Annotated in this window: 79 protein-coding genes, 1 rRNA gene and 1 pseudogene (1 of these 81 cut by a window edge); 34 read left to right on the forward strand and 47 right to left on the reverse strand. The window is 70.7% G+C overall.

Going from position 1 to position 82,043, the window contains the following annotated elements:
• From ACFC79_RS12620 to ACFC79_RS12630, 3 genes are all read left to right on the forward strand, one after another.
• Positions 1-254, forward strand: the 3' portion of a protein-coding gene (locus ACFC79_RS12620) for an ATP-binding protein (protein ID WP_376238755.1). It extends 163 nt beyond the left edge of the window; 254 of the gene's 417 nt are visible here — the last part of the coding sequence; its start codon lies off the left edge, out of view; its stop codon occupies positions 252-254.
• A gap of 85 nt (positions 255-339) precedes the next feature.
• Positions 340-540, forward strand: a complete 201-nt coding sequence (locus ACFC79_RS12625) for a hypothetical protein (RefSeq protein WP_376238757.1) — start codon at positions 340-342, stop codon at positions 538-540.
• A gap of 254 nt (positions 541-794) precedes the next feature.
• Positions 795-917: a hypothetical protein gene (locus ACFC79_RS12630; protein WP_376238759.1), complete on the forward strand. Its 123-nt coding sequence runs from the start codon at positions 795-797 to the stop codon at positions 915-917.
• 113 nt (positions 918-1,030) lie between these two features.
• Here the strand turns inward: ACFC79_RS12630 and ACFC79_RS12635 are convergent, their stop codons facing one another.
• The 4 genes from ACFC79_RS12635 to ACFC79_RS12650 all read right to left on the reverse strand — a co-directional run bounded on the left by ACFC79_RS12635 (position 1,031) and on the right by ACFC79_RS12650 (position 5,074).
• Entirely contained in the window at positions 1,031-1,525 is a 495-nt protein-coding gene (locus ACFC79_RS12635) for a hypothetical protein (protein WP_376238762.1), read from the reverse strand.
• Between the two features lie 138 nt (positions 1,526-1,663).
• On the reverse strand, positions 1,664-2,527 hold the full coding sequence (locus ACFC79_RS12640) for an oxaloacetate decarboxylase (protein WP_376238765.1): 864 nt from the start codon (positions 2,525-2,527) through the stop codon (positions 1,664-1,666).
• Positions 2,528-3,151: 624 nt separating this feature from the next.
• The gene (locus ACFC79_RS12645; RefSeq protein ID WP_376238767.1) at positions 3,152-4,120 is read right to left on the reverse strand and encodes a phosphotransferase family protein; all 969 of its coding nucleotides are present in this window, start codon (positions 4,118-4,120) and stop codon (positions 3,152-3,154) included.
• 120 nt (positions 4,121-4,240) lie between these two features.
• A complete protein-coding gene (locus tag ACFC79_RS12650) occupies positions 4,241-5,074 on the reverse strand; it encodes a M23 family metallopeptidase (protein WP_376238769.1) in 834 nt (277 codons plus the stop codon).
• A 637-nt stretch (positions 5,075-5,711) separates the two neighbouring features.
• On the opposite strand from ACFC79_RS12650, the gene ACFC79_RS12655 reads away from it, so the two are divergent.
• Both ACFC79_RS12655 and ACFC79_RS12660 read left to right on the forward strand, forming a co-directional pair.
• Complete coding sequence (locus ACFC79_RS12655; RefSeq protein ID WP_376238772.1) at positions 5,712-7,031, forward strand: 3-oxoacyl-ACP reductase; 1,320 nt, start codon at positions 5,712-5,714, stop codon at positions 7,029-7,031.
• A gap of 53 nt (positions 7,032-7,084) precedes the next feature.
• Complete coding sequence (locus ACFC79_RS12660; protein ID WP_376238775.1) at positions 7,085-7,975, forward strand: MaoC family dehydratase; 891 nt, start codon at positions 7,085-7,087, stop codon at positions 7,973-7,975.
• Between the two features lie 24 nt (positions 7,976-7,999).
• On the opposite strand, the gene ACFC79_RS12665 is transcribed toward ACFC79_RS12660, so the two are convergent.
• Complete coding sequence (locus tag ACFC79_RS12665) at positions 8,000-8,638, reverse strand: TetR/AcrR family transcriptional regulator (RefSeq protein ID WP_376238947.1); 639 nt, start codon at positions 8,636-8,638, stop codon at positions 8,000-8,002.
• A 406-nt stretch (positions 8,639-9,044) separates the two neighbouring features.
• Between ACFC79_RS12665 and ACFC79_RS12670 the strand changes: the two genes are divergently transcribed.
• Positions 9,045-10,262, forward strand: coding sequence for an alpha/beta hydrolase family protein (locus ACFC79_RS12670; protein ID WP_376238777.1), 1,218 nt, complete (start codon positions 9,045-9,047; stop codon positions 10,260-10,262).
• 98 nt (positions 10,263-10,360) lie between these two features.
• On the opposite strand, the gene ACFC79_RS12675 is transcribed toward ACFC79_RS12670, so the two are convergent.
• The 6 genes from ACFC79_RS12675 to ACFC79_RS12700 form a co-directional block, all read right to left on the reverse strand.
• Positions 10,361-11,719 carry a dicarboxylate/amino acid:cation symporter gene (locus ACFC79_RS12675; RefSeq protein ID WP_376238780.1) on the reverse strand — a complete coding sequence of 453 codons (1,359 nt, stop codon included), beginning with the start codon at positions 11,717-11,719 and terminating at the stop codon, positions 10,361-10,363.
• 130 nt (positions 11,720-11,849) lie between these two features.
• The gene (locus ACFC79_RS12680) at positions 11,850-11,984 is read right to left on the reverse strand and encodes a hypothetical protein (RefSeq protein ID WP_376238782.1); all 135 of its coding nucleotides are present in this window, start codon (positions 11,982-11,984) and stop codon (positions 11,850-11,852) included.
• A gap of 371 nt (positions 11,985-12,355) precedes the next feature.
• The gene (locus tag ACFC79_RS12685) at positions 12,356-12,610 is read right to left on the reverse strand and encodes a DUF4229 domain-containing protein (protein WP_376238785.1); all 255 of its coding nucleotides are present in this window, start codon (positions 12,608-12,610) and stop codon (positions 12,356-12,358) included.
• A gap of 260 nt (positions 12,611-12,870) precedes the next feature.
• Positions 12,871-13,395, reverse strand: a complete 525-nt coding sequence (locus ACFC79_RS12690; protein WP_376238788.1) for a GNAT family N-acetyltransferase — start codon at positions 13,393-13,395, stop codon at positions 12,871-12,873.
• 138 nt (positions 13,396-13,533) lie between these two features.
• Entirely contained in the window at positions 13,534-14,697 is a 1,164-nt protein-coding gene (gene mqnE, locus ACFC79_RS12695) for an aminofutalosine synthase MqnE (protein ID WP_335937079.1), read from the reverse strand.
• A 92-nt stretch (positions 14,698-14,789) separates the two neighbouring features.
• Positions 14,790-15,245 (reverse strand): Lrp/AsnC family transcriptional regulator, encoded by a 456-nt coding sequence (locus ACFC79_RS12700; RefSeq protein WP_073787137.1) that lies wholly within the window; start codon positions 15,243-15,245, stop codon positions 14,790-14,792.
• Positions 15,246-15,377: 132 nt separating this feature from the next.
• On the opposite strand from ACFC79_RS12700, the gene ACFC79_RS12705 reads away from it, so the two are divergent.
• Entirely contained in the window at positions 15,378-15,512 is a 135-nt protein-coding gene (locus tag ACFC79_RS12705) for a hypothetical protein (protein WP_376238793.1), read from the forward strand.
• A gap of 8 nt (positions 15,513-15,520) precedes the next feature.
• Here the strand turns inward: ACFC79_RS12705 and ACFC79_RS12710 are convergent, their stop codons facing one another.
• Positions 15,521-16,195, reverse strand: coding sequence for a UbiX family flavin prenyltransferase (locus tag ACFC79_RS12710; RefSeq protein WP_376238796.1), 675 nt, complete (start codon positions 16,193-16,195; stop codon positions 15,521-15,523).
• A 187-nt stretch (positions 16,196-16,382) separates the two neighbouring features.
• Here ACFC79_RS12710 and ACFC79_RS12715 point away from each other — a divergent pair, with 187 nt between their 5' ends.
• Complete coding sequence (locus ACFC79_RS12715; RefSeq protein WP_376238950.1) at positions 16,383-17,015, forward strand: rhomboid family intramembrane serine protease; 633 nt, start codon at positions 16,383-16,385, stop codon at positions 17,013-17,015.
• 97 nt (positions 17,016-17,112) lie between these two features.
• Here the strand turns inward: ACFC79_RS12715 and mqnP are convergent, their stop codons facing one another.
• Together mqnP and ACFC79_RS12725 are read right to left on the reverse strand one after the other, a co-directional pair.
• Positions 17,113-18,030 carry a menaquinone biosynthesis prenyltransferase MqnP gene (gene mqnP / locus ACFC79_RS12720; protein WP_376238799.1) on the reverse strand — a complete coding sequence of 306 codons (918 nt, stop codon included), beginning with the start codon at positions 18,028-18,030 and terminating at the stop codon, positions 17,113-17,115.
• On the reverse strand, positions 18,027-19,484 hold the full coding sequence (locus tag ACFC79_RS12725) for a menaquinone biosynthesis decarboxylase (protein ID WP_376238801.1): 1,458 nt from the start codon (positions 19,482-19,484) through the stop codon (positions 18,027-18,029). The genes mqnP and ACFC79_RS12725 overlap by 4 nt, the downstream gene beginning before the upstream one ends.
• Positions 19,485-19,651: 167 nt before the next feature.
• Here ACFC79_RS12725 and ACFC79_RS12730 point away from each other — a divergent pair, with 167 nt between their 5' ends.
• Entirely contained in the window at positions 19,652-20,056 is a 405-nt protein-coding gene (locus tag ACFC79_RS12730) for a PLD nuclease N-terminal domain-containing protein (RefSeq protein WP_376238804.1), read from the forward strand.
• Between the two features lie 278 nt (positions 20,057-20,334).
• On the forward strand, positions 20,335-20,931 hold the full coding sequence (locus ACFC79_RS12735) for a hypothetical protein (RefSeq protein WP_376238807.1): 597 nt from the start codon (positions 20,335-20,337) through the stop codon (positions 20,929-20,931).
• Here ACFC79_RS12735 and ACFC79_RS12740 read toward each other — a convergent pair.
• The 8 genes from ACFC79_RS12740 to hemL all read right to left on the reverse strand — a co-directional run bounded on the left by ACFC79_RS12740 (position 20,850) and on the right by hemL (position 29,598).
• Entirely contained in the window at positions 20,850-21,383 is a 534-nt protein-coding gene (locus ACFC79_RS12740) for an SRPBCC domain-containing protein (RefSeq protein WP_376238810.1), read from the reverse strand. The genes ACFC79_RS12735 and ACFC79_RS12740 overlap by 82 nt on opposite strands.
• A 105-nt stretch (positions 21,384-21,488) precedes the next feature.
• Positions 21,489-22,571, reverse strand: coding sequence for a c-type cytochrome biogenesis protein CcsB (gene ccsB / locus ACFC79_RS12745; RefSeq protein WP_376238812.1), 1,083 nt, complete (start codon positions 22,569-22,571; stop codon positions 21,489-21,491).
• Positions 22,568-24,433 carry a cytochrome c biogenesis protein ResB gene (locus tag ACFC79_RS12750; protein WP_376238815.1) on the reverse strand — a complete coding sequence of 622 codons (1,866 nt, stop codon included), beginning with the start codon at positions 24,431-24,433 and terminating at the stop codon, positions 22,568-22,570. Before ACFC79_RS12750 ends, ccsB begins: the two co-directional genes overlap by 4 nt.
• Before the next feature lie 6 nt (positions 24,434-24,439).
• Positions 24,440-25,162: a cytochrome c biogenesis CcdA family protein gene (locus ACFC79_RS12755; RefSeq protein WP_376238952.1), complete on the reverse strand. Its 723-nt coding sequence runs from the start codon at positions 25,160-25,162 to the stop codon at positions 24,440-24,442.
• A gap of 46 nt (positions 25,163-25,208) precedes the next feature.
• Positions 25,209-25,820, reverse strand: a complete 612-nt coding sequence (locus tag ACFC79_RS12760; protein ID WP_376238817.1) for a TlpA family protein disulfide reductase — start codon at positions 25,818-25,820, stop codon at positions 25,209-25,211.
• A 67-nt stretch (positions 25,821-25,887) separates the two neighbouring features.
• Positions 25,888-27,132 (reverse strand): hypothetical protein, encoded by a 1,245-nt coding sequence (locus ACFC79_RS12765; protein WP_376238819.1) that lies wholly within the window; start codon positions 27,130-27,132, stop codon positions 25,888-25,890.
• A 421-nt stretch (positions 27,133-27,553) separates the two neighbouring features.
• The gene (locus ACFC79_RS12770) at positions 27,554-28,201 is read right to left on the reverse strand and encodes a histidine phosphatase family protein (RefSeq protein WP_376238955.1); all 648 of its coding nucleotides are present in this window, start codon (positions 28,199-28,201) and stop codon (positions 27,554-27,556) included.
• A gap of 89 nt (positions 28,202-28,290) precedes the next feature.
• Entirely contained in the window at positions 28,291-29,598 is a 1,308-nt protein-coding gene (gene hemL, locus ACFC79_RS12775) for a glutamate-1-semialdehyde 2,1-aminomutase (RefSeq protein WP_376238821.1), read from the reverse strand.
• A 281-nt stretch (positions 29,599-29,879) separates the two neighbouring features.
• Here hemL and ACFC79_RS12780 point away from each other — a divergent pair, with 281 nt between their 5' ends.
• Complete coding sequence (locus ACFC79_RS12780; RefSeq protein WP_376238824.1) at positions 29,880-30,473, forward strand: hypothetical protein; 594 nt, start codon at positions 29,880-29,882, stop codon at positions 30,471-30,473.
• A gap of 91 nt (positions 30,474-30,564) precedes the next feature.
• Here ACFC79_RS12780 and ACFC79_RS12785 read toward each other — a convergent pair.
• Both ACFC79_RS12785 and ACFC79_RS12790 read right to left on the reverse strand, forming a co-directional pair.
• Positions 30,565-33,282, reverse strand: a pseudogene (locus ACFC79_RS12785) (glycoside hydrolase family 65 protein); the annotation flags it as partial.
• Positions 33,282-34,058 carry an HAD family hydrolase gene (locus ACFC79_RS12790; RefSeq protein ID WP_376238826.1) on the reverse strand — a complete coding sequence of 259 codons (777 nt, stop codon included), beginning with the start codon at positions 34,056-34,058 and terminating at the stop codon, positions 33,282-33,284. The gene ACFC79_RS12790 and the pseudogene ACFC79_RS12785, both read right to left, overlap by 1 nt.
• 308 nt (positions 34,059-34,366) lie before the next feature.
• Here ACFC79_RS12790 and ACFC79_RS12795 point away from each other — a divergent pair, with 308 nt between their 5' ends.
• From ACFC79_RS12795 to ACFC79_RS12810, 4 genes are all read left to right on the forward strand, one after another.
• A complete protein-coding gene (locus ACFC79_RS12795; RefSeq protein WP_376238828.1) occupies positions 34,367-35,500 on the forward strand; it encodes a nitroreductase in 1,134 nt (377 codons plus the stop codon).
• A gap of 138 nt (positions 35,501-35,638) precedes the next feature.
• Positions 35,639-36,523: a universal stress protein gene (locus tag ACFC79_RS12800; protein WP_376238831.1), complete on the forward strand. Its 885-nt coding sequence runs from the start codon at positions 35,639-35,641 to the stop codon at positions 36,521-36,523.
• 134 nt (positions 36,524-36,657) lie between these two features.
• Entirely contained in the window at positions 36,658-37,767 is a 1,110-nt protein-coding gene (locus ACFC79_RS12805) for a hypothetical protein (protein WP_376238833.1), read from the forward strand.
• A 254-nt stretch (positions 37,768-38,021) separates the two neighbouring features.
• Positions 38,022-38,810 carry a DUF6597 domain-containing transcriptional factor gene (locus tag ACFC79_RS12810; RefSeq protein WP_376238958.1) on the forward strand — a complete coding sequence of 263 codons (789 nt, stop codon included), beginning with the start codon at positions 38,022-38,024 and terminating at the stop codon, positions 38,808-38,810.
• Between the two features lie 154 nt (positions 38,811-38,964).
• Here ACFC79_RS12810 and ACFC79_RS12815 read toward each other — a convergent pair whose 3' ends face one another.
• Positions 38,965-39,297, reverse strand: a complete 333-nt coding sequence (locus tag ACFC79_RS12815; RefSeq protein WP_376238960.1) for a hypothetical protein — start codon at positions 39,295-39,297, stop codon at positions 38,965-38,967.
• Positions 39,298-39,590: 293 nt separating this feature from the next.
• On the opposite strand from ACFC79_RS12815, the gene ACFC79_RS12820 reads away from it, so the two are divergent.
• A complete protein-coding gene (locus ACFC79_RS12820) occupies positions 39,591-40,397 on the forward strand; it encodes a Mut7-C RNAse domain-containing protein (protein WP_376238836.1) in 807 nt (268 codons plus the stop codon).
• 38 nt (positions 40,398-40,435) lie between these two features.
• On the opposite strand, the gene ACFC79_RS12825 is transcribed toward ACFC79_RS12820, so the two are convergent.
• On the reverse strand, positions 40,436-41,008 hold the full coding sequence (locus tag ACFC79_RS12825; RefSeq protein ID WP_376238839.1) for a TetR family transcriptional regulator: 573 nt from the start codon (positions 41,006-41,008) through the stop codon (positions 40,436-40,438).
• Positions 41,009-41,158: 150 nt separating this feature from the next.
• Here ACFC79_RS12825 and ACFC79_RS12830 point away from each other — a divergent pair, with 150 nt between their 5' ends.
• The gene (locus ACFC79_RS12830) at positions 41,159-42,643 is read left to right on the forward strand and encodes an FAD-dependent monooxygenase (protein ID WP_376238842.1); all 1,485 of its coding nucleotides are present in this window, start codon (positions 41,159-41,161) and stop codon (positions 42,641-42,643) included.
• Between the two features lie 154 nt (positions 42,644-42,797).
• On the opposite strand, the gene ACFC79_RS12835 is transcribed toward ACFC79_RS12830, so the two are convergent.
• Positions 42,798-43,382: a hypothetical protein gene (locus ACFC79_RS12835; protein ID WP_376238843.1), complete on the reverse strand. Its 585-nt coding sequence runs from the start codon at positions 43,380-43,382 to the stop codon at positions 42,798-42,800.
• Between the two features lie 203 nt (positions 43,383-43,585).
• Between ACFC79_RS12835 and ACFC79_RS12840 the strand changes: the two genes are divergently transcribed.
• Positions 43,586-43,921 carry a YnfA family protein gene (locus ACFC79_RS12840; RefSeq protein ID WP_376238845.1) on the forward strand — a complete coding sequence of 112 codons (336 nt, stop codon included), beginning with the start codon at positions 43,586-43,588 and terminating at the stop codon, positions 43,919-43,921.
• 55 nt (positions 43,922-43,976) lie between these two features.
• Positions 43,977-44,735: an SDR family NAD(P)-dependent oxidoreductase gene (locus tag ACFC79_RS12845; RefSeq protein WP_376238848.1), complete on the forward strand. Its 759-nt coding sequence runs from the start codon at positions 43,977-43,979 to the stop codon at positions 44,733-44,735.
• A gap of 203 nt (positions 44,736-44,938) precedes the next feature.
• Here the strand turns inward: ACFC79_RS12845 and ACFC79_RS12850 are convergent, their stop codons facing one another.
• Entirely contained in the window at positions 44,939-46,132 is a 1,194-nt protein-coding gene (locus ACFC79_RS12850; protein WP_376238851.1) for an RtcB family protein, read from the reverse strand.
• A 171-nt stretch (positions 46,133-46,303) separates the two neighbouring features.
• Between ACFC79_RS12850 and ACFC79_RS12855 the strand changes: the two genes are divergently transcribed.
• From ACFC79_RS12855 to ACFC79_RS12865, 3 genes are all read left to right on the forward strand, one after another.
• On the forward strand, positions 46,304-47,176 hold the full coding sequence (locus ACFC79_RS12855) for a DUF3558 domain-containing protein (RefSeq protein WP_376238854.1): 873 nt from the start codon (positions 46,304-46,306) through the stop codon (positions 47,174-47,176).
• 210 nt (positions 47,177-47,386) lie between these two features.
• The gene (locus tag ACFC79_RS12860) at positions 47,387-48,208 is read left to right on the forward strand and encodes a DUF3558 domain-containing protein (protein WP_376238856.1); all 822 of its coding nucleotides are present in this window, start codon (positions 47,387-47,389) and stop codon (positions 48,206-48,208) included.
• Between the two features lie 288 nt (positions 48,209-48,496).
• Positions 48,497-50,086, forward strand: a complete 1,590-nt coding sequence (locus tag ACFC79_RS12865) for a DUF2637 domain-containing protein (protein WP_376238858.1) — start codon at positions 48,497-48,499, stop codon at positions 50,084-50,086.
• Positions 50,087-50,297: 211 nt separating this feature from the next.
• On the opposite strand, the gene lysS is transcribed toward ACFC79_RS12865, so the two are convergent.
• Positions 50,298-52,076 (reverse strand): lysine--tRNA ligase, encoded by a 1,779-nt coding sequence (gene lysS, locus ACFC79_RS12870; RefSeq protein ID WP_376238861.1) that lies wholly within the window; start codon positions 52,074-52,076, stop codon positions 50,298-50,300.
• Positions 52,077-52,382: 306 nt separating this feature from the next.
• On the opposite strand from lysS, the gene argS reads away from it, so the two are divergent.
• Positions 52,383-54,149, forward strand: coding sequence for an arginine--tRNA ligase (gene argS / locus ACFC79_RS12875; RefSeq protein WP_376238963.1), 1,767 nt, complete (start codon positions 52,383-52,385; stop codon positions 54,147-54,149).
• Positions 54,150-54,263: 114 nt separating this feature from the next.
• Here argS and ACFC79_RS12880 read toward each other — a convergent pair whose 3' ends face one another.
• Positions 54,264-55,850 (reverse strand): helix-turn-helix domain-containing protein, encoded by a 1,587-nt coding sequence (locus ACFC79_RS12880; protein ID WP_376238864.1) that lies wholly within the window; start codon positions 55,848-55,850, stop codon positions 54,264-54,266.
• 376 nt (positions 55,851-56,226) lie between these two features.
• Here ACFC79_RS12880 and ACFC79_RS12885 point away from each other — a divergent pair, with 376 nt between their 5' ends.
• From ACFC79_RS12885 to ACFC79_RS12910, 6 genes are all read left to right on the forward strand, one after another.
• A complete protein-coding gene (locus tag ACFC79_RS12885) occupies positions 56,227-56,985 on the forward strand; it encodes a DUF4232 domain-containing protein (RefSeq protein ID WP_376238867.1) in 759 nt (252 codons plus the stop codon).
• Positions 56,986-57,190: 205 nt separating this feature from the next.
• Positions 57,191-57,913 carry a hypothetical protein gene (locus ACFC79_RS12890; RefSeq protein WP_376238870.1) on the forward strand — a complete coding sequence of 241 codons (723 nt, stop codon included), beginning with the start codon at positions 57,191-57,193 and terminating at the stop codon, positions 57,911-57,913.
• An 11-nt stretch (positions 57,914-57,924) separates the two neighbouring features.
• On the forward strand, positions 57,925-58,299 hold the full coding sequence (locus ACFC79_RS12895) for a hypothetical protein (RefSeq protein WP_376238872.1): 375 nt from the start codon (positions 57,925-57,927) through the stop codon (positions 58,297-58,299).
• 141 nt (positions 58,300-58,440) lie between these two features.
• Positions 58,441-59,226: a Scr1 family TA system antitoxin-like transcriptional regulator gene (locus tag ACFC79_RS12900; protein ID WP_376238965.1), complete on the forward strand. Its 786-nt coding sequence runs from the start codon at positions 58,441-58,443 to the stop codon at positions 59,224-59,226.
• Positions 59,223-59,462 carry a DUF397 domain-containing protein gene (locus tag ACFC79_RS12905; protein ID WP_376238875.1) on the forward strand — a complete coding sequence of 80 codons (240 nt, stop codon included), beginning with the start codon at positions 59,223-59,225 and terminating at the stop codon, positions 59,460-59,462. The genes ACFC79_RS12900 and ACFC79_RS12905 overlap by 4 nt, the downstream gene beginning before the upstream one ends.
• A gap of 106 nt (positions 59,463-59,568) precedes the next feature.
• The gene (locus ACFC79_RS12910) at positions 59,569-60,363 is read left to right on the forward strand and encodes a DUF4253 domain-containing protein (protein ID WP_376238877.1); all 795 of its coding nucleotides are present in this window, start codon (positions 59,569-59,571) and stop codon (positions 60,361-60,363) included.
• Positions 60,364-60,432: 69 nt separating this feature from the next.
• Here the strand turns inward: ACFC79_RS12910 and ACFC79_RS12915 are convergent, their stop codons facing one another.
• Together ACFC79_RS12915 and ACFC79_RS12920 are read right to left on the reverse strand one after the other, a co-directional pair.
• Entirely contained in the window at positions 60,433-60,885 is a 453-nt protein-coding gene (locus ACFC79_RS12915; RefSeq protein ID WP_376238878.1) for a hypothetical protein, read from the reverse strand.
• 14 nt (positions 60,886-60,899) lie between these two features.
• Positions 60,900-62,546: a restriction endonuclease fold toxin-2 domain-containing protein gene (locus ACFC79_RS12920; protein ID WP_376238880.1), complete on the reverse strand. Its 1,647-nt coding sequence runs from the start codon at positions 62,544-62,546 to the stop codon at positions 60,900-60,902.
• 169 nt (positions 62,547-62,715) lie between these two features.
• Between ACFC79_RS12920 and ACFC79_RS12925 the strand changes: the two genes are divergently transcribed.
• Both ACFC79_RS12925 and ACFC79_RS12930 read left to right on the forward strand, forming a co-directional pair.
• Positions 62,716-63,084, forward strand: coding sequence for a hypothetical protein (locus ACFC79_RS12925; RefSeq protein ID WP_376238883.1), 369 nt, complete (start codon positions 62,716-62,718; stop codon positions 63,082-63,084).
• Positions 63,085-63,120: 36 nt separating this feature from the next.
• Positions 63,121-63,705, forward strand: a complete 585-nt coding sequence (locus tag ACFC79_RS12930) for a hypothetical protein (RefSeq protein ID WP_376238885.1) — start codon at positions 63,121-63,123, stop codon at positions 63,703-63,705.
• An 87-nt stretch (positions 63,706-63,792) separates the two neighbouring features.
• Here the strand turns inward: ACFC79_RS12930 and ACFC79_RS12935 are convergent, their stop codons facing one another.
• The 7 genes from ACFC79_RS12935 to ACFC79_RS12965 all read right to left on the reverse strand — a co-directional run bounded on the left by ACFC79_RS12935 (position 63,793) and on the right by ACFC79_RS12965 (position 71,082).
• Positions 63,793-64,266 (reverse strand): hypothetical protein, encoded by a 474-nt coding sequence (locus tag ACFC79_RS12935; protein ID WP_376238887.1) that lies wholly within the window; start codon positions 64,264-64,266, stop codon positions 63,793-63,795.
• Positions 64,267-64,457: 191 nt separating this feature from the next.
• Positions 64,458-65,456 (reverse strand): porphobilinogen synthase, encoded by a 999-nt coding sequence (gene hemB / locus ACFC79_RS12940; RefSeq protein ID WP_376238889.1) that lies wholly within the window; start codon positions 65,454-65,456, stop codon positions 64,458-64,460.
• Positions 65,457-65,626: 170 nt separating this feature from the next.
• The gene (locus ACFC79_RS12945; RefSeq protein ID WP_376238891.1) at positions 65,627-67,297 is read right to left on the reverse strand and encodes a uroporphyrinogen-III synthase; all 1,671 of its coding nucleotides are present in this window, start codon (positions 67,295-67,297) and stop codon (positions 65,627-65,629) included.
• Positions 67,294-68,280: a hydroxymethylbilane synthase gene (gene hemC / locus ACFC79_RS12950; RefSeq protein ID WP_376238893.1), complete on the reverse strand. Its 987-nt coding sequence runs from the start codon at positions 68,278-68,280 to the stop codon at positions 67,294-67,296. The genes ACFC79_RS12945 and hemC overlap by 4 nt, the downstream gene beginning before the upstream one ends.
• Positions 68,277-69,770 (reverse strand): glutamyl-tRNA reductase, encoded by a 1,494-nt coding sequence (locus ACFC79_RS12955; RefSeq protein WP_376238896.1) that lies wholly within the window; start codon positions 69,768-69,770, stop codon positions 68,277-68,279. Before ACFC79_RS12955 ends, hemC begins: the two co-directional genes overlap by 4 nt.
• Positions 69,767-70,534, reverse strand: a complete 768-nt coding sequence (locus ACFC79_RS12960; protein ID WP_376238898.1) for a redox-sensing transcriptional repressor Rex — start codon at positions 70,532-70,534, stop codon at positions 69,767-69,769. Before ACFC79_RS12960 ends, ACFC79_RS12955 begins: the two co-directional genes overlap by 4 nt.
• A 272-nt stretch (positions 70,535-70,806) precedes the next feature.
• Positions 70,807-71,082 carry a glutaredoxin family protein gene (locus tag ACFC79_RS12965; protein ID WP_376238900.1) on the reverse strand — a complete coding sequence of 92 codons (276 nt, stop codon included), beginning with the start codon at positions 71,080-71,082 and terminating at the stop codon, positions 70,807-70,809.
• Between the two features lie 185 nt (positions 71,083-71,267).
• Here ACFC79_RS12965 and ACFC79_RS12970 point away from each other — a divergent pair, with 185 nt between their 5' ends.
• The 3 genes from ACFC79_RS12970 to ACFC79_RS12980 all read left to right on the forward strand — a co-directional run bounded on the left by ACFC79_RS12970 (position 71,268) and on the right by ACFC79_RS12980 (position 75,074).
• Positions 71,268-72,386 (forward strand): HAD family hydrolase, encoded by a 1,119-nt coding sequence (locus ACFC79_RS12970; RefSeq protein ID WP_376238903.1) that lies wholly within the window; start codon positions 71,268-71,270, stop codon positions 72,384-72,386.
• A gap of 376 nt (positions 72,387-72,762) precedes the next feature.
• On the forward strand, positions 72,763-73,539 hold the full coding sequence (locus tag ACFC79_RS12975; RefSeq protein ID WP_376238905.1) for an ECF subfamily RNA polymerase sigma factor, BldN family: 777 nt from the start codon (positions 72,763-72,765) through the stop codon (positions 73,537-73,539).
• Between the two features lie 347 nt (positions 73,540-73,886).
• On the forward strand, positions 73,887-75,074 hold the full coding sequence (locus tag ACFC79_RS12980) for a DUF5667 domain-containing protein (protein ID WP_376238907.1): 1,188 nt from the start codon (positions 73,887-73,889) through the stop codon (positions 75,072-75,074).
• A gap of 126 nt (positions 75,075-75,200) precedes the next feature.
• Here the strand turns inward: ACFC79_RS12980 and ACFC79_RS12985 are convergent, their stop codons facing one another.
• From ACFC79_RS12985 to rrf, 8 genes are all read right to left on the reverse strand, one after another.
• Positions 75,201-76,256, reverse strand: coding sequence for a lysophospholipid acyltransferase family protein (locus ACFC79_RS12985; protein ID WP_376238909.1), 1,056 nt, complete (start codon positions 76,254-76,256; stop codon positions 75,201-75,203).
• Between the two features lie 15 nt (positions 76,257-76,271).
• Entirely contained in the window at positions 76,272-77,369 is a 1,098-nt protein-coding gene (locus ACFC79_RS12990; RefSeq protein WP_376238912.1) for an NAD-dependent epimerase/dehydratase family protein, read from the reverse strand.
• Positions 77,370-77,554: 185 nt separating this feature from the next.
• Entirely contained in the window at positions 77,555-77,653 is a 99-nt protein-coding gene (locus ACFC79_RS12995; protein WP_003948845.1) for a 30S ribosomal protein bS22, read from the reverse strand.
• A gap of 109 nt (positions 77,654-77,762) precedes the next feature.
• A complete protein-coding gene (locus tag ACFC79_RS13000) occupies positions 77,763-77,975 on the reverse strand; it encodes a helix-turn-helix domain-containing protein (protein ID WP_376238913.1) in 213 nt (70 codons plus the stop codon).
• A 680-nt stretch (positions 77,976-78,655) separates the two neighbouring features.
• Positions 78,656-79,828 carry an acetoin utilization protein AcuC gene (locus ACFC79_RS13005; protein WP_376238915.1) on the reverse strand — a complete coding sequence of 391 codons (1,173 nt, stop codon included), beginning with the start codon at positions 79,826-79,828 and terminating at the stop codon, positions 78,656-78,658.
• Positions 79,797-81,005 carry an MFS transporter gene (locus ACFC79_RS13010; RefSeq protein WP_376238917.1) on the reverse strand — a complete coding sequence of 403 codons (1,209 nt, stop codon included), beginning with the start codon at positions 81,003-81,005 and terminating at the stop codon, positions 79,797-79,799. The genes ACFC79_RS13005 and ACFC79_RS13010 overlap by 32 nt, the downstream gene beginning before the upstream one ends.
• Positions 81,006-81,059: 54 nt before the next feature.
• Positions 81,060-81,704, reverse strand: a complete 645-nt coding sequence (locus tag ACFC79_RS13015; protein WP_376238920.1) for an HAD family hydrolase — start codon at positions 81,702-81,704, stop codon at positions 81,060-81,062.
• Between the two features lie 71 nt (positions 81,705-81,775).
• A 5S ribosomal RNA gene (gene rrf, locus ACFC79_RS13020) occupies positions 81,776-81,892 on the reverse strand.
• Between the last annotated feature and the right edge of the window lie 151 nt (positions 81,893-82,043).

Consider the following 82,043-nt stretch of genomic DNA (forward strand, 5'->3'; position numbering starts at 1 on the left):
CCAACGTCGGCCGTCACACGCCCTCACCGCGCTGCACCCTCACGCTCCGGCGCCGCACCGACGGCGTACGCATCACCGTCGGCGATTCCAGCCCGACACCGCCCACACCGCGCGTCCCGGACTGGTTGGCCGAGAGCGGGCGCGGGCTCGCGCTCGTCGGTGGGCTCGCCGCCGCGTGGGGGTCCGAGCCGACGCCGTACGGCAAGGACGTCTGGGCGGAGCTGCGCTGCACGCGACGGACGGCCGTCGCGTGAGTCGCCCACGGGTGGAACGCGCGCCCCGTCCCCGTACCGGCCCGACTTCGGACGCCCCTCGCGGCGTCGGCATCAGGAGCACAGGATGACCTCCACCTCCGCCTCCACCCATGCCCTCACCCACCGGCCGAGCCCGGACCCGCGTCACGCCGCGGCCGAACACGCCTCGGCCCTGCGGGAAGCGGGGCTCCAGGTCCCGGCCGCGGAGCAGACCACCGCCCGGCAGCCGGACCACGTCGAGCTGGGCCCCTCTCCCCCGCCGACGCGAGCCATCTGGCGCGGCTGATCCGTACCGGGGCGAAGCGCACCCTCAAGGCCGCACGGGCGTTACGCGACATCGTCGACGCCTACCGTCTCGACCTGCCGGGGATCCGGGTCAGGGGCGGCCTCATCGCGCTCGGCAGCGTCTCACCGGCCACCGCCGAACGTCTTGCGCGGCTTCTCGGCGCCACACCACCCGACCCCTGCGCGCCCCGCCCCACGCCCGTCGACGCGGCATCCCAGGTCAGTGAGCGGCTCCGGCTCGCCTTCGCGTCGGCCATGGGCGGGAGGCCGCTCGACGTACAGGTACGGCACGAGGGGCCCGACGCCGAACCGGTACTGGAGCTGGGCGCCATCGACGCGAGAACCGCGCGTCGGCTGGTGGCCGCCCTGCGATTTTGAACCTCGCGATTCTGAACCCTGCGATCTCGAACCCTGCGATCTCGAACTCTGCGATCTCGAACTCTGCGGTTCCGGGCCGTACGGCTCCGGACCGTACGGCCCGGGGTGTGCCGTCAGGGCTCGGACGGGGCGGAGGCGTCCGGTGACGGCGAACCACCCCTGGCGGACCGGGCTCCGCGTTCGGGGCCCACGTCGCGTTCCGTGTCCGCGTCGCCCTCGTCGTCGTCCCCTCCGGTCGCGGCGCTCTCGGGGGCCGCACCCGCTCCCTCGGCCTCCTCGCCGTCCTCGTCCTCGTTCTCGTCCGGGGCCGCCTGGACGCCCACGCCCTGCGAGGACGACACGTTCTGGTCGATCGCGCCCCCGCCGCCGTCGTGGTCGCTGCCTGCCGTCCCCTTGCTCAGGGGGGCCAACACGTTGGCCGTCCGGTCAACTTCGAGCCAGGAGTCGGCGTTGGAGTTGTCAATGGTGATCAGAGAAGGGCCGTGATGCGTCTCCATACCGCCGTCAGGGGCGTCGGCCCAGGCGGTCCCGGCCGCCAACTGGCCCTGGCAGAACGCTCCGAGAACGACCACCAGAGCCGCACTCGTTCTTTTCCGGGTGAATCCCATGGCACGTTTCCTCGTTCCTCTTCGGTCATGGTTCGGGTACGCCGGGGCACCGGCGGCACGGCATACCGCGGCACAGCACCGCTCGTCGGGCCGCGCGCCGCGCCCCGGCGCACCCGGTGGAGGGCGGAATCGGTGCTCTCAGACCGGCATGGGCTCGCGGACGCCGTGGTGCCTGCTGATGTTCCTCTCCAGCAGTTCCGTCGAACGCCGCACCCCGATCCCCTGGGTCGGGTGGAACTCCGGAAGCCGCCCGTCCGACTTCTTGAGCTCCGTCATCGCGGAGTCCACGGCGGCATGCGCGGCGAAGAGGCAGGGGGTGCTGTAGATGGCCACCTGGCATTCCAGCTCGGTGAGTTCGGTGAGCGACAACCGGGGCGACTTGCCGCCCGCGATCTGGTTGAACAGCAGCGGTTTGTCGCCGATCACCTTGCGGACGCGCTTGATCCATCCGGTGCTGCGCACCCCGTCGACCAGGACGACATCGGCGTCCGTCTCCGCCAGCGCCTCCGCCCGGCGCAGGATCTCGTCCTCCTCCGTGGCGTCCGTGCGGGCGACGACCACCAGGTCCCGCCGGCTCTCCAGGACCAGGTTGAGCTTCTCCAGGTACTCCTCCAGCGGCAGCACCTGCTTGCCGTCCGCGTGTCCGCATCTGCGGGGGCGCTTCTGGTCCTCCAGGATCACGCCGGAGGCACCGGATCGCTCCAGTCGCTGCACCACATGACAGGCCACCTCGGGGTCCACGTAGCCGTCGTCGATGTCGACCAGCAGGTGGTGGGAGGGGAAGGCCAGCCGCAGCCGCTCCACGAACGCCACCATGTCCGGCCAGGCGATGAAGCCGATGTCCGGCAACCCGTAGTGGGATGCCGCGAATCCGAATCCGGAGACGAAGAATCCGTTGTAGTGCGGGGCCACGACGGATGCCGAGTACATGTCGTAGATCCCGATGAGCGGGGTCGTCCCGGGGGCCCGGACTTCTTCCCTCAGCGCACTTCCGTAACGCACAACTGCTCCTCTTCCATGCTCTGTTGACGTGGTCGACGTCATTGACCTGATCGACGTGATCGACCTGGTTGACGTGATTGACGTGGTTGACGTGTTGACGTGGTTGACGCGTCGATCGGCGACCGGCGCAGGAACCCGGCCCGCCGGTCCGGCGCTCGTTGATTCCTTCGGGTGGGATGACACCGGTCGCCGGTCGCCGCCGGACCAGGACGGCAGGGCTTCGGTGGAACGACGTGATGGGCCGGGAGCCGTCGAATCGCACGGAGACGAATCGGGGCTCGCGCTTGTGAGCGGTTCTGCAATCGACCGGTGCGGAGAGTGCGACGGCACCGCGCGCTTCTCCGGCTCGCGGAGGCGGCGGGCGGCACTCGGACCGCACGGGACGCGTCTTCTGCCCCCTTACGAGGACGCGTATACCTATACAGACATGACTCTGTCTTTACCTAGGGACACGCCGCCCTTTGCCTGGTGTACGACACTCGCGGGTACGCACCGGCATCCGGTTGACGACGTCACGCAACCGGGGCCCTCCCCCTCGAACGATCCGAAGGAAAGGGCCCCGGGGCCGCCGACTCCCCCAGGAGTCAGTGGTGTTGGACGGTACGCCGACGGGTTGGCCGCCGGTCAGCCGAAGCGGTCGAGCAGACACCTCACGTATTCCTCCAATCGTGCGGCGAGCACGGTGGGAGTGAGGTCGGTCCGCCCCAGTTCCCGCCAGGGGACGGCGAGTTTCTCCGCGTCCGGCGCGTAGGCGAGCGCGTCCAGCAGCCGCCAGTGCAGATGCTCCGCGTCGCTGCCCGCCAGCCGTCCGCCCGCACGTGTGTACGCCTCGGCGAAGCTCATTCCGGCCGGGACGCCGTGCAGCAGCGCCAGCGCCGTCGAGCAGTGGGCGACATCCAGGTCGGCGGGTCCCCATGAGGTCTCGACCCAGTCGACGACGCCGCCGATCCGGAGATCGTCACGGTCGTCGTCGCCCGTGAACAGGACATTGCCCGGATGGAAGTCGCGGTGCAGGAAGCACGGTTCGTACGGAGGCGGCTCGTGGCGGATGACGTCGACCGCCCGCCGCCAGAGCCCCGCCCGCCGGGTCGAATCCGGTACCCGCACCCGGTCCGGCGCGGTCCACGCCTCGTACTCCCGCGGCCGGGTCGCGTCCGTCACCCGCACGGCGTGGATGTCGGCCAACTGCCGGGCCAGCAGCGCGATGCGTTCCGCCACGCCGGTCTCGTCCACCCTGACCCGTCCGGGCAACAGCGTCATCAGCAGCGAGGGGTGATCGCAGTGTTCGGCACGGGCGTCGACGGCCACGAACCGCGCGGCCGGCACACCCGTGCCGTCGGCCAGCAGACGCAGCACGTCCGCCTCCCGGGTGAGCAGACCCGGCGCATGTCGCACGAAGAAGGGTTTGACGAAGGATCTGAGCACGAGCTCCCGCGCACGCCCCGGCCCGGTGATATCCAACCGGCGCATCCGCGAACTCCATCCTCCGCGCAAACGCTCCATTCGCTCGATGCGCTCCCCGGGCGCGAGGTTCTTCTCCACCCAGGCGCGTGTCGCGTCCCCACCGGGGAAGTTGTCCACCGATTCACCCATGTGGGGAGCGTACGCCGTGCGTTGGCGATCGTCCCGGCGCCCATTTCGGCGACGTGTTGTCACCCGCCGGGACAACCCTCGGACGCACGACCGGTGTGCCGTACCGCGGCAGGCACCGGATCAGCAGTTCGGAATCACCGTGCCGTTGTTGTCGCGGGCCTCGTCGTTGCCCCAGCGGGACAGGTAGTACGCCGAGACGTACGCGCCGCGGCCGTTCTTGCCCGCGTACACCGTGTCCAGGTCCGTCTTCAGCCACCAGTGGTTGAAGCTGGAACCGGAACCGACCTGGGCGCCCCACACCTTGCAGTAGACGTAGTTGGTGCCCGCATTGAGGACGCCCTGCGCATCACCTGTGTTGGCGGTCGCGTAGCCCGTGGCGTTGGAGTAGGTGTCCACCCAGTACTTTCCACCGCCCCCGCCACCGCCGCCGCAGCCGTTGTCGCTGGTCAGGTACTTGCTGTAGTAGGAGCCGGGGTAGGGCGCGAGGGACTGGCCGTTGATCGCGATGGCCTGCCCGACCCCGTTGTACAGCTGCTCGTAGTGGATGTGGGCGCCGCTGCTGTTGCCGGTGGAGCCGGTGAGGCCGATCTGCTGCCCCTGGGAGACCGAGGCGCCGTCGGCGACGGAGTACGCGGAGAGGTGGAAGTAGTACGTCTGCCAGCCGCCCCCGTGGTCGATGGTGATGTAGTTCCCCGCCCCGCCGGGCTGGGAGTAGCGGTGGGCGGTCCCGCCCGACGAGGCGAGGACGGGGGACCCGGCGGTGGCGCCGCCGTCGGTGCGGACGAAGTCGAGGGCGGATCTGACCTCGGCGGAGTGGTGACCGTAGGTCCAGGTCTGGCCGCAGGGGAAGGGCGCCTTGAAGTTGGGGGCCGCGGCGGCCGGGGTCGCCGTGAGCAGGCCCGCGACCATGGCCACCAGGCCCAGCAGGGCGATACGGATCGAGCGCGTGCGCATGCGCGGTCATCCTCCGATACGGGAGTTCGGGATACGAGGGTTCGGGATACGCCGAGGTGGGGGGTGGCGCGGTGCGATGGAACGGTCGTAAGCGTGCCGGACGTGATGGTTCCGCAGTAGACCCACCGGGCCCAGGACTGGGCCCAGAACGGGCCCAGAACGGGCCCAGGAAGGGCCCGGGAAGGGTCCGGGAGGGGCCGGACGGGTCCAGGAGGGGCCGGACCGGGTCCAGGAGGGGCCGGACGGGTCCAGGAGGGGCCGGACGGGTCCAGGAGGGGCCGGACCGGGTCCGGGAGGGGCCGAAGTGGCCTCGGAACCGGGCCCGACGGGGCTGTGCGGACCTGTCGGCATCGTCCGTCCGGCGCGTCTGCGGCCGGCCGAGCGCGCCCGTGTCGAACTGCCGCAGGTGGACGAGGCCGCCGAGGTTCTTGCGTTCCCGGCCGACCGGCCGTCCCTGGTCCGCGCTCTCGACGACGCGGGCGGCAGCCGTCGGAGCGGGCGAACGGGATGCGGCTGCCGCCGATGACCGCGACCCTGCGGAGCTGCGGGAGTGCGAGGGGGATCATCTCGACCAGCTCCTGACTCTTGAGTAACCTTACTCTGGAGTAAATCTACGACCGAGCAGGGAGTCTGGACAATGGCCGATCGCTATCTGCACTTCTCCGGCACGGCCCCCGGCCGTTTCCTGACCCGGCGGCTCGGCCTGCCGCAACCGGCTCGGCTGCGCCGCCTCACGCCCCGGACCCCCTCGCTCGACGGCCCGTTGCTGCACCTCACCGCCGGGGATTCGGCCCTCGGGGACACTCTGGGTCCGGTCCTCGCGGCGACCGGCCAGGAAGTGACCGGCCGGGCCGACCGCCCGGCGGGGATCGTCGTGGACGCGACGGGCGTCGCCACGGCGGCCGGGCTCGCCGAGGTGCACGCCCGGCTGCACCCCGTCGTACGGTCGCTGGCGGTCTGCGGCCGGATCGTCGTCCTCGGTACGCCGCCCTCGGCCGACGACCACCACCGGGCCGCCGCCCAACAGGCGCTCGAAGGCTTCGTGCGCTCCCTCGGCAAGGAGATCGGCCGGGGCGCCACCGCGCAGTTGCTGCGGGTCGTCCCGGGGTCCGCCGCCCCGGCGGAGTCGACCCTGCGTTTCCTGCTGTCCCCCCGGTCCGCGTACGTCAGCGGCCAGGTCGTCGAACTCACCGACGCCACCCCCGACCCGGTCGCCGACTGGACGGCCCCGCTCGCCGCACGCACCGCCCTGGTCACCGGGGCGGCCCGCGGCATCGGCGCCTCGGTCGCCGCCGTCCTGGCGCGGGACGGCGCCCGGGTGATCTGCTTGGACGTCCCGCAGGCCGGGGAGGAGCTGAGCCGCATGGCGGACGAGCTGGGCGGCAGCGCCCTGCCGCTGGACATCACCGCACCCGACGCGGCACAGCAGATCGCGGACGCCGTCCCCGACGGCCTGGACATCCTCGTCCACAACGCGGGCATCACCCGCGACCGGCGGCTCGCCAACATGCCCGCCGAACGCTGGGCCCAGGTCATCGAGGTCAATCTCGGCAGCGTCCTGCGCACCACGGACGCCCTCCTGACGTCCGGCACCGTCAACCGCGGCGGCCGGATCGTCGCCACCGCGTCCATCGCGGGCATCGCGGGCAACAACGGCCAGACCAACTACGCGGCCTCCAAGGCGGGCATCATCGGCCTGGTCCGCTCGCTGGCCCCGCGCACCGCCGCCGACCACGGCGTCACGGTCAACGCGGTCGCCCCCGGCTTCATCGAGACGAAGATGACCGCCGCCGTCCCCTTCTTCATCCGGGAGGCGGGCCGCCGGATGAACTCCCTGTCCCAGGGCGGGCTCCCGATCGACGTCGCCGAGACCACCGCCTGGTTCGCCCAGCCCGCCTCGACCGCCGTCAACGGCCAAGTCGTACGGGTCTGCGGCCAGAGCCTGTTGGGGGCCTGAGTCATGACCGGCCCGAACGCCTTCCCGGCCACTCCCCTCCGGAGGGCCGGGCGATGACCGGCCTGAGCCTCTCCCTGCTGCGGGGCGCCGTCACCTCCCCGTTCAAACGGGCGGGACACCCCGGCGCCGTGCTGCCCGCCGACCGGTTGGTCCTCCCGCCCGCCCCGGCGGCACCACGACCGCTCGCCGCGTACCGCGAGCTCTGCGGCTTCACCGACCCGGCCGCCCTGCCGCTCACCTACCCGCACGTGCGGGGCTTCCCGTCGGCCATGCGGCTGATGACCGCCCGGCGCTTCCCGCTTCCGGTCCTGGGGCTGGTCCACACCTGGATCGAGATCACCTGCCACCGGACGGTCCGTCCCGGCGACGCGCTCCAACTCACCGTGTACGCGGCCGGCCTGACGGCGCACCGGCGCGGAACCGAGGTCACGATGGCGACCGAGGCACGGCTCGCGGGCGAGCTGATCTGGGAGTCGCGCAGCGGCTACCTCTCCCGCCACACGCCCCGGACACCGTCGGCCGGTCACACCGCGGCACCGCAGGACCCGACGGCACCGCAGGACCTCACGACACCGCGGATGTCGGCGCGGCCCCCCGAGGAGCTGCCCGTCGTCGCCGAGTGGCGGTTGCCCGCCGGTCTGGGACGCCGCTACGGTGCCGCGTCGGGTGACCGGAACCCCATCCACCTGTACCCGCTCACGGCCCGCCTGTTCGGCTTCCCCCGGCCCATCGCGCACGGCATGTGGAGCATCGCCCGGTGTCTTGCCGAGGTCCCGGAGCCGGACGCGGTCCGCCGGGTACGGGCCGACTTCAAGGCGCCCGTACCGCTGCCGTCCACCGTCACCTACGCGGCCGGCCCCACCGGCTTCCAACTGCGCGGCGCCACCGGTCGCGTCCACCTCACCGGCACGGTGGTCAACACCCCCGGGACGCCGGACGGCTGACCACCACCCGGACGACCACAGCCGTCAGCGCCCCCGGTCCGCCTCCGGGGTCGGGGGCTGCCAGCGGCGGCCCTCCATGAGGTTCTCCAGCCCCGCCCAGGAAAAGTTCATCAGTGTGGCCGCGGCCTCGTTCGCCGAGACCCCGGGCGTCTCGTTCGCCCACCCGGCGAGCGACTCCGCGGCCCCCACCAGCGCCTGCGCCAATCCCGTCACGTCCCGGTCGGGGAGCTCGGGATCACGGTGCGCCTCCCGGGCCGCGGCCCCGATCAGACCCGTCACGAACGCGGCGAGTTCGTCCCGCATCGCCGTGACCTCGGCGGCGAACGGCTCCCCGTGCGTCCGGGCCTGGCGGTGCAGCACGGCCCAGCCGTCCGGGTGCTCCGCCGTGTGCGCGAAGAACGCGTGCAGCCCGGCCCACAGCTGCCGGTCCGCCGGCAACCCCGGCTCCACCCCCGCCTGCACCGCCTCGACCAGGGCCTTCGCCTCGCGCTTGATGCACGCGGTGAACAGCTCCTCCTTGGAGTGCAGATACAGGTAGACCAGCGGCTTGGACACCCCGGCCAGCTCCGCGATCTCGTCCATCGAGGCGGCCCGGTAGCCGCGCTGCCCGAAGGTCCGCACCGCGGCGTCCATCATCTGCCGCTCCCGCACGGCGCGCGGCATGCGCCTGCCCTTCGCCGCACTCGCCGGGATGTCCTTGCTCGTACTCGCCGAGGCGCCCTTCGCCGCACTCTCCGGGATGCCCTTCGCCGCGCTCACTCGGACTTCCTCCCGCCGACGCCGCCGTACTCCGGCAAGAGTACGGCGCGAGGCACGTACGCCATGCCCCCCGGGGCATCCGCCCGAGCGCGCCCGCCCCGCCCGGCTCCGGCAAGGACCGCCGCCCCTTCGGGCCCCGACGGCCCGGAGGCCGCGGCAGACGCCCCGACGGCTTGCACCGGGTGATCGCCCGCAGGACTTCGTACAACCACCGTCCCATGCGGTGTCCCGGCCGTCGGCCCCGGGTCGCACACCGGATCCCCCCTGGGCACGACGTCCGGGACCGCCCCGCCACCTAGCGTCGGGTCCCATGACGATCGGATTCCGCGGCCGGACGGCCGCCGTCGCCCTCGCCGCCGCCCTCCTGGCCGCGCCCGCCACCGCCGCCCATGCCTTACCGGGCACCCCGCCCCCCGCGGCAGTCGCCACCGCGGCCACCACCACCCCGGCCGGTATCCCCGAACTGCCCCGCCCGACCGGCCCGTACGCCGTCGGAACAGAGATCCTGCACCTCACCGACCACGACCGCACCGACCCCTGGGCCCCCGACGGCGGCCCCCGGGAACTCATGGTGTCGGTCCACCACCCCGCCCGCCCCGGCGGCAACGGACCCGCGCCGTACATGACCACCGAAGAGGCCCGCCTGATGCTGGCCGGACGCGGGCTGGAGGACGTCGTCCCGGCGACCACCGTCAGCTCCACCCGCACCCACGCCCGCACCCACGCCCCCGCCGCGCGGGGCCGCTTTCCCCTGGTGCTGCTCTCCCCCGGCTTCGGCACCCCGCGGGCCACCCTGACCTCGCTCGCCGAGGACCTGGCGGGCCGCGGCTACGTCGTGGCGACCGTCGACCACGCCTACGAGACGAGCGGCACCTCCTTCCCCGGCGGACGCGTGCTCACCTGCGCGGCCTGCCGACTGCTTGAGGACGCACCGGACCAGGAGGCCCAGCGGAAGCTGCTCACCGCCGTCTCCACCGGGCGGGCCGCCGACCTCTCCTTCGTGCTCGACCGGCTGACCGGCCGCCACTCCGCCTGGCGCCACTCCCGGATGATCGACGCCTCGCGGGTCGCCGTCGCCGGCCACTCCATCGGCGGGAGCGCCGCCGCCTCCGCGCTCCTGGCCGACCGGCGCTTCGACGCCGGGATCAACATGGACGGCTCGTTCCAGGAGCGCATCCCCGCCGCAGGTCTCGGCGACCGCCCGTTCATGCTGCTCGGCACCGACTCGTTCCACCGCCCCGGCGGCCAGGACGTGTCCTGGAACGAGGACTGGCCGCGCCTGGGCGGCTGGAAGCGCTGGCTGACCGTCGAGGAATCCGGGCACTTCACCTTCACCGACGTCCCCTTGCTCGGCGAACAGCTGGGACTGCCGGTGGACCCCGAGGCCCCGCTCCCGGGCGAGCGATCGATCCGGATCACCCGTGACTACGTCGCCGCCTTCCTCGACCTGCATCTGAAGGGACGGCCTCAGCCGCTCCTGGACGGCCCCACCTCCGCCAACCCCGAAGTCGTCTTCCACCACCCCTGACCCACCCGCACACGCAACGTCGGCGGAGCGCCCCGGAACACGCAGCGGCGCCCCCGGACGGGGGTCCGGGGGCGCCGCGCTGTGCGGACCTGTCGCGGCTACGCCGTGACGGGCACGCCCTGCGGCTCGGACTCGCGGGCGTCGGCGTCGGCGTCGACCGGGGAGGCGGAGGCCGAGGCGTACGCCTCGTGGTCGAGGATGTTCTCGCGGGCCGCGACGATCACCGGGACGAGGGCCTGGCCCGCGACGTTCGTCGCCGTCCGCATCATGTCCAGGATCGGGTCGATGGCCATGAGCAGACCGACGCCCTCCAGCGGGAGGCCCAGCGTCGACAGCGTCAGGGTGAGCATCACGGTGGCGCCGGTGAGGCCGGCGGTGGCCGCCGAGCCGATGACCGAGACGAACGCGATCAGGACGTAGTCACCGACGTTCAGCTGGACGTCGAAGATCTGCGCGATGAAGATCGCCGCGAGCGCCGGGTAGATCGCGGCGCAGCCGTCCATCTTGGTGGTCGCACCGAACGGGACGGAGAAGGAGGCGTACTCCTTCGGGACGCCGAGGCGCTCGGTGACCTTCTGGGTGACCGGCATCGTGCCGACCGAGGAGCGGGAGACGAAGGCAAGCTGGATGGCCGGCCAGGCGCCCTTGAAGAACTGCACCGGGCTGAGCTTGGCGACGGTGGCGAGCAGCAGCGGGTACACACCGAACAGGACCAGGGCACAGCCGATGTAGACGTCGGCGGTGAACGTCGCGTACTTGCCGATCAGGTCCCAGCCGTAGTCGGCGATCGCGTAGCCGATGAGGCCGATGGTGCCGATCGGGGCGAGGCGGATGACCCACCACAGGGCCTTCTGGAGCAGCTCCAGGACCGACTCGCTGAGGGTGAGGATGGGCTGGGCCTTCTCGCCGAGCTTCAGGGCGGCGATGCCGGCGACGGCGGCCATGAAGACGATCTGGAGCACGTTCAGCTCGGTGAACGGGGTGATCACGTCGCTCGGGACGATGCCGGTGAGGAAGTCGAGCCAGGAGCCGGCGTGCTGCGGCAGCTTGCCGTCCTTCGGCGTGAGGCCGGTTCCGGAGCCCGGGTTGGTGACCAGGCCGATCACGAGGCCGATGGCGACCGCGATCAGTGAGGTGATCATGAACCAGAGCAGGGTGCGGGTGGCCAGCCGGGCGGCGTTGTTGACCTTGCGGAGGTTGGTGATCGACACCAGGATCGCGAAGAAGACGAGCGGTGCGACGGCCAGCTTCAGCAGCTGGATGAAGATGTGGCCGACCTTGTCGAGCGTGGTGTGCAGCCAGTTGATGTCGTAGCTGCGGGCGAGCCACCCGAGGACGACGCCGAGGACGAGACCGGCGACGATCTGGGCCCAGAACGGGACCTTGGGTATGCGGAAGCCGGAACCGGAGCCGGACGGGCTGTCGGTCGCGGCGGCGGACGCGGGGTTCGCGGACACGGACACACTCCAGATGTGACGCATCGGGGCGCACGGGGACACTGCGCGAGGGGACGTGGTACGGGGACGGGGTGGGTGCGGCGCCCGCGTCGGGGGCGGCGCCGCTGCATGGTGCCGGTGAGAACGTTGTTCAGACGTCGCGGCGACGGACCGCGGACATGGCGTCGCGGCGACAGACCGCGGACATACAGCGGCAGAGATCGACATGCAGGCGCTCCACGAGCGGGACGCTCGTGGCGTGGTGGGGGCGCACTGCTGACTTCATGGCGAACACGTTAACACTTGAACTTTGAGGTTCTCAAAGGACTTCTTTGGGCGGGTGGGTCTTCCGCGGCGCGTGCACGGAGGACCGGAGCCGCCCCACGCACCCCGGACACCGGGCGCGAGGGCGGGAACGGCGGAACCCCGGTGCCGGAGCGACTGCTCCGGCACCGGGGTTCCGCGGGAAGACGTGCCGAGGTACGAGGACGAGATGTGAGGAACCTTACGCCCGCCGCCGCGACCGGGAGGCCGTCGCACGGCCAGGTGGCCCACGGCGCCACGAGCCCGTCACGCGGGCGGGTGGCTCACGCGGCGACGAGGCCGTCGCGGGTCCGGTGGTTCACGGGGCCGTGAGACCTCCGCGTCCCCGGAGGTTCAGAGGGTGACGTGGTCCTCGCGGGTCCGGTGCTCCTCCAGGCGCTCCTTGGCGCGCTCGACCTTGATCACGATCTGCTCGGACATCTCGTCGCGCTGCTTGCGCAGCAGCACGTAGCTGAGCGGAGCGGAGAGGACCAGGGCGAAGAGGACCACCCACACGACGTTGGAACCGCGCGCCCCGGACGGAACCAGGCCGAAGTGAACGGCCACGGCTGCGACGACGAAGCAGCCGACGAAGATGCTGAGGCGCATCGCGGTGTACCGAATGGTCGCGCTCGGCCTGGCAGCGGACACAGTTGGCCCCTCTCTCGACGTATGACAGTCGTGCGATCCTGCCCGACCAGTGAAGCATGCCCCGGAATCGAGCACTTCGGAGGGCTGCGTCAAACGAGGGCGCGCGGCGCCGCGGGCCCGGACGCACGGCGCCCGTCGGCGCCGCCCGGCCGACAACGGCGCACCGCGGGCCGGCAACAGGGCACCACGGGCGGGCGACTGGGCGACGCGGCGCGCCGTCAGCCGAGCGGCAGCAGCATGATGACGTCGTCGCGGTCGTCCCCGTCGGCGACCCGGATCGCGTCGGGCACCCGGCCGACCTCCTTGTATCCGCACGCCGCGTAGAACCGGTCGGCGCCGGTGCCGCCGCGGCAGGTGAGCCGGATCGCCTCGATCCCCTCGATCCCGCGGGCGGCCTCCGCGGCGGCGGCCATCAGCTCGCGGCCGTACCCCCTGCCCTGGTGGCGCGGGTGGACCATGACGGTGTAGAGCCAGAGCCAGTGCGTCATCAACCGGTGCGTGTTGAGGGTGAGGAAGGCCGTGGCGGCCACTGCGCCGTCCTCGTCGCGGCCGACCAGCAGCCGGGTGCGCCCCTCGGCCATGGCGACGAGGTGCTTGACCAGTTCCGGCCGGACGTCGTCGACGGTGACCGGCGGGACGAAGCCGACCGCCCCGCCCGCGTTGGAGACATCGGTCCAGAGCTCGGCCAAGCCGTCGCGCAAGGTGCGGTCGAACGTGGGATCCAGCTCAAAGGTAAGCGCCATGAACGAAGATTAACCATTACAGATTCTTCGCCTCAAACGCGTTCCGGAATACGGAAGGGCCCCGGCCCCCTGGACGAATCCAGAGGCCGGGGCCCTTCCGGCGAGAGCTGGGCCGGGACCGCGCAGTCGCGACGGGCGTCAGACGCGCATCGGCTGCGGCGACTCGCGCCGCTCGGCGTCCGGGCCGGGGTACTCGCGGATGATCTCGTACCGGGTATTGCGCTCGACGGGCCGGAAGCCCGCGTCGCGGATCAGGTCGAGCAGGTCCTCACGGCCGAGCTTGTTCGGCGTGCCGTAGTTGTCCGCGTCGTGCGTGATCTTGTACTCGACGACCGAGCCGTCCATGTCGTCGGCGCCGTGCTGGAGCGCGAGCTGGGCGGTCTGCACACCGTGCATCACCCAGAAGACCTTGACGTGCGGGACGTTGTCGAACAGCAGCCGCGAGACCGCGAAGGTCTTCAGCGCCTCGGCCCCGGTCGCCATCGTGGTGCGCGCCTGGAGCTTGTTGCGGACCTTGCCGTCCTTCATGTCCACGAAGTCGTGCTGGTAGCGCAGCGGGATGAAGACCTGGAAGCCGCCGGTCTCGTCCTGGAGCTCGCGCAGCCGCAGCACGTGGTCGACGCGGTGCCGGGGCTCCTCGATGTGGCCGTAGAGCATCGTCGCCGGGGTCTTGAGCCCCTTCTCGTGCGCCAGGCGGTGGATGCGCGACCAGTCCTCCCAGTGGGTGTCGTGGTCGACGATGTGCTGCCGGACCTCCCAGTCGAAGATCTCGGCGCCGCCCCCGGTCAGCGACTCCAGCCCGGCCTCGATCAGCTCGTCGAGGATCTCGGAGGCGGAGAGGCCCGAGATGGTCTCGAAGTGGTGGATCTCGGTGGCGGTGAACGCCTTGAGGGAGACCTGCGGCAGGGCCTCCTTCAGCGCGCTGAGCGAGCGCGGGTAGTAGCGCCACGGCAGGGTGGGGTGGAGTCCGTTGACGATGTGCAGTTCGGTGAGGTTCTCGCCCTCCATCGCCTTCGCGAGGCGGACGGCCTCCTCGATGCGCATGGTGTACGCGTCCTTCTCGCCGGGCTTGCGCTGGAACGAGCAGTACGCGCACGAGGCGGTGCACACGTTGGTCATGTTGAGGTGCCGGTTGACGTTGAAGTGCACCACGTCACCGTTCTTGCGGGTGCGCACCTCGTGGGCGAGGCCGCCGAGCCAGGCAAGGTCGTCCGACTCGTAGAGGGCGATGCCGTCCTCGCGGGTCAGCCGCTCCCCCGCGCGGACCTTCTCCTCCAGTTCGCGCTTGAGCCCGACGTCCATGCGGCTGCCTCCCAGGTGTCGACGTTCCGTGCCTCGTCCCGGCGCCTACCGGGCGAAACCCCCGGCGGGCCGGGGGTTCCACCACGGTACGCCTACACCTCCTCGGGGAGTTCCCCGACCCGGTTCTCCCACTTGGTGGAGAGCACGATCGTGGTACGGGTGCGCGAGACGCCCTTCGTGCCGCTGAGCCGCCGGATGGTCCGCTCCAGCCCGTCCACGTCGCCGACCCGCACCTTGAGCATGTACGAGTCGTCGCCCGCGATGAACCAGGCGTCCTCGATCTCCGCGAGGTCCTTCAGCCGTCGCGCCACGTCCTCGTGGTCGGCGGCGTCGGAGAGCGAGATGCCGATCAGGGCCGTGACCCCGAGACCCAGGGCCGCGGCATCGACGGTGGCGCGGTACCCGGTGATGACACCGGCGGACTCCAGCCGGTTGATGCGGTCGGTGACGCTCGGTCCGGAGAGGCCCACCAGCCGCCCCAGCTCGGCGTACGAGGCCCTGCCGTTCTCCCTGAGGGCCTGGATGAGCTGCCTGTCCACCGCGTCCATATGACTGAAACCTTCCATTGTTCAGCAGTATCGCGAGTCTATGTGTAGAATCTAAGGCATGCAGGCTTCATCGCCTGCAAAACTTCTCGAACATCCAAAAAACGCTTTCGAATCTTCAGGAGTGAGGACACCGTGTACTCGATCGAGATGGCCTACGCCCGTATGCGCGAGCTGCAGGACCTGGCCAACCGCTCGCGTGCCCACCAGCCGGCCGCCGCTCGCCGGGTCGACCGGACCCGCACCGCGCGCGCCCCGAAGAAGCGCTGACCACGACGTCAGTCCGAGGAGCCCCGGGAGCCTCCACCGAGCTCTCCCTCCCACCTGCGGTACAGCTCGTGCGGCACCTGTGCGGCGTCGAGCACCCGCCCGGCGACGAAGTCCACCAGGTCCTGGATGTGCGTCGCCCCCGCGTAGAACCCCGGAGAGGCGGGCAGCACCACGGCGCCCGCCTCGTCCAGGCTCACCAGATGCTTCAGCGTCTGCCCGTTCAACGGTGTCTCCCGCACCGCGACGACAAGTTTCCGCCGCTCCTTGAGCGTCACGCTCGCGGTCCGCTGGAGCAGATCCTTCGAGAGTCCGAGCGCCACCCCGGCCACGCACGCCGTCGAGGCCGGCACGATCAGCATCCCCTTCGCCGGGTACGACCCCGAGGACGGCCCCGCGCCGAGATCACCGGCCGCCCAGTACCGCACCCCGGACACGTCCACGTCGAAGGTGCGCGGCTTCCCGTCCGCCCCGCGTGCCAGCCAGGCCCGCAGGTCCTCCTGCCAGTGGCCGTCCCGGAACGCGATCCCGGTCTCGTCCAGCAGCGTCAGCCGCGATGCCCGGCTCACCACCAGGTCCACGCTCTCCCCCGCGGCCAGCAGGCCGCGCAGCACCGCTGCGGCGAATGGGGTGCCCGAAGCGCCGGAAACCCCGACAATCCAAGGCTGTCGCTGCTGTTGACTCACTGAAGTCCCGGATTCCACGCCCCCGAGCCTATCCGTCCGCACGGCTCCGGAACCGAGTAAGGGGCGTCGGACGTTGTGACGGATGAAAGCCGACGTCCTCGCCGAAGACGGACGGGAACGCCACCGACACGGAACGCGGGGGGCCACCATGACCACATGGGCGAACGGCGGGATCACGCCGGGCCGCATGTCGGCCCCCGCCCGGGGCACGGCGGGCCGGGCCGGGGCCGCCGCCAAGCTGATGCTGGGCTGGGTGGCGCTGCTGTGGATCATCGAGGCCGTCGACACGGCGACGGGCCACGCGCTGGACGCCTACGGCATCGAGCCGCGCCGGGCCGGCGAACTGCTGGACATCGTGCCCGCGTCCTTCATCCACTTCGGCTTCGGCCACGTCGCGTCCAACAGCGTGCCCCTGCTGGTCTTCGGCTTCCTCGCCGCACTGCGCGGCATACGCCGCTTCCTCGCCGTCGCCGCGCTGATCGTCGTGGTGGACGGCCTCGGCGTCTGGCTGGTCTCGCCCGCCCACTCCAACACCGCCGGCGCCTCCGGGCTCGTCTTCGGCCTCTTCGGCTACCTGCTGGTCCGCGGGTTCGTCGACCGCAGACCGCTCGACATCGGCATCGGCCTGGTGATCGGCGCGATATGGGGCTCGTCGATCCTGTTCGGGATATCCCCCGCCAACACCTCGGTCAGCTGGCAGGGCCACCTGTTCGGTCTGCTCGCCGGAGTGGTCGCGGCCTTCGTCTTCCGCCGCCGCACCGACCGCGACGGCACCCGGGCGGGCGCCCCGTTCCCGCCGAAGTCCCCGTTCCTGCCGTGATCCGCGGCCCCGGCCGACCGGGGCCTCGCGCCCCGGCCCGCGCCGAGGCCGCACCGGCGCCCCGCCCGCGCCCCCGCCATGGGGAGCCGGAGCGCGCCTACACCGTCAGACCGCGCACCACCAGGTCCAGCAGCGCGCACACGAACAGTGCTATCCCGATGAAGCCGTTGACCGAGAAGAAGGCCCGGTTCAGCCGGGACAGATCGTGCGGGCGCACCACCCGGTGCTCGTAGACGAAGGCGACGGCGACGATCGCCATGCCGATCCAGTAGAGGACCCCCGCCTGCGTGGCCAGCCCGAACCAGACCAGCAGTCCGGTCGTCACCACATGGCAGACCCGCGCTCCCCACAGCGCGGCCGGGACGCCGAACCGGGCCGGAAACGACAGCACCCCGTGCGCGCGGTCCGCCTGCACGTCCTGGCAGGCGAAGATCAGGTCGAAGCCACCGATCCAGATGCCGACGGCGAGTCCGAGGATCACCGCCTCCCACGACCAGCTGCCGGTCACCGCCAGCCAGGCGCCGACCGGCCCCATGGCCTGGGCGATGCCGAGGATCGCGTGCGGGTAGTGGGTGAACCGCTTCCCGTACGGATAGACCACCATCGGCACGACGGCGATCGGCGCGAGCGCCAGGCAGAGCGGGTTCAGCAGCGCCGCCGCGCCGAGGAAGAGGACGACGGCGACGATCGCCCCGGTCCACGCCGACTTCACCGACACCGCGCCGGTGACCAGCTCCCGGCTCGCGGTGCGCGGGTTGCGGGCGTCGATCTCCCGGTCGATGATCCGGTTGCAGGCCATGGCGAACGTCCGCAGCCCGACCATCGCGACGGTGACGAGCAGCAGCGTGAGCCAGTGCACGGACGCGTCGTCCCGGAACATCGCGGTCAGCGCGGCGATGTAGGCGAAGGGCAGCGCGAAGACCGAGTGCTCGATCATCACGAGCCGCAGGAACGCCTTGACCTTGCCGTTCGGCCGTACCGGCCCCGAACCCAGTGCTGCTTCGGCGGCGCTCACAGTCCGTATTCCTTCCACCGGCGGTCGACCTTCGCCGCCGTCTCGGGGTCCGACTCGACCATCTCCGGCCAGCCCCCGTCCCGGGTGTAGCCCTCCTCGGGCCACTTCCTCGTCGCGTCGATGCCCGCCTTGCCACCCCAGAACTGCTGGTAGGAGGCGTGGTCGAGATGGTCGACCGGCCCCTCGGTGACCGTCAGGTCGCGCGCGTAGTCCGTGTTCCCGAGCGCCCGCCACGCCACCTCGTGCAGATCGTGGACGTCGCAGTCGGAGTCCACCACCACGATCAGCTTGGTCAGCGACATCATGTGCGCGCCCCAGATGGCACTCATCACCTTCTGGGCGTGCTTCGGGTACTTCTTGTCGATCGAGACGATCGCGCAGTTGTGGAAACCGCCCGCCTCCGGCAGGTGGTAGTCCACGATGTCGGGCACGATGATCTTGAGGAGCGGCAGGAAGAACCGCTCGGTGGCCCGCCCCAGCGGCCCGTCCTCGGTCGGCGGGCGGCCGACCACGATCGACTGGAGCAGCGGACGCTTCCGCATGGTCACGCAGTCGATGGTCAGTGCGGGGAACGGTTCCTGCGGGGTGTAGAAGCCGGTGTGGTCGCCGAACGGCCCCTCCGGGAGCATCTTCCCGGGCTCCAGCCACCCCTCGACGACGACCTCGGCCTGCGCCGGGACCTGCAACGGCACGGTCTTGCAGTCGACCATCTCGATCCGCTTGCCCTGGACGAAACCGGCGAACAGGTACTCGTCGATGTCCCCCGGCAGCGGCGCGGTGGAGGCGTACGTCACCGCGGGCGGCGCCCCGAACGCGATGGCGACCGGCAGTCGCTCGCCGCGCCGGGCGGCGACCTGGTAGTGGTTGCGACTGTCCTTGTGGATCTGCCAGTGCATGCCGATGGTGCGCCGGTCGTGGCGCTGGAGCCGGTACAGGCCCAGGTTCCGCACCCCGGTCTCCGGGTGCTTGGTGTGGGTGAGCCCCAGGTTGAAGAACGAGCCGCCGTCCCCGGGCCAGGTGAACAGCGCGGGCAGCCGGTCCAGGTCCACGTCGTCCCCGGTCAGCACGACCTCCTGCACCGGGGCGCTCTCCGCCTTCACCTTCTTCGGCGGCACGTGCACCATCGAGCCGAGCTTCCCGAATGCCTCCCGCACCCCGACGAAGCCGTGTGGCAGCTCCGGCTTGAGCAGGCCGCCGATCCGGTCCCCGATGTCGGCGTACGACTTCAGGCCGAGCGCCTTGAGCAGTCGGCGGTCGGTCCCGAAGACGTTCATGGCCAGGGGCATCGACGAGCCCTTGACGTTCTCGAAGAGCAGGGCCGGCCCGCCCGCCTTGTTCACCCGGTCGACGATCTCGCCGATCTCCAGGTAGGGGTCGACCTCTGCCTTGATCCGCTTGAGGTCGCCCTCGCGCTCCAGGGCCCGCAGGAGGGAACGAAGATCGTCGTAAGCCATGCCGTCCAGTCTGTCATCACCGTCGCCGATCCCCCGGGGTGGCCCACCCCGCCCCGCTCACCGGCTGTTCCCAGCTGCTCGCCGTGGGCTGTCACCGGCACCGGCTACCCTGGGCCCACACCGGGCGGACAAGCCCTGCCAACTCTCCCCAGGGGGACCTTTCCATCATGTTCCGGGCCTTGATCTATCTCGTGCCTCTGGCGCTGACGATCTACGCGTTCATCGACTGCCTGAACACCCCCGAGGACGAGGCCAAGCACCTCCCGAAGATCGCCTGGGTCTTCATCATCCTGCTGTTCTGGATCGTGGGCCCGATCGTCTGGCTGGCCGCGGGCAGGATGCGCACGGCACCCGCCGGGGGCCGGACCCCGTCCGAATGGCACCGCAACCACCGCTCGCAGTGGGTGGCCCCGGACGACAACCCGGAGTTCCTGAACGCCCTGCGCGAGGAGAACAAGAAGGACGAGTCGCTCCTCAAGGACTGGGAGGCGGACCTGCGCCGCCGCGAGGAGGAGCTCAAGCGCCGCGAGCGCGAGTCCGGCCCGGAGGGGTCGACGCCCCCCGCGTCCTGACCGCGGGAGACCGCCCCGGCCGCCGCGCATCCCCCCACGCGACGACCGGCCGGGACGGTCTCCGCCCGCGGACCACTCGCACGTTCCCCCCACCACCACACGGCCGCCGCACGTCGTCCGACGCGCGGCGGCCGTCGCCGTTCACGCACCCCGCCCGGTCCGTGCCGCGTCCATGCTCCCGCTCGCCCGTTCGAAAATCCTCTCCCTCCCCCAACTACCGGCAGATGTCCTTGATTTGACGGAGCGACAGGTCGGAGGACGTCACCACTGGGGGTGCTGTGGAAAGGGAGCTTTACGGGCGCGAGGCGATCTTCGGTGCCGACGGACTCGCCGCGCGCCTGACCGGTCTCACCCCCCACGGCTCCGCCCGGATCCCCTACGAGCACCACGACGACCCGCCGGTCGTCGTGCTGACCGGCGGGCGCGGCATGGGCAAGACGGCCGTGCCGAAGCAGCTGCGTCACGTGTACCGGGAGATCACCCCGACCGCCCTCGTCGACTGCGAGGCGCTCGTGCCGCCCGCGGACCCGGGGCCCGGTTGGACCCCGGTCACCGGTGCGCTGCCGGAGCTCGCCACCCAGCTGACGACGCGGGTGCGGGCCGCCCGGCCGGTGCAGTTCCCCCGGCTGAGCCTGGGGCTCGTCGCCGTCGCCTCGATCTCCTGGACCCGGGAGGACGAGACCCGGGCACAACGGGACCTCCAGGCGCTCGGCCCGGTGCTGGCGACCGTCGGTTCCCGGGGCGCCGCGGCGACGGGCGACCCGCCCAACCCGGCGGGTCGCGGCTCGCCGCGTCATGGCCGGGTGCCGGCCGCGTACTCCTCGCGCAGGGCCGCCCACCGCACCGGGGTCCATTTCGACCAGTCGGCGGGGTAGCCGTCGAGCGCGTCGACGAGGTGGAGAAAGTGGTCGTGCCAGCCGGCGAGGCAGTCCAGGCGCAACGCGTCGTCGCCCCGGATCTCGTTGGTGAAGCGCAGCAGCACGTGGTCGCCGCGCGGGGGCTCCAGATGGAAGCGGATCCGGCCGTGGACCCCTTCGAGGGTGTATTCGGCGACCCGCTCGACGTCCCAGGCGGTGACGGCGCCGGGGGCGACCGTGGCGTTCCCGTCCCGGTCGGTGTTCAGCCAGCGCAGTGTGACGGCGCCGCCGACGCGTGGTTCGAACGGGTCGGCGGCGGCGAGCCAGCCGGGCAGCCCCTCGGCACTGGCGACGGCCGCCCACACCCGGGGGACGGGATGCGGCAGCCGCAGGGTGAATCGCAGGACGTGCCGGTCGCCGTGGGACTCGCTGGTGCCGTGCTCGATGACGGGGGTCGTCGCGTCGTTCATGGTTCCAGCGTGGCCCGGTGGCGCCCGGCCCGCACCCGTACGGGTGCACCGCGGCCCGTGTCCGTAGCGGGACGGACACGGGCCGCGGGGGGTGACCGGTGGTGGTCAGACGCCGGCGTAGGAGTGCTTGCCGGTGACGAAGATGTTCACGCCGTAGTAGTTGAAGAGCCAGCAGCCGAAGGCGATCAGGGCCAGGTAGGCGGCCTTGCGGCCCTTCCATCCCGCGGTGGCGCGGGCGTGCAGGTAGCAGGCGTAGGCGACCCAGGTGATGAAGGACCAGACCTCCTTGGGGTCCCAGCCCCAGTAGCGGCCCCACGCGTCGCCGGCCCAGATGGCGCCCGCGATGATCGTGAACGTCCACAGCGGGAAGACCGCCGCGTTGACGCGGTACGAGAACTTGTCGAGCGACGAGGCGGCGGGCAGCCGGGAGAGCACGGACCGGGCGAACGCCCCGGGCGTCCCACCGGCCGCGAGCTTGCTCTCGTAGCTGTCGCGGAAGAGGTAGAGCAGGGTGGCGACCGCGCCGAGGTAGAAGACGGCACCGCAGAGGATGGCGGTGGAGACGTGGATCCACAGCCAGTACGAGTGCAGCGCGGGCACCAGCTGGTCGCTCGCGGTGTAGAGCACCGTGGTCGCGATGCCGAGGTCCAGCAGGACGGTGGTGACCAGGAGCAGCCCCATCCAGCGGACGTTCTTCTTCAGCGCGAGGAGGACCAGGTACGTGCCGACCGCCACCGTGGAGAAGGTGATGGAGAACTCGTACATGTTTCCCCAGGGGGCGCGCTGCACGGACAGCGCACGGGTGAGGACACCGCCCGCCTCCACGAGGAAGGCGACCACGGTCAGCGAGACCGCGATCCGTCCGTAGAGGTCGCCCTTGAACGTCCCGCCCGCCGCGCCCGGCCCGTCCGGGACGTCGCGGGCGCCCGCGGCGGCACGCGTGATGATCTTCGGGCGGTCCAGCACGGCGGTGCCGCCGCCCTGCTGGGCGGACCGCACCTGCACCGCGGGACGGGTGCTCGCGGTCTCGCTCAGGGCGGCGGCGGTGCGGCCGACCTTGCTGCGGCTGCCGAACACCCATTCCGCGATGTGCGCGAAGAAGGCAAGGGTGTAGACGGCCATCGCCGAATAGATCAGCACATTGCTGGTGTGCGCCAGGTTCTCGTTGGTTGCGGCGGCGAGATTCACTTCTCAGCCCCTTCGGCAGGTTCTTCGGAGGTGTCCTCGACGGTGTCGGAGCGGGTGTCGGAACCGCTGTCCGAACCGGTGCCGCTCCTCCGTCCGGTGCCCGTGTCCGTCCCGGCGTCCGTGCCGGAACCGGGGGCGGGGTCGGTGCCGGGGTCCGTCCCGGTCCCGTTCTCCGGGTGGTCGGGCGCGGTGGGCGCCAGGCCGTGGAGCGTGGCCGCGAGGTCGGCCAGTTCCTCCGGGAGCTTCGCGGACTCGCTGCGGCCGAGGCCCGCCATCTCGACGACGGTGACACCGTCGTCGCCGCGCACGGCCCGCACCCAGACCCGGCGCCGCTGGATGAACAGCGAACCCGCGAGCCCGGCGATCGCGGCGACCGAGCCACCGAGCGCCCAGCCGCTGGCGGGCTGCTCGGAGATCTGGAAGCTCGCCCACTCCTCGACGCCCTCGAAGGTGATCGAGGCGGCCCCGTCCGGCAGCTTCATCGTGTCGCCGACGGCAAGGCGCTGCTTGAGCGGTTCCTTGCCGTCCATGAACGGCTTCATCTTGGTCTTGTCCAGCTGGTACACGTTCTGTCCCAGTCCGGAGTCGGGCCCGAGGTAGCCGTGGAAGCCGTTGAGGGCGAGCACCGGCATCTCGGCGGCCGGGAACTGGGAGAACATCGTGCCCTTGCCGCTGCCCGCGAAGGTCGGCACGAAGAACGCCTGGAAGCCCAGCTGGGTCTTCTTCCCGTTCTTGTCGCGGTAGCCGTCAAGGACCTTGATGGCGCCGGTCGAGGTGACGTTGTTGTCGATGGGCAGCAGCGGCACCGCGTTGCGGTAGACCTCCTTGCCGGAGGCGTCCTTGACGGAGACGACCGGCGCGTAGCCGTGCGCGTTCAGATAGACCTTGGTGCCGTCGACGACGAGGGGCTCGTTGACCCGGATGACGGACTTCTGCGGTTTGCCGTACGCACCCTTCTCGTACGTCACGTGGGCCTCGTACGTCCGGGCCGTTCCGCGCTGGGGGCCGCTGCGCTCGTACGTGCCGACGAACTTGTCGAGGGTGAAGCTGAACGGGGCCAGCGAGTCGTAGTCGAAGAGCGAACCGGACTTGAAGTCGTCGTACTGGATCAGCGTGTTGGAGAAGCCGTCGCCCTGGACGATCAGCTTGCCGCCCTCGGACTTGAAGAGCTGCCCGAAGGCGAACGCCACCAGCATCACGATCAGCGCGATGTGGAAGATCAGGTTCCCTGCCTCGCGCAGATAGCCCTTCTCCGCGGCGACCGCGTCCCCGGCGATGTGCGCGCGGTAGCGGCGCCCGCGCATCAGGGCGAGTGCGGCCTCGCGGACCTGCTCGGGCTCGGCGTCCGTGCGCCAGGTGGTGTACACGGGCAGCCGGGTCAGCCGCCTGGGGGCACCCGGCGGGCGGCTGCGCAGCTGGCCGATGAACTGGCCGGTGCGCGGCACGATGCAGCCGATGAGCGAGATGAACAGCAGGATGTAGATCGCGGAGAACCACACCGAGCTGTAGACGTCGAAGAACTGGAGCTTCTCGTAGATCGGCGAGACGGTGGTGTGGGCGTCCTTGAAGGTCTGCACCTTCAGCTCGTCCACGCTGTTCTGCGGGATCAGCGAGCCGGGGATGGCGCCGAGCGACAGCAGGAAGAGCAGGATCAGCGCGACCCGCATCGAGGTGAGCTGCCGCCAGAACCAGCGGGCCCAGCCGATGACGCCCATGGCCGGCAGGCTCGCCGGGCTCTCCTCGCGGGGAGCGGTGGAGAGCTGCGCACCGGCCGCGCCGAGTTCACCGGCCTCCTCGGGCGGGCCACCGCCGTGGCTCTCCTCCGCGCGCTCGTCGGCGGCATTGGTCGTGGTGTTGCTCATGGAACCTCAGATCCCCACCGTGAAACCGGCGGACCAGCTCTGCATCTCCTGCATGATGCTGTCCCACAGACCGGTCAGCAGGAGAAGACCGGTCACGATCATCATCGCGCCACCGATCCGCATGACCCATGCGTAGTGGCGCTTGACCCAGCCGAACGCGCCGAGCGCCTTGCGGAAGGCGACGGCGGCGAGCACGAAGGGCAGCCCCAGCCCGAGGCAGTACGCGACGGACAGAATTGCTCCCCGCCCGGCGGTCCCCTGTTCGAAGGCGAGCGCGCTGACGGAGGAGAGCGTCGGGCCGAGACAGGGCGTCCAGCCGATGCCGAAGAGGGCACCCAGCACCGGCGCCCCGGCCAGTCCGCTCACCGGCCGCTTGTGGATGCGGAATTCCCGCTGGGTCATCCAGGGCATCAGGCCCATGAAGAAGATCCCCATCAGGACCATGATCCCGCCGAGGACCTTGGAGAGGACCCCGCTGTACTCCTGGAGGTTCTGCCCGAAGTAGCCGAAGAGAGCCCCGCCGGACACGAACACGGCGGTGAAGCCGAGGACGAACAGCGAGGCGCCCGTGACCATGCGCCCGCGCCGGGCCTGGGCCAGGTCGGTGCCGCTGACGCCGGTGACGTACGAGAGGTAGCCGGGCACCAGCGGCAGGACGCACGGCGAGAAGAACGAGACGAGCCCGCCGAGCACCGCGATGGGCAGGGCGACGAGCAGCGCCCCGCTCATCACGGTCTCGTTCTGCCCGGTCAGTGCGGCGAGGGTGAACACGGAGTCACTTCTCCGCGATCAACGGGTCGATCATCTTGTGCAGCTTGTCGGAGTCGAGCGCGGTCATCGAACGCGCGGCGATCTTCCCCTCGCGGTCCAGGACCACGGTCGACGGGATGGTCTGCGGGCGCAGCGTGCCCTTCGGGAAGCGGAGCATCAGCTTGCCGGCCGGGTCGTAGAAGCTCGGGTACGGGACGCCGTAGTCCTTCTCGAAGCTGATCGCGGGGCCCTTCTTGGGGTCCCGCGTGTTGATCCCGACGAACTGGACGCCCTTGTCCTTCGTCTCCTTCGCCACCCTGGAGAAGTACTGGGCCTCCAGTCGGCAGGGACCGCACCACGATCCCCATGCGTTCAGCACGACGACCTTGCCCTTGAATTCGGAGACGTCGAGCTGCTTGCCGTCGAGGGTCTCCCCGTCGAGCTTGGGTGCGGCCTTGCGGTCCGCCTTGTCCACGGTGGTGATGCCGTCACTTCCCGTGACGAAGTTGGTGTTGCCACCACCGCCGACCTTGTCGTCACTCCCGCCGCACGCGCTCAGCGCAAGTGCGAGCGCGACAGTCGCGGCGGGGGCGGCGAGCAGGGTGAAACGGCGTCGAGGTACCCGGCCATAGCTCATGTGAAAAGTTTCGCATGGCCCCTCGGGCGATCTCGGGCACCCCCCTCCGTGCCCGTATCGCCCCTTGTCAGGCTTGTTTAAAGAAGGCGTTCCAGCCGCCCGCGGGCGCCTGTCCGACCCCCAGCGAGCGGAGCTTGTCGAGGACGGCCGGGGTCTGGACGTCGAGCCAGTCGACGAACTGCTTGAAGGAGACGAGCCGCACATCCGGCTTCCCGGCGATTTTCTTGAGCGTCGCCTCGACCGCATCCATGTAGATGCCGCCGTTCCACTCCTCGAAGTGGTTCCCGATATAGAACGGAGCGCGATTGGTCGTGTACGCCCGGTCGAATCCGGCAAGGTACGACTGGGTCGCCTGTTCACGCCATCCCGGGTAGCGCGAGGGCATTCCCTTGGTCGAATTCTGCGACTGGTTGGCGAGGATGTTGTAGTCCATCGAGAGGACCTCGAAGCTGTGCCCGGGGAAGGGCATGGCCTGCAACGGCAGATCCCAGACCCCCTGCCGCTTCTGCGGCCACACCTGGGTCCCGCCGGGCGAACTGGCGTCGTAGCGCCACCCCATCTTCTTGGCCGTGGGGAGCAGGTTGCCCTGGCCGAGCAGGCAGGGAGTGCGCCCGCCGACCAGCTCCTTCCGGTAGTCGAAGGGCAGCGGATCTATATCGGTCCAGCCGCTGTTGGTGCGCCATTCGGTGACGAAGGAGATCGCCTGGTCGATTTCGCTCTGCCACTGGGCGGAGGTCCAGTTCGCGACCGATCCGGAGCCGGCACAGAAATGCCCGTTGAAGTGGGTGCCGATCTCATGTCCGTCGAACCACGCCTGACGGACGTTCTTCATCGTGTCCTTGATGTGCTCATCGGTGAGGTATCCGATGTCGGAGGCGCCGACCGGGTTGTTCGGCGGCCGGTACTTGGATTTCTTCGACTCGGGGAGCAGATAGAGGCCGGAGAGGAAGAAGGTCATCGCCGCGTCATGGTTCTTGGCGAGTTCCAGAAAGCGCGGAAAGAGCCCGTTGCCGACCTCGCCCGCCCCGTCCCAGGAAAAGATCACGAACTGCGGCGGCGTCTGCCCGGGTTCGAGCGGGACCGGCGCCTGCGGCTGACGCGGCTGCTTCCCCGTGTCGGCGGTGGAACCGTCCCCGATCAGTCGGACGTCTTTCTTCGCGGGCCCGGTCCCCCGGGTGCGTCCGTCGGCGCCCTTCTCCCCGCCGTCCGCCCCCGGCCGGTCCGCGCCGGAGGTACTGCACCCCGCCAGGCCGATCGCCGCCGCGGCCCCGAGCCCGGCTCCGAGCAAACCCCTCCGGCTGATCTCGCGCATGTGTGCCCCATCTGCGATCGTTTTACCTCAAGTCCATACAAACTGGCGAAGGCTTAGATGGCGGAATCAACACAGGGGTTCCGCGATTTAGCACAAAGTTCCAGGGACTGCCAGGCCCAGGATGCGGGTGAACTCATGACCGAATCCCGGTGCACCGCTGCGGGTGCCCTGTCCGGGACATCTCAAACGGTTCGCTCCACCACACGATGGGGCGGGACGGCCGCGCGACGGGCCCACGCGGCGCGCCGCGACCCGGGCCGCGCGACGTGACGAGGACGGGACCTCGACCGCAGGACTGAACGGAGCGGACCACGCGACGGGGCGTGCCACGCGACGGGGCGTGCCACGCGACGGGGGCGGGACCCGAGCCCGCCGGCTCCGGTCCCGCCCCCGTCCGCCCCCGCGCCGGACCGTGTCCGGCTCAGGCGCCGAACGCCTTCGCCTTCCCCTTCACCGGCTTCGCCCCGGCCCGCAGGTGCGCCGGCACCAGGTCCCGTGCCGGCTCCGAGTACCCGACCGACACGATCTTGTCGCCCTGGTAGGTGAAGCTGGTCAGCGACGCGAGGGTGCACTGGCGCTTGCGCGGGTCGTGCCACAGCCGCCGCCGCTCCACGAAGCTCCGCACGATCCAGATCGGCAGCTGGTGGCTGACGCACACCGCCTCGTGCCCGCGCGCCGCGTCCCGCGCGGCGTCCAGGGCGCGCATCATCCGCACGACCTGCTCGATGTACGGTTCGCCCCACGACGGCCGGAACGGATTCGTCAGGTGCTTCCAGTTGTCCGGCTTGCGCAGCGCCCCGTCACCGACGCCGAAGGTCTTGCCCTCGAATACGTTGGCGGCCTCGATGAGCCGCTCGTCGGTGGCCAGCTCCAGGCCGTGCGCGGCGGCGATCGGCGTGGCCGTCTCCTGGGCGCGCTCCAGCGGGGAGGCGACGACGTACGTGATGTCGCGGCCCTTGAGGTGCCCGGCGACCCGGTCGGCCATCTCCCGGCCGAGTTCGGACAGGTGGTAGCCGGGGCGGCGTCCGTACAGCACGCCCTCGGGGTTGTGCACCTCGCCGTGCCGCATCAGGTGGACGACGGTGACGTCCTGTCCCCGCCCGTCCCCGCGGCTCTGGTCCGACCCGGGCCGGACCGACTCGTTCCGGTTCTGCTCGCTCATGCGGTGGCCTCCGATGCGGCGCGGGCGGCGGCGGGCAGGGCGGCGGCGATGCGCTCGACGGCCTGCGTGTCGTGGGCGGTGGAGACGAACCACGACTCGAAGGCGGACGGCGGCAGGTAGACGCCCTGCGACAGCAACGAGTGGAAGAAGGCGGTGAAGCGGAAGGCTTCCTGCTGCTTGGCGTCCTCGTAGTTCCGCACCGGCCGGTCGGTGAAGAAGACGGAGAACATGTTGCTCGCGGCCTGCACGGTGTGTGCGACGCCCTCCTTGGTGAGCGCGTCGCCGACCAGGCCGCGGATCTCCGCGGAGACCGCGTCCACCTTCGCGTACGCGGCGTCGTCGAGCAGCCGGAGCTGGGCCAGCCCGGCGGCGGTGGCGATCGGGTTCCCGGAGAGGGTGCCCGCCTGGTACACGGGTCCGGAGGGCGCGAGGTGGGCCATCACGTCCGCCCGGCCGCCGAAGGCCGCGGCCGGGAAGCCGCCGCCCATGACCTTGCCGAACGTCATCAGGTCGGGCCGCACCCCGTCGACGCCGTACCAGCCCGCTTTCGAGGTACGGAAACCGGTCATGACCTCGTCGGAGATATAGAGGGCGCCGCCCGCCGCGCAGATCTCCTTGAGCCCGGCGTTGAAGCCGTCCAGCGGCGGCACGACGCCCATGTTGCCCGGCGACGCCTCGGTGATCACACAGGCGATCTCGCCGGGGTGCGCGGCGAACGCCGCCCGCACCGCGTCCAGGTCGTTGTACGGCAGCACGATCGTGTCGCCGGCCTGCGCACCGGTGACGCCCGGGGTGTCCGGGAGCCCGAAGGTCGCGACCCCGGAACCGGCGGCGGCGAGCAGCGCGTCGACGTGGCCGTGGTAGCAGCCGGCGAACTTCACCACCTTGGCGCGACCGGTGAAGCCGCGGGCGAGCCGGATCGCGGACATGGTCGCCTCGGTGCCGGAGGACACCAGCCGCACCTGCTCCACGGGCTCGACCCGGGCCACGATCTCCTCGGCGAGCGCGACCTCGCCCTCACCGGGCGTACCGAACGAGGTGCCGCGCGCGACGGCCTCCTGCACCGCGGCGATCACCTCGGGGTGGGAGTGGCCGAGAATCATCGGCCCCCACGAGCACACGAGGTCGACATACTCACGACCGTCGGCATCCGTGAGGTACGGACCGCTGCCGGACACCATGAAACGGGGCGTACCGCCCACGGCCCGGAAGGCACGCACGGGAGAGTTCACGCCACCGGGCGTCACGAGGGACGCGCGGTCGAAGAGCGTCTGCGAAACGGGGGCTTGATATGAATACGCCACTTTGGTCCTGATCTGCGATTCGGGGGTCGGCGGGCCGGGCCGGAAATCTTGGCCGCGGTGAGCGGGGAACGTGTTCTCCTCGTGTGAGGGAAGGGCTCAGCCCCCTCGCGTCTGCGAAACTGGGGCGTGATGGGGAAAGCTCACACAAGCCATGGTGTCAGAGGCGCGGACGGTCTTGCGGACAGGTGTTTCACCACACGCCCGCGGGGGAGGTCACTGACACGATGATCGGGTTGCACGGCGGGGCTGTGTCTCCCAAGTAGTAGTCGGGTGGATGAGATATGCATCGCGGTGGCGGAGTGGGCGAAGGGACCGACGACCTGGGGCCCGAGCCTGCCCGGCGGGGTCGGCACCGGCGGCGTGAGGAGAGGCGCGGCCGCGGCGTGCGGCCCGAGGGCGCACAGGCCGACGGAGCCGGGAGCAGGAGTGGTGGCCGGGTGGGGGTGACCTACAAGTACTTCGGCGCCCCGGACGGGGCGACGGCGGCGCGCGTGCCGATCTCGATGCGTCCCGAGGAGCTCGGGGGCGACGAGCTGGGCATGGGCGGCATGTTCACCAAGATCAAGCCGGAGACGGTGGCGGCGATGGTCCTCACCGGCATCCAGGGCATACCCCTGCACCGGGTCCCCCCGCTGGAACTCGTGGTGCTCCACCCCGACTACGCGGTGGTCAAGCTCCCGATGACGGTCGTCGACCCGCTGCGCGGCGTCGGCGAGGAGTCGGTGGGCGCCGCGGCCTTCATCTGGTCGACGGTCCCCGACCGGGGCGGCCCGCGCGACGCGTTCAACGTCTACCGGCTGCTGCACGAGTGGCAGGACTTCAGCCACCGCCTGCATGACGCGGGGCATCAGGCGTACTGCCTGGTGTGGCCCTGACCCCGCGGCCGGAAGCGCGTTCGCGGCCGCGGCCGGGAACACCACCGGGCCCGTGCCGCCGACCGGCCCGCGGCACGCGGGAGCCGGTGAGAAGGTCCAGCCACCGGGCGGTCCCGGGGGCGACCACGTGGGTGTGGCCGCCCAGGACGACCCGCACCGCCGTATGGTGCGAGTCCGGTACGGCGATCCGGATGCACCCCACACGAATGCGCAGCTCCACGTCCCAGTGGCGGCGGAACCGGACGCGTACCCCGAACTTCGAGAGCTGGGGCAGCGGGGCGGGATCGAGCCACAGGGCGTCGTCCCGGGTCTCCAGCCCGGTCATGCCGCGCTGCACGAAATCGAGGGTGCCGGCCATGGCCCCCAGATGGATGCCCTCCTCGGTGGTGCCGCCCTGGATGTCGGCGACGTCCCCGAGGAGTGCCTCCTCGCAGTACGCCCATGCCTCCTCGCGGCGGGTCCGGGCCAGCACCCAGGCGTGGACCAGTGAGCTGAGCGTGGATCCGTGGCTGGTGCGCGCGAGGTAGTAGTCGACGGTGGCCCGCCAGAGGTCGTCGTCCAGGTGGTGCCCCAGCCGCCGGAACAGTCCGGCGAGCTCCTGGGGCGAGAAGAGGAAGCCGAGCATGAGCACGTCGGCCTGCTTGGACGCCTGGTACCGGTTGACGGTGTCGCCCTCCGTCTCCAGGATCCGGTCCAGCCGCCGAATGTCCCGGTACCGCCTCCGGTACCCCTCCCAGTCCAGTTCGGCCAGCTCCCCGTATCCGGCGAACTGGCTGATGATGCCCTGGTGATACGGCACGTACAGACGGCGGGAGATGTCCTCCCAGCGTTCCGGTTCGTCGCCTTCGAGCCCGATCCGGTCGAGCAGTCGGCTGCGGCGGCCCGCGGAGAGTTCGCGGTACAGCTCCGTCGAACGCGCCAGGGTCCAGGCCGCCGTCACGTTCGTGTACGTGTTGTCGTCGAGGCCCGCCGTCGTGCTGCCCGGGTAGGCGTCGTGGTACTCGTCCGGGCCGACGACGCCGCGGATGCGGTACCGGGCGAGCCCGTCGTCCCAGGTGGCGCAGGACGCCCAGAACCTGGCGATCTGCATCAGCATCTCCGCACCGCTGGAGTGCAGGTACTCCGTGTCGCCGGTGGCCTGGCAGTACTGCCACACGTTGTACGCGACGGCCGAGCCGACGTGGTGCTGGAGCCGGGAGCGGTCGGGGAGCCAGCGCCCGGAGTGCGGGTTGAGATGGAGTTCCTGCGTCTCCTCGCGCCCCGTGTCGGCGCTCTGCCAGGGATACATCGCCCCGTCCCGGCCCGCCTCGCGCGCTGCCAGGCAGGCGGCGGGCAGCCGCCGGTGGCGGTAGTCGAGCAGGCCCCGGGAGACCTCCGGGAGGTGCAGGTTCAGGAACGGCAGCACGAACAGCTCGTCCCAGAAGACGTGGCCCCGGTACGCCTCGCCGTGCAGCCCTCTCGCCGGAACCCCCACATCGAGTTGGGCGGTGTGCGGGGAGAGCGTCTGGAGCAGGTGGAAGAGGTGCAGTCGCAGGATGCGCCCCGCCTCGCCGGCCACCTCCAGCCTGACCTGCCCCCACAGCTCGGCCCAGGCCCGCCGGTGCGAGTCCAGCAGTTGCGGAAAGCCCGGGGCCCTGCGGACCTCGGCCGTCGCCGCCAACAACGGGCTGCCGATCGCGAGGTCGCGTGTGGTGTGGAGGGCCACCGTCTTGTCGACGACGGCATCGGCCCCCGGGCCCAGCGGCAGTGTCAGCCGTCGGCAGACCGCCTTCGCCGTCCGCCGGAACCGCGGGGCGGTCGGCGGGACGAGGGAGGCAACGGACGAGGCGGCCGGCGGGGCGGGGGCAGCAGCGGACGAGGCGGCGTCCGGAGCGCTCGGGGCGGCGGCGTCCGGAGCGGACGAGGTGGGCGGCGCGGCAGGGTCCGGAGCGGACGGCGAGGCAGGGTCCGGAGCGGACGGCGAGGCGGGGGCGGCAGGTCCGGGCGGGGCCGTCCTTGCGGAGGGGGTGCCGTCGTCCGTCTCCCCCTGCCCGTTGCGCGCGCGGACCTGTCCGGATCCGTTCCGCGTGCGGCCCTGTCCGGATCCGTTGCGGACGCGGGGTCGGCCGGACCCGTTGCGCGTGCGGGTTCGCCCGGACCCGGACAGGATGCGGACCGCCAGCGCGATGCCGATCTCCGACTCCACCGTGTGACACCTCAGCGACACCACACCGTCCTCCGCCGTGTCCGTCACCCAGCCGGTGAGGTGCCGGTCGGCGAGATCCCGGTACCGTGCAACCCCCGAGTTGCGGATGTCGCCGTCGATCCCGGCCTCCACCTCGATCTCCCCGGTCCATCCCCGCGCCCGGAACACGGTGCGCAGGGCGGCGAGGTGCGGCTCGCCCATGTGCACCAGACGGCATTCCTCCACCCCCAGCCACCTGCCCGCCCCGTCCTCGTAGACGGATCTGCGGGTCAGTGTGCCGCCGCGCAGGTCGAGGGTCTGGCCGTACTCGACGAGTTGCTCGTGGTCCGGGGCGAGCCAGGGCCCCGGCTCGGCGCCCTCGGGGCGGATCCGGTAGCGCAGCGGCAACCAGTTGGGCAGGTTGACCAGGTCCTCGTTCTCGACCGTGCGGCCCCGCACGGTCGATGTCAGCCGGTTGTAGCAGCCCGCCAGGTAGGTGCCGGGGTAGTGCGACGGGCCCTCGGACGCCTCGGGCGCGGCGCCGCGGGTGGCGAAGTACCCGTTGCCGAGTGTGCACAGCGCCTCGCGGCGCCGTTCCTCCCGCGGGTCGTACCCCTCGTACGACCAGGTCCAGAGGCGGTTCATCACTCGTCTCCGGGGGATGTGCGAACGGTCGCCAGCAGTTCCCCGGGGTCGGACACCACGAGGTCGGCGCCGTGCCGGCGCAGGGCGGCGGCGCTGTCGGGGCCGCCCGCCCGGTTCACGCCGACCACGAGCCCGAAGCCGCCGCGCCGACCCGCCTCGACCCCGGCCAGCGCGTCCTCCACCACGGCCGTGTCCCGGACCGGGGTCCGCAACCGCCGCGCCGCTTCGACGAAGAGCGCCGGGTCCGGCTTTCCGGCCAGCCGCAGCCGACCCGCCTCGTTCCCGTCGACGACGACGTCGAACCGGTCGATGAGCCCCGCCCTCGTCAGCAGTTCCGTCGCGTGCCGGGACGCCGAGACGGCGGCGCAGGGCGTCCGTCGCCCGCGCAGCGCGTCGAGCAGCCGGACCGTGCCCGGCCAGACGCGGACCGGTTCGGTGCGCAACGCCTGCGTGAACAGTTCGTCCTTGCGGGCGGCGATCGCCCACACCGTCCTGGTGCCCGGCGGGTCGTCGGGGCTTCCCTCCGGCAGATCCAGGCCCCGCGACGCCAGGAACGCCGCGGCACCGTCCCGCCGCGACCGGCCGTCGACATGGCGCAGGTAGTCGTCCACGGCGTCGAACGGCCGCTGCCCCTCGATACCCGACAGGCATGCGTCGAACGCCTTCTTCCAGGCAGCGGCGTGGCTCCCGGCGGAGTCGGTGATCACTCCGTCGGTGTCGAGAACGACGGCCCGTACGGAGCGCAGGCCCGGCGTCGGGGACGGAACGGCTGCCATGGGCGGGACTGATCCCTTCGTCAGGGGCTGCTCCCATGGCACCACGGTTCCGGCCCGCGGGCGCGGCGTGTGCCGGGAGGGACCGGACCCCGCGGCGTGCGCCTGGAGGGACCGGACCCGAAAAGGTCCGGGCGGAAAAGGTTCCGGAGCGTGGAAGCGCCCGGGGCGAAGCAGCGCTGGGGGCGTGGAAGCGCCCGGGGCGTGGCAGAGTGCAAAGCAGAGGAACGGGCAAAATGCCCATATCACCCACTCCGCATGTGTTCCCTGCCGAAAAGACCAGCGACCGTTCCGGATGTCCGGGAGTCCCGATGCCCAGGTCACTCGACGACACGACACTGACCGACCTCGTCGCCGATGCCACTGCCGCCCCGTCCATGCACAACGCCCAGCCGTGGCAGTTCCGCTACACCCGCGCGGGCCGGACCCTCACTCTCCTCGCGGACCTCGACCGCGCGATGCCCGAGGCCGACCCGGCCACCCGCGCGCTGCACGTGGGCTGCGGCGCGGCCCTGCTCAACCTGCGGGTGTCCGCCGCCCACCACGGCCTGGACACGGTCACCACGCTCCTGCCCGAACCGTCCACGCCCGCGGTACTGGCCATCGTCCGGCTCGGCGTCCAAGCCGGCGCACGCCCGGCTCCGACCCCGGCTTCCGCTCCCGCTCCCGCTCCTGGAAACGAAGCGCGGGAAAACGATGCGCAGAAGCACGACGGCCATGGGAACGACGGCCACGGGAACGAAAGCCACGAGCACGACGGCCGCAGGAACGAAGCCCATGAGAACGAAGGGCTCGCCGCTCTCCACCCCTCGATCCGGGAACGGCACACCAGCCGCTACCCGTTCGACGACCAGCTGATCCCCAACGACGTCCGCGCGCTCCTCGGCGAGGCCGCCCGCGTCGAGGGTGCGGACTTCACGTTCCTGTCCTCACCGCATCTGGAGACCGTGCTGGGCCTGATCCGGGACGCCGAGGGCTATGACCGCAGAGACCCGGGACGGGAGGCGGAACAGCACCGCTGGGTCCGGGACACGAAGACCGAGTCGCCCGTCGACGGCATCCCGGACTACGCCCTCGGTCCCCGGGACGCCTCGGAGCGAGGGACCAACCGTGACTTCGCGGGGACCGGCGTACTGCCCGGCCGGGCACGCGTCGCGTTCGAGGAACGGCCGCAACTGGCCCTGCTGACCACACCGGGCGACCATTCCCTCGACTGGCTGCGTGCCGGTCAGGCTCTGGAACGCGTGCTGCTCGTGGCCACGCTCCACAACGTGTCCACGTCCTTCTCGACGCAGCCCGTCGAATGGCCGGATCTGCGCTGGCTCCTGCGCGACCCGGTCTTCGGCTCGGGGCACGCGCAGATGATCGTCCGTCTGGGATACGGGCCCACGGGGCCGCACACGCCCCGCCGCCCCATGAGCCAAGTACTGACGATCGAGCCGTAGAACCCCGCCCCCGGACATCCCGATACATACCGGCCGAGACCGGACAGAGGCAGGAGACAGGAGACAGGAGGCAGGGGCACGGCAGATGAAGGGACCGGGGCAGAGGAAGAGGAAAGGACACGGAAGGTGGTGGGAGCGATGCGGCTCCCCGTAGTCGTCGGGGTGGACGGTTCGGAGGGAAGCCTCCACGCCCTGGACTGGGCCGCGGCGGAAGCGGCACGCTCCGGGCTGCCCCTGCGCATCGTGCACGCCTCGCTGTGGGAGCGCTACGAGGGCCTGCACCCCGCCCTCGACGCCGAGCGCCCCACCGAGGAGATCCTGGCCGAGCGCCTCGTCGCCGACGCCCGGGAACGCGCGCGCGGGCTCGGCCCCGGGCTGACCGTGACTGCCGACGTGCAGCCCGAGGATCCGGTGGCCGCGCTCGTCGGGGAGAGCCACGAGGCGGCCATGGTGGTCGTCGGCTCCCGCGGCCACGGCCGGATCGCCGGAATGCTCGTGGGGTCCGTCAGCCTGGCGCTCGCCAACCGGTCCCACTGCCCGATCGTCGTGGTACCGGCCCGGATGTCCGGTACACCACCGCGGTCCGGCCGCGTCGTCGTCGGGATCAGCGATGCCGCGACTCCGACGCCGGCCGTCGTCTTCGCGCTCGACCAGGCGGCGGCCCGACACGGTGAGCTGGTCGCCGTACGGGTCTGGCGCTGCCCCGCCCACGAGGCCATGAGCCATCCGCTGCTCGCCGGGTCGCCCACGGCGTCCCACCACCGGCAGGCCGAGGAGCACCTCGAAGACGTACTGACCCGACTGGACCGGAACGGCTCCTGCGGAGTCGTGATCCACCGATCCGTCGTGCGCGGGCCGACGCATCAGAAGTTGATCGAGGCCGCCGCGGGCGCCGACCTCCTCGTCGTCGGTACCGGTCGGCGCCATGGACGACACGGCCACCACCTCGGCCCGGTGAACCACGCGATGCTGCACTACGCGTCCTGCCCGGTCGCCGTCGTCCCCGACACGTACGGCACCTGATCCCCGAACGCCCCGCCCGGACCTCATGACCGCCCGTCAGAACGGCGAGTGTCAGAGCCCGGTCGTACGGTTGCTCTCGTACCGACGACGCACAGCCGTATGCACAGCCGTACGCACGAGGGGAGGGCCGGCCCGTGGCCGATGTCGCCGCACGTCTTGTCACCACGCTCGCCGCACCGCTGGGTCATCGTGGGCAGAGGACGGTCGATGCTCCGGCGCTCCTTCATCGGCCCGGCAGACGCCTGCTCGTCCAACGCGGCGACTCCGAGACGGCTGTCGTCGACCTGGACGCAGAGGGCACCCCGCCGGTCCGGTTCCCCGCGCCCTGGCCCCGCCGCTTCGGCACCTGCACGGTGGCTCCGAACGGCAATACGGCGATCTTCGCCGGAGTACACGCGTTGCGCGCCGTGGACTCGACGGGCGCCGTCCGCTGGGAGGTCCGGCACGGCTGCTGGGACGACAGCTGCCGCACGCTCCACAGCACGTACGAGGAGTACGCGTCCGACCGTTCGCACCAGTACGCCGACAGCGGCTCGGCCGGGTTCTCGCCGGACGGAAGCCTCGTGTGGGCCCACGTGCGCGGTCCGGTCCCGGCAGCGGGCCCAGCCCCGGAGTCGGTGGACGAATGGCTGGTGATCGACGCCGCCGACGGCCGGGTACTGGACCGTTCCGATACGGAGACCGCGGCGGCGGGCTCGATCCATGTCCCGCACCCGGACCCCGCCCGAATGGGGCTGAGCATCGGCGAGGGCCAGGACGGGGCACCGATGCGGTGGGGCCGGTGGGACGGCGAGAAGCTCTCCGTCGAGCAGTTCTGCGACGACGACCGCATCCTGATGTCGGTGAGCCCCTCCGGGAAGTGGTTCCTGACGGCCGGACACGACCAGGACCGGCTCGGCGTGCACCGGGTCGAGGACGGCTCCGTGCTGTGCGAGCTCAGCACCGAGAACGTCGTTCCACGCCATCCCGGTGCCGACCCCGACGATCTCGACGCCGACGCGACGGCCTGGGACGACGCGTGCGGCTTCCTCGACGAAAGAACCGTCGTGGCGGGCACGTCGGAAGCGGACGAGGAGTACGGCGAGCAGCGTCACTGGCTGCTGACCACGGACGGGGCCCGGATGCGGGTGGCCGCACGGATCACGTATCCGTTCCCGATATCCGGCCGGGTCACCGCTGTCGGTGACGGCACCTGGTACACGGTGTCGGAGACCGGCGACACCCTGCACGTCTGGAGCCGGTGATCGGACTGCGGGCGGACGCCTCGGGGGACACCCCCTCCAAGCCCTCCGCCCCCTGCGAGCTCTCCAATGCCTCAGAGCCCTCCGTGCCGACCTTGCGCGCCCTGCCCGAGCGCACAGGACACGCCAGCCACACGAGACTCGACAGCCACACAAAACACGACAGCCACGACGGGTGCGAAGCCGCCCGGCCCCGGGCATCGCGCCCGCCCTGTCCTGCGGCCGGCACGGCAGGCCCCCGACGCGACACGAAGGGCATCGTCGACGCCTCGGAACTCTTCGCACAGGTGCGTTTCCGCCGCCGCGAGCCCGCCCCCGCACTGCGGCCGTATCTGGAGCACTACTGGCTCATCGACTGGGACCTCACACAGCCGTACGCCTCCCACCTGGTCCCGCACCCGTCCGTGAACCTGGTCTTCCAACGGTACGAGGCGTCTTCGGTGCCCACGCGCGGCACCGGATTCGCCGAGGTCTCGGGCATCGGCCTGGAACTCTTCACGCAGAAGCTGGAGGGCCGGGGCCGGGTCTGCGGCGTGCAGTTCCGGCCCGGCGGCTTCCGTCCGTTCGCGCCGGACCGTCCGGTCTCCGCCTGGACCGGACGGCGGCTCCCCGCCGACGAGGTGTTCTCCCCGCCCGCCTCGCCGTCGGCCGTCCTGGACCCGGCCGACGAGGACGCCCGGGTCGCGGCGCTGGACGCGTATCTCCTGGCACTCCGCCCGGACCCGGACCCGCAGGCGGACCGCGCGATGGCCCTGGTCGACCTCGTGCGCACGGACCGTACGCTGCGCCGGGTCGACGAACTCGCCCGCGCGGAAGGGCTGTCACCCCGCTCGCTGCAACGACTCTTCGCCGCGTACGTCGGTGTGGGCCCCAAGTGGGTCATCCTCCGCTACCGCATCCACGAAGCGCTGGAGCGCGCCGAGGCGGACCCGGAAGTGAACTGGGCAGCGCTCGCCGCCGAGCTCGGATACAGCGACCAGGCCCACCTGATCAGGGATTTCACCGCGACCGTCGGTGTCTCCCCCACGGTCCTCGCCCCGCACTGACGGCAAGCCCGCGGGCCGCCGCACCGTCACCCCAGCAACCGGGAAACCGGACATCAGGATGCCGGGACATCAGGATGCTGGGACATCAGGATGCCGGGACACCGAGATCCCGAACACCGGGATGCCGGGACACCGGCGCGGACAACCTGCGCTGTCAATCGTTGCTCTCGAACGGCGTGTCGCTCCAGCGGAACCACGCCCTGTCTCCGTCGATGTGCAGCAGGAACTCCGGAACGGGGCCGGAGGGCGACGTCAGTGAGACGGCCTGTCGGATCTCGTCGTAGACCTTCTCCCACTCGTCCCAGTGCTCGTCGTCGTTGAACTCCATCAGTTCGAGATCGCGGGCGAACAGGGGCTGGACCACGGCGAACGCGGGACCGGGGGCGAACCGTCCCGACAACCACGGGAAGTCGGTCTCGTCGACCGATATCTCCCCGACCAACTCCTGCTCGCGCCGCACGAGCCAGGTCTCGCCCATGAATCCCACGTTCCACTCCACTTCGCCGTACGTCGGCATCACTCTCCTGCTGTCTCGCAGGGTCGCACGTGCCTATGACAAGCCGAGCCGCGTTCGGACCGGCGAGAGACCATGATCGCCTCGCCGTACGAAAGGACATGTCCCGCGCACCCCGCGCACCCCGCGCACTCGGCACACCCCGCGCACTCCCCGCACTCGGCGCACTCGGCGCACTCCCCGCGGGGCCGAACGGGGCCGCGCACCCCGCACACCGACGCCGAATTGCCTGGCCGACCCGCCCCGCCCGGTGACATGCTGACGAGGTGAACGGACCCGAGATCCAATTCGAAGTCGCCCCTGAGCTGCGCATCTTCGTCGCCCATGAACGTCGCCGGGGGCGTTCGGCCGTGACCACCGATGGCTCCTCCACCCTCGGTCACGTCGTGGAGTCGCTCGGAATCCCGCTCACCGAGGCCGGACAGCTCCTGGTCGACGGTCGGCCCGCGTCCGTCTCGCACATCCCGGGCGCCGACGAACTGGTCCAGGTACGCGCCGTGGAACGCCCGCAACGGGTACCCGGTGCCCCTCTGCGCTTCCTGCTCGATGTCCACCTCGGCACGCTCGCCCGGCGGCTGCGGCTCCTCGGAGTCGACGCGGCGTACGAGAGCGAGGACATCGGTGACGCCGCGCTGGCCGCCCGGTCGGCTGACGAGCGCCGGGTGCTGCTCTCCCGGGACCGCGGGCTCCTGCACCGGCGGGAGATCTGGGCCGGGGCGTACGTCTACAGCGACCGTCCGGAGGACCAACTGCGCGACGTGCTGGAACGGTTCGCCCCGCACCTGGCGCCCTGGACGCGGTGCACCGCCTGCAACGGGCCGCTGAAGCCCGCCGACAAGGACTCCGTCAGCGGCCTGCTGGAACACGGCACCCGGCGTTCGTACGACGTCTTCGCGCAATGCACGGAGTGCGACCGCGTCTACTGGCGGGGCGCCCACCACTCCCGCCTGGACGCGATCGTCGCGCAGGCCCTGCGCGACTTCACGCCTGCCGCGCCCCCGGACGACGACCGGGAGAACGGCGACGACGCGGCCCCGTCGAGCCCGTCCGGAACCCCCGGGTTCGGCGGCTGACGGGCCCTGACGGGCCCCGTCTCTACGGCGGCGGCCCGCTACGGCCGCTCTGCGGTCAGATAGCGCTGAACGGTGGGCGCCAGCCACGCCACCACCTCCTCGCGCGGCATCGAGACGGCGGGTTCGAACCGCAGGACGTAGCGCGCGAGGGCCATGCCCAGTATCTGTGAGGCGACGAGAGCCGCCCGGCGCGGGGCGTCGGCCGGATCCGGACAGACACCGACGGTTATCGTCTCGATCTGAGCGGTGAAGACGTCCCTCATCCGCTCGGCTCCGGCGTTGTTGGTCACCCCGACCCTGAGCATGGCCATGAGCACCTCGTCGCCCTCCCACCGGTCCAGGAAGTGCTCGACGAGCACGGCCCCGATGTGCTTGCCCGGCAGCGCTCCCAGCTCGGGCAACCGCAGCTCGATCGCGGAAGCGGCGACGAACAGCCCCTCCTTGTTGCCGTAGTAGCGCATGACCATCGACGGATCGATGTTCGCGTCGCGGGCGATGGCCCGGATGGTGGCGCGCTCATAGCCGTCGGCGGCGAACCTCTCACGGGCGGCTTCGAGAATCGCGGCCTTGGTGGCATCCGAGCGGCGGGGAGCGGCGGGCTTCACATTCACGCCAACAACTGTAGGCCAACACTTGTTGACATGCCAATCCGTACGGAGTTATTGTTGCCAACAAGCGTTGACCAACAGTTGTTGGCCCACAGGCGTTGATCAGCAGGCGTCGCCGAGGCCACCGCTCACGAACGGGTCCAGGAGGCAGACATGACCACCACCCCGAGCACCGCACCCGACACCGTCGACGCACTCGTCGTGGGTGCCGGCCCCACCGGCCTGCTACTCGCGGGCGACCTGGCCGCACAGGGCCTCTCGGTCACCCTCGTGGAGCGCCGACCGCACGAAATCAGCAACCTGACACGGGCCTTCGCCGTACACGCCCGCACACTCGAACTGCTCGACTCCCGCGGCCTCGCCGACGATCTCATCGCGACGGGCACCCCTCTTGTGTCCCTGCGCTTCTTCGGCAAGCTCGCGCTCGACCTCTCCGGGATGCGCACCCGCTTCCCCTTCGTGCTGATCACTCCCCAGTACGAGGTGGAACGCCTGCTGGAACGCCGTGCACGCGCCGCGGGCGTCCACTTTCGGTACGGGACCCGGCTGGCCTCGCTCCATCAGAACGCCGCGCCGGACGATCTCCGTCAGAACGCCGCGCCGGGCGATGTCACCGCCGAACTGTGCGAGGCGGACGGCAGTACGAGCTCGGTCACCGCACGCTTCCTCATCGGCGCCGACGGCGTGCACAGCCAGGTCCGGGAGGCGCTCGGCCTCCCTTTCCCCGGTGTGTCCGTCATCCGTTCGATCGTCCTCGCGGACGTCCGGCTCACCGAGGAACCCCCCGCCCTCCTGGCCATCAGCGGCACAAAGAACTCCTTCGTCTTCATCGCCCCCTTCGGCGACGGCTGGTACCGCGTCATGGGCTGGGACCGCAAGCACCAGCACGCCGACAGCGACCCCGTCGACCTCGCCGAGCTGCGCGGGATCACCCGCCGAGCCCTCGGCACCGACTACGGCATGCACGACGCACGCTGGATCTCCCGCTTCCACAGCGACGAACGTCAGGTGTCGTCCTATCGCACGGGGCGGGTCTTCCTCGCCGGGGACGCCGCCCATGTCCACTCGCCCGCGGGCGGGCAAGGCATGAACACGGGCCTTCAGGACGCTGCCAACCTCTCCTGGAAGCTGGCAGCGGTCCTGCACGGGCACACGGCCGACCCGGAGGCACTGCTCGACAGCTACCAGGCGGAACGCCACCCGGTCGGCACACAGGTGCTTCGCACCAGCGGCGTGCTCGTCCGCCTCGCCATGGCGCGTACGCCGCTGCAACGGACGGCCCGGGTACTCACCGCCTCGGTGTTGTCCACACTCCGCCCCGTCTCCGACAAGGCGATCGGCATGGTCTCCGGGCTCTCGATCGCCTACAGGGCCCCGCGCGGCGCCCACCCCCTGACGGCGAAACGCGCCCCCGATCTGAGCCTTCGCGAGGGTCGACTCCATGCACTGCTCGGTGATGGCACGTTCGTCCTCATCACCCCGGTCGGCACCGACACTCCGGCATCCTCCGCCCCATTGGTGCACGCCCACTGGAAGAGCGACCGCAGCACCGCCCTGCTCGTCCGCCCCGACGGCTACATCGCCTGGGCGAGCGACCACCCCGACCCGGCGGCCCTGCGGGCCGCACTCGCACGATGAACACGCACGCACCGCACACCGCCGCCAACACCACTGCCGCTGCCGCTGCCGCTGCCGCTGCCAACACTGCCGAGAAGGCCGACCGGAACCCCGACCAGGACCCCGACCGGAACCCCGTCCGAATGACCGCCCGGAAAACCGACCAGGGGATGGGTCAGAAGACGTACTCGTCCCCCGTGGCCAGAACCAGGACATCGTGTTCGTTGTTCTTCGGGTTCCGGTCGGTCGCTCCACCGTTCCATCGCGTGTCGACCCGCACGACGACCTCGTCCGGCCGTCCCGCCACCTGTAGTTCGAGAGCGAATTGCCGCCCCTCGTCGTCGTCCGCGCGCAAAGCACCCGTCCGGCACAGCACGGTCTGCGCGTCGGCCTGCACGCAGCCCTCCGACAGTTCCTGCCGCCCGGAAAGGCGTACCGAGGTATGCACCCGCACGGTGACGCCATCGAGATTCGAGGGGCCGTGGTTCCGGCTCCGCACCCAGACCCCGAGCCCCGTCCCCCAGAGCGAGGCATGCCCGTGATGCGACACATCGGCCTCCGGCGCGATTCTCCCGGCCGGCATCCCGCTCCCCGTCCCGGTCACCGGCTTCACCGCAGGCGACCGCCCCACCAGCCCCGACCCCGGCTCCGCCCCCAGCCCCGACTCCGCCTCCGCCTCCGGCCTCGTCCCCGTCACGGACCGGCTCGCGACCCCAGCCGCTCCCCCCGCCCCCAGTGCCACGACCACAGCCGCGGTCATGGCCACGACCGTTGCCGCAGAGAACACCACGGGCACAGCTCTACGCGTCAGCACCATGCACCGAAGATACAGATTGCCCCGAATTATCCATATTCATCCATCAGTTCGGCGCGCCTCCTCCCTCACCTCCCCGGCCTCACCCCCACCCGCCCCTCCGCACACCCCCACATCCGTCCCACGCGCCGCCATGGCACGCTGCGGGCATGGTTGTCGCTCGCTCCATCGCCCTGTTCGTCGTCGCCGCGCTCTTCGAGATCGGCGGTGCCTGGCTCGTCTGGCAGGGGGTACGTGAGCACCGCGGCTGGATCTGGATCGGCGCCGGCATCATCGCGCTCGGCGCCTACGGCTTCGCCGCCACGCTCCAGCCCGATGCCGAGTTCGGCCGCATCCTCGCCGCGTACGGAGGCGTCTTCGTCGCGGGCTCGCTCGCCTGGGGCATGGTCGCCGACGGCTACCGCCCCGACCGATGGGACGTGATCGGCGCGCTGATCTGCCTGGCCGGAATGGCCGTGATCATGTACGCCCCGCGAAACCACTGACGGCGCGCCTGCCTATCCTGACCCGGTACCGACCAGCTGCCCGAGGAGCCCCGTCATGGCCGCCACCCCGATCGCCGTCGTCACCGGAGCGAGCAGTGGCATCGGTGCCGCGACCGCCCGGCAGCTGGCCGCCGCCGGCTACCGCGTGGTCCTGACCGCCCGCCGCAAGGACCGCATCGAGGCACTCGCCGCCGAGATCAACGAGGCGGGGCACCAGGCGACGGCCTACGCCCTGGACGTGACCGACCGCGTCGCCGTGGAGGAGTTCGCCACGGCGTTCCGCAGCCTCGCCGTCCTCATCAACAACGCGGGCGGCGCACTCGGCGCCGACCCCGTCGCCACCGGTGACCCCGCCGACTGGCGTCAGATGTACGAGACGAACGTCATCGGCACGCTCAACGTCACCCAGGCCCTGCTTCCCGCCCTCACCCGGAGCGGCGACGGCACGATCGTCATCCTCTCCTCCACCGCGGGCCACTCCACCTACGAGGGCGGCGGCGGATACGTGGCCGCCAAGCACGGCGAGCACGTCCTTGCCGAGACCCTCCGCCTGGAGATCGTCGGCACCCCGGTCCGCGTCATCGAGGTGGCCCCCGGCATGGTCAAGACGGAGGAGTTCGCCACCACCCGCTTCCGCGGTGACACCGAGAAGGCGGCCAAGGTGTACGCGGGCGTCGAGGCCCCGCTCACCGCCGACGACGTGGCCGACACCATCACCTGGGCCGTCACCCGCCCCAGCCACGTCAACATCGACCTCCTGGTAGTCCGCCCCCGCGCCCAGGCGTCCAACACCAAGGTCCACCGCACCGCCTGACCCCGGACAACACCACGGAGGAGCCCCGGGAACACACCACCCCGTCCGGAGCCCCTCCGTTCGACCACACCATCACGCCGCCGCCATGCCTCCGCTCCACCGCGGTGACCGCACCACCGCGGCCCGACCGCACCACCACACCGCGGCCGTACCCCCACCCGGCCGTACCCCCGTCCCGGCCGGGTGGGCCCGCGGTGCCGGGCTCAGCCCTTCACGCACACCACCTGCTTGAGCTTGGCGACGACCTGCACCAGGTCCTGCTGCTGCTCGATGACCTGCTCGATCGGCTTGTACGCCGCCGGGATCTCGTCCACGACGCCCGAATCCTTGCGGCACTCCACGCCCCGTGTCTGGTCCGCCAGGTCCTGCGCCGAGAAGCGCCGCTTCGCGGCGTTCCGGCTCATCCTCCGTCCGGCGCCGTGCGAAGCCGAGTTGAAGGACTTCTCGTTCCCGAGACCCTTCACGATGTACGAACCCGTCCCCATCGACCCCGGGATGATCCCGAAGTCCCCGGAGCCCGCACGAATGGCGCCCTTCCGGGTGACCAGCAGGTCCATGCCCTCGTACCGCTCCTCCGCCACATAGTTGTGGTGGCAGGAGATGACGGGTTCGAAGGTCACCTTGGCCTTCTTGAACTCCTTGCGGACCACGTTCTGGAAGAGGGCCATCATGATGGCGCGGTTGTACTTCGCGTACTCCTGTGCCCAGAACAGGTCGTTCCGGTAGGCCGCCATCTGCGGGGTGTCGGCGATGAACACCGCAAGGTCGCGGTCGATCAGGTCCTGATTGTGCGGCAGCTTCTGCGCCTGGCCGATGTGGAAGTCGGCAAGTTCCTTGCCGATGTTCCGCGACCCCGAGTGCAGCATCAGCCAGACCGAACCCGACTCGTCGAGGCAGAACTCGATGAAGTGGTTGCCCGATCCGAGCGTCCCCATCTGCTTCGTGGCGCGTTCCTGACGGAACCGGACCGCTTCGGCAACCCCGCCGAACCGCTCCCAGAAGTCGTCCCAGCCCGGCGCACGGAAGCCGTACAGCCCGTCCGGATCCACTGCATCGTCATGCATCCCGCGGCCCACCGGAATGGCCTGCTCGATCTTCGAACGCAGCCGGGACAGGTCACCCGGCAGGTCATTGGCAGTGAGGGAGGTCTTCACCGCGGACATCCCGCAGCCTATGTCCACGCCCACCGCGGCCGGGCAGACCGCACCGTGCATCGCGATCACCGAACCGACCGTCGCCCCCTTGCCGAAGTGAACGTCCGGCATGACGGCGAGCCCCTTGATCCAGGGCAGAGTGGCCACATTGCGCAGCTGCTGCATCGCCGCGTCCTCGACCGAGGCCGGGTCGGCCCACATCCGGATCGGGACCTTGGCGCCCGGCACCTCTACATACGACATAACTCCTCTATTCCCCCCGAAAAACCTGAAAGCGCAAAACCGGTGCCAAGGTCGGCGAATGAGTCGGCCGACCGGCATTCACAGCGGCGCGTGCGATACACATTGTCTCCACCGGTCGCCGTCGAGCGGCAACCGCTTTTCGCACGAAGGGAGCCCAGGATCGTGCGGCGAATGGCGTACGTACCCGGCACCGCACTGCTGGCAGCGCTGGTGGTCGGATGCAGCGCAGACACCGGAACCGGTGGCTCCGCCGCCGACAGCAAGCCCGGTGGAACGACCGCCACCACGGCGGCCCCGGGCAAGTACCGCACCCTTCTCGACGCCTGCCGCGCCGTCCCCTCGGCCGCGCTGAAGGACCTGCTCCCGGGCGCGGCCGAACTCCCCGAGGACCAGCAGAAGAAGGTGTACAGGGGCACGGCCGCCGTCACCTACGACACCGACCGCCGGGTCGGCTGCCGCTGGAAGGCGGAGACCCCCGGCACCTCGCACGCCCTCTTCATCGACTTCGAACGCGTCGTGTCCTACGACCCCTCGGTGAGCGACGACGACCGCGCCCGCGAGGTCTACACGAAGAAGCAGACCGCCGCCGGCCTCCCCTCCTCCGCCCCCACGCCCGGCAGTACGAAGAATCAGGCACCCCCTCCGTCGGGCTCCGCCCTGCCCGGCTCGCCTCCCGCCGAGAGCGCGAGCACGGCGGGAGGCACGGCGTCGAACAGCAGCACAGACACCGGCACCAGCACCGACACCGACACCGACACCGACACCGACACCGACGGAAACGGCGATGCCGACTCCGACGAGAGCCTCCTGCCGCGCACCCTCGACGGCCTCGGCGACAACGCGTTCTTGAACGATCGGCTCGTCCGCGCCGGTTCGGCCGCGCAGAACCGCACGGTGAGCGTGGTATTTCGCACATCGAACGTCATCGTCACCATCGAGTACACCGAGCAGCCGGCCGTCCCCACCGCCGTTCCCGACAGCAAGGAACTGCAGGACAGAGCCCGGTCCCTGGCCCGGAAGCTGGTCGAGAAGTTCGCCGAATAGGCGCAACCGCCGGGCCCCGGGCCGACCGTCCCCGCGCTCCCAGGGTGCCCGTCCCGGGCAACGCCCGAGCCCCGTCCGTCGTACCGTGGCCCTCCGTACCACCCGCCGGGCCCCGTCCGGCACCGCCGACCGAACGCGCCCGGCCACCCGGCGGACCAGGCCGAGCCCCGGCAGCCTGCCCGCCCGCCGCGCCACCCGAGTGAAGGAACCATGCACCGTTCAGCCCCGCGACTCACCCGCATACTCGCCTGCGCCGCCGTTCCGGTGATGCTCGTCGTCGCCGGCTGCTCGTCGGACTCCGGCGACGAGGGCAAGAAGGACTCCGCCTCGTCCTCGTCGTCCACCGCGCCGGACGCGAAGGAGACGAAGGCGAGTGTCGAGCCGGCGAAGTTCACCCAGCTGCCCGACCCGTGCAAGACGATCGGCGCCAAGACGGTCACCGCCCTGGTTCCCAAGACGAAGACCAAGGCCGGTACACCGGCCAAGTCCAGCGACACCAGCGCCCGCGCCGGCTGCTCCTGGAACGGCCTCGACGACAAGGGCGTGAAGGGCTCCCAGTACCGCTGGCTCGATGTCGGGTTCACCCGCTTCGACTCGGACCAGGCGCTGGGCAGCGGCGCCGAGCGCGCCCAGCAGGACTTCGCGAAGCAGGTCACCAAGGCCAAGGCGGCCGAGGGCGCGAAGAAGATCGCCGAAACGTCCCTCACGGGCATCGGCGATCAGGCCACCACGATCACGTACGACCTCACCAAGACGAGCGAGGACTTCAAGTACGCGACGATCGTGACCCGCACGGCGAACGTCGTCGTCACCCTCACCTACAACGGCGCGGGTTACGCGGGCGCGAAGACGCCCTCCGCCGACGACATCCTGAAGGGCGCCGAGAAGGCGGTCAAGGAGGCCGTCGCCTCGGTGGCCTCGGGCGGCACGCAGCAGGACCCGGCGGGCGAGCCCACCAAGCCCGCCGGAACCACCGCGCCCGACAAGACGACGGCACCGGACAAGACGACCGCCGCGGACGACAAGAAGTAGCCCGCCGGACCCGGCCGGACGGCGACGGACAGCGACGGACGGCCCCGCCCTCCCCACCCGGCACGGGCACGGATTCCACCCGGTCGTCCCTGCCGTACGGCCGTTTCACGAAGCCCGGTACTCCCCCGAGTACCGGGCTTCCGCCCCTCCCCACGCAACACCCCGCACCCCCATGTGCCAGGCTGTGCCCGGCCGGAAGTCGGCACAGCACGCCGAACACGACGCCGCAACGGGACGCCGGACGAGGCGTCGGACACGTGAAACGGGAGGGGAACGCGGGTGGCCGCGATGCAGCTGACACGCACCCACCGAGTACTCATCGGGCTCGTGGTCGCCGGTGCGGTGCTCATCGCCGCGATCGGTTTCGCGGGTTCGTACGCGGCGGTGCGCGAACTCGCCGAGCAGAAGGGCTTCGGGAACTTCTCGCTGGTCTTCCCGATCGGCATCGACGCGGGAATCTGCGTCCTGCTCGCCCTGGACCTGCTGCTGACCTGGCTGCGCATACCGTTCCCGCTGCTGCGCCAGACGGCCTGGCTGCTGACCGCCGCGACGATCGCCTTCAACGGCGCCGCCGCCTGGCCCGACCCGCTCGGCGTCGGCATGCACGCGGTCATCCCGGTGCTGTTCGTGGTCTCCGTCGAGGCCGCCCGGCACGCCGTGGGACGGATCGCCGACATCACTGCCGACAAGCACATGGAGGGCGTGCGGCTCACCCGCTGGCTGCTCTCACCGGTGCCGACGTTCCGGCTCTGGCGGCGGATGAAGCTCTGGGAACTCCGTTCCTACGAACAGGTCATCAAGCTCGAACAGGACCGTCTGGTCTACCAGGCCCGGCTCCAGGCCCGCTTCGGCCGCGCCTGGCGCCGCAAGGCCCCCGTCGAGGCCCTGATGCCGCTGCGCCTCGCGAAGTACGGTGTCCCGCTGGCCGAGACCGCCGGGGCCGGCCTCGCCGCCGCGGGCGTCGAGCCGGTCCTGCTGCCTCCGGCCCCCGCGCTGTCCGCCGCGGAGACGGACGGCTTCCCGCCCCAGCTGCCGCACGCCGACTCCGCCCCGCAGAAAAACCCCCAGCAGAACCAGCAGCACCCGCAGGACCCGCAGGACCCGCAGGACCAGTACAACCCGCAGCACCCGCACAGCCAGCAGCACCAACAGGACCCGCAGGACCAGCAGAACCCGCAGGGCCAGGCACAGCAGCAGCACCCGCACGCCCAGGGGCCGCAGCACGAGCACCCCACCGACCCGGCGGCGATGCAGCAGTGGCCCCAGGAGGGCCCCGGCTCGCACGAGAGCCCCTGGTTCGCGGCGCCCCAGGTGCCGAACGACGCGTACGAGAGCGCGTACGACCCGACGTACATAGAGGGGCTGGAGCCCACGCCGGTCATGGTGCCGCTGGGGCCGGGCGGCCGGACCCGCCCGCTGGGCAACGTGGGCACGATCGGTACGATTCCGGGCACGCGCGCCGCGGAGCCCCGGACGGAACCGCAGCAGCACACCCAGCCGCACCCTCAGCAGGAACAAGCACACCCCCAGCCCCAACCGGAGCCCCAGCCCCGACCCGAGGCCGAAGCCGAACCGGCCCCCGAACCGGCCCCCGAACCCGAGCCCGTGTCCGAGGCGGCCCCCCGCCCGGCACGGCAGCAGGAGGCCGACGCGTCCGAATGGGCCGAGGCCGAGGCCGAGTTCGGCACGATCGCCTATCAGGTCTTCGCCGAGTACACCCACGCGCACCAGGCCCACCCGAGCGCGGAGGTCCTCGACATACACCTCTCCGACGTCCACAACGTCAGCCACCCCCGCAGCGCGGCCCTGCTCCGCCGCATGCTGCCCGGCTTCAAGCAGCGCTTCGACAACGAGATGGCGGAGAACCACATCGCCTGACGCACGCCGTCACGGGGCACCGTCACGGACGCCATCACGGACGCCGTGGACATCCCCGGCATGCGACGCACAGCCGCGCAGGCCGGAACTCCACCGAAAACGGCGATCGCCGGGCGGACCGAACCACAGTCCACCCGGCGATCGCCGTCGTTCAAGAACCGCCATTCAAGAACCGCCGTTCAAGAACCGCCGTTCGAGAATGCCCGGGGCCCTACGCCCCCAGCAGCCTCCGCACCCGCTCCGCACCCACGGCCAGCAGCAGCGTGGGCAGCCGCGGCCCGGTGTCCCGGCCGACGAGCAGCCGGTACAGCAGCGCGAAGAACGACCGCTGCGCGACCTTCAGCTCGGGCGTCGGCTTGGCGTCCGGCTCCAGGCCCGCAAGGATCTTCGGCACGCCGTAGACGAGCGTGGTGAGCCCGTCCAGCGACCAGTGCGAGTCCAGCCCCTCCAGCAGCAGCCGCAGCGACTCGCGACCCTGGTCGTCCAGCGAGCCGAGGAGTTCCTTGTCCGGCTCGTCGCGGACGATGGTGCGGGCCTCGGCCGGGACCTGGGTGGTGATCCAGTTCTCGGCCCGATCGAGCCGCGGCCGGGCCTCGTCCAGCGAGGTCAGCGGGTTCTCCGGGTCCAGCTCGCTCAGGATGCGCAGCGTCTGCTCGTCGTGCCCGCCGGTGATGTCGACGACCGACGCGAGCGTGCGGTACGGCAGCGGGCGCGGGGTGCGCGGCAGCTCACCGGCCGCCGTGCCGACGGCCCGCGCGTACGCGGCGGCGTCGGCCGGCAGCACCGAGCCGTCGGCCACCTTACGGGCCAGCGAGTCCCACTCGTCGTACAGCCGCTGGATCTCCTGGTCGAAGGCGATCTTGAAGGACTGGTTCGGCCTGCGTCGCGCGTACAGCCAGCGCAGCAGCGGCGCCTCCATGATCTTCAGCGCGTCGGCCGGGGTCGGCACGCCGCCCTTGCTGGAGGACATCTTCGCCATGCCGGAGATGCCGACGAAGGCGTACATCGGGCCGATCGGCTGCACGCCGTCGAAGACCTCGCGGACGATCTGTCCGCCGACGACGAACGAGGAGCCCGGGGAGGAGTGGTCGACGCCGCTCGGCTCGAAGATCACGCCCTCGTAGGCCCAGCGCATCGGCCAGTCGACCTTCCAGACCAGCTTGCCGCGGTTGAACTCGTTCAACCGGACGGTCTCGGCGAAGCCGCAGGCCGTGCAGGTGTAGTTCAGCTCGGTGCTGTCGTCGTCGTACGACGTGACGGTGGTGAGGTCCTTCTCGCAGTTGCCGCAGTAGGGCTTGTACGGGAAGTAGCCGGCCGAACCGCCGCTGCCGTCGTCCTCGGAGGCCGCGCCGGAACCCTCCTCGGCCTCCAGCTCCGCCTCGTCGACCTTCTTCTGCTGCTGCGGCTTCTTGCCGCCCTTGGCGCCCTGGGCTCCCGCCGCACCCGCCGGGTCCTTCTTCGTCCGGTACCGGTCGAGCACGGCGTCGATGTCGGCCCGGTGCTTCATGGCGTGCAGGATCTGCTCGCGGTAGGCGCCCGAGGTGTACTGCTCGGTCTGGCTGATGCCGTCGAACTCGACGCCCAGCTCGCCCAGCGCCTCGACCATGGCGGCCTTGAAGTGCTCGGCCCAGTTCGGGTACGCGGACCCGGCCGGGGCGGGCACCGACGTCAGCGGCTTGCCGATGTGCTCGGCCCAGGACTCGTCGATACCGGGGACACCGTTCGGCACCTTGCGGTAGCGGTCGTAGTCGTCCCAGGAGATCAGGTGCCGGACGGCGTGTCCGCGGCGGCGGATCTCGTCGGCGACCAAGTGCGGGGTCATGACCTCGCGGAGGTTGCCGAGGTGGATCGGCCCCGACGGGGAGAGGCCGGACGCGACGACGACCGGTTTGCCAGGCGCACGACGCTCCGACTCGGCGATCACGTCGTCCGCGAAGCGGGAGACCCAGTCGGCCTCGGTGCTGCTCTGACTCTGAGCCACGGTCTGCACGTCCTTCTCTCTTGTAGGACTCGTAGGGCGAAAACCCCTGTTGGAACCAAGCGGGAACCCGGTCGGGACCTCCGGCGGGATCCCGGTCGGGACCTCTGCGACAGCCCCGGTCGGGATCTTTCGGAGCCCTCCTGAACCGGTGCGGGGCGTTCCCCCTCCACCGGCGAACGGGCTCCCCCATTCTCCCAGGTCCCACCGGCAGCGCGAAAACGGCTTTACTCACCGTGGAATACTGGCTGTGATCCTTCGCAGCCTCCACGCTGCGTCATCGTGCCCCTGTACCCCTACGGAAACGGCAGCCAGCCCATGGCCTCGGTCAATTCCCTCGCTTCCACGCTCCAGCAGCAGCTCGCGGACGCCCTGACGGCAGCACTGCCGGATGCAGGCGCCGCGGACCCGCTGCTGCGACGAAGCGACCGGGCCGACTTCCAGGCCAACGGCATCCTCGCCCTGGCCAAGAAGCTCAAGGGCAACCCGCGCGAGCTGGCCGCCCAGGTCACCGCCGCGATCCCGGCGGGCGGGCCGATCAAGGAGATCGAGGTCTCCGGCCCCGGCTTCCTGAACATCACGCTCAGCGACCGGTCCATCATCGAGACCCTCGCCGCGCGGGACGCGGACGACGAGGACCGGCTCGGCGTGCCGCACAACGCCGCCGCGGGCACCACGGTCATCGACTACGCCCAGCCGAACGTGGCCAAGGAGATGCACGTCGGCCACCTCCGCTCGGCGGTGATCGGCGACGCGATGGCGCAGATCCTGGAGTTCACCGGCGAGACCGTGGTCCGCAGGCACCACATCGGCGACTGGGGCACCCAGTTCGGCATGCTCATCCAGTACCTGATCGAGCACCCGGACCAGCTGAACCACGAGGGTGGCGAGGGCGAGGGCGAGGCCGCCATGTCCTCCCTGAACCGGCTCTACAAGGCGTCCCGGGCGCTCTTCGACGCGGACGAGGAGTTCAAGGCCCGCTCCCGGGACCGGGTCGTCGCGCTCCAGGCCGGTGACGAGGAGACCCTCGCCATGTGGCAGCGCTTCGTCGACGAGTCGAAGATCTACTTCTACTCGGTCTTCAACAAGCTCGACATGAAGATCCGTGACGCCGACATCGTCGGCGAGTCCGGCTACAACGACATGCTGACCGAGACCTGCCATCTGCTGGAGGAGTCGGGCGTCGCCGTCCGCTCCGAGGGCGCGCTCTGCGTGTTCTTCGACGACGTGAAGGGCCCGGACGGCAACCCGGTGCCGCTGATCGTGCAGAAGTCCAACGGCGGTTTCGGCTACGCGGCCACCGACCTCTCCGCGATCCGCGACCGGGTGCAGAACCTCAAGGCGTCCACCCTGCTCTATGTGGTGGACGCACGGCAGGCCCTGCACTTCAAGATGGTCTTCGAGACGGCCCGCCGGGCGGGCTGGCTGAACGAGGACGTCAAGGCGGTGCAGCTGGCCTTCGGCACGGTGCTCGGAAAGGACGGCAAGCCGTTCAAGACCCGTGAGGGCGAGACGGTCCGGCTGGCGGACCTGCTCGACGAGGCGATCGACCGGGCCTCCGCCGTCGTGCGCGAAAAGGCGCAGGACCTCACGGACGAGGAGATCACCGAGCGCGCCACGCAGGTCGGCATCGGCGCGGTGAAGTACGCGGACCTGTCGACGTCGGCGGCCCGCGACTACAAGTTCGACCTGGACCAGATGGTGTCGCTGAACGGTGACACCAGCGTGTACATCCAGTACGCCCACGCCCGCTCCTGCTCCATCCGGCGCAAGGCCGGCGAGCTGAAGGCGCAGCCGCACCCGGAGCTGGAGCTGGCCCCGGCCGAGCGCGCGCTGGGCCTGCACCTGGACCAGTTCGGCGAGGTCGTGTCCGAGGTCGCCGCCGCGTACGAGCCGCACCGGCTCGCCGCGTACCTCTACCAGCTGTCGTCACTGTTCACGACGTTCTACGACCAGTGCCCGGTGCTGAAGTCCGACGTCCCGCAGGACGTGGCGGAGAACCGCCTCTTCCTCTCGGACCTGACCGCCCGCACCCTGCGCCGGGGCATGGAGCTGCTCGGCATCAGGACGCCCGAGCGCCTCTGACGGTCCACCCGGCAGGGCCACCGAGCCCCGCAGCCTCCACGGCCGCCCACCGATCCGGTGGGCGGCCGTGCTCCGTCGGTGGCCGGCTGCCGGTCGCCGGTCGCCCACCGGGCATCACTCGTGGGGCACCCATTGAGCCGTGTCGTACCGGTACGTGTACAGGGGCAGTGCCGAGATGGCGCTCGTACGGAACGGCTTCCCGCCGTCGTAGATGGGCAGCGTCCCGGTGCGCCCGCCGCTGCTCCACTCCAGTTCCAGGAACCAGCTGACGTCGTGGCCCTCGACATGGACGTTCAGGTCGAGCACCTCCACATCGGTACTCGACACCCGGAACGGGAAGTCCTTCGGCGGCACCCGCTCGTCCCCCTGCTGCCCCGCGACGGGCTTCAGGACCGGAGTGACGTCGTCGAGGTCGACGTCGAAGGACTGCGGGACGATGCCGCTGCCGCAGCCATCCCCCATCGAGTACGCCGTCCAGGGCAGCGGCGCCTTCCGGGACACCTCCCGCACGTGTATTCCGTTCAGCACGACGGCCTCGTCCGACTTCCCCTGCACGGTCACTTCGAGCAGCAGGTTCTTGCCGTCCACCCCGCCGAGCGCCCTGGCCCAGCCCCGGGTGACCTGGGGTGTGGGGGGCGGCGGCACGTCCTCCGGCTTCTGGTCCAGGACGTAGTACTTGCCGCAGGGCTCGTCCCAGTTGTACGAGCTGATGGTGGCGCTCACCGGCACCCCGCTGCTCGTCCGCCCGCCGGAACCCGACCCGCCGCCCTTGCCGCTCCCGGCCGACGCGGAATTGGAGGGCGTCCGCCCGGTCCCCGGGGACGGGCTCCCCGGAGCCCCGGACGTGACCGACGCACTCGGCGTACCCGGTGACGCGGTCCGCTTCCCGTCCGCCGCCCCGGGCCGGGCGGGCGCATCGTCGTTCGGCACCCCGTCCACCATGGGCGCGTTGGACCACGTCTGGTCGCCCCTGTCGGAGAGCTTGCCGACGACGATCGTGGTCGGCACGGTCAGCGCGACGACGGCCGCCGCCGCCAGCAGCACGCGCATGCGCGGCGAGGCCCGGAACCGCCGACGCCGGGCGTCCGCCGTGCCGGCACCGGTCGCGTCTGCGGTCACGGCACCGGAGCCGGAGGCAGGAACCGAGGCAGGGACGGCGACGGTGTCGGAGACGGTGCCGGAGGGCGTCGGCCCGGTCGCGGTGACGTCGTTCCCGCCGTCCCCCGCCCCCTTGGCGTCCCCCTCACCGGTCCCGGTGGGCTCCGCGCCCGGCCCTTCGGCCGACGCCGGGCCACGATCCGGGGCACGATCCGGAGCACCGCCTTCCGAACCGTCCACCGATCCGGGGCCGGAGACGGGCACGGGGGCAGAGGCGGAAGCGGAAGCAACAGCGGGAGCGGAAGCAGCGGCGGGAGCAGGAGCGGCCTCGGCCACCGCTGTCGACGCCGGGCGCCGTCTCGCCGCGTCCGCCACGATCCACCGCCGGTGCAACTCCACCAGTTCGTCGGGCTTCGCGCCGCACAGCCGCCCGAGCCGCTCCACCGGGGCGTACTCGTTCGGTACGGCGTCCCCATTGCAGTACCGGTGCAGCGTCGAGGTGCTGACGTGCAGTCTTCCGGCGAGCACCCCGTAGCTGAGCCCCGACCGTCCCTTCAGTTCCTTCAGCAGGGCCGCGAAATCCTCGGCCTCCGACGTCGCCACTGCGGCGTTCCCCCTCCTGGTCCGTCCCAGAACACCGTTCCAGGGACGTGGAATCTGCCCAGGTCAGGGTACGCGCAGGCATTCCAGCTTCCCCAATGGCCCGTTCGGCGTTGCGGCCGGAATCCGATGTCCCGCAATCTGTGACCACACCGCAGAAACCACCGGGACGACGCAATGCGAACCCGCTTCCGCATCGAACCCATCGATGCCCTGGCCATCTGCGTCCTGGTCGTGACCACCGCGATCGTGGTGCACCTGAGCTGCCGTCACTGAGCGGCCTCACCACCGCACCGCAGATGGCCTCAACCCGCACACAGACCTCAGCTCGACTCTGCTCGACACCGCTCGACATCACTTCACGGGGAGTACCTTCACCATGCGCAGCAACCGCATCCGCACCACCGCCCTCGCCGCCACCGCCCTCCTGGCCGCCCTGTCCCTCAGTGCCTGCAACGGTGACGAGGACGCCGCCGCAGCCGGAACCGCTCCGGCCGCGAACAGCAGCGCCCAGCAGTCCGCGACCACGGGCAACGGCGACGACGCGAAGGACACCGGCGGCAAGTCCAACACCCCCGCCGAAAACACCGCAGGCACCTCCAAGGGCTCCGACTCCGACTCCGGCTCCGGCTCCGGCTCCGGCTCCGGCTCCGGCTCCGGCTCCGGAACGGGCAACGCCGGCGCGAGCAGCGGCGGCAAGGGCAGCACCGACCGGACCCCCGTCACCTGCACCGGCGACAACACCAAGGTCACCGTCAGCAAGGTGAGCCGCCCGATCAACCACCTGCTGCTCACCGCGACCAACACGGGCAACCGCCCCTGCTACGCGTACCACGCACCGGCGCTCCGCTTCGACGACGCCCAGGCCGCGTTCCCGGTCCTCCGTGACAGCATCCCGCAGGCCGTGGTCACCCTTGAGCCGGGCCAGTCCGCGTACGCCGGGATCAGCCTGTTCGGTGAGACCGACGGCACGGACCTGAACAAGAGCACGCACCTGGAGGTGTTCTTCACCGGGAAGAGCAACTCCGGCTCCACGGGCTCCTCGGCGAAGCTGAAGCTCCCGGCCGACACCGTCTGGGGCAACAACGGCTTCGTCACCTACTGGCAGACCGAGATGGACGTCGCCCTCACCTACTGAACCTGCCGAAGCAGCCGAAACTGCCGAGCACCCCTCGCGCACCGGACCGGCCGAGAGGCCCGGCCGGAGACCGAGAAGCCCGGCCGGAGACCGAGAAGCCCGGCCGGATGACAACTCACCGTTCCCCCAAGGGCAGTAGATCCTAAGATTTGAGGATCGAGACCCGAGGGGGAACGGCGTGCATACGAGAACGAACGGCAGACCGATGGCACCACGTGCGCGCATCACCGGGGCGGGCGCCGCCGCCACCGTGGTGGTTCTCGCCCTGGCGCTCCTCACCGGCTGCGGCAAGGCGACCGGGAGCCACAGCGACGCCACGGGCGGGGAATCCGGCAGCCCGACCGCCGCCCCGCCCAGCCCGAGCGTGAACCCGTCCTACGGCGCGCTGTACCTGGACGACAACGAGTGCGCGGCCCCCGAGAAGGGCAAGAAGGACGTGTACCGCGAGGTCCCGTGCAAGAGCCCCGAGGCCGTCGCACAGGTCACCCTCCGACTGGAGAGCGGCAACGCCACCCCCTTCTCGGCCACGGTCTGCGCCGAGAACACCGACTTCGTCATCGACGTCCCGGTCAGCCTCGCCCTCTTGGAGAACACCCAGCCGCACGGCGAGGGCTACGCCTGCATGCGCAACCTGAAGCCGCCGCACCCCGGCGACCCCGGCGGTGGCGGCGGCCCCCGCATCCAGGTCGGCGACTGCGTGCACAGCGACTCGAAGGAGAACGGCGCCGCGGTCGGTGAGGTCGCCTGCCGGACGAAGGGGCAGAAAGGCGGTGCCACCCACCGGATTTTCCTGATCCTCAAGGACCAGAGGATCGGCGGTTTCGACGACCCCTGCGACTACAAGGCCGATGCGGTGTTCACCGAGAGGTCGATGTTCGACACCAACATCTCGAAGGCCGACCGCCTCCTGTGCGGCAAGAAGCTGTAAAGGTCGTGTCCGTGATCGAGACCTGGGCCTTCATCGAGGGCACCGCGCCGGTGACGGCCGACGAAGCCGTGGACGAACTCGGCAGCAGGATCGCCGCCGGAAAGCTCGAATCGTGGCTGACGAGTTCGACGGGCCGACGCCTCGCCGTCGTCACGAACACCGAACGGGCGATGGTGATGCTGCTCGACGGCGTGGGCGACCCCGGTGAGCACGCGACGGACCCCGGGGCCGAGGTCTGGAGCGACGGCTTCGTCCTGGAGAACGGCCAGGACGACGAGTACCCCGACGAGGACACGGTCCCGCTCGACGAGGCGTTCCGGATCGTCCGCCACCTCCTCGCCCACGGCACCCCGCCCCCGGACACGTCATGGACGATCGACCGCTGAACGACGCGACACACCAACTGCGCCCGTGACCCGTACAGTTCTCTTGTACGGGTCATACGCGCGTGACGTGCGCGCATCGGTGGGAGTTCGATTCGTATGCACCCCAGGACCGGTAAGCGCAGGCGCAAGAACGCCTCCGCAATGAAGCTCGTGGGCAAGTTGGTCGCCCTGTTCCGCATCGCGAACGGACTGACTCAGCTCCAACTCGCCCAACTCGTGGGCTACCAGGTGGAGACCATCGCCTCCATCGAACAGGGCCGACGCCCCCTGAAACCCGATCTGGCCCAGCGCCTGGACGAACTCCTCCACACCCAGGGCGCGTTGGAGACCGCGGTGGACAACATGCCGGAGATCGACCTCATCCCGGCGTGGGTCGAGCGCTACCTGGACCTGGAACAGGAGGCCCTCGCCCTCTCCTGGTACGACAACCAGGTGCTCCCCGGGCTCCTCCAGACCGCCCCCTACGCCGAGGCCGTCTTCCGCAACCGCATCCCCGCCTACAGCGAGGAGGAGATCGCGGTCCAGACCGCGAGCCGCGTCCAGCGCCAGGAGATCCTGCACCGCCCCTCGCCCCCGACCACCAGCTTCGTCATCTGGGAACCGGTACTCACCCTCCAACTCCTCGACGCCGAGCAGCACCGCGAACAACTGCGCCACCTGCGCGCCTGCGCCGAACTCCCCGGCCTCTGCCTCCAGGTCCTCCCGCTGAACAGCCGCACCCACGCGGGCCTCGACGGCTCCTTCACCCTCCTGGAGACCCCGGACTTCCAGCACCTCGCCTACTCCGAGTCCCAGCGCGGCAGCCAGCTCATCGCCGACCCCGACGAGGTGAGCATCCTCACCCAGAGGTATGCGATGCTGCGAGCCCAGGCCCTCAACCCCGAAGACACCGTGGGCCTGTTGGACCGTCTGCTGGGAGAGCAATGAGCAGCACACTTGAGTGGTTCAAGTCCAGCTACAGCGGCAGCGACGGCGGGCAGTGCCTCGAAGTCGCCTACGACTGGCACAAGTCGAGCCACAGCGGCAGCGAGGGCGGGGCCTGCGTCGAGGTCGCCGCCCACCCCGCCGCCATCCACATCCGCGACTCCAAGAACCCCGACGGCCCCGTCCTCACCGTCACCCCCACCACCTGGACGGCCTTCGCCACCCACGTCGGCAACTGAACGGCGCAGCCGGTCCCACGGGCCCCACCCGCCCACGGGACCGGTCCACCGCCCCCTCCCCTCTTCCACGGCCCGGGTGTCAGTGGCCGCCCGTACGCTCACCACCATGGCGACGCTCCCGAACCCGCTCCCGTCCCTGGCCACTTCAGGGCTCCAGCTCCCGCCCGGCTCCCTGGTGGACACCACCATCGACGGCACCTGGCACGAACCCCTGCTCTGGTACACCGACGGCCCCGTCACCTCAGGCGCCTGGAACCAGCTCCGCACGGCAGGGCGACCCCTCGGGCTGCTGCCCGTGCTGATCGACGGCGGGCGACGCGACCAGTGGCCCGACGACTGGGACCTCATCCCCGAGGACATGTCCTACCCGGGCGACCACGACGTCGAGGAGGTCCTCGCCAAGTACTGGGCCGATTGCGCCCCCGAGGAGCTCGACGCCGCCCACGCCGCCTGGCCCGGCCTGGCCCCGGCCGTCGCCGAGACCGACTCCGCCCTCGCACCCGACGCCGAGGCCGCCGAACTCGCCGCCCTGTTCACCGGCCCGGAGGGCTTCTTCCCCACCCTCCGTGCGGCGCTCGTCCCGGCCCGCCGCAGCGCGGACATCCCGGCGGCCATCGGCTGGTCCGGCCCGCTCAACTACGAGAACGACACCGCCAAGCTCAGCGCCGTCCTCCGCTCCTGGGAGGACCGCTACGGCATACGCGTCCTGATGCTGGGCTTCGACACCCTCACGGTCTCCGTCGGCCGCCCGCCCACCACCATGGACGAAGCACGGGCGCTCGCCGCCGAACACTTCGCGTTCTGCCCGGACAACATCAACCAGAGCCCGCCCTACGACCTCGACGACTACGCCGAGAAGTCCATCCTCGACCAGACCACCTGGTCCTTCTGGTGGGACTGACTCCCGCCGGGCCCACCCCGTTCTGCCCCCTCCGGCCGACCGGATCCGCCCGGCCGAAGGGGGCACCGGTCAGTGGTCGAAGGCGGCAAGGTGTCGGTGCAGCAGACCGCTGACGGCCTCGCGACCGCCATCGACGGGAAGCAACGAAGGGGTGTCCTCCCCGTTAGCCATGGCAAGGCTGCTCGCGAAGCGCACGACGTGTGGCGCCGGAACGAAGGAATCGCGGAGCCAGAGCGCGAAGACGGCGGCCTCGTCGGCGGTCACGTCGGTGAGGGTGATGTAGGCATAGCCGGGGCCAGTGAACGCCGCAGTCCCATCCACCCAGACATCTGGCGCCAATTCGATCTCGAAGTCGAGCACGTCCATCCCGTGGATGCCGGATCTCCGGTACCCGATGGTCGGCTCGGGGAACGCCCCTCGCAGAGCCCTTTCCAGGGACTCAAGCGTGGCGTGCCAGGATCCGCCGTCACCCTCGGGGGGGTAGAAAGCAAAATTCGTCCGGATATTACGTTCAGTGGCCACGCGCTTCCTCGCTCTCAAGGGACATAGCGTGTCGAGCCAGGCGTACCCGTCATCGCCATCATGGACTGCCAATAGGCGGCGTTGTCCCTGCCGTTAGTCGCGATCTCCAGTCCTCTGATCTCGCTGTTCATGGGGTTGGCCATGGCCTGCTTGTAGCGAACGAGTTCCTTCTCGTCTCCCGCGTACATGGAGTCGACGACAGGGTCCCACGAGATCGCCCCCTGTTTGTTGATCTTGACGGGCTTGGCCAGCGTCTCCTCAACGCGGTCGAGAGTGCGGAAGCTCTTCTTGGTGCAATCCGGATCCCGCACGTGCTTGGCCTCGACGAGGTGTCCGTCGAGGGGGCGTATGCCGTCCACCATCAGTCCACGCTTACTCCCGAGCAAGGGCACTTCCCTCTCGGGATAGCCGGCGACTCGGAGCTGATATGCATTGTCCGGGGCCCCCGGACCACCGCCGCCCGCAAGGCCACCGGGCCGAAGGCTGTTCATCCACGAACGGAACTGCCGCTGCTCCGGAGCCGTGAGCAGATGGGTCGTACCCGGAACTGGCGGAATGGGGTCGGCAAAGGGAATGGTCGAATCAACCGGGTTGATCATCGGCGCCAGTGCCGGTGCCCGCCCTGCGTAGGACGCGAGTACGACGGGAACCGGTATGGGCGCAGGCACGGGTACGAGAGGCGGCAGAAGTGGCAACCCCGGGAGGACGGGCGGCGACTCATCGGCGTTGGGGAGCTTGGTGCGAGCGACGGAGGAGTCCAGCGCATGCCCCACGGAGCCGAGGTCCCTGATCCAGGAGTCGCCGAGCACGGCATCGAGCAGTCCGCCGTCGTATCCGTTGCCCCCGAACATCGGCTGATCCCAGGGCACGTCAACTGCGAAGAGGTCGGTCTTGTGCTGAGTGATCTTCTCCTTCGCCTCCGACACGTGGTCGGCGTACCGGTCACAGGCCTTGGCGAGCTGCGTACAGGCGGCCACGAGGTTGGTCACCAGCGGCTCATCCTCCTGAGCCTTCGCCGGAGGGCACGTGAGACCGACGGAGTACTTGACGTACTGCTGAAAAGCGTTGGATGCCTGACCTGAGTGTGCCTTACTAGCCGTCAGAGCGTAGGCCTGGGCATCTTCCAGGAAACGCTGCATGAGAACGCCTGCATGACGCCAGGAGCCGGCGACGTCCCGGATCTTCTCCGGTGAGCCACGAAACCGATCGCCGCGTCCCATGGGGGCGTATTGGTCGTACCATGCGGTCTCCCCAACTACTTCGGGGAGTTCCTGACCGAGTCCAAGGTAGTTCTCCGTGCAGTCGGCCCCTGGGTCTCCCATACCTGTAGTGAGATCGGCCTGCCGCCCCAGGAAAGCTGCGACCAATCGGCTCTCCTCGGCCATGAACTCGCGGGCGTTGCGCATAAGCCCTTTACTCGTCTCGCCCAGGACGTAGGAGCTGAAGCCCATCTTGTCGAGTGCGGCGGAGGCCGCCGATACGTACACCTTGGCAAACGCCCGGCCTGCGTCGTCGTCCCCAGCCATCCCGTGTTGCCGTCCCAACTCACGGCTCAAGGCGATGGCCGTGTCACGAGCTCCCCGCATCGTGTCGAGAAGTCCCATGGAACCGCGGATCATGCCTTCCGCGATGAACTTGAAGTCCGGTACCGGTCCAGTCATCGTTTCCCCCTGCCGACCTGAATCGTCAACCTATCGGCCCATCGCAGTGCTCACCCCGTCGAGGTGCAAGCTCTCTCCGCCTAACCCTTCGCTCCCCGTCCGGCCACCGGCCGAGCGATAGGTACGCGCACTCATGTGCCCGGCAGACAGGCCGCGTTGACTCGTACGCATGACCGATGCCCTCACCGGAAGCACCGCCCCCACGGACGCCCCCGCCCGTACACCGCGCACCTGGATCGCCTCGCTGATCTCCACGATCGTGACGCTTCCGCTGGCGTGCCTCACGCTGTTCTTCGCCGGGCTCTCGCCCATGGCCTGCGACTCCTGCATGGAAGCCGCGGCCCACCGCTTCGACGCGAGCTTCGAGCCCGCCTGGACGGTGCTCAACTGCGGCCTGGTGCTGGCGCTGGTCGCCCTGGTGGCGAGCTGGTCATTGTGGCGGCGCAGGCCACCCGTCGGCCTCGGGCTGGCCGTGCTCGCCCCCGGAATCGTGGTCCTCGCCGCGTTGCTGTTCATGGGCATGGTCGACTGGCCCTGACAGAAGCCTCAGCAGCCCCGGAGAAGGAAACCGTCCATGCCGCAGCCCCCGAACGATCTCCACCGCCTCGTCGCGGAGTTCCACGCCCTGCCCGCCGACGACGACCGCAGGCGCGCGATCGTCGCGGAACTCGGCACCGACGACACCGCCGACGACGCGGCGCCCTTCCTCGCCTCCGTCGTCGCCGACCCGCACGCCTACGACCTGGCCCGGGTCGAGGCCGCCACGATCCTGCGCCTGTGGCCCCCGTCCGACCCCGCCACCGCCCGTACGGCGGCCCGAGCCCTGCTGACCGCGCTCGACGACCGTGACGAGGACCTGGTCCGCCAGTACGCCGCCGCCGCGCTCGGCCCCTACGCCGACGACCCGGCCGTGCATGATGCCCTGGCCTCCCTGGTGCTGAACGCGCCGAAGAGCGAAGGGGAGTACGACGAGGATGAGGACAAGGATGAGGACGAAGACCCCCTGGTCCGTCACAACGCCCTTGCCGCCATCGAGAGCGCGGGACCGGACGACGCCCGCGCCGACATCCTGCGCGCCCTCGCCCCCGACCCCGAACTCGGCCGCGCGGCGACCCGCGTCCTCACCGCCTGGGGGAACACGCCAGGACCCACGGCCTGAGACGGCGCCACCGCCGACACCGCGGAACGGCCGAACCGTCGTCGCCCCCCTCAACGTTCAACCCCTCAACGTTCAGCCCCTCGGCGTTCAGCCCCTCGGCGCGAGGTGGACCCGTACCCACAGCACCGCCGCCGTGACCAGGGACACGACCCCCGCGAGCTGCATCCAGAACCACACGTGACCCGCGAAGACCTCGAACGCGGAGGCATCCGCCAGGATGTCGACGCACGACCCCGACACGCGCATGTTGTACCCGCCGCTCTCCGGGTTTTTCGCGCACCAGTCGACCTCGTAGCCCACCCCCTGCAACAGGGACCCCAGAACAATCGCGCCCAGACCGCCCAGCGCGGGCCACTCGGGCGCGGGCATCCGGAACTCCGGCAGGACCAAGCCCCTCGCGGACGCGCTCCGGTCGCCCCAATCGCCCTGTCCGTCCGTCCGCGACATCGCCCGACGGCGTTGTTCCTCGCTCCGCAGCGCACGTTCCTCGGCCCGCTGCCGCTCCCGCTCGGCCTCGGTACGCCAACGCTGCACCGTGCCCGAGGGCAACTCACGCCGCACACCCGCCTCATCGTGGCCTGTTTGCCGGGCGTGAGCCCGTACCGCGGCGGCGGCCGTCATCCCCTCGGCCTGTTCCACAGGCTGCCCGCATGCCTCGCATGTCCACTCCACCTGCGCCGCCCCCGTCCGGGTTCTGGCCGAAGTACGGCACCGGGACAGCCCCGAAGAGCCGTCCCGTACCGGGGCCGCGCTCAGCGACCGCCCAGCCGCTGCGCGACCTCGGTCGCCCAGTAGGTCAGGATCATCTGCGCACCGGCCCGACGGATGCCCGTCAGGCTCTCCAGGATCGCCGCGTCACGGTCGATCCAGCCCTTCTCGGCGGCGGCCTCGATCATCGCGTACTCACCGCTGATCTGGTACGCCGCGACCGGCACGTCCGCCACGTCGGCGACCTTCGCGAGAATGTCCAGGTACGGTCCGGCCGGCTTGACCATGACCATGTCCGCGCCCTCTTCGAGGTCGAGCGCCAGCTCGCGCAGCGACTCACGGGCGTTCGCCGGGTCCTGCTGGTACGTCTTGCGGTCGCCCTTGAGCGACGATCCGACCGCCTCGCGGAACGGCCCGTAGAACGCCGAGGAGTACTTCACGACGTACGCGAGGATCGACACGTCCTCATGGCCCGTCTGGTCCAGCGCGTCCCGGATCACCCCGACCTGGCCGTCCATCATGCCGCTCGGGCCGACCACATGGGCGCCCGCGTCGGCCTGGACCTGGGCCATCTCGGCGTACCGCTCCAGCGTGGCGTCGTTGTCGACCCGGCCGTCGGCGGTCAGCACGCCGCAGTGGCCGTGGTCGGTGTACTCGTCCAGGCACAGGTCCGACATGATGACGAGGTCGTCGCCGACCTCCTCGCGCACCGCGCGCAGACCGGCCTGGAGGATTCCGTCCGGGTCGGTGCCCGCCGTGCCCCGGGCGTCCTTCTTCTCGTCCTCGGGAACGCCGAAGAGCATGATCCCGGAGACCCCCGCCGACACCGCCTCGACGGCGGCCTTCCGCAGCGTGTCCAGGGTGTGCTGGTGGACGCCGGGCATGGCCGAGATGGGCACGGGGGCGTCGACGCCCTCGCGTACGAACGCGGGCAGGATCAGGTTCGCCGCGTCGAGCCGTGTCTCGGCGACCATGCGCCGCATCGCCGGGGTCGTCCGCAGCCGCCGGGGGCGGGAGCCGGGGAAGTTTCCGTACACAGTCATGCTTCGAGACTAGACCCGTACACATCACCGACTTACCGACACCGGTGCCGGAAAAACCGAGCGAAACGGACAGAGGCCCGGCTGCCGGAGGCCACCGTCGGCCGACAGGGACACTGTCGGCCGACGGGCTCCCCGAAGCAACCGGACCCCTCATTCGCCTCGCGGGCGGATCACGTCGTCGAACGACGCCTCCGCGCCCCCGGACGCCGCTCGCTCGGCCGGGTCACCGGGTCACCGGCCTCCTTCGCCGCGTCCCGGCGCCGCGCACCGAACTCGGCGAGGGCCTCGGCGAGCTTGTGCACCGAGGGTTCCGGCGACAGCACGTCGACGCGCAGCCCGTGCTCCTCCGCGGTCTTCGCCGTCGCCGGGCCGATACACGCGATCACCGTCACGTTGTGCGGCTTGCCCGCGATGCCGACGAGGTTCCGGACCGTCGACGACGAGGTGAAGAGCACCGCGTCGAACCCGCCGCCCTTGATCGCCTCGCGGGTCTCGGCCGGCGGCGGCGAAGCGCGGACCGTGCGGTACGCGGTGACGTCGTCGACCTCCCAGCCCAGCTCGATGAGCCCGGCAACCAGCGTCTCGGTGGCGATGTCGGCGCGCGGCAGGAACACCCGGTCGATCGGGTCGAAGACCGGGTCGTACGGCGGCCAGTCCTCCAGCAGCCCGGCGGCGGACTGCTCACCGGACGGCACCAGGTCCGGCTTCACGCCGAAGTCGACGAGCGCGGCGGCGGTCTGCTCACCGACGGCCGCGACCTTGATCCCGGCGAAGGCACGGGCGTCGAGCCCGTACTCCTCGAACTTCTCCCGGACCGCCTTCACCGCGTTGACGCTGGTGAACGCGATCCACTCGTAACGGCCCGTGACCAGGCCCTTGACCGCACGCTCCATCTGCTGCGGGGTGCGCGGCGGCTCGACGGCGATCGTCGGGACCTCGTGCGGGACGGCGCCGTAGGAACGAAGCTGGTCGGAGAGCGACGCCGCCTGCTCCTTGGTCCGCGGGACGAGCACCTTCCAGCCGAACATCGGCTTGGACTCGAACCACGCGAGCTGATCGCGCTGGGCGGCGGAACTGCGCTCACCGACCACGGCTATGACGGGGCGGTGGCCCTCCGGCGACGGAAGGACCTTCGCCTGCTTCAGGACCTGGGCGATCGTCCCGAGGGTCGCCGTCCAGGTGCGCTGCCGGGTCGTCGTGCCGGCCACCGTCACGGTCAGCGGGGTGTCGGGCTTACGGCCCGCCGAGACCAGCTCGCCGGAGGCGGCGGCCACCGACTCCAGCGTCGTCGAGACCACGACCGTGGCATCGCTCGCGCCCACCTCGGTCCAGCAGCGGTCCGAGGCGGTACGCGCGTCGACGAACCGGACGTCGGTGCCCTGCGTGTCACGCAGCGGCACACCGGCGTACGCGGGCACACCCACGACGTTGGCGACACCCGGCACGACCTCGAAGGGGATACCGGCGGCGGCGCAGGCGAGCATCTCGGCACCGGCGTCACCGTCCAGCCCCGGGTCGCCGGAGACCGCACGGACGACCCGCCTGCCGCCCTTCGCTGCCTCCATGACAAGATTGCCCGCATCCCTGAGAACGGGGACCCCGGCGGCTGTTGACTGTGCGTCAACAACCGTCAGCTCGGGTGTGCTCACACCTGCCCGGGCATGGCAGCGAACGACGCCGAGGACGTCCGGCTCGGCAACAAGGACGTCCGCGCTCGCAAGCGCCTCGACAGCGCGCAGGGTCAGCAGTCCCGGATCGCCGGGACCGGCGCCCAGGAAGGTGACGTGCCCTGAAGCGGACACGGCCGGAAAGTCGGATGCGGCGGGGCCGGTGGGGCTCAAAGTGCTCGCTCCCCCATAAGACCGGCCGCGCCCTTGGCGAGCATCTCGGCCGCGAGTTCGCGACCGAGCGCCGCCGCGTCGTCGTGCGACGTGGGAACGGGACCGGTGGTGGACATCTGTACCAGCGAGGAACCGTCGGTGGAACCGACGACACCGCGCAGGCGCAGTTCGGTGACAGCCTGTCCGTCGACCAGGAGGTCGGCCAGCGCACCCACAGGTGCGGAGCAACCGGCCTCCAGGGCGGCGAGCAGGGCACGCTCGGCGGTCACGGCGGCCCGGGTGACCGGGTCGTCGAGTTCTCCGAGCGCGGCGGCGAGGTCCGCGCTGGTCTCAGCGCATTCGATCGCCAGTGCTCCCTGGCCGGGAGCGGGCAGGACGGTGTCGAACGACAGGAAGTCGGTCGCCTCACCGGTCCGGCCGAGGCGGCTGAGCCCGGCCGCGGCGAGTACCACCGCGTCCAGCTCCCCGCTTCGGACAAATCCGATCCGCGTATCGACGTTGCCCCGGATCGGCACCGTCTCGATGTCGAGGCCGTGGCTCCGGGCGTACGCGTTGAGCTGCGCCATGCGGCGCGGCGAGCCGGTGCCGACGCGGGCACCGGACGGCAGCTGCGCGAAGGTCAGCCCGTCCCGCGCCACCAGTACGTCGCGCGGGTCCTCGCGCTGCGGTACGGCGGCCAGGACGAGGCCCTCCGGCTGGGCGGTCGGCAGGTCCTTCAGCGAGTGGACGGCGAAGTCCACCTCGCCGCGCAGCAGCGCCTCGCGCAGCGCGGCGACGAACACGCCGGTGCCGCCGATCTGCGCCAGGTGCTCGCGGGAGATGTCGCCGTACGTGGTGACCTCCACGAGCTCGACGGCCCGCCCGGTCACCTCGCTGACCGCGTCGGCGACGAGGCCGGACTGCGCCATGGCGAGCTTGCTGCGCCGGGTGCCCAGCCGCAGCGGCCGGGTGGCATCCGTGCCCAGGGGTGAGTTGTCGGTCATGACCGCCCTCGATTCGGGTCGTTCAGGTCTGCCCGGGAGACGGCTGCGACCGTCTGCGGGTCGAGGTCGAAGAGTTCCCGCAGCGCGTCGGCGTACCCGGCACCGCCGGGCTCGCTGGCGAGCTGCTTGACCCGCACGGTGGGCGCGTGCAGGAGCTTGTCGACGACGCGGCGCACCGTCTGCGTGATCTCGGCGCGCTGCTTCTCGTCGAGGCCGGGGAGGCGCCCGTCGAGCCGGGCGATCTCGCCCGCGACCACATCGGCGGCCATCGTGCGCAGCGCGACGACGGTCGGCGTGATGTGGGCGGCCCGCTGGGCGGCGCCGAAGGCGGCGACCTCGTCGGCGACGATCGTGCGCACCTGGTCCACGTCGGCGGCCATCGGGGCGTCCGCGGACGCTTCGGCGAGCGACTCGATGTCGACGAGGCGCACCCCGTCGAGGCGGGCGGCGTCGCCGTCGACGTCGCGCGGCATGGCGAGGTCGAGCAGGGCGAGGCGGACGGGGCCGGCGTTCCGGGCGGGCACGGTGGTCCGGCGCACGGCCTGGCGGACCGTTCCGTCGGACGCGTTCTCCACCCAGGCGGCGTGCCGGTCGGGGTCGGCGGTCGGCGCCGGGACGGACGCGACGGGCGTCTCGTGCACCGGGTCGAAGGGCAGGCCGAGCGCTCCGGCGACCGCTTCCGCGGTGAGCACCAGGCCGGTGGCCCCGGTGCAGGAGACGACGATGTCGGCACGTGTCAGTTCGTCGGGTACGGCGGCCATCTCGACGGCGCGGGCGATCACCCCGGCGCCTCCGGGCTGGCCCAGGATCTCGACGAGGCGGTCGGCGCGGGCCCGGGTCCGGTTGGCGACGGCGATCTCGGCGACACCGATCCGGGCCAGGGTGGCGGCGGCCAGCGAGGACATCGATCCGGCCCCGATCACCAGGGCGCGCTTGCCCCCGGCCCAGTCGGTGACGCCCGTCCCGGCCGCGAGCTGTTCGAGGCCGAAGGTGACGAGCGACTGCCCGGCCCGATCGATCCCGGTCTCGCTGTGGGCGCGCTTGCCGACCCGCAGCGCCTGCTGGAACAGGTCGTTCAGCAGCCGTCCGGCGGTGTGGAGATCCTGGCCCAGGGCCAGCGCGTCCTTGATCTGGCCGAGGATCTGCCCCTCGCCGACGACCATCGAGTCCAGCCCGCAGGCCACCGAGAAGAGGTGGTGGACGGCCCGGTCCTCGTAGTGCACGTAGAGATACGGAGTGAGCTCGTCCAGGCCGACGCCGCTGTGCTGGGCGAGGAGCGTGGACAGCTCGGCGACGCCCGCGTGGAACTTGTCCACGTCGGCGTACAGCTCGATGCGGTTGCAGGTGGCCAGCACGGCAGCCTCGGCCGCGGGCTCCGCGGCGAGGGTGTCCTGGAGCAGCTTGGCCTGTGTCTCGGCAGCCAGCGAGGCCCGCTCCAGTACGGAGACGGGGGCGCTGCGGTGGCTCAGCCCTACGACGAGAAGACTCATGCCGGCATCACCGCCGGCATGTCCCCGTCAGGTCCCTTGCGGTCGCCGTCGGCCGGGCGCACCGGGGGTGCGGCCTGGTCGGGGGTTCCCTCGACGGTGTCCTCGACCGACTTGCGCTGCTCGTGGAAGGCGAGGATCTGGAGTTCGATGGAGAGGTCGACCTTGCGGACGTCGACACCGTCGGGCACGGACAGCACCGTCGGCGCGAAGTTCAGGATGGAGGTGACGCCCGCGGCGACGAGCCGGTCGCAGACCTGCTGCGCGGCACCGGCCGGGGTCGAGATGACGCCGATCGACACACCGTTGTCGCGGACGATCGTCTCCAGCTCGTCTGCGTGCTGCACCGGGATCCCGGCGACGGGCGTCCCGGCCAGCGCGGGATCGGCGTCGATCAGGGCGGCGACCCGGAAGCCGCGGGAGGCGAACCCGCCGTAGTTGGCGAGCGCGGCGCCGAGGTTACCGATACCGACGATCACGACCGGCCAGTCCTGGGTGAGCCCCAGTTCGCGGGAGATCTGGTAGACGAGATACTCGACGTCGTACCCGACCCCGCGCGTCCCGTAGGAGCCCAGGTAGCTGAAGTCCTTGCGCAGCTTGGCGGAGTTGACCCCCGCCGCCGCGGCGAGTTCCTCGGAGGAGACCGTGGGGACCGATCGCTCGGAGAGCGCGGTCAACGCGCGCAGATACAGCGGAAGCCGGGCGACGGTGGCCTCGGGAATTCCTCGGCTACGGGTCGCCGGTCGGTGAGTTCGGCCAGTTGCCACGGTGCTCCTGCGGGATGAGCGGGGCTGCAGGCGGCCGTATGTCACATGACCGCCCCGTCGAATGCAGGCTATGTCTTTGTGAACGCGTGCACAAAGATAGTGTCCGTTTTGTCCGGTCAACGTGACCGGGGTCACGCGTATTCGTCGAGCAATCCCGGAACCGAAGACGGCATCAGTCCGTTGCAGACCCGAAGGGAGCAAAGCGGCACACACTCCTCACAAGCACTCCCCCGAGACCACTCAAAACGCCCACGATGGTAACCGGGTTTCACTCACGAACCCAGTGCGTCACGCAGCCTCACCGGGTCCACCCGCCAGAACGTGTGCTGTTCGTTATCAATCAGCACCACCGGGATCTGCTCCCAGTACGCCCGGTGCAGTTCCTCGTCCTGCGTAATGTCCTTCTCCTCCCAGGACGCACCGGTCTGCGCACACACCTCGCGCACCACCGCCCTCGCGTCGTCGCAGAGGTGGCACCCGGGCTTGCCGACCAGCGTCACCGTCCGGTCGGCGGGGTTCTTCTTCGTACGTCGGAACAAGGCGCTCATGCATTCATTCTGCGCCGAGGCGCAACAATGCCCCGCACACACCGCCCACCCGCGCACCGGAAAGCCCCGTTCCGCCCCTCACACCCCACCCTCCGGACCGCCCTCCGGCCGAGCGGACCCAAGAGTTCACGGCACGGCATCCCGGCAGGTCGGGAAGGGACGGACCAGGTGGCTATGCTCACGGCATGGCCGCTCTTGGATGGCTCACACCCCGTAGGCGCCCCGCGACAGCACGGAGCGTGCTGGCAGGCGAGGCCGCAGCTGAGGCAGCGCGGAAGACCTCCCTGCGCAGCGAACACCCCGACGACCGGTCCTCCACCCCCGAGACCCCCGACACGTCCGACACCACCGACGTCCCGGCCCCCGCCCGCACGAAGAAGCCGAGGGCCGCGAAGGGCACGAGGAACACCGCGCCGAGGCCGGACGCGGGCGGGCGGGCGGAGAAGTCCGAGAAGCAGCCGGAGAAGCAGTCCGAGAAGCGGGCCGGCAAGGAGGAGGCGGCCGAGGAGCCCCCCTTCCCCGTCGCCGGCGACGACCGGGCCGCGGCCTTCTTCGACCTGGACAACACCGTGATGCAGGGCGCGGCGCTCTTCCACTTCGGCCGCGGCCTGTACAAGCGGAAGTTCTTCCAGCGCCGCGAACTTACCCGGTTCGCCTGGCAGCAGGCGTGGTTCCGGCTGGCCGGTGTCGAGGACCCGGAACACATGCAGGACGCCCGCGACAGCGCACTGTCCATCGTCAAGGGCCACCGCGTCTCCGAACTGATGGCGATCGGCGAGGAGATCTACGACGAGTACATGGCCGACCGCATCTGGCCCGGCACCCGCGCCCTGGCCCAGGCCCACCTGGACGCCGGACAGCGGGTCTGGCTGGTCACCGCCGCCCCGGTGGAGACGGCGACGATCATCGCCCGGCGCCTCGGCCTGACCGGCGCGCTCGGCACGGTCGCCGAATCCGTCGACGGCGTCTACACCGGACGCCTGGTGGGCGAGCCCCTGCACGGCCCCGCGAAGGCCGAGGCCGTCCGCGCCCTGGCGGCGGCCGAGGAACTCGATCTCGACCGCTGCGCGGCGTACAGCGACTCGCACAACGACATCCCGATGCTGTCCCTGGTCGGCCACCCGTACGCGATCAACCCGGACGCCAAGCTCCGCAAGCACGCCCGCGCCCTCGACTGGCGGCTGCGGGACTACCGGACCGGCCGCAAGGCGGCCAAGGTCGGCATCCCGGCCGCGGCCGGCGTCGGGGCCCTGGCGGGCGGCACCGCGGCCGCCGTCGCCCTGCACCGCCGCCGCTGGCGCTGACGCACACCTGTTCACCGAACGACGCCGCGCGCCTCCGGGCGCCCCGGTGCCGCTCGGCCACGCCCGGACGCCGCCACCGTTCGAAACCCCCTACCCACCGACCGCTCCGGCCAGTCGGCCTTCGCCCACTCGGCCACAACCCGTCGCCCTCACCGACAGATCACGAAGTATTTCGATCAATAACTGGTCACAACGTGCGACTTGATGCATCGATTATTCGCTACAGAAGCGACGGAATCGATGATTTGAGCAACTGGGTGTAGCACTGCCTGTACGAAGCGTTATTCTCCTCAGACGCATTCCGAAACCCCTCACTCACTACGAAGAGTGAGGCTTTCCCACTGAACGTGATGGAAGCTCTGCCTCTGGGAGTCCCGTGTACCCACACGTCGGGGTTGACGCCTCGGGCCTGGCTACGCTGCGCGCAACGGTCGCCGACCGCTTGCGCGGCTTCGTCCCCACCGCGTACGCCGTGCCCGCATTCGCCACCCCTGCGCCAGTCGGCCCCTGCTACGCCATGGCCGAACGCGGTGCGGCGGTCGGAAGACGCAGCAGCCGCGGCGCAGCAACCACGTCCACCGTCCGCCGTCCCACCGCCGACAGTGACAGCGCGCGCATGATGGAGCTCGTCGAGCGCGCACAGGCCGGTGAGGCCGAGGCATTCGGCCGCCTCTACGACCAGTACAGCGACACCGTCTACCGCTACATCTACTACCGGGTGGGGGGCAAGGCGACGGCGGAGGACCTCACCAGCGAGACCTTCCTGCGCGCCCTGCGCCGCATCTCGACCTTCACCTGGCAGGGCCGCGACTTCGGCGCCTGGCTGGTCACGATCGCACGCAACCTCGTCGCCGACCACTTCAAGTCCAGCCGCTTCCGGCTGGAGGTGACCACCGGCGAGATGCTCGACGCCAACGAGGTCGAGCGCAGCCCCGAGGACTCCGTCCTCGAATCCCTCTCCAACGCCGCACTCCTCCAGGCCGTGCGGCGCCTCAACCCGCAACAGCAGGAGTGCGTCACCCTGCGCTTCCTGCAGGGCCTCTCGGTCGCCGAGACCGCCCGTGTCATGGGGAAGAACGAGGGCGCGATCAAGACCTTGCAGTACCGCGCCGTCCGCACCCTGGCCCGGCTGCTGCCGGACGACGCCCGCTGACCCACCCGCCCGGCGCTCCCCACGCCGGCCACACCGCTCCACCAACCCGCTCCACCCGAGGCGGCCCGGACCGTCCCGACCGATCACCCCGGTCGGCCCCCCGCCGGGCATCTCGAACGAACGTTCCCGCATCCGAACGTGTCACTCCCCGCGATACCGCATTCACATAAAGCCCGGTCACCCTTCTTGCGTAACCCAAGTGCCGCACCTGTCGTTGTGTCGATTGCAGGCCCCCTGTCGTCACCCATGTCCGCTGACACTCACTCGTTCGTGTGGAAGCGCTCAAGGTGTACAACCTTCCGGATCCCCAGGGGAGTCGACCGTCATGACGAGAGGAGGTGCCGCCAGTGATCGCAAACGTTTCGGCACACCGGCGGGCGAACGCCTTCGCCCAGGCCCTGGAGGAGTCGCCGCCCCGTGCGGCGGCCGCACAGCCCGAGGCATCGGCCGAACCGGCCGGCCACGGACCGCTGTTGGCCCTGGCGAACGGCCTCGGTGAGCTACCGCGGCCGGAATTGGATCCCGAAGTCAAAGTGGTGCAGCGAGCCCAGCTCGTCGCCGCCATGGAGGCCATGCTCGCCGAGGGCAGCGCGTCCGCGGGCCCTACGGTGCCCGAACAGCGGACGAAGGGCTCCCACCGGGCCTCCCCGCTCCGGAAGCTGCGCCCGCGCTCACGCTGGACGAAGGGCCTCGCGGCCGGCGGCCTCACCGTCGGTGTCGCGGCGGGGGCCTTCGGCGGGGTGGCCGCTGCCAGTTCCGACGCCCTGCCGGGTGATTCGCTGTACGGGCTCAAGCGCGGCATGGAGGACATTCACCGCGGGATGGCCAGCGGCGACGCCGACCGCGGCGAGGTCTACCTCGACCAGGCCTCGACCCGGCTCAGCGAGGCCCGCCGCCTGATGGAGCGCGCCCGTTCCGGCCACCTCGACCACGAGCAACTCGGCGAGATCCGGCGCACGCTCAACGGCATGACGCACGACGCCACCGAGGGCCACCGCCTGCTCCGTTCGGCCTATCAGCGGGACGGCGCCATCGGCCCCATCCAGACCCTGGAATCCTTCTCCCGCTCGCACCGCGACAGCTGGAGCAGCCTGCGCGAACGCCTGCCCCTGCAACTCACCGACATCGGCGACGAGGTCAGCTCGGTGTTCGACGCCATAGACGAAGACGTCGAACCCCTGCAGTCGCTGCTGCCCCGGGCTCCGGGCGGGAGCAGCGGTGCGGAGCGGTCGGGCACCGACGGCCGGCACGGCGCACCGGCCCGTACGGGTCACTCCACGCCCTCGGCTCCGGGCCCGTCGCAGGACCGCTCGGGCGACAGCACCGCACCGGCCCCGTCCGGCTCCGGCAGCACACCGGCCGACGGCCTGCTGTCCGGCGGTACGGACGGCCTCCTCGGCACGCCGCCCCCGGACACCGACCCGTCGACCGGCGACCGGATCAGCCCTCCCGGGGCCCCGGACGTGACCCTGCCCCCGCTCCTCCCCGGCCTGCTCCCGGGCCTGGGAATCAGCAGCGAGGAACTGAACGACTGACACATCGCTCCCCGATCGCCGGGCTCCCCGAGCCGGCCCGGCGATCGGGGCCCGGACGCCGTCGAGCGTCGCGGCACACAGGCATGGCGGCACGGGAAGCATTGCGGCACGACACGGATCAACGGATCAGAAGAACACCGACCTGCGCTGCACCAACAGCTTGTAGAGCGTGTGCTGGATCTGCTCCCGCACCTGATCCGTCAGGTTGAACATCAGCATCGGATCGTCCGCCGCCTCCAGCGGATACCCGCTCGTGGAGATCGGCTCGCCGAACTGGATCGTCCACTTCGTCGGCAGCGGCACCGCCCCCAGCGGCCCCAGCCAGGGGAACGTCGGGGTGATCGGGAAGTACGGGAAGCCCAGCAGCCGGGCCAGGGTCTTCGACTCGCCGATCATCGGGTAGATCTCCTCCGCCCCCACGATCGAGCACGGAACGATCGGCACCCCCGCCCGCAGCGCCGTGGAGACGAAGCCGCCCCGGCCGAAGCGCTGCAGCTTGTACCGCTCGCCGAACGGCTTGCCGATGCCCTTGAAGCCCTCGGGCATCACCCCGACGATCTCGCCCCGGCCCAGCAGCCGCTCCGCGTCCTCCGTGCACGCCAGCGTGTGCCCGGCCTTGCGGGCCAGTTCGTTGACCACCGGGAGCATGAAGACCAGATCGGCGGCGAGCAGCCGCAGGTGCCGCCCGGCCGGATGGTTGTCGTGCACCGCGACCTGGAGCATCAGCCCGTCGAGGGGAAGCGTCCCCGAGTGGTTGGACACGATCAGCGCGCCGCCCTCGGACGGGATGTTCTCGATGCCCTTCACCTCGACCCGGAAGTACTTCTCGTACAGCGGCCGCAGCATCGACATCAGGACCTGATCGGTCAGCTCCTCGTCGTACCCGAACTCGTCGACGTCGTACTCGCCGGTGACCCGCCGCCGCAGGAACGCGAGCCCTCCGGCGATCCGCCGCTCCCAACCGCCGTCCCCGGCCCGCTCGGCGCCCTCGGCCCGTCCGGGGTCCCGCGGGTCCTGCTCCGGCGGTTCGGCGTCCAGCTGCCCGGGAAGGGCGCTGACGGCCGCGGTGCCGACCGCGGAGGCGGTGGCGTGCGCGTCGGCGGACCGGCGTCGCGCGGAGCGCGGTGAGCCGCCCGACCGCGAACGGTCGTCGTCGAACGGGATGATCTTGGCGTCCGCCATCGTCGATGCGCTCCTCTACCTGGCGCCGGGGGTCGGGGACGTGCCGTCCGCCCCGGTGATCCGCACAACCTCGCCGGACGGCCCGGCGAACACCCCGGCGGCCAGTCTGTCGACCACCCGGCCCACCGCCTCCGGCGGCAGCAGTCCGGCCCCCCGGCTGAGCGCGAACTGCGCGAACGTCTCCGCGGTGGTGAACTCCGGGTCGAAGCCCAGTGTCTCGCGCATCTGGACCGTCGAGACCACCCGGCCGTGGGTCAGCAACCGGATCTGCTCCGGCGAGAAGTCCGTCATACCGGCCCTGCGCAGCGCCTGGCCGACCCAGGTGACGGCAGGCAGCAACAACGGCATCGTGGGCCGCCCCAGCCGCCGCGCGCACTGCGAGAGCAGCAGCACGCCGTCCCCGGCGATGTTGAAGGTGCCGCTGTTCAACGTCCCGCGCCTCGGCTCGCGCGAGGCGATGCCCAGGACGTCGACGACATCGTCCTCGTGCACGAACTGGAGCCTGGGGTCGTACCCGAACACCGTCGGCAGCACGGGCAGCGACAGGTAGTCGGCGAGCGGCGAATCCGCTTCCGGTCCCAGGATGTTCGCGAACCTGAGCACGCACACGGCGACGTCCGGCCTGCGGCGCGCGAAGCCCCGCACATACCCCTCGACCTCCACCACGTCCTTGGCGAAGCCCCCGCCGGGCAGGGACTTGGGCGGAGTGTTCTCGGTGAAGACCGCCGGATCGCGGGGCGCGGAGCCGTACACATTCGTACTGGACTTGACCACCAGCCGCCGCACGCTCGGGGTCTTCTGGCAGGCCCCGAGCAGTTGCATGGTGCCGATGACGTTGGTCTCCTTGACCGCCGTCCGGCCGCCCCCCGTACCGACCGCCTTCGCCGAGACGTCCAGGTGGACGACCGTGTCGACCGCGTGCTCCGCGAGGACTCTGCCGATAGCGGGCTGGCGGATGTCCGCCGCCACGAACTGGGCGTCGCCCAGCCGATGACCGGGCGCGACCGCGTCGACGGCGATCACCCGGTCCACCTCCGGATCACGCTGGATGCGCCGCACGAAGCGGCCGCCCAGCTTCCGGGCCGCTCCCGTGACCAGCACGACCTTCCCCAAGATCAGCGCCTTCCGTCGAAAGGTTTCCCCTGGCCGTCACCGTAGCGGGTGGATGTTGCCCCGTGCCGCCCTCTCCGCGGGCCGGTGTCGAGTCTTTGGCCCGAATGCGGGCACCCGCCCCGCAACGCACCGCAGCCCTCCCGCCACTTCGGCGGGAGGGCTGCGGATTCACGAACTGCGTTCGCCTACTTCTTGTTGCGACGCTGAACGCGCGTGCGCTTGAGCAGCTTGCGGTGCTTCTTCTTGGCCATCCGCTTGCGCCGCTTCTTGATAACAGAGCCCACGACTACCCTCGCTCACTTCTCTTCACTGGTGCGGGGCGTCTGGGCCCACACGACCTACGTCGGCCTAGCCTACCCGCCACCGCGTGAGGGACGTAATCCGAGGCGAATATCAGGCGGATTCCATCCCTACAAAGGACTCGCGGAGATACTCGTGAACCGCTTGCTCCGGAACCCGGAAGGACCTGCCCACCCGGATCGCCGGCAGATGACCGCTGTGCACCAAACGGTACACGGTCATCTTCGACACCCTCATGACCGCGGCGACTTCCGCCACGGTCAGGAACTTGACCTCGTTGAGAGGCCTCTCGCTGCCAGCAGCCATGACTCACCTGTACCTTCCGCACGAGACGCGCACCGGCTTCCCCTCCGGTGACTCTTCGTCGTTGTGCGCTCACTCCCCAGGTTAGGGGCGGGTGATGCGAGTGGGGAAGAGGAGAGGCCATCGGCCGCCTACCGTGACAGACACACCCGATTGAGTACATAGCGAGTGGGCGGTGGCCGATGAGCGGATGGTACGAAGTCGCCGAATCGGAACGGCGGCCGGCGCCGGCCCTCGGCCTTCCCGACGGACCGCGCCCAAATGTCCGCCGCCACCGCACCGATCGCCTCGATACCCCGTCTGACCTGGCCCGCAGGCCCGAACCCGATCCCGTACGACCGGCTCGGAAGGCCGTCGGCGCCCGTCCGCGGCAGGCTCGGGGCACCCCGTGAGGCAGTGACGAGTGGGTGTGTGCGCCGGTGCGATCACGGGGAGCCCGTGCGCCTCGCCCGCACACCATCGCGACTCCCCATACGTCGCCGGGCGGCACGCGCGTACACGGAACCGGGTCGTCATGTCGACACATCACCCCTGCGCGGAGGTGAGTACGGAACAGTCCTCCGCCGACAAGGCGTCTGCCGATCCTGCGTAGAAACGCGGCACGGGATGCGGCCGCCCGGTCCCGACAACCCCGGTCCCGGAGCACGGCCCCCGGCCGGGCGGGGCCCCGGGCACGGCCCGCCTCAGGCCAGCAGTCCCCGGAGCGGGAACGCCGCCCGCCTGGTCGCCAGCACCGCCTGGTCCAACCGGTCCGCGGGGTCGTACCCCTCCTCCCACGCCCTCCAGGAGGGCGTGCGACCGTCCGTCATCCGGGCCGGCCCCAGCTGCCGGGTCCTGGCGTACACCTCGTCCCGCCACGAGGACGGGATCACCGACTCGGGGTCCACCGGCGCGTGCGCGGCGATCCCCACCAGATGCGTCCAGGAACGCGGCACCACGTCGACCACCGCGTAACCGCCGCCCCCGAGCGCGACCCAGCGCCCGCCCTCCGCGTACTGGTGGGCGAGGTCGTGGCAGGCCGCCATCACCGCCCGCTGGGCGTCCAGCGACACCGCGATATGGGCGAGCGGGTCCTCGAAGTGCGTATCGGCCCCGTGCTGGGTGACGAGCACCTGCGGCCGGAAGTCCGCCAGCAGTTCCGGCACCACGGCATGGAACGCCCGCAGCCACCCCGCGTCCCCCGTACCGGCCGGGAGCGCCACGTTCACCGCACTGCCCTCGCCCGCCCCCACCCCGGTCTCCTGCGGCCAGCCGGTATGCGGGAAGAGAGTTCGCGGATGCTCGTGCAGCGACACGGTGAGGACCCTCGGGTCCTCACGGAACGTCGCCTCCACCCCGTCGCCGTGGTGCACGTCCACATCGACGTACGCGACCCGCTCGGCCCCCAGTTCCAGCAGCCGCGCGATGGCGAGCGCCGGGTCGTTGTACACGCAGAACCCCGCGGCCGCGCCCGGCATGGCGTGGTGGAGTCCGCCCGTGAAATTCACGGCGTGCGCGGTGTCCCCCCGCCACACGGCCTCGGCGGCGGCCACCGACTGACCGGCGATCAGCGCCGACGCCTCGTGCATCCCCGCGAACGCCGGATCGTCGACGGTCCCGAGCCCGTAGTTCTGGTCCGCATGCCTCGGATCGGCGGAGGCGGCGCGCACGGCGGCCACGTAGTCCTCGCGGTGCACCAGCCGCAGCGTGGACTCCCCGGCGGGCCTGGCCGACACCACGTCCACCAGACGGTCGAGGCCGAACGCCCGCACCAGCCCCATCGTCAGGGCCAGTCTCACGGGGTCCATCGGGTGACTCTCCCCGAAGTCGTATCCCGTTACTGCGTCATCCCACATCAGCTGTGCGCGGCCGCTCATGCCCGCCACCGTATCGGGCGGGTGACGCACCGAACGACTTGGCGTACACGAGCGTCGCGAGCACCAGCACCATCGGCACGAGCATCGCCCCGCGGTAGCTCCAGGCGTCCCCCAGCGCCCCCACGAGCGGCGACCCGACAAGGAACCCCACGTAGTTGAAGACATTGAGCCGTGCGACTGCGGTGTCGCTCGCCCCGGGGAACATGCGCCCCCCGGCGGCGAACGTCTGCGGCACGATCACGCACAGCCCGAGCCCCAGCATCGTGAAGCCGAGCATCCCGACCCACGCCCCGCCGGCCGCCGCCACCACGACGAACCCGGCGGCCGCCAGCACACTCCCGAACCGCACCACGGCCACCGCCCCGAACCGCCGCACCCCGAGGTCCCCGACGGTCCGCCCCAGCAGCGTCGTCACCATGTAGAGGTTGTACGGAACGGTCGACATCTGCTCCGAGCCGCCCAGCACGTCCTGGAGGTACTTGGCACTCCAGTTGGAAACGGTCGAGTCCCCGATGTACGCGAAGCTCATCACCAGGCAGAGCGGCATCAGCAGCTTGAACGACACCGACGCGGCAGCCCCCTTGCCCGGCCCCTCCACCGGCATCCCGTCCGCCGCCCCGCCCTCGGCGTACCACCTGCTGCCCACGAACGCGGCAGGCAGCAGCACCACCACCGCCGGCAGGTACGACACCAGCAGCGAGAGATCCCAGTGCGCCCCCGCCCACGCCATGGACGCCCCGGCAATCCCGCCCAGGCTGTACGCGGCGTGGAAGCCCAGCATGATGGAGCGCCCATGGGCCCGCTGGAGGCTGACTCCCATCATGTTCATGGAAGCGTCGAGCGCCCCGACCGAGAGCCCGAACACCCCGAGCGTCAGCGCCGCCTCCCACAGTGCGCTACCGGCTCCGGCACCGAGCAGGGCGAGCATCACCACGGGCTGCGCCCACCGCAGTACGATGCCCGGCCGCACCCGCACGACCACCTTCTCGGTGACCACGCTGCCCACACCGGCGAGGATCGGCACCGCCGCCAGGAACACCGGCAGCAGCGCGTCGGATATCCCGTACCGGTCCTGGATCGCGGGTATCCGAGTCACGAGCAGAGCGAAGGTGACGCCCTGCACGAAGAAGCTCAGCGTGAGGGAGGCCCTGCCGTGCCGCAGCCGAGCGTCTGTCATGGCCACTGTCATGGCCGCGAGCGTAGGGCCACTCTCTACCCATGGGTAGAGAGATCACGCGAGCAATTCCCGCAGTTGACTCATGTCGGAGAAGTACCCGTTCACCCCGGTGAGCCGGTCCGCCGGCATCATCGACGTGAACCCGTACACATCCATCCCCGCGGCCCTGGCGGCCTCCACCCCGAGCGGGCTGTCCTCGATGACGACGCACCGTTCGGGAGCGACCCCCATCCGCTCGGCGGCGTGCAGAAACAGGTCGGGAGCCGGCTTGCCGCGCCCGACATCGTCCACGCTGAAGATCCAGTCCTCCTCGAACCACTGGTCGAGCCCGGTCTTGCGGTGTCCGACCCTGATCCGTTCATGACTGCCGGACGACGCCACGCAGTAGGCCACACCGTCGGCGACGAGTCCCGCCAGCACATCGGTGACACCGGGGACGGGCTCCAGCTCCTGCTGGAACGCGGCGAAGACCCGCGCGTGCAGTGTGTCGTCGAAGTCGTCGGGCAGCTTCGCCCCGGTCCGCTCCCCGACGAGATCGTGCACACGGTGCACGGCGGCCCCCATGTAGTCCCGAAGGCTTTCCTGATACGACGTCGGATGACCGAGCTCCGTGAGGTACTCGGCAAGGATCGTGTTGGAGATCGGCTCGCTGTCCACGAGCACACCGTCGTTGTCGAAGATGACCAGTTCGTAGCGCATGGTCCGAGAGTAGACGCTCAGAACGCAGAGAAGCCCCGTGCCACAAGGGCACGGGGCTTCCCACAAAAGGAGTCCGGCGGCGACCTACTCTCCCACAGGGTCCCCCCTGCAGTACCATCGGCGCTGAAAGGCTTAGCTTCCGGGTTCGGAATGTAACCGGGCGTTTCCCTAACGCAATGACCACCGAAACACTATGAAACAAACAAACACCGGACAACAACACGGCAGTTCATTGTTTCAGAACCAACACAGTGGACGCGAGCAACTGAGGACAAGCCCTCGGCCTATTAGTACCAGTCAGCTCCACCCGTTACCAGGCTTCCACATCCGGCCTATCAA

This window comes from Streptomyces sp. NPDC056061 (genome assembly GCF_042266885.1).
GTDB lineage: Bacteria > Actinomycetota > Actinomycetes > Streptomycetales > Streptomycetaceae > Streptomyces.

Bases quoted from the DNA above. Each gene is read 5' to 3' on its own strand.
- ACFC79_RS12625 (WP_376238757.1), top strand. From the start codon at position 340: ATGACCTCCACCTCCGCCTCCACCCATGCCCTCACCCACCGGCCGAGC.
- hemB (WP_376238889.1), bottom strand. From the start codon at position 65,456: ATGACTGTGTACGGAAACTTCCCCGGCTCCCGCCCCCGGCGGCTGCGG.
- ACFC79_RS12715 (WP_376238950.1), top strand. From the start codon at position 16,383: ATGTCGGCCCCCGCCCGGGGCACGGCGGGCCGGGCCGGGGCCGCCGCC.
- ACFC79_RS12680 (WP_376238782.1), bottom strand. From the start codon at position 11,984: ATGAAGTCAGCAGTGCGCCCCCACCACGCCACGAGCGTCCCGCTCGTG.
- ACFC79_RS12865 (WP_376238858.1), top strand. From the start codon at position 48,497: ATGCAGCTGACACGCACCCACCGAGTACTCATCGGGCTCGTGGTCGCC.
- ACFC79_RS13010 (WP_376238917.1), bottom strand. From the start codon at position 81,005: ATGACAGACGCTCGGCTGCGGCACGGCAGGGCCTCCCTCACGCTGAGC.
- ACFC79_RS12965 (WP_376238900.1), bottom strand. From the start codon at position 71,082: ATGAGCGCCTTGTTCCGACGTACGAAGAAGAACCCCGCCGACCGGACG.
- ACFC79_RS12800 (WP_376238831.1), top strand. From the start codon at position 35,639: ATGCGGCTCCCCGTAGTCGTCGGGGTGGACGGTTCGGAGGGAAGCCTC.
- ACFC79_RS12690 (WP_376238788.1), bottom strand. From the start codon at position 13,395: ATGGCGCTTACCTTTGAGCTGGATCCCACGTTCGACCGCACCTTGCGC.
- ACFC79_RS12905 (WP_376238875.1), top strand. From the start codon at position 59,223: ATGAGCAGCACACTTGAGTGGTTCAAGTCCAGCTACAGCGGCAGCGAC.
- ACFC79_RS12780 (WP_376238824.1), top strand. From the start codon at position 29,880: ATGCATCGCGGTGGCGGAGTGGGCGAAGGGACCGACGACCTGGGGCCC.
- ACFC79_RS12925 (WP_376238883.1), top strand. From the start codon at position 62,716: ATGACCGATGCCCTCACCGGAAGCACCGCCCCCACGGACGCCCCCGCC.
- ACFC79_RS12700 (WP_073787137.1), bottom strand. From the start codon at position 15,245: ATGGACGCGGTGGACAGGCAGCTCATCCAGGCCCTCAGGGAGAACGGC.
- mqnE (WP_335937079.1), bottom strand. From the start codon at position 14,697: ATGGACGTCGGGCTCAAGCGCGAACTGGAGGAGAAGGTCCGCGCGGGG.
- ACFC79_RS12660 (WP_376238775.1), top strand. From the start codon at position 7,085: ATGACCGGCCTGAGCCTCTCCCTGCTGCGGGGCGCCGTCACCTCCCCG.
- ACFC79_RS12765 (WP_376238819.1), bottom strand. From the start codon at position 27,132: ATGCGCGAGATCAGCCGGAGGGGTTTGCTCGGAGCCGGGCTCGGGGCC.
- ACFC79_RS13005 (WP_376238915.1), bottom strand. From the start codon at position 79,828: ATGAGCGGCCGCGCACAGCTGATGTGGGATGACGCAGTAACGGGATAC.
- ACFC79_RS12770 (WP_376238955.1), bottom strand. From the start codon at position 28,201: ATGCGGCACGGCGAGGTGCACAACCCCGAGGGCGTGCTGTACGGACGC.
- ACFC79_RS12685 (WP_376238785.1), bottom strand. From the start codon at position 12,610: ATGCGCCTCAGCATCTTCGTCGGCTGCTTCGTCGTCGCAGCCGTGGCC.
- ACFC79_RS12900 (WP_376238965.1), top strand. From the start codon at position 58,441: ATGAAGCTCGTGGGCAAGTTGGTCGCCCTGTTCCGCATCGCGAACGGA.
- hemC (WP_376238893.1), bottom strand. From the start codon at position 68,280: ATGACCGACAACTCACCCCTGGGCACGGATGCCACCCGGCCGCTGCGG.
- ACFC79_RS13015 (WP_376238920.1), bottom strand. From the start codon at position 81,704: ATGCGCTACGAACTGGTCATCTTCGACAACGACGGTGTGCTCGTGGAC.
- ACFC79_RS12740 (WP_376238810.1), bottom strand. From the start codon at position 21,383: ATGAACGACGCGACGACCCCCGTCATCGAGCACGGCACCAGCGAGTCC.
- ACFC79_RS12910 (WP_376238877.1), top strand. From the start codon at position 59,569: ATGGCGACGCTCCCGAACCCGCTCCCGTCCCTGGCCACTTCAGGGCTC.
- ACFC79_RS12630 (WP_376238759.1), top strand. From the start codon at position 795: ATGGGCGGGAGGCCGCTCGACGTACAGGTACGGCACGAGGGGCCCGAC.
- ACFC79_RS12750 (WP_376238815.1), bottom strand. From the start codon at position 24,433: ATGAGCAACACCACGACCAATGCCGCCGACGAGCGCGCGGAGGAGAGC.
- ACFC79_RS12955 (WP_376238896.1), bottom strand. From the start codon at position 69,770: ATGAGTCTTCTCGTCGTAGGGCTGAGCCACCGCAGCGCCCCCGTCTCC.
- ACFC79_RS12755 (WP_376238952.1), bottom strand. From the start codon at position 25,162: ATGAGCGGGGCGCTGCTCGTCGCCCTGCCCATCGCGGTGCTCGGCGGG.
- ACFC79_RS12890 (WP_376238870.1), top strand. From the start codon at position 57,191: ATGGCACCACGTGCGCGCATCACCGGGGCGGGCGCCGCCGCCACCGTG.
- ACFC79_RS12650 (WP_376238769.1), bottom strand. From the start codon at position 5,074: ATGCGCACGCGCTCGATCCGTATCGCCCTGCTGGGCCTGGTGGCCATG.
- ACFC79_RS12760 (WP_376238817.1), bottom strand. From the start codon at position 25,820: ATGAGCTATGGCCGGGTACCTCGACGCCGTTTCACCCTGCTCGCCGCC.
- ACFC79_RS12725 (WP_376238801.1), bottom strand. From the start codon at position 19,484: ATGGCTTACGACGATCTTCGTTCCCTCCTGCGGGCCCTGGAGCGCGAG.
- ACFC79_RS12985 (WP_376238909.1), bottom strand. From the start codon at position 76,256: ATGGCGGACGCCAAGATCATCCCGTTCGACGACGACCGTTCGCGGTCG.
- ACFC79_RS12850 (WP_376238851.1), bottom strand. From the start codon at position 46,132: ATGTCGTATGTAGAGGTGCCGGGCGCCAAGGTCCCGATCCGGATGTGG.
- ACFC79_RS12730 (WP_376238804.1), top strand. From the start codon at position 19,652: ATGTTCCGGGCCTTGATCTATCTCGTGCCTCTGGCGCTGACGATCTAC.
- ACFC79_RS12855 (WP_376238854.1), top strand. From the start codon at position 46,304: ATGGCGTACGTACCCGGCACCGCACTGCTGGCAGCGCTGGTGGTCGGA.
- ACFC79_RS12790 (WP_376238826.1), bottom strand. From the start codon at position 34,058: ATGGCAGCCGTTCCGTCCCCGACGCCGGGCCTGCGCTCCGTACGGGCC.
- argS (WP_376238963.1), top strand. From the start codon at position 52,383: ATGGCCTCGGTCAATTCCCTCGCTTCCACGCTCCAGCAGCAGCTCGCG.
- ACFC79_RS12860 (WP_376238856.1), top strand. From the start codon at position 47,387: ATGCACCGTTCAGCCCCGCGACTCACCCGCATACTCGCCTGCGCCGCC.
- ACFC79_RS12840 (WP_376238845.1), top strand. From the start codon at position 43,586: ATGGTTGTCGCTCGCTCCATCGCCCTGTTCGTCGTCGCCGCGCTCTTC.
- ACFC79_RS12845 (WP_376238848.1), top strand. From the start codon at position 43,977: ATGGCCGCCACCCCGATCGCCGTCGTCACCGGAGCGAGCAGTGGCATC.
- ACFC79_RS12920 (WP_376238880.1), bottom strand. From the start codon at position 62,546: ATGACTGGACCGGTACCGGACTTCAAGTTCATCGCGGAAGGCATGATC.
- ACFC79_RS12670 (WP_376238777.1), top strand. From the start codon at position 9,045: ATGACGATCGGATTCCGCGGCCGGACGGCCGCCGTCGCCCTCGCCGCC.
- ACFC79_RS12665 (WP_376238947.1), bottom strand. From the start codon at position 8,638: ATGCCGCGCGCCGTGCGGGAGCGGCAGATGATGGACGCCGCGGTGCGG.
- ACFC79_RS12970 (WP_376238903.1), top strand. From the start codon at position 71,268: ATGGCCGCTCTTGGATGGCTCACACCCCGTAGGCGCCCCGCGACAGCA.
- ACFC79_RS12885 (WP_376238867.1), top strand. From the start codon at position 56,227: ATGCGCAGCAACCGCATCCGCACCACCGCCCTCGCCGCCACCGCCCTC.
- ACFC79_RS12655 (WP_376238772.1), top strand. From the start codon at position 5,712: ATGGCCGATCGCTATCTGCACTTCTCCGGCACGGCCCCCGGCCGTTTC.
- ACFC79_RS12795 (WP_376238828.1), top strand. From the start codon at position 34,367: ATGCCCAGGTCACTCGACGACACGACACTGACCGACCTCGTCGCCGAT.
- ACFC79_RS12830 (WP_376238842.1), top strand. From the start codon at position 41,159: ATGACCACCACCCCGAGCACCGCACCCGACACCGTCGACGCACTCGTC.
- ACFC79_RS12930 (WP_376238885.1), top strand. From the start codon at position 63,121: ATGCCGCAGCCCCCGAACGATCTCCACCGCCTCGTCGCGGAGTTCCAC.
- ACFC79_RS12835 (WP_376238843.1), bottom strand. From the start codon at position 43,382: ATGACCGCGGCTGTGGTCGTGGCACTGGGGGCGGGGGGAGCGGCTGGG.
- ACFC79_RS13000 (WP_376238913.1), bottom strand. From the start codon at position 77,975: ATGGCTGCTGGCAGCGAGAGGCCTCTCAACGAGGTCAAGTTCCTGACC.
- ACFC79_RS12645 (WP_376238767.1), bottom strand. From the start codon at position 4,120: ATGGGTGAATCGGTGGACAACTTCCCCGGTGGGGACGCGACACGCGCC.
- ACFC79_RS12635 (WP_376238762.1), bottom strand. From the start codon at position 1,525: ATGGGATTCACCCGGAAAAGAACGAGTGCGGCTCTGGTGGTCGTTCTC.